Below are 114984 nucleotides of genomic sequence, written 5' to 3'. Positions count from 1 at the left end.
TGTCGACGGTAATGGTTTCACTGAAAGAGCCTTCTGCCTCCTTAACAGTGGATTGGGTCTCACGGAGCAATTGCGCAGCCTTCTTGCGCATGTCGTCACGCAACTTCTGGCGGTAGTCAGCCATGGTGTATTTGAAGCTGACATCCAGTTCCAGCGAGAGATCCAGTCGCTTCGACTCCAACGAAGCCAGCTGTTCGTCCAGTTGATCCACATTGGCGTTCTTGATCTGGACGACCTGGTTGCGCGCCAGGTTGATGATCAGCGCCTTGAATGCCTCAAGGTTCTTTTGTTTGCGAACCATCAGGTTGGCGATTTTTTCGCGCGTGATCTCGGCTTTCTTCTCACGCACCTGTGCGAGCATGACGTTGATCGCGTCAATATTTGCCAGGCTGTCCAGGCTACTCAACGACAGTGCCTGGTTATCGCGGGTGAAGTAATCCGGGTAATCGGTGGACAGGTTTTCCCACGTCACCTGCTCGTTCGAGTCCCAGGTTTCGTGCGAGTCGAAGCGGCGGTTGAGGCTGTGGCACAACCCGGAGCTATGCAGCAGGTTACGGTGCACCGAGCCAATCAGGTTGTCGAATACCGAGCCCACCTCTGGGCTGCTTAGCTTGAGGTCTGTTAGGGTGCTCTGCGCCCGTGCCGACAGCTGGGCACGGATGGCTTCCACTGCATCGCTCAAGCGTGCGCGTTTTTCGCTACCGTACAGTTGTGTGTCAATCTGGCTGGCAACAAGTATCAGTTCCTGAATGCCTTCCTTTTGGGTAATACGACCCATCACCTCAAGGTCTTGCTCATTGAGGAACTGTCCGGCCGGACTGACGATGAACACCACGTCGCAGGTTTTCAGCAGTTCGACCGTGCGCTCTTCGCGCGACTGGACCGGATCGTTCATGCCGGGGGTGTCGATAATGCAGATATCGCGCAGTGCCTCCAGCGGCATGGCGACATGAACCGTCTTGGTGAACGGCATGTACGTGCCGTTGGCACCCACATAGTTGTGCAAACGATCCGCCAGCTCTTTCGGGTTACCTGCTCGAATCTCGCTGTGCAAGTGCAGGGTGGCCGCGTCGAGACCGGACTTCTTCATGCGCTGGTATTGGTCGTATGCCGCGAACAAGCCTTCTTCGCGTTGCAGTTCGCTCAATGCTTTTTTATCGGCCATGAGCGTCAGCTGCGCCATATCGAGGGGCGCGCCATTGGCCTGGGCGTTACGGCGCTTCACCAGCTCTTCCAGGCATTCGAGCTTGCGCGTGGCCAGACGTCGCTCGAACTGTCCCGACTTGGAGCTGATCGCAGCGATGTCCGTCTCGCTGTAGAACTCGACCTTGGCCTGAAACACTTCGCCCCAGGTGATGGTGGTCAACGCAGCGGTCATGGGCGTTGCGGCTTTGGGCAGGATCGGCTCGCCGTCAAAGATCAACGCATTAAGCAACGACGACTTTCCTGCTTTCACACGGCCAACAATACCGATGTTCATCAGCCTGTTTTGGTCCTGCAGTGTCTGGCATGCTTGTGCGAGCTGTTGCGGTTGGTCAATGCCGTTCATCCGCTTGAATTGCTCGATTTCGCGCTCAAACAGGTCCTGATTACTTCCTGCTAGGGTGTGCAGGCTTTCGCTAAAAGCGACGAGTGATTGGTAATCCATTGGGTCGTCCGCCTTACTTGTAGAGGTGTTCGTTTGCAGCGGCCTTTACTGCGTTGGCAAGGCTCTCCAGAACAGCGGTCTTCTCGCTGATCTGAGCTTCAAGCTGCAGACTTTCTTGTGCGATTGAGTCGATCACGTGTTTTTGCTTGGTGATTTGCTCTTCGAAGCCGTCGCTGATCTTCTTCAGCATGGCGTTGAGCTGCTCGTCGATGATTGCCGGAATCTTTCCGCGTAGTTCCGCCTTGATGTTGGGGAATACTTCGCCGGTCAGCTTTTGGCGAAACTTCTCGCTCTCGTTACCGCCGCCATTAAACATCTTGAGGATTTCGGGCAGGAAGATGATCACCAGCTCTACCAGTGGGCTGACCACGGTGGTGGTGACGGCGAGCACGGTTGAAAGGCTGCGGTAGAGCATGACGCCACTGCTCTTGTCGTTCTCGGCCCGATTGTTCAGGCGAGTAGACCAGTCGCTGAGCATTTCCGTGGTGCGCTCCAGCGAAAACTTGACCTTGCTGGAAAGCTCCTCGCTCCAGTTACCACTGATGTCCAGCACGGACATCTGGCTGCTGGTGGCACTCAGGTTGCTGGCAATCCGGTCGACCATGTTGGTGGAGATGTCCTGCACTTCAGATTTGATCGTGCTGGCCAGGCTGCTGCGGATGATGTCGGAGATGGCATTCGACAGGGCGCTTGGGTTTTTGCTGCTACCCAGCGTGACCAGCTCTTCCAGGGATTCATTAAGCGCGTTGTCCAGGCCGCGCAGGCTACGATCGAGCATTTTTCCCGAGTAGCGATCTTTCAGGTCCGACTCCACATCCTTGCGTTGCTCCTGCAGCTTGGCCAAGGCCTGTTCGAGTGCACGTGCAGTCTGCTCGCTCTCGGACTTGTCTTTTTTCAGCATGCTCAGCGCCAGGTTGATCTGCGCCAGCACTTCGAAGTTCTGGTCCTTGAGGATGTCGATGAACAAACGCGAGAACAGAGCGTCGGGCTGCAAGGCGGTCAACGCACGAGTCAGTTCGTCGCCACCCCGGTTGCCGAGTGCGATGCTGCGGCAATGCTCGCCGAAATACACCCCGAGCTGGTCGTCAATGTACGCCTGCACTTCTTCCACCTGGTCGGCGGCGCGCAGGTTGCATTTGCTCAATAAGAACGTGAAGTCAGTGTTGTAGGTTTTCAGCTCGTCGAGTTTGCGCAGCATCGACTGCGTAATGTTGCCGTCCTCGATACTGGTCAGCACCACGAAGTGCACACCGCGCGGCAGGTAGTAAGCAATTGCCTTGTTGTGGTTTTCCAGTGACGAGCCAAACCCAGGCATGTCGACCAGTACCAGAGGCGCAATGGATTTCAACGCCTCGCTGTCGAGGTACAAGCGCAAGTGTGAAAACTCGCTGGAGCGACGATTGATTGAACTCAACGCTTCGACAGGCAAACGTTCCTGCACACCGTCTGGCTTGATCGCCAGTAGGTAGGGCTCGGAGGAGTAACGCAGTTCGGTCGCGAGTTCAGTTTCCGGCGCAATCCCAACCGGCAATATGTCCTTGCCCATCAGCGCGTTCAATAGTGAGCTTTTACCGGCGCTGAAAGCCCCGATTACGGGAACTACAAGCTCGGTCTCCATCACTTTTGGAAGCAATGACTGATCGAATGAAAACGCTTGGCCATTGAGTAGCGCCTGCATTTTCTTCAAGTAAGTGGCGAACTCTTTCTGGCTTTCGAGCATGGTGACAATCCTTTAAGTGTTGATGGTCTGCGCGAAGACTCGGCATAGGGTGCACAGAGGCATATGCGCTGGGATATTCAATTAGCTGCCGGTTTTTAGTCGTCGTGCGAGAAGGGTTCTGGCGCGAGAAAGATGCAACCGCGGTTGCCGCATTTAGGGCGCGTTCAGTGCCGTTCACGAGGCCAATGCGTCACTGCTTGGCGTCGATATCTTGTTCCAAAAGCACTGAGTGCAATTGAAGGGGAGGGGCAAAGGCATGCACACGTCCTTGTATGTAGGGTGTTGATCGCGCATGCCCTATAACTGATGGCATATCGCTTCCCGGATGAGATGGCGTTGGGTGAAACCTATAGATCGGCGCGATCTGTGTTGCCTACATGATGGCACTTTGATTCGGTATCGTAAACTGTCAACAAAGCGCCCATATTCCGGGGCTTCCTTCAGCGGAAAAACACATTTTCAAGGCCTTGCGTGGAGGTTCATGCCTGAAATCTTTACCTGTATGTTTAACCAGTATTCAGGTGCTATTCGTATAACTGTAAGCGGGAGGGATAGAAGGAAAACTGGCCAGGCTGTCTTCTCGACAGTGAGCATTTGGCGACGGCTCCATTTCTATGGTGATAGCCTATTGGTATTATGTTGGCCGCATTTTTGGTGATCGATCTCGCTTGGTTATCAAGCGAACTAGGAGGAGCAGCAATAGATGGTGGTAGTTATTGGTATCGTCGTCGCGTTGATCGGTTTTGCGATGATGTCCCGTCCTTTCAGGATTGGTTTCGCCCTCTATTTGGCCTTCCTGGCTTACTACATCTACCTCCATGGTGGTAAAGGGGATCTGGAAGAAGCGTCCACCGCACTTTCACTCGTGTCTGGGGCGGTAGGCCTTTTGGTCCTTGGTGCGGTGCTGGGTGGCATACGGTCGAGTGCTGGCAGCGAGTCGGAGTACATTGCCAAACGCAAGCGCGTATGGATTTTTCTGCTGAAGTTTGGGGGGGCATACGTTGTGTTTACCCAACTACTGACAGTGGCATTGTTTCTCAGCGGCGTGGGCCGCTCTTGGGACGACTGGACAGCAGCCGGATTCATGGTGAAATTGCTGCCATACAAGTGGGTTGGGTATTTGCTGATGTTGGGTGGGTACTACTTGTTGAAAGGCAAATCCAAAACGCCCCGGCCCCTTCGCACCTGACGCCTTTTCATCTCTTTACAGAACTGTCGAGCTTTAGCGCCAACGGAGTCAAGGCATCGCCTGGTGCGATCTGCGTATTCGAGCAGAATGCTGCCCAGTCTTCCATGAGTGCTCTGCGCTTCTCTAAAAAATCAGAGCGGGAGTAGGCAGCTTCGGTTTGGTCGCGCTCATCGTGAGCAAGTGCAAGCTCGCATATCTCGCGAGGATAGTGAGTGCACTCGTTTGCCCAGTCACGGAAGGTTGAGCGGAATCCGTGTCGTGTGATCTCGTCATGCCCGAGTTTATGCAGCAGGTTACGCACAGCGTTAGCATGGATCACACCGCTTATGCCTTGGCCTGGGAATAGGTAAGGCGAGTTGGTACGGGACATACCTTGCAGCATTTCTATAGTCTGAGCGGGTAGGGGAATGACGAATGGTTTTCTCATTTTCATGCGCTCAGCTGGAAGCGCCCAAGTTCCTGCTGCGAGGTCGAATTCGGACCATTGAGCAAGACGGACCATATGGGACCTAGCGCCAGTCAGAATCAGTAGACGGGCAGCGCAGGCGTCCCGGCCCTGATTTTTGGCTAGCGTGTCCATCAATTTCGGCAGGTCGCGCCAGTGCATGGCGGGGAAGTGCTGCCGCTGCCGCGCCTTTTTCTTTTCCACGTTGCTCAGAAGGTTGTCCAGGTGGCCGCGCCATTGAGCTGGATTGTCGCCTTCTCGCAAGCGACGAGACTTGGCCGCATCTAATATCTGCTCGATTTGGCCGCGCACCTCATCTGCTGTGCGGGTTTTGGTTGCCCAGATTGGATGCAGTACATTAAGCACATCTTCCGTCTGGATTGTGTCAGTCGACAGCTTGCCGATAATGGGGAACGCATAGAGTTCCAGCTTGCGTAGCCAGCCTTTGCGCCACTTATCTGACCAACTGCTTCCATGCGCCTGCAGGTATTCGCCTGCGAGTTCCTCGAATGTCGTGCGACGTGCGGCAGCTTGGCGTTCTGCTTCGCGTTTCGCCTCCCTTTCGGCATCGCGGGTGGCGAGCGGGTCAGCGCCGGTAGCGAGTATCTTTCGTTGGTGCGCTGCGAGTTGGCGAGCTTCGCTGAGTGTTACGGTTGGGTAGGGGCCGAGACCCATTTCACGGCTTCGTCCATCCAGTTTGTAGCGAAAGATCCAGCTCGTGGTGCCGCCTTTGGATACCTGAAAATAAAGCCCGTCGCCGTCATTGGTTTTCCCTGGCGCTGATGTTCTAGCCAAGGACTCAATCGTCTTGCTCGTTAACTTGCCCATAGCGATTTCTCATCCGACCCACACTTTTCAACCCACACTCTGACCCACACCTTGGCGGTGGATTTTACGGGTCTTTCGTGGATCTCTTGAGACAGATAGTACGGGGTGACCCCAGTAGTTTCTAGGGGGTGTAGACGTTGGTGGATTTCTGTGGGCATTAAAAAGCCGGCTTGTGGCCGGCTTCTCGGGGACTGCCTCAGCTTGTTTTTGACAAACCTCACCAGCCTTCAAATCGCTCAGCCCACATTGCGTCAGGCTGAATAGTAAGGGCATTCGCGGGAACTCCTCCGCTTCGCCAGCAGGGAATCAGCTAAAAGCGACCCCTGCCAAATGTGCGGCGCATGATACCCACATTCACTTCAGTTGCCCACCTCCGGTTCCGATTTAGAGCCTTCCCAGCCCAGCAGGTGTTCATCCAGTGGCACCGGTGGGCGGCGGTTGTTGAGGGTGGACCACCAGAATACCCAGCCGACGATCTTGAAGCTCTGCTCGAAGCGTTCTTCGTGGTTGAGGTATTCGTCCGGGTGTTCGCTGGCGTTGTGGCTGCGCATGCGCAGGCCGCCGCCAGGGCGGTTGTAGAGGTATTTGATGCGCAGCATGCCGTCGTGTTCGACGGCGTAGATTTCACCGTCGATGATTTGGGTGCGGCCTCGGTCGATGGCGAGGGTGGCGCCTTGCTGGATGATGTCGATCATGCTGTTGTCGACCATGTAAGCACCTACGGCGCGGTCGGGGTTGACGTTGAGGGTTTCCAGGCTGTGCAGGGAGACGCGGATGCGTTCGGTTGAGGTGAAGGTGGGGTGGAGAGGGATCTCCACGTCGGTTTTTTCCGGGCGGCAGGCGGGGCCTGTGAGGTATTTGCCTGTGTCTTCGCGGGCGGTTGCAATCCTTGCGGTGGGGCCTTCCAACAGGTAGTTGGCGGGCGGGTGTTTGGGGCCTTTGCCGTCGCTTAACCAGCGACTTGAGACGCACAGCAGTTCTGCGATCTCGTTGAGTCGGCCCATGGGGACGCCGCGTTTGAACCAGTTGTTCACGTGCTGAGGCGTGACGCCGCGGTTCTTGGCGAAGTCGGAGGCGGAAAGATGAACTTCCCGTAGTAGCGCTTTTAAACGATCACCTGATGTATTCATAAACGCAGAGTTTACTGGCCGGAAAGTCTAATCAAATAAACCATGCGTTGATTTGCGGTTGTAGGATTTGGCTTAGTTGTGGCTGGATCTTTCAGGCGTGCAACTTAGTTAAACGCTGCAAATAAACATTGAACTTGATGTTTAATTCGGCCCATAAAAAAGCCCCGAATTAACGGGGCTCTTTATTTGCAGTAGCAATGAGGCGCGGGTATCAGCCTTTGTAGGCGGCAACCGACTTCATGATCTCGGTGCGGGCGGCGTCTGCGTTGCCCCAACCGTCGATCTTCACCCATTTGCCTTTTTCGAGGTCTTTGTAGTTCTCGAAGAAGTGCTTGATCTGTTCCAGCAGCAGTGGCGGCAGGTCGGTGTATTCCTTCACGTCCACGTACAGCTGGGACAGCTTGTCGTGTGGCACTGCGATGACTTTGGCGTCGCCGCCGCCGTCGTCGGTCATGTTCAGGATGCCAACTGGGCGCGCGCGGATAACCGAGCCTGGGGTGACCGGGTAAGGGGTCACCACCAGCACGTCGAGGGGGTCACCGTCGTCAGCCAGGGTGTTAGGGATAAAACCGTAGTTGGCCGGGTAGAACATCGGGGTGGCCATGAAACGGTCAACGAACAGGCAGTCGCTGTCTTTGTCGATTTCGTATTTGATCGGCGCGTGGTTGGCCGGAATTTCGATGGCGACGTAGATGTCGTTCGGCAGGTCTTTGCCAGCCGGAATCTTGCTGTAGCTCATTGGGCGTTGCCCCCGTTAGTTGGCCATATGACATGGCCGGATTGGCCTAAAAGTGGCGGCGATTATAGGCATATTCTGACGCCGATGCCATGTGCCAAGCGTCGTACGGTCATTCGCCCTGTGGCGAGTAGCGCGGGTCGCTGGCTTGCAGTTGGGCCAGGCGGGCCAGGGGATCCTGGCGATAAAAGCGGCTGAGTTGGGCGTACACCTGTGGATAACTATTGGCCAGTAAATCCGGGGCGCTGAAGAAATATTCACTGGTGACGGCGAAGAACTCCGCCGGGTTTTCCGCAGCGTAAGGATCTATCTCGGTCTCGGCGTCCGGGTTGGCGTCCAGTTGGCGGTTGAGGTCATCGAAGGCGCCTTGCATGACGCTGGCCCAGTCCTGCACGCGCATGTCGTGGTGCAGGGGCGGCAGGCCGTTGGCGTCGCCGTTGAGCATGTCCAGTTTGTGCGCCAGTTCGTGGATGACCAGGTTGTAGCCTTCCCATTGGCCGCTGGCGAGCACACCGGGCCAGGCGAGGATCACCGGGCCTTGTTGCCAGGCTTCGCCGCTGTGTTCACCGTCCCACTCGTGTTCGACGCCGCTGGCATCGCGATGGCGTTGCGGGCTGAGGAAGTCGTCGGGGTACAGCACGATTTCATGGAAGCCCTGGTACCAGTCGAGGTCGCCCAGGTTCATCAGCGGCAGTTGCGCCTGGGCGGCGAGCAGCAGGCGTTGTTCCTGGTGCAGTTCGACGCCGGGCAGGGCGGTGAGGTGTTTTTCGCTGAGGAACACCACGCAGGCTTCGCGCAGCCACTGGTCTTGCTCCGGCGTGATGCCGTCGAGGAAGGTCAGGTGGTGGCGCACCCGTTGCCAGGTGTCATCGGCAATCGGGTGCTTGGCCAGCAGGCGCCGGCGACGCCAGGCGCTGAAGGACCACACGGGCAGTCAGTGCGGGTTGGCTTCGGAAGAAGTGCGGCCAAAGCGGCTGCGCACCACGCCTATAATCATCGGCACCAGGGACAGCAGGATGATGAACACCACCAGCAGCGACAGGTTCTTCTTGATAAAAGGCACGTTGCCGAAGAAGTAACCCAAGGTCACCAGGCCGCCGACCCACAGGATGGTGCCCAGTACGCTGAAGCCGAAGAAGCGCGGATACGGCATCTTGGCCACGCCCGCGACGAACGGCGCGAAGGTGCGCAGGATCGGCAGGAAGCGCGCCAGGGTCACGGTTTTGCCGCCGTGCTTGTCGTAGAAGTCGTGGGTTTTTTGCAGGTAGTCGCGGCGGAAGATTTTCGAGTTCGGGTTGCTGAATAACCGCTCGCCCGCCGTTCGTCCGATCACATAGTTGGTGCTGTCGCCGAGGATGGCCGCCAGCATCAGCAGGCCGGCCAGCAAGACTGGGTCCATACCGCCGCCGGCCGCTACGGCACCGGCGATAAACAGCAAGGAGTCGCCCGGCAGGAAGGGCATGACCACCAGGCCGGTTTCGCAAAAAATCACCAGGAACAGAATGGCGTAGATCCACGGACCGTAATTGGTTACCAGCATGTCGAGGTAAACGTCGAGATGCAGGATAAGGTCGAGCGGGTTGAAATCCATGGATGGCACCTGTGTGAATAGCCCGGCTCAGCGGGCTTGTGCGGAAGCTCAGGCAATAAGGCTACAAGTAATTGTCGCGGTTCTTACAACCCTGAAAGGTCGGCATTATACGGATTGAGAGGTGAAAAGCGTGTGGCTTTTGTAGCGGGGAGTGTCGCGAAATTGTGAAGGGGTTGGGCTTCGCCTGAGTCGCCGGATCAAGTGTGGGAGCTGGCTTGCCTGCGATGGCCATAGGTATTAACGCCACGCTGTAGCGCCAAAGGTAACCACGATGCGAAGCGAGCCGCTCTTGATCTTGATCTGCTTTTGATCTTAGGCGCCCCGTTAAACCACGCTGGCCGGAATTCGACAGGGATTTGGGGGGTAAACCGGCAGGGATGCCGGTTTAGCCGCCCCGCGCCATGGATGGCGCGTGGCGGCGGCCCCCCAAATCACTGACGGATTACGGGCACACCGAGCCTGGGCGAGGTGCCGAGTGGTGGGGCAAGAGCGCTTTGCTTACTTTCGCGCTTTTCGAAAGTGAGCCGCCGTCAGGGCGGAACCCTAGGTGGCCGTTACCGCGGCTATGGATATGTACACAATCCAACCGTGTTGGCTGTCAGGCCGTCTTCGCAGGCAAGCCAGCTCCCACAAGGAAATGGCGGTGTTTGGCTTACCGGTTTTCAGTCTTCGTTGATCGGCAACACGTAGTTTTTGAATTCGGTGTCTTCGCGAAACCCAATCGACTCATAGGTCTTCTGCGCCACGTCGTTATCGCTGCTGGTCGATACCCGCAACCGCACCGCGTGGGTGTCCTTGGCCATTTTCTTGGCCGTGCGCATCAGGTTGTCGGCCACCAGTTGACGACGCGCATCCTCGGCCACATAGATGTCGTTGAGAATCCACACCCGCTTGAGCGACAGCGAAGAAAAACTCGGGTACAGCTGGCAAAACCCCAGCAGCCGCTTGTCGTCATCGTCGGCCAGGGCCAGGTAGATCACCGACTCCTTGCGCCGCAGGCGCTTTTCCAAAAAGGCCCGTGACGAGTCCGGGAACGGCAAGGCCCCATAGAGCTCGCGGTATTTGACGAACAACGGGGTCAACAGGTCCAGGTGTTCCAGGGTCGCTTGAGTAATCCGCATGCCAGGCCTCAACTTCCAAATGGGGTATGACCACACGAGCGGCCGTGACTCGATGCTGCCTAATGACGCCAAAAAGCGCAATCGTGCCGCTATCGGTCATCCGCCGGGCTGAGCAGGAAATTGCCCTTCATCAGGTCCGGGTCGTCGGATTCCAGGGTCTGAACCTGCGCCTCATCCTTGAGATTGACCCCCGACAACTGCCGGCGACACGCCTCGCGCATCAAGTACAGCAAGCGATGGGCCGCCATGCCATAACTCAAGCCCTCCAGCCGCACATTGGAGATGCAGTTGCGATAGGCATCGGTGAGGCCGACCTTGGGGTTGTAGGTGAAATACAGGCCCAGGCTGTCTGGCGAACTGAGCCCCGGCCGTTCGCCGATCAGAATCACCACCATCTTGGCGCCCAGTAGCTGCCCGATTTCATCGGCCACCGCCACGCGGCCTTGCTCCACCAAAATCACCGGTGACAAGGACCAGCCTTCGGCGTGGGTCTGTTCTTCCAGGCGCGCCAGAAACGGCGCCGTGTGTTTATGCACCGCCAGTGCCGACAGGCCATCGGCTACCACGATGGCCAAATCCACCCCACCGGGCTGGGCCGAGGCGTAGTCGCGCAGCGTTTGAGCCGACTCATCGCTCAGGCGCCGCCCAAGGTCCGGGCGTTGCAGGTACATGTGCCGGTCTGTAGCGGCGCTGTGCAGCAACAGGCTGTCTCGGCCACGTTCGGCCAATTGGCGGCTGAGGCCGGTGTGATCGAAGGGCAGGTGCACCGCGTCCCGCGCCTGGGCGTGGGCAAACTGGAAGTCCAGTTGGGCGCTGGTGGGAAGGCTGGTGCCGGTGCGGCCCAGGGCAATACGCGCCGGGGTCAGGCGGCGCAGTTCCAGCCACGGGTTGTCAGGCAATTCTGGTTGCACAGTCGGCTCCTTCATCCCAATTGCGCCAAGGCGTGACGAAAGGCCGGTGGCAGGCTGTTACCGAAGTGCACCTTGCCATCAGCCTGCGTGAAGATGCCCATTTTCGCCAACCACTGCTCGAACTCCGGCGCCGGTTTTAAACCCAGTGTTTGCCGGGCGTACAGCGCGTCGTGAAACGAGGTGGTCTGGTAGTTGAGCATGATGTCATCGGAGCCGGGGATGCCCATGATGAAGTTGATGCCGGCCACGCCGAGCAGGGTCAGCAGGGTGTCCATGTCGTCCTGGTCGGCTTCGGCGTGGTTGGTGTAGCAGATGTCGCACCCCATGGGCACGCCGAGCAGCTTGCCGCAGAAGTGGTCTTCAAGGCCCGCGCGGATAATCTGCTTGCCGTTGTACAGGTACTCCGGGCCGATAAAACCGACCACGGTGTTCACCAGAAACGGCTTGAAGTGCCGCGCCACGGCGTAGGCACGGGTTTCACAGGTTTGCTGGTCGACGCCAAAGTGCGCATTGGCCGACAAGGCGCTGCCCTGGCCGGTTTCGAAGTACATCAGGTTCTGGCCCAGGGTGCCGCGCTTGAGGCTCAAGCCCGCGTCGTATCCTTCCTGCAGCACGTTCAGGTTGATCCCGAAACTGGCATTGGCCGCTTCGGTACCGGCAATCGACTGAAACACCAGATCCAGCGGTACGCCGCGGTTGATCGCTTCGATGGAGGTGGTGACGTGGGTCAGCACGCAGGCCTGGGTGGGGATTTCGTAGCGCTGGATGATCGCGTCCAGCATTTCCAGCATGGCGCAGATCGAGGCGATGCTGTCGGTGGCCGGGTTGATGCCGATCATGGCGTCGCCGTTGCCGTACAGCAGGCCGTCGAGAATGCTCGCGGCGATGCCGGCGGGTTCGTCGGTGGGGTGGTTGGGCTGCAAGCGCGTGGACAAGCGCCCGCGCAGGCCCAGGGTGCCGCGAAACTGGGTGACCACGCGGATCTTTTGCGCCACCAGCACCAGGTCTTGCACGCGCATGATCTTGGACACGGCCGCGGCCATTTCCGGTGTCAGCCCTGGCGCCAAGGCGCGTAGGGTATGTTCATCGGCCGCATCGCTGAGCAGCCAGTCGCGCAGGCCGCCGACAGTGAGGTGGCTGACCGCTGCAAACGCCTGGTTATCGTGGGTGTCGATGATCAGCCGGGTGACTTCATCGCTTTCATAAGGAATCAGTGCTTCTTGCAGGAAGTGCTTGAGCGGGATATTTGCCAGCGCCATCTGCGCCGCCACACGCTCACCGTCATTCTGCGCGGCGACACCGGCGAGGAAGTCCCCGGAGCGTGCGGGGCTGGCCTTGGCCATCACGTCCTTGAGGCTGTCGAAGCGGTAGGTTTGAGCACCCACCGCGTGGGAAAAGCTTGCCATACAGTGTCTCCTTGATGACGCGGGCCTGCTGTGGGCAAGGCGCCGCGTCGAGGTTTTCGGCAGTTAGTGCAGGGCGGCCTCTGCGGCTTGGATCGCCGCGAATTCCTCTTCCGGCGTGCCTGCTACCAAGTGATGCCGGCTGTAGAAAGCAAAGTAAGCAATTAATACTCCATAGATGATCGCCGCGCCAATCACCACGCGTGGGTCTACCAAAAAGCCCGCCACCACGGCTACGCAAGCCAGCACCAGCGCCACACCCGAGGTGAAGATGCCACCGGGCGTGCGGTATGGCCGCTCCATTTTAGGGCGACGGATGCGCAGGGTGATGTGGGCGGCCATCATCAATACGTAGGAAATCGTGGCGCCAAACACCGCCACCAGAATCAGCAAGTCACCCTGGCCGGTCAGCGACAGGCCAAAGCCGATAATCCCGGGGATCACCAGTGCCAGTACTGGCGCCTTGCTTTTGTTGGTCTCGGACAATTTGCGCGGCAGGTAACCGGCACGGGACAAGGCAAAGATCTGCCGCGAATAGGCGTAGATAATCGAGAAAAAGCTCGCGATCAAACCGGCCAGGCCGACCAGGTTGACGAAGCTGCCCATCCAGGTGGAACCGCCGTAGGACAACGCCAAGGCTTCAACCAGTGGGTTGCCGGATTTGATCAGCGCATAAGTGCCCGCACCGCCCGGCGCGATCACCAGAATCAACAGGGCAAAACTGGTCAGCACCACAATGGCGCCAATCAGCCCACGCGGCAGGTCGCGCTTGGGGTTCTTGGTTTCTTCAGCGGCCAGCGGCACACCTTCCACCGCCAGGAAAAACCAGATGGCATAAGGGATGGCGGCCCACACGCCGACGTAGCCGAACGGCAGGAAGCTGCTGGCGCCCTTGGCCTCGGTCACCGGAATATCGAGCAGATTGGCGACGTTGAAGTGCGGCACCATCGACACCAGGAACACGCCCAAGGCAATCGCGGCGACGGCGGTGATCACGAACATCAACTTCAAGGCTTCACCCACACCAAAAATGTGAATGCCGATAAAGATGATGTAGAACGCCAGGTAGATCATCCAGCCGCCAATGCCAAACAGCGACTCGCAATAGGCGCCGATAAACACCGCGATGGCGGCGGGCGCGATGGCGTATTCGATAAGGATGGCAGTGCCGGTGAGAAACCCGCCCCAAGGGCCGAAGGCGCTGCGGGCAAAACCGTAGCCACCGCCAGCAGTGGGGATCATGGAAGACAATTCGGCCAGGGAAAAGCACATGCACAGGTACATGGTGGCCATCAGCAAAGTGGCGAGGAACATGCCGCCCCAACCGCCCTGGGCCAAGCCGAAGTTCCAGCCGGCGTAATCGCCGGAGATGACATAGGCGACGCCAAGGCCAACCAGTAATACCCAGCCGGCGGCGCCTTTTTTCAGTTCGCGTTGTTGAAAATAATCGGTGCCGACTTTTTCGAAGTCGACAGAAGAACCAGTGGGTTCGCTAGGCATGGGAAGTACCTTCCATTCTTATTGTTTTTGACTCGGCATCTGTGTGCCGAACGAGGTAGCAATTGCGTGTGATATCAAATGTGGGAGCTGGCTTGCCTGCTACCCCTTATTTGGCTGATACACGCCGCTAATGTAGGAGCGAGCTTGCTCGCGAAAAACTTGCGAGCGCCTCGGGGAGTCAGGCTGCTCGCGTTATCGTTAGCGTTCTTCGCGAGCAAGCTCGCTCCTACAGTGACGGTTGTTGCTTCTGTGGGGTTAGAAAAAGCCCAGCGGATTAATGTCGTAGCTCACCAGCAAGTTCTTGGTCTGCTGGTAGTGATCCAACATCATCTTGTGGGTCTCACGGCCCACGCCAGACTTCTTGTAACCGCCAAACGCGGCATGCGCCGGGTACAGGTGGTAGCAGTTGGTCCATACACGGCCGGCCTTGATCGCCCGGCCCATGCGGTAGGCGCGGTTGATGTCGCGGGTCCACAGGCCAGCGCCCAGGCCGAACTCGGTGTCGTTGGCAATCGCCAGGGCTTCGGCTTCGTCCTTGAAGGTGGTGATGCTCACCACCGGGCCGAAGATTTCTTCCTGGAACACACGCATGTCGTTGGTGCCCTTGAGCAGGGTCGGCTGGATGTAATAACCGGTGGCCAGGTCGCCCGTGAGCTTCTCGACCTTGCCGCCTGTGAGCAGTTGCGCGCCTTCGCCCTTGGCGATTTCCAGGTAGGACAGGATCTTGTCGAACTGCTGCTCGGACGCCTGGGCGCCGACCATGGTGTCGGTGTCCAGCGGGTCGCCACGCTTGATCGACTCGACCTTTTTCATCACCACTTTCATGAAGTCTTCGTAGATCGACTCTTCCACCAGAGCACGGGAAGGGCAGGTGCACACTTCGCCCTGGTTGAAGAACGCCAGCACCAGGCCTTCGGCGGCTTTTTCGATAAATTGTGGTTCGGCTTTCATGATGTCGGCGAAGAAGATGTTCGGCGACTTGCCGCCCAACTCAACCGTGGACGGAATGATGTTCTCGGCCGCCGCATGCATGATGTGCGAGCCCACAGGCGTTGAGCCGGTAAAGGCGATCTTGGCGATGCGCTTGCTGGTGGCGAGGGCTTCGCCGGCTTCCTTGCCAAAACCGTGCACCACGTTCAGCACGCCTGGCGGCAGCAGGTCGCCGATCAGTTCCATCAGCACGCTGATGCCCAGCGGCGTTTGCTCGGCGGGTTTGAGCACCACGCAGTTGCCGGCGGCCAGGGCTGGCGCGAGTTTCCACGCGGCCATCAGCAGCGGGAAGTTCCACGGGATGATCTGGCCGACCACGCCCAGCGGCTCGTGAAAGTGGTAGGCGGCGGTGAGTTCGTTGATTTCGGCGCTGCTGCCTTCCTGGGCGCGGATGCAGCCGGCGAAGTAGCGGAAGTGGTCGGCGGCCAGGGGGATGTCGGCGTTGAGGGTTTCGCGCACGGCCTTGCCGTTGTCCCAGGTTTCGGTGATGGCCAGCAGTTCGAGGTTTTGCTCGATGCGGTCGGCGATTTTCAGCAGCACCAGCGAGCGGTCCTGGGCTGAGGTTTTGCCCCAGGCATCGGCGGCTGCGTGAGCGGCGTCCAGCGCCTTGTCGATGTCTTTGGCGGTGGAGCGTGGGAAGTCGGCAATCGGCTTGCCGTTGACCGGCGAGGTGTTGGAGAAGTAGTTGCCATCGACCGGCGCCACGAACTCGCCGCCGATGTAGTTGCCGTACTTGGCCTTGAACGAAACGATGGCGCCTTCAGTACCGGGGTGTGCATAACGCATGGTGGGCATCTCCTGCTTTTATGTTTATTGGAGTACAGCGCGGCAAGCGCGTTATAAAGCGTAGAGCAAAGGTTGGGCCACTGCTGTGTGGGCCCGCAAAATCAAGGGGTTGGGCTTTGTTGCAAGGCGTTGCCGTGACAGGGGCGATACAGGCCAGGTGACAGTTTGTGCCACAAACGGTACAGCCTGTGACCGGTGGGTCGGGCCGGGATTGCAATGGCCGGATGGCTGGGGGATGCTGGGCGTTCTCACGCAGGGAGAATAATAAGAACATGCATAACGATCATTTCAGTCGCCATGCCCAGCAAGTCTTGACCGTCACCCGGGGCCAAGAGCTTTCCCAGGGGCCTGGCAGCGACCCGTCCATCGCCCGCTCCTGGCTGCGCTGCGTGGAGGACTACCACCTCGACCCGGCGCTGACCATCGCGCCCACCGTGCTCGAACACGGGCGCCTGCTGGAAAGTCGCGAGCGCCTGCGCCAAGTGCTGCACATCGCCGGCAGCGAAATGAACAGCCTGCACCAGCAACTCTCCGGCGCCGGTCACGCGGTGCTGCTCACCGATGCGCGCGGGGTGATCCTCAACTGTGTCACCGCGCCGTCGGAGCGCAAGATCTTCGAGCGCGCTGGCTTATGGCTGGGCGCTGACTGGAGCGAAGCCTGCGAAGGCACCAACGGTATCGGCACCTGCCTGGTGGAACGGCAGTCGTTGACGATCCACCGTGACGAGCATTTTCGCGGCCGCCATACCGGGCTGACCTGTTCGGCCAGCCCGGTGTTCGACCCTCACGGTGAATTGCTCGCGGTTTTGGATGTGTCCTCGGCCCGCGAAGCCGTGTCGCGCCAGAGCCAGTTCCACACCATGGCGCTGGTGAACCTGTCGGCCAAGATGATCGAAAGTTGCTATTTCCTGCGCCACTTCGAACATCACTGGCTGTTGCGTTTTCACCTGCAGGCCGAGTCGGTCGGGTTGTTCAGCGAAGGCTTGCTGGCGTTCGATGGCGAAGGGCGCATTTGTGCGGTCAACCAGAGCGCCCTGAACCTGTTGGGGCAGTTGCGCGGCGGTTTGGTGGGCCAGCAGGTGGAAGCGTTTTTCGACTGTTCCCTGGATCAGTTACTGGGACGGGCCAGCGCGAACGCCACGGCCAGTTGGCCGCTGCGCACCCGCGAGGGGCGGCCTCTGTTTGCAGCGCTGCGAGGCCAGCCGCGCAGTGTGCCGGCCCCTATCATCAAGCCGCAGGCGCCACGGCCTTTGGGTATCTGCCTGGGCGACCCGGCGTTGCAAAATGAGCTGCGCAAGGCCTCGCGAGTGTTCGAGCGCGACGTGCCCTTGCTGATCAACGGTGAAACCGGCTGTGGTAAAGAAGCCTTCGCCAAGGCCGTGCACCAGACTAGCCTGCGGGGCGACAAGGCCTTTGTCGCGCTGAACTGTGCGGCGATTCCAGAAAACCTGATCGAGAGCGAATTGTTTGGCTATCGCGCCGGCAGTTTCACCGGCGCCCTTAAAGAGGGGATGCGCGGCAAGCTGCAACAGGCCGATGGCGGCACGCTGTTTCTCGACGAAATCGGCGACATGCCCCTGGCGCTGCAAACCCGCCTGTTAAGGGTGCTGGAAGACCGCCTGGTGGTGCCTATCGGTGGTGAACCCCAAGCCGTGAACGTGCGCATCATCAGCGCCACGCACCGCAATTTGCTGGAGCGTGTGGCCGATGGCAGCTTTCGCGAAGACCTGTATTACCGCTTGAACGGCTTGGAAGTGGCGCTGCCGCCGTTGCGCGAACGCACTGACAAGTCGCAACTGTTGGACTTCCTCCTGGCCCAAGAGGCGGGTACCGAGCAGGTGAGGCTCGACGAGCCTGCGCGCCAAGCCTTGTTGGCATTCCAATGGCCGGGAAACCTGCGGCAGTTGCGTACGGTGTTGCGCACAGTAGTGGCGCTTTGTGAGGGCGGGCGAGTCGGGCTTGAAGACTTGCCGGCTCTGATTCGACAGGCGCGGCCCCAAGGGGAGAGGGTGGATGCGCCGTGCGCCTCGCCGCTGGAGAGCGCCGAGCGCCAGGCATTACTCGATGCGTTGGCGCAGCAGCGCTGGCATATGAGCCATGTGGCTGAACAGTTGGGCGTCAGTCGCAATACGCTGTACCGCAAGTTACGCAAACATGGGATTTCACGGGAGGTTATGCATTAGGGGCGCGACAGTTGTCGGAATAACTCAGTTATTGCGGACTATTCGTTTTTTGTCCCACGTGATTTAAGGTTTTTTATCGCTCTACGCACTCACGTCGTCCCGGAACGTGGCGCGTTGTTTTAAGCACTGATGGAATAAGGGCAGAGCATCACTTGCCCTTAAACACCGTTGTTTGAAACTTCTAGGGTGACAACACATGAATATTACAAGTCCAATAACGACTCCTGTGCCACAACTCCCTGTTCAACTTGATGTTACGCCCGCGCCTGCACCGCAGCCCTTGATGGCGGGCTGGGGCGAACCGATGCACCCCCTTGAGCCTGAGCCTGGCACGCAGTTGTCTGAGCCGGAGGCAGATCAAACGCCGAAGGTGCGCGTCAAGCGTGGAATCTTCGGGCGGCGGTTCGGGGGAGGGTCCAGGCCCACACCGCCCGTGTCTCCCCCGCCGTCGCCCAGGGTACCGCCGGCCCCGGTCAGTCCCACGCCTACCCGGCCCCAAACCGCGACGGGAGGGAAAAAACCGACGACAACCCACGACACCTCTGGCACCAGCGTGACCGCGGGCAGTTCAGGCCAGTCGACGGCCAGTAGGCTCAAGGACGCGCTGACCAAGGGGCCTCAGACGCCCCCTCTCGGTGGCACCCCCCCTGTAAAACCGGCGGAATCGCCCAAGGTCAGTGTGGCCGATGTCACCCAGCGGCTGTTGGATGCCGACAGGCTGGTCAAGGCGGGCGTTATTTCTACATCGCCCTCTACCGGCAAGATGGTCAAGGACGCGTTCATCAACGCAGGCATCAATGGCATGGTCAGCGCGCCGATCAATGTGGGCGCTTATGCCGGGTCCGTGGCTGCGGGGGAAGCGATCAAGGGCCAATACGTACCGTCGCCGGTGCCGCCTCCGCCACCGCATTTGCCTGGCGGTGTGCAAGCCGGTCAGAAGCCAGCGCCGCCAGTCGTTACGCCATCCACACCCGATGAGCCTGCGCCTGGGGCCACACGCCATCTGGATCGCGTAGAAAAGGTGCTGCTGGAGTTTGCCAATCTCATCATCACGCTGGCGGGAAACACCGGAGACCGGCTTGTCATGGACGACGCCTGGCCCAAGGAGCGCGGGGCACGCATGAGTAACCTTGAGCAGTTACTGGACGTTTCAGAAACCCATATGAAACAAATTGCCGAGGACAACGAGCTGATTTTCAAACCTCACATCGAGTCGCAAACGTCCCCTGGTACCGGTGGCCGCTTAGGCGTGATCGAGCGTCGGTACCATGCCTTGAAAAAAACCGCTGACCGAATCATGACCTTGAAAAGCGCTGAGCTTAACAACGCGGGCACCACGGTTTAAGTCATCGCTTTTGCCCGCCGGATCCTACCGGCGGGCGTTTCGCCCTCAGCTAATGCGTGCGAACTTTCCCACCCTACGCTAACCTGCCTCGATGTTTACGAGGTCGACTATGCACATTCATATTCTGGGTATCTGCGGTACGTTCATGGGTTCGATGGCGGTTCTGGCCAAAGAGCTGGGCCATCACGTAACAGGCTCCGATGCCAATGTTTATCCACCCATGAGCACGCAGCTACAGGCGCAAGGGATTGAGCTGACGCAAGGCTACGACCCTTCGCAATTCGACCCGGTGCCGGACCTGGTCGTCATCGGCAACGCTATGTCGCGCGGCAACCCGGCGGTGGAATACGTACTGAACAAAGGCTTGCCTTACGTCTCCGGCCCTCAGTGGCTGGCCGACCATGTGCTGCAAGGCCGTTGGGTCCTGGCAGTGGCGGGCACCCACGGCAAGACCACCACCAGCAGCATGCTGGCCTGGGTGCTGGAGCATGCAGGCATGAGCCCGGGCTTCCTGATTGGCGGTGTGCCGCAAAACTTCTCGGTGTCGGCGCGCCTGGGTGAGACACCGTTTTTTGTGATCGAGGCCGATGAGTACGACAGCGCCTTTTTCGACAAGCGCTCCAAGTTCGTCCACTACCGCCCGCGCACGGCGATCCTGAATAACCTTGAGTTCGATCACGCAGATATCTTCCCCGATCTGCCGGCGATTGAGCGGCAGTTCCACCACTTGGTGCGCACCATTCCCAGCGAAGGCCTGGTCATTCATCCCACTACCGAGCCTGCGTTGCAGCGTGTGATCGACATGGGCTGCTGGACCCCGGTGCAAACCACCGGCGCGGGCGGGCAGTGGCAGGCCAGGTTGCTCAGCGATGACGGTTCGCGGTTTGAAGTGCTGTTCGAAGGCCAGGCCCAAGGCATCGTCGATTGGGGCATGACTGGCCAGCACAACGTGGCTAATGCCTTGGTGAGCCTGGCTGCCGCCCGGCATGTTGGCGTGGTGCCGGCCATGGGCATTGCCGCCTTGAGCGCATTCAAGAGTGTGAAGCGGCGCATGGAGAAAGTCGCCGACGTGAATGGGATTACCATTTACGACGACTTTGCCCACCACCCAACCGCAATTGCCACCACCCTGGATGGCCTGCGCAAGCGCGTCGGCGATGCGCAGATCATCGCGATCGTCGAACCGCGTTCCAACTCCATGAAGCTCGGCGCGCACCGTGATGGCCTGCCAGAAAGCGTCAACGATGCCGACCAGGTGGTGTGGTATGCGCCAGCCAACCTCGGCTGGGATTTGCCGGGCATTGCTGCGCTGTGCACCATACCTTCGACAGTTTGCGATTCGCTGGAAGGCATCATTGAGCAGGTGAAGTCCTTGGCCCAGCCCGGCACCCACGTGGTGGTCATGAGCAACGGCGGCTTCGGCGGTCTGCACGGCAAGCTGGCCGAGGCGTTGAAATGAGCGGGCCGGAGCGCATTACCCTGGCGATGACTGGCGCATCCGGTGCGCCCTATGGCCTGCGCCTGCTCGATTGCCTGGTGCGTGAAGACCGTGAGGTGCATTTTCTGATCTCCAAGGCGGCGCAGTTGGTGTTGGCGACCGAGACTGATGTAGCGCTGCCTTCCAAAGTGCAGATGATGCAGGCGTTCCTCACCGAGTACACCGGTGCGGCGGCGGGGCAGATCAAGGTCTACGGCAAAGAAGACTGGATGTCGCCGGTAGCTTCGGGCTCCGGTGCGCCGGCGGCCATGGTGGTGGTGCCATGCTCCACCGGTACCTTGTCGGCGATTGCCACGGGTGCCTGCAACAACCTGATCGAACGGGCGGCGGACGTGACCTTGAAGGAGCGCCGCCAATTGATCCTGGTGCCGCGCGAAGCACCGTATTCGAGCATTCACCTGGAGCACATGCTCAAGTTGTCGAACATGGGCGTGACCATTTTGCCGGCGTCGCCTGGCTTCTATCACCAGCCGCAGACCATCGATGACCTGGTGGACTTTGTGGTGGCGCGCATTCTCAACCTGTTGAACATTCCCCAGGACATGCTGCCGCGTTGGGGTGAGCACCATCTGGGCGGCGATGAATAAAGCGCTGCTGCTGTTGATGGCGCTGCAACTTACCGGCTGCGCCACGGCGCGCACGCTGGATGCGGCGCAACCGGGCGCACCGGTGGTGTATGCCGGCACGCGGCTGGATCTGTATGCGATCAATGGTGGCTGTTGCGCCAAGGACCGCTTTGGCGCCGAGGCGCCGAGCTATCCACAGCTCGACCTGCCGGCCAGTGCGCTGTTCGATACCTTGTTGTTGCCACTGTCGGTGTTGACGGTGCTGGGTGTGGGCTTCAACGCCACGGGCGGGCTGTAAGGCAGTGGCTGCCTGGCGGTCAGCGCATATCTACCTGACGCCCCGCGATCCCAAATGTGGGAGCTGGCTTGCCTGCGATGGCGGCCTGACAGCCGACCAGGATGTTGGATTTGACCGAGTACATATCCGTTATTTAGGTAACGGCTACTTAGGGTTCCGCTCTGACAGCGGCTCACTTTTGAAAAGCGCAAAAGTAAGCAAAACGCTCTTGCCCCACCACTCGGCACCTCGCTTAGGCTCGGTGTGCCCGAACGCAGGCTTGAATCCGTGGGCCGCCGCCACGCGCCATCCATGGCGCGGGGCGGCTAACCCGGCGTCCTGCCGGGTTACCCACGAATTCAAGCCTGCGTTCGGCCAGCGTGGTTTAACGGGGCGCCTGAGATCAAGATCACAAGCAGATCAAGAGCAAGATCAAGAGCGGCTCGCTTCGCATCGTGGTTTGCGTTGAGCGCTACAGAGTTGTGTAGATACCGATGCTGCGATGAGGCCAGTACCAGCCCAGCATCATTACTTGCCGAGCTTGCGCACCTCGTCCGATTCCACCACCCGCACGCCATCCTGTTCTTCCAGCGCCAGGCGCCACATGGCGCGGGCCAGTTCGCAGACTTCAATACCGTGGTACTTGCCCGGAATAAGCCGTGACAAAGGCCCGGCCAACTGCTCGGCCAGGCGCGGTTCCAGTCGTTCGCCCAGCAGCAGCGACGGACGTACGATGGTCAGCTGCGGCCAGTCTTGCGCTTGTAGCGCCAGTTCCATTTCTCCCTTGACCCGGTTGTAGAACACCGAGGATTTCGGGTCGGCGCCAATCGCACTGATCACGATCAGGTGCCGCGCGCCCAGTTCCCGTGCGCGCTTGGCGAAGGCCACCACCATGTCCAGGTCGACCGCACGGAACGCAGCTTCCGAGCCAGCCTTTTTGATTGTGGTGCCCAGGCAGCAGAAGGCGATATCCACGCGGCCGCTCAGTTGCGGCAGGAACACCGCCGGGTCGCCCACCGGGTTTTCCAGGCGTGGATGTTCAGCCAATGGTTTGCGGCTGGGTGCCAGCACGCGGGTCACGGTGGGTTCGTTGAGCAGGCGGTCGAGCAGGTGTTCGCCCGTGAGGCCGGAAGCCCCGGCCAGCAAGATATGCTGCGGTGTCAGGTACATGGTGTTTCCCCCTTGTTACACGTTACAGCTTAGTTGCCTTTGGCTTCCTTGCTATTCATTGAGACGCTTTCGAGCGCCTTTCGTGCCTGCTGTTTACGTAATAATTGCCAATGGGCGATCACGCTTTTAGGCGCCCAGATCTGCGGTTCGGAGGCTTCGAAATTGTCCGCCTGTTCGCGTTCGGCCACGTGCAGTTGTGCCAGTTTGAAGGCGTGTTGCAAATCATCCGTTTGGTTGAAGGCTTGTGCGAAAAGGGCATCGCCGAAGTAGGTGAAGTCTGCTTCTTCCGAGCAGCCGAACGACACGCGGTCTGCACGGGAGGCGGTCATGATCAGGGTGCGCTCATCTTTGAGCGCCGGTATGAAGCCGCCGGAGTAACAGGCGGAGATCACGATGACCTTGTCACGGTTTTTCAGTGGTGCGAGCACGGCCGCCAGTTCATCGGCGGGCAGGTCGGCCAGTTCCATGCGCGGTTGGTCGAGCACCAGTTCATGTTCATGGGTGCCATGGCTGGTCATGTAAATGAACACCAGGTCTTCCGGCCCGGTGCGTTCGGCCAGGGTTTGCACGGAGCGGCGCAGGCTTTCGCGGGTGGCCAGGGGGCGGTCGGCGATATGGTCGCGGTGGTTGACCAGGCGCACTTGCCCGCGCGCGCCGAAGCGGGTAGCGAGCAGGTTGCTGACGTAATCGGCTTCGCGCAGGAACACGCTTTGTTTGCCGTCACCGGCCAGCACCAGAGTGTACAGCTCCACGGCCGGGGTGGACGCGGGCACGGCTGCCAGGGCGTCATCGAGCAAGCGGCCTTGGGCCAGTATGCCGGTCTCCAGTGGGTCGGGCAGCAGCGTGCCCTCGGCGTCGCGCACGCGCAGGCCGTTGACCCAGGTGCCGGACTGCACGGTGCCGTCGGTGAGCACCAGGGTGCCACGGCCTTGATAGTTGTCGCTGTCGAAACCTCCGATATAGAAACTGCCATCGGTGAGGTTCAGACGCCCTTCGCCGGTAAAGCGCCAGTCACTGAACTGGCCGACATAGTGGCTGCCATCGACGCCGATCAGTTCGCCTTTGCCGGTCAGCGCGCCTTCCTTGAACTGGCCGATCCATACATCGCCGTCGGCGTTCTCGTAGCGACCTTTACCGTTGAGCTGGTTCTGCTTGAACTGGCCGACATAGATATCGCCTTCGGCGCTATTAAAAGTGCCATTGCCTTCCAGTTGGCCATCGACAAAGCGGCCGCTGAACTGGTTGCCGCTGTCGTCATTGCGCTGGCCTTCGCCATTGGGCTTGCCGTGGGCGAACTGGCCCTGGTACTGGCTGCCGTCGGCCAGTTCCAGGCGGCCCAGGCCTGAGTACTGGTCGTCCTGGAATTCGCCGCGATAAGTCATCTGCCCCTCTTTGAGGGTGCCTTCGCCGTTGCGTCGACCGTTCTTGAAGCCGCCCACGTAGCTGCTGCCCGAAGTGGTCAGGCTGCCCTGGCCATCAAACAGGCCCTGCTTGAATTCGCCTTTATAGACTTCGCCATTGCTGCCGTGCCATTCGCCCTGGCCGTGCCACTGGCCTTTGTCGAACTGGCCGGCGTACCAGCTGCCATTGGGGTAGTCCACGCGGCCTTGGCCTTGCAGCAAACCGTTGACCACATCGCCACGGTAGCGGCCGCCATCGGGCAGGCGCGCATCGGGCGGCAACAGCGATTCGCCGTCTCCGCAAGCGGTGAGCAACAGGGCAAGGGCAAGGGGAGCGAGTGGGCGCATAGCGGGATCCGGATAATTGAGCGCCGAGTATGCCGTAGCCGGGGTGCCGAACCTAGTGGTCTATGCGCAGGATCCATCACCTGTAGGAGCGGGCTTGCCCGCGAAAAACTCACAGGCGCCGCATTTGTTCAGCCAGCACGCGTTATCGATGACGACCTTCGCGAGCAAGCTCGCTCCTACAGTGGGGGTGTGGTGGTTATACGAAGCACAGTGACAGCGACTCGGCAATGTAAGCCGGCTTCTCCTGGCCTTCGATTTCCAGGGTGGCGGTGGCCTTGAACAGCCATTGGCCCGGCTTCTTCTCGGTGACGTCAGTGAGGGTGACGTTCAGGCGCACCTTGGAATTCACTTTCACCGGCTGGATAAAGCGCACGCTGTCCAGGCCGTAGTTGACGGCCATCTTCAAGCCTTCGGGCATGATCAGGATGTCTTCCATCAGCTTGGGCATCAGCGACAGCGACAGAAACCCGTGGGCGATGGTGCTGCCGAACGGGGTTTGCGCCGCCTTGACCGGGTCGACGTGGATGAACTGATGATCGCCAGTGGCTTCTGCGAACAGGTTGATACGCGCCTGGTCGATGGTGAGCCATTCGGAACGTCCCAGTTCCTTGCCGACGTAATCTTTGAGCTGCGCTACGGGTACATAGGGCATTGCGTCTCTCCTTGGTTCATCATTTTTGCCCATCGGTAACGGGCGTTTTTATCGGTGACAGAGAACCAATGTAGATCATCATGGGCAATCAGCCCGGTCAACCCAAGATGCTTTTGGCGAATGCCGGAGCATAGGGCGGGCATGCTTATAATGCACGCGAGCGTTGAGGGGGAGAGAGCGGGATGCTGTTACGTGGCCTGACCTGGCTGGTGCTGTTTCAATTGATCGGCACCGCGATCAATCATTTGCTGGTGCCGGTGCTGCCGGGGCCGATCATCGGCTTGTTGCTGATGCTGGGCTTTCTGGTCTGGCGGGGTGAAGTCGGCGAGCCCCTGAGCCTGGCGGCCGGCAGCCTGTTGCGTTACCTGCCGCTGCTGCTGGTGCCGCCGGCCGTGGGGGTGATGGTGTACGCCAAGGACATCGTGGCGGATTTCTGGGCCATCGTCGGGGCGTTGGTGTTGTCGCTGGTGATCGCCATGGGCTTTGTCGGTGTGCTGATGCAGCAGATGGTCAAGCGCAAGGAGAAGGACCAATGATCCTCGACTGGCAGGGCGCCTGGACGGCGGTCATTCATCACCCGCTGTTCGGTATCGGTATCACCCTGGGCGCCTATCAATTGGTGCTGGCGGGGTTCGAGAAAACCCGCTGGATCTTCCTGCAGCCGGTGCTGGTGTCGATGTTGCTGGTGATCGGCGTGCTGCTCACCTGCGGCCTGAGCTACGCCGAATACCGCAAGAGCACCGAGATCATGGGCATCCTGCTGGGGCCTGCGACCGTGGCCCTGGCGGTGCCGCTTTATCTGAACCTGCGACGGATTCGCCAATTGTTCTGGCCGATTTTTACTACGCTGGTGGTAGGCGGGGTGTTGGCCACCGGCCTTTGTGTGGCGTTGGGGTGGTGGTTTGGTGCCGAACACAGAGTGTTGATGACCATGGCGCCCAAATCAGTGACCTCGCCGATTGCCATGTTGGTGGCCGAGCAGATCGGCGGCGTGGCGGCCTTGGCAGCGGTGTTTGTGTTGATCACTGGGGTGGTCGGCGCGATGATCGGCCCAGCGCTCTTGACGCGCCTGGGTGTACGCAGCCCCGAAGCGCGCGGCATGGCTTTGGGCATGACCGCCCACGCCGTCGGCACCTCGGTGGCCTTGCAGGAAAGCGAAGAATGCGGCGCCTTCGCGGCGCTGGCCATGAGTTTGATGGGCGTGGCCACGGCGGTGTTCCTGCCGTTGGCGGTGTCGGTCATTGTTTAAACCAGGTTTTAAGGAAGCCGTTATGAGTCTGGCGCTATTCCCCCTCAACACTGTGCTGTTCCCGGGCTGCACCCTCGACTTGCAGATATTCGAGGCGCGCTACCTGGACATGATCGGCCGTTGCATGAAAAAGGGCGAAGGCTTTGGTGTGGTGTGCATCCTGGATGGCTCAGAGGTGGGCATGGCCCCTGACGGTTATGCGCTTGTCGGCTGTGAAGCGCTGATTCGTGACTTCAAACAGCAGGACAACGGCCTGCTGGGCATTCGCGTCGAAGGGGGGCGTCGTTTCCGCGTGCATGAGACCGACGTACAGAAAGACCAATTGCTGGTGGCCGACGTGCAATGGTTGCAAGAGTTGCCGGACCCGCCACTGGGCGAAGAAGACGCCGACTTGCTGGCGTTGCTTGAGGCCCTGGCCGAGCACCCGATGGTGGCTTCGCTGGACATGGGCGGTGACGTCGAAGGCCAGCAAGCCCTGGGCAACCGGTTGGCCTATCTGCTGCCGTTTACCGAGGCCGACAAGATCGACTTGCTGCAACTGGACGACCCACAGCAACGGCTGGATGCGATCCAGATGTTGCTCGATGAACTGCAGGGCGAGCTGTTCACCTGAGGTTCGGATTTGCCTGACAGAGCTTTCAGACTTTGCTCGGTCGTCTCCACTGCGTCGCCTGCACTATTTTCCGATCACACAACAATGATCGGAGATAACCATGATTCGGCTGACACCCTCGGAACAAGTCGCGTGGGACGCTTATTTTGTCAGCGTGACCACGCAATTACTCCAGCAGCAAGCCTCGCGGGGCGCGGAGTACATCGCCGAGCGCGCCGCCGAAGTGGCCGATGAGATGCTGCTGGAGCGCCGCGAACGTTGCGTTGAACGGCGCAGCGCCTCCGTGGACTGGATCGGCCCGGCCAAGGGTCAGTAGGCGTACCTGAGCAGGGCGTGGGGCGTGCCGGTAAAGGCGATAAAACCGAGCACGGCCACCACGGCGGGCAGCACCAGCCACCAGGCTTTTTGCGACATGGCTGGCAATGGGCTGCGGTACTGGATGGCCGTCAGGCTGAACGCACACACGGTCATCGCCAGCAACGTGCCGGCCAGGATGTCCGTCGGCCAGTGGGCGCCCAGGTACACCCGTGACAGGGCAATGAACGCCGCGGGAATGCAGCCCAGCAGCATCCAGGTCAGGCGCAGCCGCGTGGGTTGGCCGCGACCGGCCAATACCGCGAGCGCCAGGAAGAAGGCAAATGCACCGGAGGCATGGCCGCTGGGCATGCTGAAGCTGGTCAGCGGGTCGGTGAGGATTTCCGGGCGGCCACGGGCAAAGAACAGCTTGGTGCCGGTGTTGATCACTGCCGCGCCGGCGAGGGTGGCGCCGACAAACACGGCATGGCGCCATTGCCGTGCCAGCAGCAACAGGCCAGTGAACACGGCGCTGGCGAAAAACATCTTCTTGAACTCGCCCAGTTGGGTGACCCGCACCATCACTTCGTCCAGCCACGGGCTGCGATGTTCCTGCACCAGTGCACTCAGGCCCTGGTCGAAGTCATTGAGGTGGGGGTAGCCGATAAACAGCGCGATCAACAACACCAGGCTGACGCAACCGATCCACAAGGTGGCACGCCGATGCCCACGCCAACTGCTGTTCACACTCAGCCCCAACAGTACCGCAAGGCACGCCGCGATAATCGCCGCTTCCGGCCAGAAGCCTTCCGGCAACGGCAGGCGGAACGCGGCGCCGGCGGCCCAGCCTGGCAGCAGATAGGCCACGGTCCAGCCCGCTGCGGCAATGATGCTCACGGCGGCAAAGCGCGGGAAGGGCATGTCGCACATACCCGCGACCATGGGCAGCATGGGACGCAATGGGCCAATGAAACGTCCGACCAACAGGCTGGCGATCCCGTACTTGTGGAAGTAGGTTTCTGCGCCGTTCATCCATTCAGGATGCTGGCGCAGGCCGGGCAGGCGCCGGATGTTCTGATGGAAATGGCGGCCCAGGTAATAGGAGACGCCGTCGCCCAACAAGCCGCCGAGGAAGCCCAGCAGCAGGGTTTCACTCAACGACAGCGCGCCGCTGCCGGCCAACGCGGCGATTGCAAACAGCAACACCGTGCCTGGCACGATCAGCCCGGCAATCGCCAGGCACTCCACGCACGCGACGATAAACACCGCTGCTGCCAGCCATTGTGGGTTGAGGGTCAACCAGCCGGTGATGCTATCGAGCCATTGGCCCATACAATCCACTCCATGCATACATATTCAAAAACACTGAAGATTCAGTTGTGGGAGCTGGCTTGCCTGCGATGGCGGCGGCATGGCCAGCATTGAAGTTGCCTGACCCACCGCTATCGCAGGCAAGCCAGCTCCCACATGGGATGTGTCGCGGGTTAAATCAAAAAATAATCCCGGCCTTCGACCTGCCCCCGACGCAGCGGGTTCCGCGTGCAATAAGGCGCATAGCCAGCATCGACGAAGCGGTACATCAAGTGCTCATCGCGCCCGCTGGGGATGCCCAGGCGCGTGGTCTGGATAATTTGCGTGGGCACCTGGCCCACGTCTTCGACATACAGCTGTTCCTGGTCGAAGCGCTTGGCATCCCACATCGGCACTTTCAGGCCCAGTGCCTTGCACAGCAGCGTCTGGCCCGCACACAGTTTTTGCGAGGGGCGTGGGCTGCCATCGGGGTTGGGGTTGTTCAACAGCATCTGCGCCAGGCTCGCTGCGCCGGAAACGTCATCGACCCAGGGATAAGCCGATTTGATCAACACGGCATTGCCCGGGCCATGGGCGCTGAAATTCAGCGAATCACCGCCACGGGCGTAGTACATGTAGATATGGCCACCATCCAGAAACAAAGCCTTACGCTTTTCTGTGTAGCCGAGTGAGGCGTGGCTGCCTTTTTCGGCCACGTAATAGGCTTCGGTTTCAATAATTCGCGCCGAAAGCCAGAGATCGCCCACGCGATGGCGAATGACTTTTCCGAGTAATTGGCGCGCAAGCAGTTGCGCGTCGCGGTCGAAGAAGCTATCGGGCAGGGGGCTGGCGGGGAGCTGGGGCGAAAAGTCGGGCATGGCGGTCAAGGGTTGATACGGCTAAATGTGACCGAATCATAACAACTCTCACCTTAATTACGCCTGAACCTGGGGTTTTTACAGTTCATTTCGACCATCCGCCCCTCACCGCTGTCAGTCGGGCGGCGTCACAGCTATAATCTGCCGCTTTCCTCTTTGCCAAGACTCCCTGACCATGACTGAGTCCGTTCTTGACTACATGACCCGCCTGGGTCGCGCTGCCCGGCAGGCCTCGCGGTTGATCGCCCGTGCGAGTACTGCGCAGAAGAACCGTGCGCTGCTGGCGGCTGCCGATGCTCTGGATGCTTCGCGCTCCGAGCTGACTGCCGCCAACGAGCTGGACCTGGCCAATGGGCGCGCTAATGGCCTGGAGCCAGCCCTGCTGGACCGCCTGGCGCTGACCCCGGCGCGTATCGACGACATGATCGAAGGCTTGCGTCAGGTAGCCAAGCTGCCTGACCCCATCGGTGAAATTCGCGACATGCGTTACCTGCCGTCCGGCATTCAGGTAGGCAAGATGCGCGTGCCCCTGGGCGTGATCGGCATCATCTATGAGTCGCGCCCGAACGTGACCATCGACGCCGCGAGCCTGTGCCTGAAGTCGGGCAACGCCACCATCCTGCGTGGCGGCTCCGAGGCGATCAATTCCAACCGCGCCATCGCCGGCTGCATCCAGCAGGGCCTGGCCGTGGCCGAGTTGCCAGCCGAAGTGGTGCAAGTGGTGGAAACCACCGACCGTGCCGCCGTGGGCGCGCTGATCACCATGCCGGAATTCGTCGACGTGATCGTACCGCGAGGTGGCAAGAGCCTGATCGAGCGCGTTAGCCGCGATGCCAAGGTGCCCGTTATCAAGCACCTGGACGGCGTTTGCCATGTGTTCATCGACATTGCCGCCGACCTCGACAAGGCGATCCGCATCGCCGACAACGCCAAGACCCACCGCTACGCGCCGTGCAACACCATGGAAACCCTGCTGGTGCACGCCGGCATTGCCGAGCGCGTGCTGCCGCCGCTGGCTGCCATTTACCGTGACAAGTCGGTAGAGCTGCGCGGTTGCGAGCGCACCCGTGCGTTGCTGGGCGCGGACGTCATCGAGGCGACCGAGCAGGACTGGTACACCGAGTACACGGCCCCGATCCTGTCGATCCGCATCGTCGACGATCTGGACCAGGCCATCGAACACATCAATACCTATGGCTCCAAGCACACTGACTCCATCGTTTCCGAGCATTTCAGCGATGCCCGGCGTTTCCTCAACGAAGTGGATTCCGCTTCGGTGATGGTCAACGCCTCGACGCGTTTTGCCGACGGCTTCGAGTATGGCCTTGGGGCTGAGATCGGTATTTCTACCGACAAGCTCCACGCACGCGGCCCGGTGGGCCTCGAAGGGCTGACCAGTGAGAAGTACGTGGTGTTTGGCGACGGTCATGTGCGCACTTGATGACTAAACGCATCGGGCTGCTCGGCGGTACTTTCGACCCCGTGCACATCGGCCATTTGCGCAGTGCCCTGGAAGTTGCGGATGCCCTTGCGCTGGATGAGCTGCGCCTGCTGCCCAATTTCCGGCCGCCCCACCGCGACACGCCGCAGGTGGCCGCCGAGCAACGCCTGGAAATGGTGCGTGTTGCCGTAGAAGGTATATCGCCGCTGGTGGTGGACGATCGCGAACTCAAGCGCGATAAACCGTCCTACACTATCGACACCCTGGAGCTGATGCGCGCCGAATTGGCTGCAGATGACCCATTGTTTCTGCTTTTGGGCTGGGACGCATTTTGCGGCCTGCCCTCTTGGCACCGCTGGGAGGAACTCCTCCAGCATTGCCACATCCTGGTTTTGCAACGCCCGGATGCCGACAGCGAACCGCCGGATGCCTTGCGCAACCTGCTGGCCGCGCGGTCGGTAAGTGACCCCTTGGCCCTGACCGGGCCGAACGGGAATATTGCATTCGTCTGGCAGACCCCGCTTGCGGTGTCCGCCACCCAGATCCGTCAACTGCTGGCCAGCGGGAAGTCGGTACGTTTCCTGGTGCCTGACGCGGTCCTGGCCTACATCGATGCGCACGGGCTTTACCGTGCGTCGAACTAAAAAGGCGCGCTTGAACGCACGAACCGTGCAGCAAGCGCCCGAACATACGAGCAAAACGAGTTTTATATGACGAACAAAGACGTAAGCAAAGTTAAGCGCAAAGGCACCTTCAAAAGCGCGCCGCTGCCGGTTGAAGCCCACGTTGGCCCGGAACTGGCTGGCGAAGAGCTGGTGAAAGTCGCCGTGGCTGCCCTGGAAGACGTTAAAGCCCAGGACATCCAGGTACTGGACGTGCGCGACAAGCAGAGCATCACCGACTTCATGATCATCGCCACCGGTACCTCCAACCGCCAGATCGGCGCAATGCTGGACAAGGTTCGCGAAGCCGTCAAAGCCCAGGGCGTCAAGCCATTGGGTGAAGAAGGCAAGGGCGACAGCGACTGGGTGCTGTTGGACATGGACGATGTGATCGTTCACATGATGACCTCCAACGCTCGCCAGTTCTACGACCTGGAGCGTCTGTGGAAAGGCGCCGAGCAGAGCCGTGCTGCCGATGGCAAGCACCACAGCCCGGAAGTGGGCCACGCGCACTTCGACAAGCTCAACAAAGACCAGGAATAAGGAACGGCTGTGCGCCTGCGTCTGATCGCTGTTGGTTCACGCATGCCCAAGTGGGTGGAAGAAGGCTGGCACGAATATGCCAAGCGTCTGCCCGCTGAGCTGTCGCTTGAGCTGGTGGAAATACCGCTCAATACCCGGGGCAAGAACGCCGACGTGGCGCGCTTTATCCGTCAGGAAGGCGAAGCCATGCTGGCCAAGGTCGGCCCCAATGAGCGCATCGTCACCCTTGAAGTGCACGGCAAGCCCTGGAGCACCGAGCAACTGGCGGTGGAACTGGATCGCTGGCGCCTGGATTCGCGCACGGTCAATTTCATGGTCGGCGGCCCCGAAGGGCTGGCGCCGGAAGTCTGTGCGCGGGCCGATCAGCGCTGGTCGCTGTCGGCGCTGACGTTGCCGCACCCGTTGGTAAGGATTCTGATCGGTGAACAGCTGTATCGCGCCTGGACAGTTCTGTCCGGGCACCCTTACCACAAATAGTCTGCGCCGCCCCCGATGACCCAACCGATCCGCATCAAGGACCACGAGAAAGACGCACGTCTGGTACGCGCGCGGGTGGTGTTCGGTGCTGTTTTGGTGGTGGTGCTGATGTGCGTGCTGATTGCGCGGCTGTATTTCCTCCAGGTGATCCAGTACGACTATCACTCCACGCTGTCGGAAAACAACCGGGTGCATGTGCAGCCGATTCCGCCGACCCGTGGGCTGATCTTCGACCGCAATGGCGTAGTGGTTGCCGATAACCGGCCCAGCTTCAGCCTGAGCATGACCCGCGAACGTTCCGGCGACTGGAAGCAGGTGCTCGATGTCATCGTCGAGGTGCTGCAACTGACCCCGGAAGACCGGGTGGTTTTCGAGAAACGCATGCGGCAGGGGCGCCGGCCGTTCGAGCCGGTGCCTATTCTGTTCGAGCTGACCGAAGAGCAGATCGCCCGCATTGCGGTGAACCAGTTCCGCCTGCCGGGTGTGGAAGTGGTGGCGCAGTTGGTGCGGCATTACCCGCAAGGGCCGCACTTTGCCCACTCCGTTGGCTACATGGGGCGGATCAACGAGAAAGAGCTGAAAACCCTCGACCCGATCAACTACAGCGGCACCCACCATATTGGCAAAACCGGCATCGAGCGCTTCTATGAGGCCGAGTTGCATGGCCAGGTAGGTAACGAGGAAGTCGAGACCAATGCGCGTGGCCGCGTATTGCGGGTACTCAAGCGCACCGACCCGGTGCCGGGCAAGGACATTGTCCTGAGCCTGGACATCAAGTTGCAGGAAGCTGCCGAGATGGCCTTGGGTGGTCGGCGGGGTGCCGTAGTGGCGCTGGACCCGAAAACCGGCGAAGTGCTGGCGATGGTCAGCCAGCCCAGCTTCGACCCCAACCCGTTCGTGACTGGCATCAGCTTCAAGGCCTACGCCGAGCTGCGTGATTCCATCGACCGGCCCCTATTCAACCGTGTGTTGCGCGGCCTGTACCCACCGGGCTCGACCATCAAGCCGGCGGTAGCGATTGCCGGCCTGGATGCTGGCGTGGTCACGGCTTCAAGCCGGGTGTACGACCCAGGCTATTACATGCTGCCCAACTACGACCACAAGTACCGTAACTGGAACCGCTCCGGTGACGGCTATGTCGACCTGGATACCGCGATCATGCGCTCCAACGACACCTATTTTTACGACCTGGCCCACAAGCTGGGGATTGATCGGCTGTCTGCCTACATGGGTAAGTTCGGCCTCGGTCAGAAAGTCTCCCTGGACATGTTCGAAGAATCCCCCGGCCTGATGCCGTCGCGGGAGTGGAAGCGTGCGACCCGCCGCCAGGCGTGGTTCCCCGGCGAAACCCTGATCCTGGGTATCGGCCAGGGCTATATGCAGGCCACACCGCTGCAACTGGCCCAGGCCACGGCGCTGGTGGCGAACAAAGGCGTGTGGAACCGACCGCACCTGGCCAGGACCATCGAAGGCGAAAAACCGGTGGACGACAATCCGATTCCGGACATCGTGCTGCGTGATCCGTCCGACTGGGCCAAGGTCAACCACGGCATGCAGCAGGTCATGCACGGCGCTCGCGGCACCGCGCGCAAGGCGGCGATCGGCGCGCAGTACCGCATTGCCGGCAAGAGTGGTACGGCCCAGGTGGTCGCGATCAAGCAGGGCGAAAAATATGACCGCTCCAAGGTGCAGGAACGCCACCGCGACCACGCCTTGTTTGTCGGCTTTGCCCCGGCGGAAGACCCGAAAATCGTGGTGGCCGTGATGGTCGAGAACGGCGAGTCCGGCTCCGGCGTCGCGGCCCCCGTGGTGCGCCAGGTGATGGACGCCTGGCTGCTGGCCGACGATGGCCGGCTCAAGCCCGAGTATGGCGGCCCCCCTTCAAGCCCCGAGGTTACGGCCCGTGAAGAGTAATTTTGACCGCATCCTCTCCAGCGAAGATGTGATGCGTCGCCGTGCGACGTTGCTGCAACGCATGCACATTGATGGCCCCTTGCTGATCCTGCTGCTGACCCTGGCGGCCGGCAGCCTGTTCGTGCTGTATTCGGCCAGCGGCAAGAACTGGGACTTGCTGATCAAGCAGGCGTCCTCGTTTGGCCTGGGCCTGCTGTCGATGGTGGTGATCGCTCAATTGGAGCCGCGCTTCATGGCGCGCTGGGTGCCCTTGGGCTATGTCGCCGGCGTGTTGCTGCTGGTGGTGGTGGACGTCATGGGCCACAACGCCATGGGCGCCACACGCTGGATCAACATCCCCGGGGTGATTCGCTTCCAGCCGTCGGAATTCATGAAGATCCTGATGCCGGCCACCATTGCCTGGTACCTGTCCAAGCGCACCTTGCCGCCGCAGCTCAAACACGTGGCGATCAGCCTGATCCTGATCGGCGTGCCTTTCGTGCTGATTGTGCGCCAGCCGGATCTGGGCACTTCGTTGCTGATCCTCGCCGGTGGCGCGTTCGTGCTGTTCATGGGCGGATTGCGCTGGCGCTGGATCCTCAGCGTGCTGGCCGCCGCCGTGCCCGTGGCCGTGGCCATGTGGTTCTTCTTTATGCACGACTACCAGAAGCAACGGATCCTGACGTTCCTCGACCCGGAGAGCGACCCGTTGGGCACCGGCTGGAACATCATCCAGTCCAAGGCGGCCATTGGTTCCGGCGGAGTATTTGGCAAGGGCTGGCTGCTGGGCACCCAGTCCCACCTGGACTTCTTGCCCGAGAGCCATACCGACTTCATCATCGCAGTGATGGGCGAAGAGTTCGGCCTGGTGGGCATTTGCGCGTTGTTGCTGATCTATCTGCTGTTGATTGGTCGCGGCCTGGTGATCACGGCCCAGGCGCAGACGCTGTTCGGCAAATTGCTCGCCGGCAGCCTGACCATGACTTTTTTTGTTTACGTTTTCGTCAACATCGGTATGGTCAGTGGCCTGCTGCCGGTGGTTGGGGTGCCGTTGCCATTCATTAGCTACGGCGGAACTTCGCTGGTGACATTGCTGTCAGCGTTTGGGGTTTTGATGTCGATTCATACGCATCGCAAGTGGATCGCACAGGTTTGAATAAGGTGAAGATGTCAATGCAAGTAATGCGCGGCTGGGCGACTCGGCATGCGACCTGGATGGGCCTGATCGGGCTGCTGGGGGCAACGCAAGAGGCGCAGGCCGGTGACTACGATGGCTCTCCCCAGGTTGCCGAATTTGTCGGTGAGCTGACCCGCGACTACGGTTTTGCCGGTGAGCAACTGATGGGCGTGTTCCGCGAAGCCCAGAAAAAGCAGGCGATCCTCGACGCTATCTCCCGGCCCGCCGAACGCGTAAAGCAGTGGAAGGACTATCGCCCGATGTTCCTCACTGATGCGCGCATCGCCCGTGGCGTGGATTTCTGGCGCCAGCACGAGGCAGTCCTGGCCCGCGCCGAGCAGGAGTACGGCGTGCCAGCCCAGGTGATCGTCTCGATCATCGGCATCGAAACCTTTTACGGTCGCAACACTGGCAGCTACCGGGTGATCGACGCCTTGTCGACCCTGGGCTTCGATTATCCGCCCCGCGCCGAGTTCTTCCGCAAGGAACTGCGCGAATTCCTGTTGCTGGCCCGCGAAGAGCAGGTCGACCCGCTGAGCCTCAAGGGCTCCTACGCCGGGGCGATGGGCTTGCCGCAGTTCATGCCGAGCAGCTTTCGCGCCTATGCGGTGGATTTCGACGGTGACGGGCACATCAATATCTGGAGCAACCCTGACGATGCCATCGGCAGCGTGGCCAGCTACTTCAAGCGCCACGGTTGGGTGGCCGGCGAGCCGGTGGTTGTCCGCGCCGATGTCACGGGCGAGCGCGCCGACGAGGGCCTGACCCAAGGTATCGAACCGGTCAAGACCGTTGGGGAGTTGCGAGCGCTGGGCTGGTCGAGTCAGAATGCGCCACGCGATGACATGCCGGTGACGGCATTCCGCCTGGAAGGCGCAAATGGCCCTGAATACTGGATGGGCCTGAAGAATTTCTACGCAATCACGCGTTATAACCGCAGTGTGATGTACGCCATGGCCGTGCATCAGCTGTCAGATGAGCTGGTTCAAGCACGGGGCAACAAGTAATGCGGGTATCGCCGTTCAAAAAACCGCTCAAGCTGGTGGCGTTCGCCGCGTTGTCCTTGTTGGTAGCCAGTTGTTCCACCACCCCTAACCGTGCGCCGGCCAAGAAAGCGGGCGGTGCGGTGGTCCGCGCCCAACCGGGCCTGGACATCAACCGCGCGCACAAAGACGGCGCGCCGTGGTGGGATGTGGATGTATCGAAGATCCCGGACGCCACGCCGACCCTGCACACTGGCCCGTACAAGGCCAACCCCTATACCGTGCTGGGCAAGAATTACTTCCCGTTGCAGGAATCCAAAACCTACGTGCAGTCGGGCACCGCGTCCTGGTACGGCACCAAGTTCCATGGCCAGAACACCGCCAACGGCGAAGTGTATGACCTGTATGGCATGAGCGCGGCGCACAAGACCCTGCCGCTGCCCAGCTATGTGCGCGTGACCAACCTGGACAACAACCGTACCGTGATCCTGCGGGTCAATGACCGTGGGCCGTTCTATTCGGACCGCATCATCGACTTGTCCTACGCGGCCGCCAAGAAACTCGGTTATGCCGAAACCGGCACTGCACGGGTCAAAGTCGAAGGCATCGACCCGGCGCAGTATTGGGCCCAGCGTGGCAAACCCGCGCCGTTGATGCTCAACGAACCGCCAACCCCGCAACCGCAAGTGACGGCCTCCACCGGCAAGATCGAGCAATGGACGCCGCCACCGGCGCAGCATGCGCCTGATACCGTGGTCGTGCCTCACGCGGCTGCGGGCGCGTCCATGGCCGGTGGGCAATACCTGCAGGTCGGCGCTTTCGCCAACCCGGATGCGGCAGAACTGTTAAGGTCCAAGCTCAGCGGCATGGTCAGCGCGCCGGTCTTCATCAGCTCCATCGTGCGTAACCAGCAAACCTTGCACCGTGTACGCATGGGCCCGATCGGCTCGCCAAGCGAAGTGGCGCAAGTGCAGAACAGCGTGCGCCTGGCCAACCTGGGGCAACCCAGCGTGGTCACCGCAGAATAAGCAGTAACGGTTTGATGGCTCAGGCGCGCCTGCGCGCCTGAACCCTGGTTGTTGGCTCGTTGAACAATAAAAACCCAGGGGCAAGGGGTGAGCGGGCAACCGAACACGTGACAGTCTGGAAGCGGGCTGTCTGAATAGTTTTGCCCGCGAGGGCAAGTTTCCATAAGCAATTTCGAGAGACGGATGAACATCACCACCTTAGCCAAACGTACGTGCCTGCTTATCTCGCTGATCATCACCCCAGCCGCCTGGGCGGTTGAAATGGTGCCGGCCTCCCCGCAACTGGCCGCCAAGTCCTGGGTACTCATGGATGCCGCCAGTGGCAACGTGCTGGTCGAAAACGGTGGTGATGTACGCCTGCCGCCTGCCAGCCTGACCAAGCTGATGACCGCCTACATCGCGACCCTGGAAATCCGTCGCGGCCAGATCGGCGAAAACGACCCGGTGACCGTCAGCGAAAACGCCTGGCGTACCGGTGGTTCGCGGATGTTCATCAAGGTGGGTTCGCAAGTCACTGTGAGCGACCTGCTGCACGGCATCATCATCCAGTCCGGTAACGACGCCAGCGTCGCCCTGGCCGAGCACATCGCCGGCAGCGAAGACGCCTTCGCCGACATGATGAACAAGACCGCCGGCGAGCTGGGCATGACCAACAGCCACTTCATGAACCCGACCGGCCTGCCAAACCCAGAGCACTATTCGTCGGCTCACGACATGGCGATCCTGGCGCGCGCGATCATCCGTGTTGACCCGGTGCACTACGCGATCTACTCCCAGAAGGAGTTCTTCTGGAACAACATCAAGCAGCCTAACCGCAACCTGTTGCTGTGGCGCGACAAGACCGTCGATGGCCTGAAAACCGGCCACACCGACGAAGCCGGCTACTGCATGGTGTCGTCCGCCGTACGTGATGGCCAGCGCCTGATCGCCGTGGTATTCGGCACCAACAGCGAGCAGGCCCGTGCGGCCGAGACGCAAAAACTGCTGACTTACGGCTTCCGCTTCTTCGAAACCCAGACCTTCTACCAGAAGGGTGCTGAACTGGCGACCGCGCCGGTGTGGAAGGGCGCGACTTCGCAAGTCAAGGCCGGCCTGGCCGACGACCTGACCCTGACCATGCCTAAAGGCCAGCTCAAAAAGCTTGCCGCCAGCATGACCCTGAACCCGCAATTGGTTGCGCCAATCGCCAAGGGTGATGTGATCGGTAAGGTTGAAGTCAAGCTGGACGACAAGGTGGTGCACAGCGCCGACCTGATCGCGCTGGACGCTGTCGAGGAGGGTGGTATCTTCCGCCGCGTATGGGATAGCATCCGTCTATTCTTCTACGGCTTGTTCAACTGATTGTGTGCACCTGCAAAGCCCCGCGTTGATCCAACGCGGGGCTTTGCCCGTCGCCACGGCTTAGCGCTTACGAGGCTGTTCTGCCATGACCGATAAAGAAGTAAAAGCGCCAAAAATCGAGTTCCCTGTGACGGATTATCCTATCAAGGTAATCAGCGACACCGGTGTCGGCCGCAAAGACACGATTCTTGAGATCGTGCGTAAACACGCGACGATCAACGATAACCGGGTTGATGAGCGCTCCAGCACCACCGGTAAGTACACGACTATCCAGTTGCACATCGTTGCGACCGGTCAAGACCAGCTCTACGACATCAACAGCGAACTGCGGGCCACCGGCTTCGTGCACATGGTGCTGTGATGTCGCAAACCCTGGGCTTTCGCGAGCTCGGCCGGATGGCCTATGAGCCGGTCTGGCATGCCATGCAGCGCTTTACCAATGAGCGCGGCACCTCGGCCCCGGATGAAATCTGGCTGGTGGAACACCCGCCTGTCTTCACCCAGGGCCAGGCCGGCAAGGCCGAGCACTTGCTGCTGCCGGGTGATATTCCGGTGGTGCAGGTCGACCGAGGTGGCCAAGTGACTTACCATGGGCCCGGTCAACTGGTGGCTTACCTGCTGCTGGACGTGCGCAAGCTGGGGTTTGGCGTGCGCGACCTGGTCAGCCGCATGGAGACGTGCCTGATCGAGCTGTTGGCCAGTTACGGCGTGACCGCCGTGGCCAAGCCCGATGCGCCAGGTGTGTACGTGGATGGCGCGAAAATCGCCTCCCTGGGGCTGCGCATTCGCCACGGTTGTTCCTTTCATGGCCTGGCCTTGAATGTGGACATGGACCTGGCGCCGTTCCGGCGCATCAACCCGTGCGGTTACGCCGGGCTTGCGATGACCCAGTTGAGTGACCATGCAACATCCATTGAATTTGCCGAGGTAAGTGCCCGGCTGCGCGCGCAGCTCGTCAAACACCTCGACTATGCAGAGCAGACGACCCTGACGGGCGGAATCGATTGATATGACTACTGATGTTGTGCAAACCATGATCCCGACGCTGGACATCACTGAGCGTCCAGCCCCGGCCCCGCGTGCCAAGGTGGAAGCCGGCGTCAAGCTGCGCGGCGCCGAGAAGGTTGCACGCATCCCGGTCAAGATCATCCCGACCACGGAACTTCCGAAGAAGCCTGACTGGATTCGCGTGCGCATCCCGGTTTCGCCGGAAGTCGACCGTATCAAGTCGCTGCTGCGCAAACACAAGTTGCACAGCGTCTGCGAAGAAGCGTCCTGCCCGAACCTGGGCGAGTGCTTCTCTGGCGGCACTGCCACCTTCATGATCATGGGTGACATCTGCACCCGTCGTTGCCCGTTCTGCGACGTGGGCCACGGCCGTCCGAAGCCGTTGGACGTCAACGAGCCAGAAAGCCTGGCTATCGCCATCGCCGACCTCAAACTCAAGTACGTGGTGATCACCTCGGTGGACCGCGACGACCTGCGTGACGGCGGTGCCCAGCACTTTGCCGACTGCATCCGCGAGATCCGCAAGCTGTCGCCGAACGTGATGCTCGAAACCCTGGTGCCGGACTACCGTGGCCGTATGGACGTCGCCCTGGAAATCACCGCTGCCGAGCCGCCGGATGTGTTCAACCACAACCTGGAAACCGTGCCGCGCCTGTACAAGGCTGCGCGCCCGGGTTCGGACTACCAGTGGTCGCTGACCCTGCTGCAGAAGTTCAAGCAGATGATGCCGCACATTCCAACCAAGTCCGGCTTGATGCTGGGCCTGGGTGAGACCGACGAAGAAGTCATCGAAGTCATGAAGCGCATGCGCGAGCACGACATCGACATGCTGACCCTGGGCCAGTACCTGCAACCGTCCCGCAGCCACTTGCCGGTGCAGCGCTTCGTGCACCCGGACACCTTCGCCTGGTTCGCCGAGGAAGGCTACAAGATGGGCTTCAAGAACGTAGCGTCGGGCCCGTTGGTGCGGTCTTCGTACCACGCCGATGAGCAGGCCAAGCTGGTCAAGGCGAGCCTGGTTTCGTAAACAGCACCGCAAAATCGGTGTGCAAATGCTGGCTTGTGTGGGAGCTGGCTTGCCTGCGATAGCATCACCTCGGTATCACTGATACACCGAGGCGCTTGCATCGCAGGCAAGCCAGCTCCCACATTTCGTTCTGCGTCATATTGGGAGAACCATGGATGAGTGCCGCCGTACCTGCACTGCCCCCCGAAGGCACCCTCGGCCTGATCGCCCCCGCCGGCCCCGCCGAGCTGGATGTTGAAAAAGCCCGGCAATGGATGCGTGCCCGTGGCTACGACCTGCACATTTTCCCAGGTGTGCACGAGCGCGACGGCTACCTGGCCGGTAGTGATGAAGTGCGCCTGCGGGATTTGCATGCCGCCTTCGCCAACCCCGACATCGATGCCATCCTTTGCCTGCGTGGCGGCTATGGCACGCCCCGTTTGCTCGACGCGCTGGACTTCGACCTGCTACGCGCCAACCCCAAGCCGTTTGTGGGCTACAGCGATATCACCGCCTTGCACCTGGCGATCAACCGCTACGCGGGATTTGTGACATTTCACGGCCCGATGCTCAATGCCGACCTGCTCGGCGGCAAACAGCCGCCCACCGAGTCCTCCTTGTTCAGCCTGCTGCGTGGCCAACGGGGCGCCGGCAGTGTGCTGCCGCACCCGATGGCCTACCCGCTGACCACCATCGAGCCAGGTGTGGCCTGTGGGCGCTTGCTGGGCGGTAACTTGTCGATGATCGCCGCAGTCATGGGCACGCCGTACGAAATAGACGCCGATGGCATCATTCTGTTTATCGAAGACGTCAACGAACCGCTCTATCGCATCGACCGATTGCTGACTCACCTGCGGTTGGCGGGCAAGCTGGCTCAAGTTGCCGGTGTGCTTGTAGGGGATGTGGCGGGTGTGGATAACCTGGCGCTGGCGCGTCTGTTGAAGCAGACCTTTGCGCCGCTGTGCATTCCGGTGCTGGCGGGCTGGCGCAGTGGGCATTGCGACCCGAACCTGACATTGCCGATGGGCGCCTTGGTGCGCCTGGATGCGGGGGAGCAGCGGGTGGTATTGGAGCAGGATGTAGTCTTCAAGGCTTGATCGTTCCCACGCTCTGCGTTGATCGTTCCCACGCTCTGCGTGGGAATGCCTCCAGTGACGCTCTGCGTCAGCCTCTCCAGCCGCGGACGCGGAGCGTCCAAGGCCGCGCTCCCACGCAGAGCGTGGGAGCGATCACCTCAGCGGCTCTGCAGCGACTCCAGCAACTTCACCGTCGGATACCCATCCGCCGGCCAGCCTAGCGCCTGCTGCGCCGCCCGAATCGCCTTGCGCGTGTTGGCGCCAATAATCCCGTCGGCATTACCCGCGTCGTAGCCCTTGGCGCTGAGCGCCGTCTGCAGGTCGATGCGTTGCGAACGGCTCAATGGCAGCTCATCTTTGGGCCAACTGCCCCGAATCACACCGCCACCGCCAAATCGCTCCGACAGCAAGCCAACCGCCAGTGCATAAGACGACGAGTTGTTGTACTTGAGGATCGCGCGGAAGTTATCCAGCACCAAGAACGCCGGGCCACGGTAGCCGGCCGGCAGCAGTAGGGCGGCGGACAACTGGTCGACATTGGCCGGCAGGCTCACGCCAGGGGGGAGTTGGATGCCCAGTTGCAGCCATTGCGCCACGGTCTTGCGCACGCCGCCATCGGCCAGGCTGTAGTCGAAGCCCGACGGCAGCGGCTGCACTTCAACGCCCCATGGCTGGCCTTTCTGCCAGCCGGAGCTTTGCAGGTAGTGCGCGGTAGAGGCGAGGGCATCGCCTGGGCTGTTCCAGATATCGCGGCGACCGTCACCGTCGAAGTCCACGGCGTGGGTGTTGTAGGTGGTCGGGATGAACTGGGTCTGGCCCATCGCCCCGGCCCAGGAGCCTTTCATCTGGTCAGCCTGGATATCGCCATGCTGGATGATCTGCAGCGCCGCCAGCAGCTGCGCTTGTGCAAAGGCCGGGCGACGGCCTTCGTAAGCCAGGGTGGCCAGGGAACGGATCACCGAGTTATTGCCCTGGAACTGGCCAAAGTTGCTTTCCATGCCCCACACCGAGACCAGCGCCTGGCGGTCAACGCCATAGCGCTCTTCGATGCGCTGCAGGATATCGGCGTACTTGACCAGCAACGCCTGGCCATTGCGCACGCGCAGCGGCGACAGGGCGCCCTCGATGTATTCCCACACCGGGCGGGAAAACTCTGGCTGGCTGCGGTCGGCACGAATCACCGCCATATCGGGGGTGACCCCGGCGAAGGCGTTATCGAACACCGCGGGCGTAATCCCGGCTTGCAGGGCTTGTGCACGGAAGCCAGCCTGCCATTCGGCAAAGGTCTGGGTGGGTTGGATATCGAGATTGTCCACTGCCAATGGGGCCACCACGGCGGGCGCGATAGCCGGGGCCGTCTGGAGCTTGGGCAGGGGTTGAGCGTCCGCAGCCGTGGGCTTTTCGGCGCAGGCGACGAGCAGAATGAGGCTGGAGGCAGCGATCAATTGGCGTAGGTGCCAACGACGGGAAAGACTAGAGGGCATGCACAGGTCCAGGGATTACCAATCAGGTACAGACCTTATCATGCCAGAGGGGCGCTTGCCTTCAGGCAGCCAGAAAGTAAGAAGCCTCCCAGCTATTAGACTGGAAGGCTTCGCGGCGGTAGCTGCCTTTGCCTTTGCCGGCGCGTTCCTGGCGGCTGCGGAACAAGGGCTGGGCGATGATGGATTTGGCCTTGTTGGGGCCATGCTTGGATGGCTTTTTGCTCATGGTGGGTTCTCTCGCTTGGGGTGGAATGTGGCGGTGCAAATCATCTGCTGAAGTGGGTCGGCTGTAAAGCCCGGCGATAGGTGGGAAATGTCGCAAATAAGTGGTGGGCAGAGTCCATGTGGGGGCTTGCTCCCGCGACGGCCTGACAGCCGGCACTTATCTACCTGCCGCCCCAGGATCCCAATGTGGGAGCTGGCTTGCCTGCGATGGCGGCCTGGCAGTCAACACAGTTGGATGGTGTACATATCCATTGCTGCGGTAACGGCCGCTTAGGGTTCCGCCCTGACGGCGGCTCACTTTTGAAAAGCGCAAAAGTAAGCAAAACGCTCTTGCCCCACCACTCGGCACCTCGCCTAGGCTCGGTGTGCCCGAACGCAGGCTTGAATCCGTGGGCCGCCGCCACGCGCCATCCATGGCGCGGGGCGGCTAACCCGGCGTCCTGCCGGGTTACCCACGAATTCAAGCCTGCGTTCGGCCAGCGTGGTTTAACGGGGCGCCTGAGATCAAGATCAAAAGCAGATCAAGATCAAGAGCGGCTCGCTTCGCATCGTGGTTACTGTTGAGCGCTACAGAGCTGTGTCAGGAGCAAATGGGCCAGCTCTCACAGGGTTTTGTGGTGGTGCTGAGGTGGTTACTCGGCAGGCAACGCCAGGCGCTGGCCGGCCATCAACAGCGACAGACGGCTTAGGCTCATCCACGGAGAACCGGCTGCCTGGCCTTTGATTTGTGCATCGATGCGCTGTGCTTCCAGCAGCAGTTGCGCCCAGCGTTGCGCCGAGTGCCGTTGCAGGGCTTTGCTCATCAGGGGTTTGCGTTTGTCCCATACCGGTGGCCGGGCCTGGCTGAAGCATTTGTCCAGCGGGGTGCCCTGGCTGTATTGCAGGGCAATGTTCGCCAGCACGCGCAACTCACGGGCCAGGGCCCAGAGAATCACCGGTGGTTCCACCCCTTCGCCGCGCAGGCCTTCGAGCATGCGCAGGGCGTGGGCGGGCTCGCCGTTGAGGATGGCGTCCACCAGGCCGAACACATCAAAGCGCGCGCTATCGGCCACTGCGCCTTGCACGGTTTCGACGGTGATCTGCCCGTCTTCAGCCATCAACTTGAGCTTTTCGATCTCCTGGGCGGCGGCAAGCAGGTTGCCTTCGACCCGAGCGGCGATCAGCTCCACGGCGTCCTGTGTTGCCGCCAGGCCTGATTGGGATAGGCGCTGGCGAATCCACTGCGGCAACTGGTTGCTGTCCACCGGCCAGATCTGGATGAACTGAGTCTGTGGACCTTCGACCAGGGCCTTGCCCCACTTGGTTTTCTGCGCGCTGCCGTCGAGCTTGGGCAGGCTGATCAGCAACACGGTGTCTTCGGCAGGGCGCGAGCAGTATTCCATCAAGGCCGCCGCGCCTTTATCGCCCGGCTTGCCCGAGGGCAGGCGCAGTTCCAGCAAGCGTTTCTCGGCAAACAGCGACATGCTCGCGCCAGCTTGCAGCAGCGTGCCCCAGTCGAAACTGGCATCGGCGCTGAACACTTGGCGTTCATCGAAACCTTGCTGGCGTGCGGCGGTGCGGATCGCGTCGGCCGCTTCCTGGCACAACAACGGGTCATCGCCGCTGACGATGTACACAGGCGCAAGGCCACCTTGCAGGTGTTTGGCGAGTTGGGCGGGGGCAAGTTTCATAGGCGGGGCGAACGGGGCGCCAGGGGCGCCCCGTCTGGCTTACTCGACAGGGACTTCAACAGGCGACTGTTTCGGCGTGTTGTCTTCATATTCCTGCGCGGCTTTCAGGGCGTCGGCGTCAGCCTTGGCCTTGTTGTCGGCCACTTGCTGCAGCTCAGCCAGTTTTTCCGGGGTGAGCATTTGCAGGCGAGTCATCATGCGCTGGATCAGCTCACGACGCATTTCCTTGCGCACCTGGATGGTCTCGGAGTCCGAACCCACGAGGTTGTTGCCGTCGTGGCTCACCACTTTCTGCACCTGGATCTTGTCACCCATCAGCGGCAACTGATCACGGCCTTGTATTTCGAACATCAGCGCCGTGTTCAGCTCGACGTCGGACGCACGGCCAGCACTGGCGTAGCTGATATTGCGCTGGGTTTCGCGCTCATCCGTCAGGATCAGTTTGTAGGTCGCGCCGTTGTACACGTGCACACCGCTGTTTTCCAGGGTCTGGCGCAGTTGGGTGACGGTTTCGCCGTAGGCGTTGCGGGCGCTGACGTCGAGTTCCTTGAGCGACAGCTCATTGGTGCCGGTGCCGCGCAGCTGGAAGCCGCAAGCGCTCAACAGCACGGCAAGGCCCATAACCAGCAGATTGCGTTTGATCATTTTGTTGCTCCCCTTGAAACCAGGTGGGCCTTCTCGGGCCCTAAAGGTTTAGTTCGGCGCGGGGCCCAAGCCCCGCGCCCGATCCGATTTAGCTGGCGACGATATTGACCAGTTTGCCGGGCACCACGATCACCTTGCGGATGGTCAGGCCTTCGGTAAAGCGCAGCACGTTCTCATTGATACGTGCAGCCGCTTCAACCTCTTCACGGCTGGCGCTGGCTGGCATGTCGATCTGGCCACGCAGTTTACCGTTAACCTGGATGACCAGTTGCAGCGTGTCCTGCACCAGGGCGCTGTCATCTTGCACCGGCCAGGCGGCATCAATGACGGCACCGCTGTGGCCCAGGCGGCTCCACAGTTCATGGCTGATGTGCGGCGTGATCGGCGCGAGCAACAGGGTAACTGTTTCCAGGCCTTCCTGGATCAGCGCACGGTCTTGTTCGGTCGCCTGCGGGGCTTTTTCCAGCACGTTCATCAGCGTCATCACCTGGGCGATGGCGGTGTTGAATTTGTGGTTCTGCCCGACGTCCTGGCTGGCCTGGCGGATAGCCAGGTGGATGCTGCGACGCACGGCTTTCTGCTCGTCGTTCAAGGCGCCGAGGTCCAGCTTGCCCGGCAGGCCCTGGCTGACATGGGCGTGGGCCAGGCGCCAGACGCGCTTGAGGAAACGGTGCGAGCCTTCGACACCCGAGTCGGACCATTCGGCGCTCATGTCAGGCGGCGAGGCGAACATCATGAACAGGCGGCAGGTATCGGCGCCGAACTGGTCGATCATCGACTGTGGGTCGACGCCGTTGTTCTTGGACTTGGCCATCTTCTCGGTGCCGCCGATTTCCACCGGCAGGCCGTCGGCTTTCAACTTGGCGCTGATGACTTTGGCCTTGCTGTCACGCTCAAGCTCGACATCCGCCGGGTTGAACCAGGTGTAGGCGCCATTGGCTTCGCGACGATAGTAAGTGTCGGCGATCACCATGCCCTGGGTCAGCAGGTTCTTGAACGGCTCATCGGAGCTCACCAGGCCTTCGTCACGCATCAGCTTGTGGAAGAAACGCGCATACAGCAGGTGGAGAATGGCGTGTTCGATACCGCCGATGTACTGATCCACCGGCAACCAATGGTCGGCTGCGGATTTCTCCACCAGGCCACCTTCATAGTGCGGCGAGGCATAGCGGGCGTAGTACCACGAGGACTCCACGAAGGTGTCCATGGTGTCGGTTTCACGCTTGGCCGGCGCGCCGCATTTCGGGCAGCTGCACTCGTAGAACTCGGGCATGCGCGCCAACGGCGAACCGGCGCCGTCCGGCACTACATCTTCAGGCAGCACAACAGGCAGTTGATCTTCCGGTACCGGTACATCACCGCAGGTTTGACAGTGGATGATCGGGATCGGGCAGCCCCAGTAGCGCTGGCGGCTGATACCCCAGTCGCGCAGGCGGAACTGGGTGCGCGAGGCGCCGAGGTTCTTCTTGATCAGCGCGACTTCGATGGCATCGAAAGCGCCCTGGAAGTCCAGGCCGTCAAACTCGCCGGAGTTGATCAGGGTGCCGTGCTCGCCGTAGGCGTCTTGCCACGGGGCCGGGTTGGTGTCGCCCGAGCTGGTACGCACCACCGACTTGATCGGCAGGCTGTATTTGGTAGCGAATTCGAAGTCGCGCTCGTCGTGGGCCGGTACGGCCATGACGGCGCCGTCGCCGTAGTGCATCAATACGTAGTTGGCGACCCATACCGGCAGCTTTTCGCCAGTCAACGGGTGCTCGACGAACAGGCCGGTCGGCAGGCCTTTTTTCTCCTGGGTGGCGACGTCGGCTTCGGCCACGCTGCCACCTTTGCATTCAGCGATGAACGCCTGCAGCTCAGGGTTGTTCTGTGCGGCCTGGGTGGCCAGCGGGTGTTCGGCGGCCACGGCGACATAGGTCGCGCCCATCAGGGTGTCGGGGCGGGTGGTGAACACCTTGAGTGCGCCCGCTTCGCCGATGGAGTCGACGTTGTACGGGAACTGCACTTCCATGCCCTTGGATTTGCCGATCCAGTTGCGCTGCATGGTCTTGACCTGTTCAGGCCAGCCCGGCAAGTCGTCGAGGCTCGACAACAGCTCATCCGCGTAGGCGGTGATCTTGAAGTAGTACATCGGGATTTCGCGCTTTTCGATCAGCGCGCCGGAACGCCAGCCGCGACCGTCAATCACCTGTTCGTTGGCCAGGACGGTCTGGTCGATCGGGTCCCAGTTCACGGTGCCGCTTTTTTTGTAGATCACACCTTTTTCGAACAGGCGCGTGAACAGCCATTGTTCCCAACGGTAGTAATCAGGCTTGCAGGTGGTGACCTCGCGGGACCAGTCCACCGCCAGGCCCAGGCTGCGCAGCTGGGTCTTCATGTAGGCGATGTTTTCGTAGGTCCACTTGGCGGGCGCCACGTTGTTTTTCATCGCGGCGTTTTCTGCCGGCATGCCGAAGGCGTCCCAACCCATGGGTTGCAACACGTTCTTGCCGAGCATGCGCTGGTAGCGCGAAATCACGTCGCCGATGGTGTAGTTGCGCACGTGCCCCATGTGTAGCTTGCCGCTGGGGTAAGGGAACATCGATAGGCAGTAGTACGTCTCCTTGCCTGGCTGTTCACTGACTTCAAAGGACTTTTGCTCGTCCCAGAAGGTTTGGGCGGCATTTTCTATTTCACGGGGCTGATATTGTTCGTGCATGGCTACTTTTGAACTGGATAGGGGTGGCCTAATCCTCTTCGGTGCACTGTCCGGGTTGTTCGACACCAAGAAGCGGCGCGTCCGTGCCCAAACCCTGCGGGAAGTGGAGTTACAGGAAGCGCCGTAGCATACATGACCCCACTCTATCGAGGGAAACCCTGATTGCGCGCCAAGGGCCGTCTGTCGCGGCACCGGGCAGGCGCAGCAACGGGGGCTACGCTGTTTAGTGGGGAGCAAGTATTTCTTCAATGAGGTGAGGGGATGGTTGAATCGCAGCGAACTTTAACGAAACCGCAGTTGTATGAGGGATTGATCGACCGTTTGGGTCGGGCATTGGATGCTGCAAGAACCGCAGGCCGATTGCGTGATGAGCGGCCTCTGGAGCTGGAGTTGCGAGGCTTGAGCCAGGCGGAACTTGAATTGATCAATAACTACCTGGCGTTGAATCACGACCGCGCCTCCCATGGGCAGGCATCCCCGCCGGCTCATTCGGCCAAGGTCATCTGGCTCAAAGACCTGGCGACCGGCCGCAGGTCAGAGAACTTGCGGTCTGTGCGGTGCAAGTGAGCCCCGCGTTATCCGTTAGCGTTATTAAAATGTTGTCGGTAAGGATTGTTGCAAAACCCCGTTGCATCTAGGCTTCGGGCATCTTTGGAGATGCCCGATGCCTTTTCGTTATTTCATTAAACAACTGTTGTTACCGCCCGGTATTTTTCTGCTGTTGTTGGCGTGTGCCTGGTGGTTTCGCCGCAGCCGTCCGCGCCTGGCGGGCTTGTGTTTTGCCCTGGGGCTTGGCGGGATGTGGTTGATCAGCCTGCCCGTGATGGTGCAGTGGGGCGCCCGTGCCTTGGAGACAGAGCCGCCTTTGGCCCGGGAAGACTGGGCTACATTGGCCCAGCGTGCCGACGCGATTGTGGTGCTGGGCTCGGGGCGCGAGCGTGGGGACATTGCGTGGGGCAGCGACCAGCCCACTGGTATTGGCCTGGAACGTGAGCGTTTTGCTGCGCGGCTGGCCAAGGCATCCGGTTTGCCGGTGCTGACCAGCGGCGGCTTGCACTACGGCACGCCGCCCAGTGAGGCCGAGCTGATGGCGGTGTCGATGCAGGATGATTTCGGCGTTAGCGTGCGCTGGAAAGAAGAGCGCAGCCGCACCACCTGGGAAAACGCCCAGATGAGCGCCGAGATTCTGTTGCCTCAAGGGATCAAGCGGGTGGTGGTGGTGACCCAGGCCTGGCACATGCCGCGTTCGGTGTGGAGCTTTGAGAAAGCCGGTTTCACCGTGGTGCCGGGGCCGGTGGGCTTTTTGGGTGTGGACCATGGCCGGCCGCTGGGTGGCTGGATGCCGGAGGTCAAGGCGGTGTGGCAAAGCGGGCAGTTGATCAATGAGGCGGTGGGGCAGGTGGGGTATCGGTTGTTCTACCGATAGGTGCAACACAGGAGATCAATTGGGGGAGCTTGCCTGCGATGGCGGTGGGTCAGTGAGCACTCAGGGCACTGATACACCGCTATCGCAGCATAGGTATCTACACAATTCTGGTGCGACGCTGAACCTGTGGCGAGGGAGCTTGCTCCCGTGACGACCTGACAGCCAGCGCTGTTCTAACTGACGCGCCGCTGTCCAAATGTGGGAGCTGGCTTGCCTGCGAAGACGGCCTGACAGTCAACACAGTTGGACCGTGTACATATCCATTGCTGCGGTAACGGCCACTTAGGGTTCCGCCCTGACGGCGGCTCACTTTTGAAAAGCGCAAAAGTAAGCAAAACGCTCTTGCCCCACCACTCGGCACCTCGCCTAGGCTCGGTGTGCCCGTAATTCGCCAGTGATTTGGGGGGCCGCCGCCACGCGCCATCCATGGCGCGGGGCGGCTAAACCGGCATCCCTGCCGGTTTACCCCCCAAATCCCTGTCGAATTACGGCCAGCGTGGTTTAACGGGGCGCCTGAGATCAAAAGCAGATCAAGATCAAGAGCGGCTCGCTTCGCATCGTGGTTACCGGCGGCTGCGGCGAACTGCACAGTTGTGCAGATACCTATCGCCATCGCAGGCAAGCCAGCTCCCACAGGTCAGAGCGTTTTGGACATTCGTGCGGCCAGCAGAGCCCAGCCAAACAATGCCAGGCACACAATGATCAACGGCCACGAGCGCCATTGCAGGTATGGCGTGAGGTTATGCATCGGCACCACCTCCCCATAGAGAATGCCACGCTCGAACTGCGGGATCTGCGCGGTGATCTGCCCAAACGGGTTGATCAGCCCGGTCACGCCGTTGTTGGTGGCGCGGATCATCCAGCGGCCAGCCTCCAATGCACGCATTTGCGCCATTTGCAGGTGCTGCAGCGGGCCGATGGAGCGGCCGAACCAGGTGTCGTTGCTGATGGTCAGCAGCAGGTCGCTCTGGGCCGACAGGCCGGCGGCGAATTCGGGGTATACCACTTCATAGCAAATGAACGGCGCAATCTGATAACCCTTGGCCTGCAGCATGGCCTGGTCAGAAGGGCCGCGGGCGAAGTCCGACATGGGTAGGTCGAAGAAGGCGATCAACCCGCGCAACATGTCCTGCAAAGGCACGTACTCGCCAAACGGCACCAGTTTTTGCTTGAGGTAGGTGCCGTCGCCTTCACCGACCACGGTGATGCCGTTGAAGTAGCGCTTCTGGTGGTGCACTTCCTGGCGAATCGGTACCCCGGTGATCAACGCGGTGTCCCGGTCGGCGGCAAACTTGCCCATCATGCCCAGGTAGCCCTCCACGGACTCCTTGAGCACCGGCACGGCGGTTTCCGGCCAGACCAGCAGGTCGACACGCTTGGAGCTCAGGCTCATGTCGCGGTACAGCGCCAACTGTGCATTGAGCTGGTCGGGGTCCCACTTCATGCTTTGCTCGACGTTGCCCTGAATCGCGGCCACGCTCAGCGGCGCGCCAGACGGCGACGTCCAGGCGTGATGCTTGAGTGCCAGGCCAATGGCCCAGGGTGCAACCAGCAATAACAGACCCGTGCCGATGAAGGCATTGCGCTTGCTGGCCAGCAGGCGCGGCAGGTTGCACAGCAATGCGGCGGTGAGTGCCAGCGCGAAGGAAATCAGCCACATCCCGCCCAATGGCGCGAGGCCGGTCAATGGCCCATCGAGTTGACTGTAACCGGAGTACAACCACGGGAAACCGGTAAGGAACCAGCCCCGAAAGGCTTCCTGGCCGACCCACAACGCTGCGAACGTCAATGCATCCGCCAGCGGTGCTTCGTTACGGCGCAACCAGCGCGCCCATAGCCAGGCGGGCAGGGCGAAGAACCAGGCGATGGCGGCGGTGAACAGCAGCATCAGGAACCCCGCCAGCAGCACTGAAGCGCCGCCGAAGTGGTGGATGCTGTAGTAGATCCAGCTGGTGCCGGCACCAAACAGGCCGAAGCCGAAACACCAGCCACGGCCCAGGGCCTGGCGGGGCGAGAGTTCCCGCAGGCCGATATAGAACAGGCCGACCGCTACCAGCGCCAACGGCCAGATATCGAACGGTGCCAGCGCCAGGGTAGTGATGGCGCCGGCCACCACGGCCAGCAAGTTACCGGGCCAGCCGGGTGAGGTGAGACGGCGCATGTCAGTCCTTAGCGGGCGATGGGTGTCAAACGGATCAGATGGATACGACGGCTATCGGCATTGAGGATGCGGAAGCGATAGGCGCCGATCTCGGTGGTTTCATTACGCTTGGGCAGATGCCCGAACGCACTCATCACCAGGCCGCCGACGGTGTCGAACTCATCGTCCGAGAACTCGCTGTCGAAGAACTCGTTGAAGTTCTCGATGGGCGTCAGCGCCTTGATCAGGAAATCACCGCTGGGCAGCGGCTTGATGTAGCTGTCTTCTTCGACGTCGTGCTCGTCTTCGATGTCGCCGACGATCTGCTCCAGCACGTCTTCGATGGTGACCAGGCCGGCCACGCCGCCGTATTCGTCAATCACAATGGCCATGTGATTGTGGTTGGCGCGAAACTCGCGCAGCAGCACATTCAGGCGCTTGGACTCGGGCACGAAGGTGGCCGGGCGCAGCAGGTCCTTGATGTTGAAGCTGTCACCGTTCTCCTTGAGGATCAACGGCAGCAGGTCCTTGGCCAGCAGGACACCCATGACGTCGTCATGGCTTTCACCGATCACCGGGTAGCGCGAGTGCGCCGAGTCGATCACCGCCGGGAGGAATTCCCGTGGGGTCTGGGTCGCCTTGATGCTGATCATCTGCGAGCGCGGGACCATGATGTCGCGTACTTGCAGGTCAGCCACCTGGATGGCGCCTTCGACGATGGCCAGCGCTTCGCTGTCCAGCAATTTGTTCTGGTGTGCATCGCGCAGCAGCTCCAAGAGCTCCTGGCGGTTTTTCGGCTCGTGGGCAAAAGCCTGGGTCAGTTTACCCAGCCATGACTTCTGCCCGTTGCTCGATCGGTCTTCGCTCATAGCGATTACTCTAAATCCTTTGATATGACAGTTGAGTGTTGATCAGCTTTCGTCGTCTGCATACGGGTCGCGGTGACCCAGTTCTGCAAGCAACGTTCGTTCCAGCGCTTCCATTTCCTCGGCTTCGTCATCGTCTATATGGTCGTAACCCAAGAGATGCAAGCAGCCGTGGATGACTAGATGGGCCCAATGGGCCTCAAGTTCCTTGCCTTGTTCGGCAGCTTCTCGCTCGACCACCGCGACGCAGATCACCAGGTCGCCCAGCAACGGGATATCCAGCAATTCGTCGGGCACATCGGCGGGGAAGGACAGCACGTTGGTGGCGTAGTCTTTCTGGCGCCAGGTGTGGTTCAGCTCACGGCCTTCGGCCTCGTCCACCAGACGAATGGTCAGCTCCGAGTCGGCGGTGCGCTGGCGCAAGGCCAGCTCACACCATTGGCGAAACTGGGCTTCGCTGGGGGCGGGCGCGTCGGTGGCCAGCTGCAGGTCTAGCTCAAGCATCGTGGCGAGCGTCCTTGGCGGGCGCGTCGTCGCGGTGTTCGAAACGCTCATAGGCTTCGACAATGCGCTGCACCAGCGGGTGGCGTACCACGTCCTTGGGCATGAAGTGCGTGAAGCTGATACCCGGCACGTCCTTGAGCACCTCGATCACCTGGCCCAGGCCCGACTTGGTGCCCTTGGGCAGGTCGACCTGGGTGATGTCGCCCGTGATCACGGCGGTTGAGCCGAAACCGATACGGGTGAGGAACATCTTCATCTGCTCGACAGTGGTGTTCTGGCTTTCGTCGAGAATGATGAAGCTGTTGTTGAGCGTACGGCCACGCATGTAGGCCAGCGGGGCGATCTCGATCACCTGGCGCTCGATCAACTTGGCCACGTATTCAAAGCCGAGCATCTCGTACAGCGCGTCGTAGAGCGGGCGCAGGTACGGGTCGATCTTCTGGGCCAGGTCGCCGGGCAGGAAGCCGAGCTTTTCGCCGGCCTCGACCGCAGGGCGCACCAGCAGGATGCGCCGCACTTGCTCGCGCTCCAGGGCGTCGACGGCGCAGGCCACTGCCAGGTAGGTCTTGCCGGTACCGGCCGGGCCGATGCCGAAGTTGATGTCGTTGCCGAGGATTTCCTTGACGTACTTCTGCTGATTCAAGCCGCGTGGGCGAATCATGCCTTTTTTGGTACGCAAGGCCACGCTGGCTTCGGCCACCGGGTTGTTCGCCAGGTCTTGCACAGCCGACTCCTGCAAGTACAGGTGCACGGTCTCCGGCGACAGCTCGCTACCCTTGGTTTCACGGTAGAGACGGCGCAGCAGGTTTTCTGCAGACGTGGTGTGTTGGGGTTCACCAATGAGCTCGAACTGATTGCCGCGGTTGCGGATCTCGATGCTCAGGCGTTGTTCGATCAGGCGCAGGTGCTCGTCGAACTGTCCGCACAGGTTGGCGAAACGGCGAGCCTCAAAAGGCTCGAGGATAAAGCGATGGGGTTCTGCTATGGGTGCGTTCAAGGTTGCTTTTAGCCGCCCTTTGGCTGATGAGGTGAGAGAGAGAATAACGCCAGGCGTCGGTGTGCGAAAGCACTTAAATAACCTGAATGTGGCCCAGGTCCCATGTGGGAGCGGGCTTGCTCGCGAATGCGCCAGTTCAGTCGATATTTATATTGGCTGACACACTGCATTCGCGAGCAAGCCCGCTCCCACATTTTGATCTCCATCAGACAAAAATATCGATGGGTTACTGGATCAACGAGCCACGCAACGAGTGTGGCTGCGCCGCATCAATGTGCACATCGGCAAACTGGCCGATCAGCGTGGGATTGTCGCAGCGGAAGTTGACGATCCGGTTGTTCTCGGTACGCCCCTGCAATTCACCCGGGTCTTTTTTCGAATAATCGGTGACCAGAATGCGCTGGATCGAACCGACCATTTGTCGGCTGATTTCGAAGCCCTGCTGATTGAGGCGATGTTGCAGCGCGTTCAAACGCTCTTTTTTCAACGCCTCCGGGGTTTCATCCAGCAGGTCGGCAGCCGGGGTGCCCGGGCGCTGGCTGTAGACGAACGAGTAGGAGAAGTCGAAACCGACGTCTTCGATCAGCTTCATGGTCTGCTGGAAATCTTTCTCGGTTTCACCCGGGAAGCCGACGATAAAGTCCGAGCTGATGCAGATGCCTGGCACAGCGGCGCGCAGTTTGCGCAATTTGGATTTGTATTCCAGCGCGGTGTGGTTGCGCTTCATCGCCGACAGAATGCGGTCCGAACCCGATTGCACCGGCAAGTGCAGGTGCTTGACCAGCTCTGGCACTTCGGCGTGGGCCTGGATCAGGCTGTCGGAGAACTCCAGCGGGTGCGAGGTGGTGTAGCGGATGCGCTCGATGCCGTCGACGGCGGCGACCACGCGGATCAATTCCGCCAGGTCGGCCAGGCGCCCGTCATCGGTCAGGCCGCGGTAGCCGTTGACGTTCTGGCCCAGCAGGGTCACTTCGCGCACGCCGTTTTCAGCCAGGTGGATGATTTCTGCCAGCACATCGTCAAACGGCCGGCTGACTTCTTCGCCACGGGTGTAAGGCACCACGCAGAAGGTGCAGTATTTGCTGCAGCCTTCCATAACCGACACATAGGCGCTCGGCCCGTCGATACGGGGTTCGGGCAGATGGTCGAATTTTTCGATTTCGGGGAACGACACGTCCACCTGCGGCAGCTTGGTGACGCGTGCGGCGTCGATCATTTCCGGCAGGCGGTGCAGCGTTTGCGGGCCGAACACCACATCGACATAGGGCGCGCGGTCGCGAATCGCGGCGCCTTCCTGGCTGGCCACGCAACCGCCGACGGCGATCACCATGTCCGGGTTGGCCAGTTTCAATTCACGCCAGCGGCCCAGCTGCGAGTACACACGGTCCTGGGCCCGCTCGCGGATCGAGCAGGTATTGAGCAGGATCACGTCGGCATCTTCGGCGCGGGCAGTGACTTCCAGGGCCTGGTGTTCGCCCAGCAAGTCGACCATGCGCGAGCTGTCGTACTCGTTCATCTGGCAACCGTGGGTTTCGATGTAAAGCTTCTTGGCCATGGGAATCGTCAACTGGTGGTAAAGAACCGCGCATTATAGGGGGCATGCCCATTGGTTCCTAGCGCTGTGCATCGGGTGCCATGCTATAGTTCGCGCCCTCTTTTATATCCCCATGTGTTGTTCGCCCACCATGACCAAACGTGAAGCTCCAATCTATAAGGTGATTTTCCTCAACCAGGGCCAGGTGTTCGAAATGTACGCCAAGCAGATCTATCAAAGTGATCTGTGGGGCTTCCTGGAGGTGGAAGAGTTCGTCTTTGGCGAGCGCACCCAATTGGTGGTCGATCCGGGCGAAGAAAAGCTCAAGGCCCAGTTCGAAGGCGTGGTGCGCAGCTTTGTGCCCATGCATTCGATTGTGCGCATCGATGAGGTCGAGCGCCTGGGTACGCCGAAGATCAGTGAGGCCCGGGGCGTGAGCAATGTGATGCCGTTTCCGATGCCAATGCCTGAGAAGTGATCTGCAATTAATTTGTAGGGCGTTTCCGAAACTGACCCTCTATGGATAGACATTTTGTTTGAAAGATAGCAGATTTTGTTTATTCAGAGAGGGCATCATGAATATATCAATAATAATAAAGCCTCAACGTTTCCTCGTTTCAACTACCGCAAGCCACGCCATTCATTAGCACCGAGTTTTTATCACACCGTCATTAACGAACTTACCTGTTCGGGAGTAGCCCTGTGCGCGATCCTCGCTATGACATTTTGTTTGAACCGGTGCAGATAGGCCCGGTGCGTACCCGTAATCGCTTTTACCAAGTGCCACACTGCAATGGCATGGGCCATGTGCATCCCTCGGCGATGGCCCGCATGCGTGGGATAAAAGCCGAGGGTGGCTGGGGTGTGGTGTGTACCGAAGAGTGTGAAATCAGCCCGCTGAGCGAATTCTCTCCTTATATCGAGGCCCGATTGTGGGATGAACGCGACATTCCCGCGCTGGCTCGGATGTGTGAGGCGGTGCATGAACACGGTTCGTTGGCCGGCGTAGAGCTGGCGTTCAATGGCTATTCCGCACCGAACCGTTACAGTCGCGAAATTCCCTGGGCTCCGTCCAATACGCCGGTACGCAGTTATGACCCGGTGCAGGCGCGGGCCATGGACCGTGCCGATATCCAACAGTTGCGGGCCCTGCATCGGGCGGCTGCGTTGCGTGCGCGGGAGGCGGGCTTTGACATCATCTATGTGTATGCCGGGCACGACCTGAGCCTGCCGTTTCATTTCCTCACACTACGTAACAACCGTCGTACCGATGAGTACGGCGGGGTGCTCGAAAATCGCGTGCGCCTGTTGCGCGAACTGATTGAAGATACCCGCGATGCGGTAGGTGACCGGTGTGCCGTGGCGGTACGCCTGGCGGTGGATGAGCAGATGGCTGATGGCCTCAGCCGCGAAGGAGAAGGGGCTGGGATCTTCTCGATGCTGGCGGACTTGCCGGACTTATGGGACGTCAATCTCGCCGACTGGTCCAACGACAGTGTGACAGCGCGCTTTGCGGCGGAGGGTTACCAGGAACCTTTTCTACTGGGGCTCAAGGCACTGACCCGCAAGCCCGTGGTGGGCGTAGGGCGGTTCACCTCACCGGATACCATGGCTTCCCTGGTGCGCCGTGGCGTGCTGGATTTAATTGGTGCGGCGCGCCCTTCGATTGCCGACCCGTTCTTGCCCAAGAAGATCGAGCAAGGGCGCGCCGAGGAGATCCGAGAGTGCATCGGCTGCAATGTCTGTGTCAGCGGCGACCACACCAGTACGCCGCTGCGTTGCACGCAAAACCCGACCATGGGCGAGGAGTGGCGGCGCGGCTGGCACCCTGAGGTGGTGGCGCGAGTACAAAGACCAGGGCAGGCGCTGGTGGTCGGCGCGGGCCCCGCAGGGCTTGAGTGTGGACGCATATTGGGTGGGCGCGGCATGGACGTGGCGCTGGTTGACAGCCTGCGCACCCTGGGCGGGCGTGTGGCGCAGGAAGCCCGGTTGCCGGGCTTGGCGAGTTGGGCGCGGGTGATCGACTACCGGCTGGACGCCCTGAGCCGCCTTTCTTCAGTCCAGACCTATCGGGAAAGCCCCATGCAAGCCGAAGACGTCCTGGATTTTGCTGCCGAGCATGTATTCATCGCCACCGGCTGCCATTGGCGGCGCGATGGCCTGGGGCGCGCCTTGCGCCAAGCGCCTGCGGGCCTGGAGTGCATGCCCGTGCTGACGCCGGACGACCTGATGGCGGGTGTGCTGCCGGCCTCGCCCGTGCTGTTGTTCGATGATGATCACTATTACATGGGCAGCGTGCTGGCCGAACACCTGGTGGCGCACGGCATTGAGGTGATTTTCGTCACCCCGGCGCCAGACGTGGCGGCCTGGACCCATAACACCCTTGAGCAGCACCGTATTCAGCGGCGTCTGCTGCAGTTGGGTGTCACGCTCGTGCTGTCCCATACGTTGGTCAGCGTTGGGCCGCATGGGGTGGTCGCCGGTTGCGTCTATACCGAGCGCCCCCGTCGCATGCCTGCTGCATCGTTGCTGCTGGTGACCTCCCGCGAGCCTGAGCAGGGGCTGTACCAGGCGTTGAAAGACACCCCCGAACGCCTGCAGGTGGCTGGCATTCGTACGCTGGCGCTGGTCGGCGACTGCGTGGCGCCCGGCACTATCGCGGCGGCTGTGTATTCAGGGCATCGCATCGCACGCGAGTTCGATGCGCCCGAAGGCTCGCTGGTAGTTCGACGAGAAATTCCATTTATCGAGGTGTAGTCAGTCCTACTGTTTAATCAATAACGAGGAATACAATAATGAAAAAAATACTCCTGATGTTATTCACCACTTTTTTGATCAATACATCGCTGTTTGCCAATGACTATACGGTGATCCGTTTTGGTGCCGATCCCAACTATGCACCCTTTGCTTATAAAGACAACACGGGAACTTTGGTCGGCTTTGAAATCGATATTGGCAATGCAATCTGTGCACACTTGAATGTGCGCTGCCAATGGGTTGAAAGTGACTTTGACGGCATGATCCCCAGCCTTAATGCCGGAAAGATCGACGCCATCTTAGCCTCAATGACAATCACTGCGGCGCGGCAAAAGGTCATCGATTTTTCCTCAGAGGTGTTTTCAAGCCCCACCGCCATGGTGCTGCGGCCCGGTACCGAGCTCTCCAGGGGCATGGCCGTCGGTTATTTACAAGGCAGCACCCAGGAGGTCTATGCCCGGCAGGTGCTCGTCAGCCAGGGCCTGAGAGTGGTGGCGTATGCCGATCAGGAGCAAGTTTACGCAGACCTGCTGACAGGCCGCCTGCAAGCGTCATTGCAGGATGCGCAGCAAGCGCAAAGCGGGTTTCTGCGCTCACCCCAAGGCGCTGGATTCATGCTGGGGCCGATGATTGAAAGCCCATTGATGCCGTCCAAAAGTGGCATAGGCATAGCCAAAGGCAATCACGCCCTGAAAAACCTGCTGGATAAGGGATTGGCTGCGTTGCATGCCGATGGCACCTACGCCCGCCTGCAAGCGCAGTACTTTGCAGGTGTGAACATGTTCAGCGGTCAATAACCGCCCTCAACCACCACCGAGGGCGTAGACATGCTACCGACTTTCACCCAATTCGCCGCGACCCTGGGTGGGTTTGCGCCGATGTTGCTGCACGGCGTCTGGGTCACCCTGCAACTGGCGCTGCTGTCGCTGCTGCTGGGGCTGACTCTTGGCCTGCTCGGCGCGGGCGCCAAGCTTTCCCCGGTCAAGGCATGGCGTATCTGCGCCCAGCTTTACACCACATTGATTCGCGGTGTGCCGGACCTGTTATTGATGCTATTGATTTTCTACGGGCTGCAAACAGGCCTGAGTCGTCTGACCAGTGAGCTGGGTTGGGCCTACATTGAAATCGACCCGTTCAGCGCCGGTGTGCTGACGCTGGGGTTTATCTACGGGGCCTATTTTACGGAGACCTTCCGTGGGGCTTTACTGGCGGTGCCTCGCGGCCAGTTCCAGGCCGCCAAAGCCCTCGGCTTTACCTTCAGGCAAAGCTTCGTGCATGTGATATTCCCGCAAATGATGCGGTTCGCTCTGCCGGGGTTGGGCAATAACTGGATGGTCTTGCTCAAGGCCACAGCGTTAGTGTCGATCATCGGCTTGGCAGACCTGGTGAAGGTGGCCCAGACAGCAGGCAAGAGCAGTCAGCAATTGCTGGCCTTTTTGCTGCTGGCGGCGCTGATCTATCTGCTGCTCAGCAGTGTTTCAAACCTCCTGCTGCGATGGCTTGAGCGCCGTTACGCCGGTGGCTTGCAGGAGTCATCACAGTGATCGAACTCATCCAGGCGTATTGGCGGCCGTTCATCTATTCGGACGGTCAGCAACTGACCGGCCTGGCCATGACTTTGTGGCTGACCAGTGCTTCATTGGGGCTGGGCCTTGCGTTGGCATTGCCGTTGTCCATCGCCAGGACATCTGCACGGCGCTGGCTGCGTTGGCCGGTGCAAGGCTTCACCTATCTGTTTCGTGGCACGCCGCTGTACATCCAGTTGCTGATTTTCTACACCGGTATCTACAGCATTGCCGCCGTGCGCGAGCAGCCGTTGCTGGATGCATTTTTCCGTGAGGCGCTCAATTGCACGCTATTGGCCTTTGCCCTGAATACGGCGGCCTATACCACCGAGATATTGGCGGGTGCCATTCGGGCAATGCCGCGGGGTGAAATCGAGGCCGCTCGCTCCCTTGGGTTCGATGGCTGGAAGCTGTATGTGCACCTGATCATGCCCTCGGCGCTGCGCCGATCGTTGCCGTACTACAGCAACGAGGTGATTTTCATGCTGCATTCCACCACCTTGGCCTTCACGGCCACGGTGCCGGACATACTGAAAGTTGCACGGGATGCCAACGCCGCCACCTTCCTCACCTTTGAAGCCTTCGGCCTGGCCGCCGCGCTTTACCTGTGTATTACATTTGCCCTGGTCGGCCTGTTTCGGCTGGCTGAACGGCGCTGGCTCAGCTTTCTCGATGCGGGCCGATAGGAGGCGTTATGCAGACTCATCTACATCCATTGCTGGCAGCTGTGCCGGGTACCACGCGGCACATTCATAGTTTTCATTACGGCCCGGCGCGTGCGCAGGGCAAGGTGTATATCCAGGCGTCCCTGCACGCCGATGAGTTGCCGGGCATGTTGGTGCTGTGGCATCTCAAGCAGCGGCTGGCGGACCTTGAGGCGGCAGGTGCGCTGCGCTGGCAGGTGGTGTTGGTGCCAGTGGCCAACCCGCCGGGTTTGGAGCAAGTGCTGATGGACGTGCCCCAGGGGCGCTTCGATAACGGCAGTCGAGAGAACTTCAATCGCTTTTTCATCGACGTCAGCCAGCCGGTTGGGGATCAGGTCGAAGGTTTACTGACGCAGGACCCGGTACGCAACCTGCACTTGATTCGCACCGCTCTGCGGCAAACCCTCGCCAGCCAGGTGCCGACCACAGCATTGCAATCCATGCGTCTGATCCTGCAAACGCTGGCTTGTGACGCTGATGTTGTGCTGGACCTGCATTGTGACTTCGAGGCGGTACAGCACCTTTATCTCGCACCGGATACCTGGCCGCAGGTGGAACCTCTGGCCTGCTACCTGGGCAGCCGTGCCTGTTTTTTTGCCGAAGACGCGGGGGGCCATTCGTTCGACGATTGCTACACATTGTTCTGGGCGCAGATGCAGGCGCGCTTCCCCGGCCGATTTTCGGCGCCGGGGTTTGCGGTGACCTTAGAGCTACGGGGCGTTGCCGATGTCGATCACGGGCTGGCCCGGCAGGATTGCGAAGCGCTGCTCAATTACCTGATGTTGCGTGGGGCCATTGATGGTCAGGCGCCACCGCTGCCGGCTTTGCTGAATCCGTCGACACCCCTGGCAGGGGTAGAGCCATTGGTGAGTCCGGTGGGCGGTTTGATTGTATTTTGCGCACAGGTGGGCGATTACCTGGAGGCAGGGCAATGCGTGGCGGACATTATCGACCCGATCACGGATAGCGTTACCCAGGTGAGGTGCAAGCATGAAGGGCTTTTGTATGTGCGGTCAGTACGCCGAATGGCGACCGCCGGTATGACGATTGCTCACACTGCCGGGCCTGTGGCGTATCGACAGGGCTACCTGTTATCGCCTTGATCAGGGCAGGGGTGAGAACGGCGAACGCCCATCAGCACTCTGCAGTTCTTGCAGATAGTTGCGGAAAATCTGCCCCAGCACCTGGGTTGCCACTTCCAGTTCATCGCGCTGCATGTGCTCGGCGACTTCGTCGGCGGTGTCCAGTGCGTCTTCGGCGCCGTTGACCGCGGCCATTTTCAGCACGATGTACGCCTGGACGTTGTTGGCCGGCACGCCTTCGCCTTTGAAGAACATGTTGCCCAACTGGTATTGCGCCTGGGCGTGGCCCTGCAACGAGGCTTTCTCGAAGTAGCTCAACGCTTTGTTGAGATCAACGGCCGGGTTCTTGCTGTCGTGGTAGTACTCGCCCAACTCGTATTGCGCCTGCGCATCCCCGTCCTCGGCCTGTTTCTGGCACGCGCTCAGGGCTTCGGCCTGGCTGTCTGGCTGGGTATTGAGGGTGCAACGACCCATCGCTGGGATTAACAACGAGTTGCCGCCGGCCTGGGCATGTGCCAGTAGCGGTTGAAGGAGCAACAGGCAGCCCAGAACCAGGGTGCGGCCGGTGCGTTTCATGGGAATCGACTTACCTCTGACGGGGCGCGGGACCCTCGAGGGAGTCCAATAAGCGCGCATTATGAAATAAGCAGGCCTCTGCTTACAAAGTCTTTACTCGTTTTTCTGCTGCTTGGGCAAGTTATCTGCCGGATTGCAGGGCAATTCTCGAAAAAACCAGGAATTGTCTGTAAGCAAAGTAGCAAATCTGACGCTGCCAGGGGCAACGTCAGCGGTTGCCGTCACTTATTTCAGGGCCGCGAAGGCGCGCTCGGCAGCATCCAGGGTCAATTTCAGTTCGGCTTCGCCATGGGCGATCGACGTGAAGCCGGCTTCAAAGGCGCTCGGCGCCAGGTACACGCCGCCTTCGAGCATCAGGTGGAAGAAGCGCTTGAACAGCTCGGCATCGCTGCCCATCACGTCATCGAAGGTGACAATATCGTCGGCGCCGCTGAAGTACAGGCCGAACATGCCACCGGCCTGGGTGGTCACGAACGGGATGCCAGCGGCATCGGCGCGCTGTTGCAAGCCGTCGAGCAGGCGTGTGGTGTAGTCGGTCAGTTCGGCGTGGAAGCCCGGGCGGCTGATCAGGCGCAGGGTGGTCAGGCCGGCGGCCATTGCCAGCGGGTTACCCGACAAGGTGCCTGCCTGGTAGACCGGGCCGAGCGGGGCGATGTGTTGCATGATCTCGCGCTTGCCGCCGAAGCAGCCTACCGGCATGCCGCCGCCGATGATCTTGCCGAAGGTGCTCAGGTCCGGCGTGACGCCGTAGTAAGCCTGGGCGCCACCAAGGGCGACCCGGAAACCGGTCATCACTTCGTCAAAAATCAGCACCACGCCGTGCTTGTCGCACTGCTCGCGCAGGCCCTCAAGGAAACCCGGTGCCGGGGGTACGCAGTTCATGTTGCCGGCGACTGGCTCGACGATGATGCACGCCACGTCCTGGCCGACTTCGCTGAGCATCTGCTCGACGGCGGCGATGTCGTTGAACGGCAGGGTCAGGGTGTGCTTGGCGAACGCCGCAGGTACGCCAGCGGAATTGGGTACGCCTTGGGTCAGCGCGCCGGAGCCGGCTTTTACCAGCAGGCTGTCGGAGTGGCCGTGGTAGCAGCCTTCGAACTTGATGATGTTGTCACGGCCGGTAAAACCACGGGCCAGGCGGATCGCGCTCATGGTGGCTTCGGTGCCGGAGCTGACCATGCGCACCATCTCCATCGACGGCACGATCGAGCAGACCAGTTCGGCCATCTCGGTTTCCATCGCGGTCGGGGCGCCGTAGGACAAGCCGTGTTGCAGTTGCTGGCGCACCGCGTCGAGCACGTCCGGATGGCTGTGGCCGAGGATCATCGGGCCCCAGGAGCCGACGTAGTCGACATAGCGCTTGTCGTCTTCATCGGTGACGTAGGCGCCTTCGGCATGCTTGAAGAACAACGGCGTGCCGCCCACGCTTTTGAACGCACGCACGGGGGAGTTCACACCGCCGGGGATGTGTTTCTGGGCGTTGGCAAACAGGGTTTCGGAACGGGACATGATCGGGCTCTCTAAACTGAAGATTTAAGAAGGTCGTTGAATGCACGGGCGCGGCGCGTCACTTCCTGGGTGCTGTCGGCACCGAACAGGCCGTGGACCACGGCGAGCAGGTCGGCCCCGTGGGCTATCAGCGGCTCAGCGTTTTCCAGGGTGACGCCGCCGATCACGCAGATCGGCAAGTGCAGGCGCTTGCGGGCCTGGGCCAGCATGTCAACGGTGGCGGCGGGTGCGCCGGGTTTGGTCGTGGAATTAAAGAAGCGGCCAAAGGCCACATAGCTGGCGCCTTCTTTGGCGGCCTGTTCGGCCAGTTCGATCTGGCTGTGGCAGGTGGCGCCGATGATCGCCTTGGAACCAAGCAGCGCACGGGCCGGGGTCAGCGGGCCGTCGGTCTGGCCCAGGTGCACGCCGACGCCCAGGCGCGCGGCCAGTTCGGCATCGTCGTTGATGATCAATTGAGTTTTGTAGCGCGAGCACAGCTCATGCAGCTTTTCGGCTTCACGCAGACGGCGTGCCTCGTCACTGCTCTTGTCGCGGTACTGCAACAGGGTGACGCCACCGTCCAGCGCCGCCTCGACGTAGGCGAGGAATTTGCCGGCCAACAGCTGGCTGTCGGTAATGGCGTAAAGGCCGCGTAGTTTCATCGGGCAAACCCCTTGCTGACGAGCGATAAGTTACGAGCAGAAATCCAGCGGCAATCGGCGCGGCACGAACTGGCCCTGGCCGAGTTGTTCGGCATCGCGCAGGGTACGCCACGTGTAGTTGAGGGCCGTTTGCACGGCGCTGGCCAAGCCTTCGCCCTGGGCAATGCGCCCGGCCAGCGCACTGGCCAAGGTGCAACCCGAACCGTGATAACTGCCTGGCAGGCGCTGGCAGGTAAAGGTCTGGCGCGTGCCGTCGCGGCTGTACAGACGGTTGTGCACTTCGTGCTCATCGCCATGGCCGCCGGTGATCAGCAGGTGCTTGATATACGGCAGCAGCTTCTCGGCGCAGTCGTCGGCGCTGCCGTCGGGCAGTTCCGCGAGGATCCGCGCTTCGGGCAGGTTGGGGGTGGCGATCAATGATAAGGGCAGCAGCCGCTCGCGCATCGCATAACCGACCTCGTCCTTGCCCAGGCTACCGCCGCCGCCGGCGCGCAGCACCGGGTCGCAGACCACCGGCAAATGCGGGTGCGCCTGCAGCAGTTCGATCACGGTGTCGACCATCGCGGTGGAACCGAGCATGCCCAGCTTGACTGCCGCAACTTCAGAGTCGGCGAGCACGGCATTGGCCTGGGCCAGTACCCACTCACGGTCAAGCACGCGGAAGTCACTGACATTGACGGTGTTTTGCACGGTCAACGCGGTGACGGCCGGGGCCGCGTGGCAACCCTGGGCGAGCAGGGCTTCGATATCTGCCTGCAGGCCGGCGCCACCACTGGGGTCGTGGCCGGAGAGACAGAGGACAACGGGGCGAGAGCAGTAGATATTCATGGTGCGCGAGCTTACCACCAAACGCTTTTTGCGTGGCTGTATGGCGATGGCAGAAGTTTGCCGCTGGGGTGTCGCTTTGCGTGGCTGAAAACCGCAATGAATTGGCCTGAAAGCATTGCCCTAGAGGCGTTCTAAAAAAAGTTCCGACAGTGGCTAATGGCTTTTACTGGCTATGCTAAAGTGCATCCAGACAACTTACTGTATCGCCGGTGTACGTCTTCTCAAAAGGAATGGGGGGCTTTTGACACAACCGGACCAGGCTACGCTGGGGCTCTATGCGCTATTTGCTGATTTTTTTATTGTGCGGGCTGCCGATGCTCGCCAGCGCCGTCGAGTTCAACCAGAACACGCGAAGCCTCCCGTTGGGCCGGGTCATGCAAGTGCTCGAAGACCCAACCGATGCCCTGACCATCGCCGATGTCAGCTCTCCCGCCTATGCCGCCCAGTTCAAGACCCATGACAAAGACACCCTCAATGCCGGCTATTCACGCTCGGTGTTCTGGCTGAAGGTCAACCTGCACTACACCGCCACAGATCCCCGCGCACCACGCAGCTGGTTTCTGGAACTGGCCTACCCGCCGCTCAATCGCCTGGACCTTTACCAGGACGACGGCACCGGGAATTACCGCCTCACCGCCCGAACCGGCAGCGCGTTGCCGTTTTCCAGCCGTGAGGTGAGCCAGAGCAACTACCTGTTCAAACTCAGCTTCTTGCCCGACCAGCAACAAACCGTCTACCTGCGCTTGCAAAGCCAAGGCTCGATCCAGGCACCGCTGACATTGTGGGCCGGCACCGCCTACATGGAGGAGCAGCCGCTGCGCTTGTACGTGCTCGGGGCCATCTACGGTGTGTTGCTGGGCATGCTGATCTACAACCTGTTCATCTACCTGAGCGTGCGCGACACCAGCTACCTCTATTACATCCTCTATATCGCCTCGTTCGGCTTGTATCAGCTGTCGGTCAATGGTGTGGCGGTGGAATACTTCTGGCCGAACAACCCGTGGTGGGCGAATGCCGCGGTGCCCTTCCTGATCGGCTCGGCGTCCTTGTTCGGCAGCCTGTTCGCGCGCAGCTTCCTGCACACCGCGCAGCACAGCCGCTGGCTCAACCGTATTCTGCTGGCGCTGGCGGCCTGTGGTGGGATGGTGATGGCGCTGGCGTTGTTGACCAGTTACGCCGTGGCCCTGCGCCTGGCCACTGCGCTGGCGCTGGTGTTTACCGTGACCATCTTCGTGGCGGCCATCAAGGCCTGGTATTGCGGGCAGCGCATGGCGCGTTATTTCATCATCGCCTGGTCGGCCTTTCTGCTCGGCGGGGTGGTCAATACCCTGATGGTGCTGGGTTACCTGCCTAACGTGTTCCTGACCATGTACGCCAGCCAGCTCGGCTCGGCCATTGAAGTGGCGCTGTTGTCCCTGGCCCTGGCCGACCGCATCAACGGCATGCGCGAACAGCAGGCACAGATTCTGCTCGATGCCAGCCAGAAACTCGAAGCGCTCAACCAGCAACTGGCCCGCAGCAACCGCCTCAAAGACGAATTTCTCGCCACCCTGACCCACGAACTGCGCACGCCGATGAACGGTGTGATCGGCTCGTTGGAGCTGATGCAAACCGTGTCATTGGACGATGACATGACGCAATACCAGCAAACCGCCGCTGGTTCGGCGCGGGACATGATGCGCATGGTCAACGGCATCCTCACCCTCACCGAGTTGCAGGCCGGTCGCCTGGTGGCCCAGCCGCAAGTGTTCAGCCTGCGCGGCACGCTCGACACCTTGCGCCAGCAGTTCACCGGCAGTGCCCAGAGCAAGGGCCTGGCGTTTTCCATTGATGTGGCCGATGAGGTGCCGGATCGGCTGATCGGCGATGCCGACAAATTGCTCCAGTGCCTGGATTGCCTGCTCGATAACGCCTTCAAATTCACCCACGTCGGCGCGGTGCGTTTGCGCGTGGTGGGCGTGCCCCAAGGGGACGGCGCCTTGCACCTGAGCTTTATCGTCACCGACACCGGTATCGGTTTTGCCTTTCTCGATGAAGCCACGCTGTATCAGCGCTTCTTCCAGCTCGATGGCTCGATGACGCGTGAATACGGCGGCCTGGGCATTGGCCTGGCGATCTGCCGGCAGTTGATCGAACTGCTGGGCGGGCGTCTGACCCACCATTCGGAACCCCGTAAAGGCAGCCGCTTCCAGTTGGAGGTGGACGTCTCGGTGCCGCAGCAAGTGACGCCCGCCACGCAAACGCTGCCTGCACAGCGTGCGCCTCAGGAATGCACGGTGCTGCTGGTGGACGACAACAGCGTGGGCCAGCTGGCGGTGCGTGGCATGTTGCTCAAGCTTGGTTATCGGGTCAAAACCGTGGAGAGCGGCCCGGCGGCCCTCGCTGCATTGCAAGGGCAAAGCTTCGACGCCGTGCTGCTGGACGTGCCAGAGGGTGGCTTTTCGTTGTGCTGCCAGATTCGCGCACTGCCTGGCTGCGGTGAATTGCCGGTGATCGCCCTGAGCACTACGCCCAATGGGCCGGAGCGTGAGCGTTGCCATGGTATTGGCATGACGGATCGGCTGGCCAAGCCGGTGCGTTTCGATGCTTTGCAGGCGGCGCTTGAGCGTAGCGTGCTGTGCGCGGATGAGGGTGAAAGCGCCGAACATTCGGCGCGTATGCCACTTTTTTAAGCGCAGTGGCAGTGCTTAACTGAAAAAACCGGCCTCAATCGATCTGTGTTTTTTTGTAGGAGCGAGCTTGCTCGCGAAGAACCTCAACGCTAACGCGCCTCTCCTGGGTTAGCGCGTTGCTCTCAGGTTTTTCGCGAGCAAGCTCGCTCCTACAGGCAGCCTGAAATCGATACGGCCTTTTTTCCAGGAGGCCCGTCATGAACCTGCATCAGTTTGCCGAAACCCACGACGTCACCAACCAGCCACCGTCCCTGGACGGCACCAACCTGTATCGCATCGACGTGCCTTTGCAGGAATGGTCGCGCCGCTTTGGCGCTGGCTGGGCCGAGTCGCGCATGGATGCCTATGGCGCGCTGGCGGGTGGGCCATTGATGGCGGCGGGGTTCCTGGCCAACCAGAACAAGCCGGTGTTCAGCAGCCACGACCGTTATGGCCATCGCATCGACCTGGTGGAGTTTCACCCGGCTTATCACGAGCTGATGCGCACCGCCGTCGAACATGGCCTGCCGTCGTTGCCGTGGGCCCATCCGCAGGCTGGCGCCCATGTGGCGCGTGCGGCGATGACCTATCTGCACAGCCAGGCCGAAGCCGGCAGCGGCTGCCCGCTGACCATGACCTTCGCCTGCGTCCCGGCTTTGCGCCTGCAACCTGCACTGGCGGACTTCTGGCTGCCGAAAATCCTCAATACCCAGTACGACCCGCGCAATGTCGGCATCGCCCACAAGGCCGGCGCCACTATCGGCATGGCCATGACCGAGAAGCAGGGCGGCACCGACGTGCGCGCCAACACCACCCGCGCCTACCCCGTGGGCGCAGGTGGCCCCGGCCAAGCCTACGAGCTGGTGGGGCATAAGTGGTTCTGCTCGGCACCGATGTGCGATGGTTTCCTGACCCTCGCCCAGACCGACAAGGGCCTGACCTGTTTCCTGCTGCCCCGGCACCGCCCGGATGACACGCGCAACGAGTTCTACATCCAGCGTTTGAAGAACAAACTCGGCAACTGCTCCAACGCCTCCAGCGAAGTGGAGTTTCGCGGCGCCCTGGCGTGGATGGTCGGTGAAGAAGGCCGCGGCGTTCCAACCATCATCGAAATGGTCGCCATGACGCGCTTCGATTGCATGGTCGGCTCCAGCGCCTTGATGCGCCAGGCGCTGACCCAGGCCAGCCATCACTGCGCCCATCGCCAGGTGGGTGGCCGCGTGCTCAGCGAGCAGCCGCTGATGCAGAACGTGTTGGCCGACCTGGCCCTGGAAAGCGAAGCGGCCCTGGCCTTGAGCCTGCGCATGGGGCGCGCCCTGGATCATCTGGATGATGCGCATGAAGCCAAATTCGCCCGGCTGGTCACGGCCGTGGGCAAATACTGGATCTGCAAGCGCGCACCCGCGATGATCAACGAAGCCGCTGAATGCATGGGCGGTGCCGGGTATGTGGAAGACAGTATCCTGCCGCGCCTTTACCGCGAGGCACCGGTGAATTCGACGTGGGAAGGTTCCGGTAATGTGCAGTGCCTGGATGTATTGCGTGCACTGTCCAAAGAGCCCGGTGTGCTTGAAGTGCTGTTTGTCGAACTGGGCGATGGCCACGGCCACAAGCAGTTGGCACGGCATATCGAGCAGTTGAAGGCGGCGTTCATGGACACCCAGGACATCCAGTATCGGGCGCGGCAACTGACCGAGGACATTGCCCTGGCGTTGCAGGCCAAGTTGTTGCTGGAGGCGGGTAATGCGGCGGTCAGCGATGGGTTTATCGCCAGCCGGTTGGGTGAGTCGTCGGGGCGGGTATACGGCACCTTGCCGCGTGGCGTCGACGTGGAAGCCATTGTCGCCCGCTCAACCCCGACGTTTCCTTGAATAAACACGGTCAACTGTAGGAGCGAGCTTGCTCGCGAAAAACGTCAACGATAACGCGTGTTTCCTGAATAAACGCGGCGCCTATGGGTTTCTCGCGAGCAAGCTCGCTCCTACATGGTATTACCCCCTCCCACATTTTAAGGTGCATTCCAATCCTGTGGTTTCGGTGAAGCCTGGATACAGGCAAGATAAAGGCCTGCAAGTCAGAACACAGGATGCTTACCGTGACCGAAGCTTTTGTTGTCGTTAAAACCGCCGAAGAAGCCGTGGACCGGCTGGCGGCGCTGCATGAGCGTGCCACTGGCGCGCTCAACCAGGCGCTCAAGCAATACCTCAAGGACCGCGTCGAGCCCGACGCCGCGCAGCGCGCATTGTTTCGCTACCCGGAACTGCGCCTGACCTACCACTGCCACGGTGAAGTCCCACAGACCACTCGGGCGTATGCCAAGGTGCAACTGCCGGGTACCTACAGCGTCACCGTGACCCACCCGGCCGCGTTCCGTAAGTACCTGCTGGAGCAACTGGTGCCGCTGATGCACGACTTCACCGTGACAGTGGAAGTGGGCGTCAGCCAGCAGAACATCCCGTACCCCTATGTGGTGGAGCAGGGCGATGAACTGGCCGGCTCCGGCGTTACCGCCGCGACCCTGGCCCGCGTGTTCCCCAGTACCGACCTGTCCGCCGCCACCGATGGCATTGCCGATGGCCTGTATGACTGGGAAAACACCGACCCGCTGCCCCTGGCCCTGTTCGATGCCGCCCGCGTGGACTTTTCCCTGCGTCGCCTGGTGCATTACACCGGCAGCGACTGGCGCCATGTGCAGCCGTGGATCCTGCTGACCAACTACCACCGCTACGTGGACCAGTTCATCCTGCATGGCCTGGAGCAACTGCGCAGCGACCCGCGATTTATCCGCATGGTGCTGCCCGGCAACGTGGTGATCGACAAGAGCATGGACCACGGCGAAGCCTCGGCCATTGCTGCCGGCGTGGTGTGGCACCGCTACCAGATGCCGGCGTATCACCTGCAGGCCACTGACGGCCACGGCGTGACCCTGGTGAACATCGGCGTGGGCCCGTCCAACGCCAAGAACATCACCGACCACCTGGCCGTATTGCGCCCGCATTGCTGGCTGATGATCGGCCACTGTGGCGGCCTGCGCCAATCCCAGACCATCGGCGACTACGTACTGGCCCACGCCTATATGCGCCGCGACGGGATTCTGGATCGCGTGGTACCGCCGAACATCCCGATTCCGGCCCTTGCTGAAGTGCAGCTGGCGCTTCAGCAGGCGGCGGCCAAGGTCACTGGCGAAAAAGGCGAAGAGCTGAAAAAACGCCTGCGCACCGGCACCGTGCTGACCTACGACGACCGGAACTGGGAACTGCGCTGGGCCCAGGAGCGCCCGTTGATCAACCTGTCCCGCGCCGTGGCCGTGGACATGGAAAGCGGCACCATCGCCGCCCAGGGTTACCGTTTGCGCGTGCCTTACGGCACCTTGTTGTGCGTATCGGACAAACCCTTGCACAGCGAGATCAAGCTGCCGGGTTCGGCCAACGCGTTCTATGAGCGTGCGGTCAGCCAGCACTTGAAGATCGGCATCGAGGCGGTCGACCTGTTGCGCACCGAACTCAACTCCTTGCACTCGCGCAAACTGCGCAGCTTCGACGAGCCGCCGTTCCGCTAAGCGGTTGGGATGGTCATTTAGCGGTCAGGCCACTAGCATTGTCGGTCCTGACCGTTAGATGTTCCTTTGCCATGTCTCGTCCCAGCCGTCCCGATTCACGTCGCCCTGGCGTGAAACCTCCGCATTCTGCCGCTCGCCGGGTTGCCAAGGCGCCACCGGCCGAGCCGAAGTTGATCCTGTTCAATAAACCTTTCGACGTGCTGACCCAGTTCAGCGACGAAGGCGGGCGCGCGACCCTCAAGGATTTTATTGATATCCCCGGCATTTACCCGGCGGGGCGCCTGGACCGTGACAGCGAGGGCTTGCTGCTGTTGACCAACGATGGTCAGCTTCAGGCGCGGATTGCCGACCCCAAGCACAAGCTGGCGAAAACCTACTGGGTGCAGGTAGAAGGCGAGCCCACCGAAGAGCAACTGCAACGCCTGCGTGACGGCGTGGAGCTCAACGACGGCATGACCTTGCCCGCCGAAGCACGGCAACTGGATGAACCAGCATTATGGCCGCGCAACCCGCCGGTGCGTTTTCGTAAAAGCGTGCCCACCCACTGGCTGGAACTGGTGATTCGCGAAGGGCGTAACCGCCAGGTACGGCGCATGACCGCGGCGGTGGGCTTGCCGACCCTGCGCCTGGTACGCGTGCGTATTGGTGAGTGGTCGATCGACGGCCTGGATCAAGGTCAGTGGAAGGCAGTGCCGGCGCGCTTATAACGCCCCGGATTCGATCAGGCCGATCACCACGCTCTTGATGATGAACGCCGCCACGCCCAGGCCCAGCACGAAAAACAGGATGAACGAACCAAAGCGTCCGGCCTTGGATTTCTTCGCCAGGTCCCAGACGATAAAGCCCATGAAAATGATCAGGATAGTGACAAGGCCGGTCATCATCCATTCTTCAAACAGGGCGGGGTCGATGTTGTTCATGGGGCTCTTCCGACAAGACAAGCGAGCAGTATACGGCAGCATCCTAGACGCAACATTGACCTGAGTCCTGCATGGTCAAACTGTGGGGGGGCTGATGCCATTGTAGGAGCGAGCTTGCTCGCGAAAAACTCACAGACGCCGCGTTCATTCAGGAGGCACGCGTTATCGTTAACGTTTTTCGCGAGCAAGCTCGCTCCTACAGTTGAACATTGTTGTTCTCAGGTGCGTAGGTGGGTCAGGGGCAGTTCGGTGCTGTTGAGCACCTGATTGAGCACAAAGCTGGAACGCACGCTGGTCACGCCTTCAATCCGCGTCAGGTGCCCTAGCAGCAGCTTTTGATAATGGTCCATGTCCGGCACCACTACCTTCAGTTGATAGTCCGCATCCATGCCGGTCACCAAACTGCATTCCAGCACTTGCGGCAGGGTGCGGATGGCGGCTTCGAAATTCTCGAAGCGTTCCGGTGTGTGACGGTCCATGCCGATCAATACATAAGCGGTGAGGCTCAGGCCGAGCATCTTGCGGTCGAGCAGGGCGACCTGGCGGGCGATGTAGCCGTCGTCTTCCAACTGCTTGACCCGGCGTGAGCAGGGCGAAGGCGACAGGCCGATGCGTTCGGCCAGCTCCTGGTTGGAGATCCTCGCGTCGCGCTGCAATTCCGCCAGAATACTCAGGTCGTATCGGTCAAGCTTGCTCATTGGGTTGGCCTTTGTCGTAACTATTGCGGTGAATTATCCATGAAGGGTTAAAAATTGCGCAAGCACTGTTTATTGACGCAATCTTCGCAATCCTCTGCCCGCCCGGCACGCCTATGATTACCAACAGAATCACCGCCTGGACAACAGTCCACAGCAGCGCGCCCAATCAGGCCCGTTGCGGCCGCCGCCCCAGCAGGGTTGAGCCGGCCTCCAGGCTGCACACTGTCCACAAGACGGCGTGAGGTGAGCCAACGTCAAAAGCGTTGAGCCAGGACGAAATTCTCAAGGGGTGGCCGACGGGTCACCCCTTTTTCTTTGTGCGCGTTTTGCCTTCAGAAAATAGTTCTCGTGACTGATAACCTGTCTCAGAACCGGGCGAGGCTTTTCCAGTCTCATGATCAAGCCCCAATCCGCAGTGAGGAAAAGCATGAAGCGCATCTGGCGTATGGCAGGTGTTGGTTTGCTGGTGGTCAGCGTCGGCTCCCAGGCAATGGCCGACGAACGTGATAACTCACCGGGCCAGGGGCGTGGGCCGCAGGGGCAGCATGAACGGGGCCCCGAAGGTGGGCCGCGGCCTGAGCATAACCTGCCGATCCAGGGCCGGCCCGATACGGTGCGCCAGACCCAGGAGCCGCGCCAGGGTTATTACCGTGATATTCCCAGACGCCCCGATGACAACCGGCATTGGGAGGCCGGTGGCCCTGGTTCGCGTTCAGGCAATGACCATCCCAACGATAACCGTTGGCCAGGTCGCCCCGACGGTCATGGCAATGGCTGGGGCCCAGGCCCGCAGCATCGCCCCGGTTATGTCATCGACCGTTTCCCAGACCGCAATTACCGCGTGCCTTACCGTGGCCAGGATTACTTCTACTCGGGTGGCTACTGGTACCGGCCCCAAGGCCCTCGCTACGTAGTGGTGACGCCGCCCTATGGCATTCGCGTGCATTACCTGCCGGACTACGCGCGTGAAGTGTGGGTAGGCGGCTCGCTGTTGTTCCTCGCCGCAGGCGCCTATTACGCCTACGAGCAAAGCACCCAGCAATACGTGGTGGTACAACCGCCGACGCAGGTGCCATCACCCCCGCCGGCGCCTCAAGGCAACGGTTATGACGTGGTGGCTTACCCGGCCAACGGCCAATCGCCCGCCCAGGTCCAGCAGGACGGCTACGACTGTTATCGCTGGGCGGTGCAGCAAAGTGGCTTCGACCCGCGCACCGTGACTTACGCCCCCGATCCGGCAGTGGTGCAAACCTACCGCCAGGCCCAGGGCAACTGCCTGGGCAGTCGCGGGTATCAGGTGCAGTACTAGGCCTTGTTGCCGGTGACCACTTCCCGTGGGTCGGCATGCACCAGCACTTCGGCTCTCGGGTATTCCCGGTGAATGGCATCAGCGGCCTGGTCGCTGATGCCGTGGGCCACCGACAGGGTCAATTCCCCCGGCAATTCCAGATGCAATTGCACAAACCAGTGATTACCGGAAACCCGCGTGCGCAAGTCGTGGGCACCCAGCACGCCGGGCACGCCACGGGCCAGTTCCAGCATGTGCTGGCTGACGTCTGGCGGTAACTCTTCATCCATCAGCACGGCAAAGCTTTCCCGGGCGATCTGGATCGCGCTCCACAGGATGTAGGCGGCGATTCCCAGGCCGAACCAGGCGTCGACCTGATGAAAGCCAAAACCTGCCAACACCAGCGCAATCAGGATGCTGCCATTGAGCAGCAAATCTGAACGGTAGTGCAGCGAGTCGGCACGCACCGCGTTGGAGCCGGTCTCGCGCACCACTCGGTGTTGCAGCATCAGCAGGGCCACGGTCAGCGCCAGGGACAAAATAATTACGCCGATACTCAGCCACGGTGCGCCGACCGGCTCCGGATGCTTGAGCCGTTCATAGGCCTGCAGCGCAATCAGCACCGCACTGCCGGCGATAAACAAGGCCTGCGCCATCCCCGCCAGCGACTCCGCCTTGCCATGCCCATAGCGGTGATCGTCATCGGCCGGGCGCAGGGCGTAATGCACTGCCAGCAAATTCAACAGCGACGTCACGCCGTCGAGCAGTGAGTCGGTCAACCCGGCGAGCATGCTCACCGAGCCGCTGAGCCACCAGGCGATGGCCTTGGTCACAATCAGCACACAGGCCACGCCCACCGAGGCGCGGGTGGCCAGGCGCAAGAGCCTTGCGTGTTCGGGGCTGCTGGTCATGGGCAGTCCTTACGCGGCAGGCTGCAGGCCCAGGGCCGCCAGTTGCTGCACGCTGCCCTTGAACTGGATCAGGCGCGGGTCGTCCAGCGGCAAGGTACGGCCGGTTTCTTTCTGGATGATGCTTTGCAGCTTGGCGTTATCGACCGTGCCGTCGGCGCCGATGGCTTCGTGCAGTTTCTCGGGGGCGACCTGAGCTGTTTTGCCCGGTTCGAAGTAAATGGCGCCCGTGGCGAAGTCGACACCGAAGGCGATCAGGCCGGGGATCACATAAAACAACAGGCCGAGGGCATCGAGTACCGCGATGGTCGGGTCGATCTTGCCGTCGATCTGGCCACGACGGTCAGGGTAGAAAATCGACCCACAGGCGGTGAGTTGGCTCAGCAGGGTAACGGCGAGGACACCGCCGATGACACGGGAAGCGATACGCATGAAAAAGTCTCCTGAACGCATTTGAAGAATGACTATAAGCGAGTCTACAAGGCGATGATGTCCAAATGTGGGAGCGGGCTTGCTCGCGAAAGCGGTGTATCAGCCATCCGATATGTCGCAGACCCACCGCATTCGCGAGCAAGCCCGCTCCCACATCTGACTCTGTTCCCAATGGGATTATGCAGTTCGCCGTTATACTCGCCGCTCTGCTTTGGAGCCAGTATGAATTCGTTGCCGATCGATGATGTTTTACCCGCCCTGCGTGACGCCTTGGCGCATCGCCATGAAGCCGTGCTGGAAGCGCCCCCCGGCGCCGGTAAAACCACCCGCGTGCCCTTGGCCTTGTTGCATGAGCCGTGGCTTGCCGGGCAAACCATCCTGATGCTCGAACCCCGGCGCCTGGCCGCGCGTGCTGCTGCCGAACGGCTGGCCAGTGAGCTGGGCGAAAAGGTCGGTGAAACCGTGGGCTACCGCATCCGCCTGGACAGCAAAGTCGGCCCCAATACGCGTATCGAGGTGGTCACCGAAGGTATCCTCACCCGCCGCCTGCAGGACGACCCGGCGCTGGATGGCGTGGGCCTGTTGATCTTTGACGAATTCCACGTTTTCCCACAATCCCTGAAACCCCATATTTCTTGTCAAGCTGCGTAATCCCAGTCGACGCCTTTGCCTCGGCTTTGAAGTCAAAGCTCAAAAGGCTTTGATGCTCCTGCTCCTGCTCTTGCCTGGAAGAGCCTTAGCCATGCATCTGATGGGGAGTGGATTGAGGCCGAGCCCTTGATCGCGCGGATCAGCCGCAGCGCTGCGGCGACGCCCGTATGCTTGCGGAAGGTGACACAAAAAGGAGCTCCACCGCATGCCGATCGCAGTCGCGATTTTCGACGCCTTCGGAAAAGTCGTTCAGATTGGACGCAAGCGCCATCCTTACAGGCAGCTCCTTCGCCTGGGCGCTCTCCACGGACGCAGACCAAGTGCCGCTGATATCCGTCGTTTGATGACCTCCAGCCTCAACCTGGACGCTGCTGCCGAAACGTTTGGTATTTGTGTGAGTCCAGCGCAGATGACGTTCTGGCAGCATGACCTGGAGGATGAGCTCCACTCCTCACTGTGTATCCCGACGTAATCAATGCGCTTCGGTTGCTCAAAACCGAGGGGATAGCTCCAGGTATCTGCTCGAAACTGGCCGCACCCTACGACCCTGTTCTCCGCCAGCTTCTTAGCGAGGTCGATGGCTTTGCCTTAAGTTACGAGGTCGGCGAGATGAAACCGCACCCATGTGGGTTCTGGATCAGGACGATCGACTGCGGTGGCGTTGGTGGAAGCCGTGAGTGGTTGCAGGCCTATAGGTTCAGAGTGAGTAGCGTTATCAGGTTGTACAGGTGGGTGATGGGCTGAATGATCGTATTGCCCGTCCGTCTCGGCGGCAGGGCAATCAATAAAGAATCGGCCACTGCACCGCTTCCAGTCGTGCCTTCACACCCATCCCGTACTCTGGCTCGATTTGGATTGCGTATGCGGCAAGTCCCATTAGGTGATTTCGCATGCCCGCAACGGCTGAGAAACCCCGGCGCTCGGCATGTGCCAGTGGCCCAACATCCTCGCGCTCCAGATAGTACAGGTGCATCCGCATCTTCATTTTGAAAGCGCGAGTCAGCCTCGGTACGTCCTGACCAACCTGCAGTCCCAGTACGATTTTTCGGCTTCTCGGGGACACAATGTTTGTTTTGGAAAGATTTGGCGTTAGGCCAAACCGACGGAGTATTCCGTAAACCTCATTGACCGCGTTACGGGCACTCTCCCGCTCAAATGCGGTGTCGGTGGTAGAGAAGGTCAGGTCATCCGCATAGCGGGTGTATGTGAGGCCAAATCGGTCGGCTAGCGAGGTAAGCAAAGTGTCTGCTTCTCTCATTACGAGGTTGGCGAGCATAGGGCTGGTTGCAGCGCCTTGCGGCAGATGGCCTAGTGCGCGCGATGCATATTTGAGAATTTTAGATTTCGCCAAGGGTGCTTTCCTGCGCCACTTGATAGCGCGACGCATGCGGCTGAAGTGACCGATCCTCGTGCATAGCCGCGACAGTTCCAGAGACACTAGCGGCTGATATCCAAGGCTGCGGAATACGCGGTAGCAGTCGATTTCAGAAATCGACTCAAAGAACCGCTGCACGTCGACTTTGATCAGCCAGCGACTTGAGCAATGAGGAGCAGCGGCCTCAATCAACTTACATTTCGGCGCGAATGCTGTGCTAGCGGCATGAGGTCTGGCTTTGGCTAAGACGTGCTGCGCAATCCATCGTTGAGCGACTGCCAGGCTCGGCGGGGGCACACAAATCACACGGAATGAGGTAGGTTTTCCTGGTCGAGCTCGCTTCCTCACTCTGAAGGTTTTGTATGACTCAACATCGCGGGTGACATAATCGCGCAGGTGTTTGTATGGCACCTGAGTCATATGGGCGAGGTGGTTGAGAGTCAGTATCGGCGGAAACGAAGGGTTGATTGCGACGGTCATTTGCGAGGTCGCGATCGCAGCGTTCATGACAGCGGTCGGAACGTCGCTGGCACCTTTTGAGCGGCGATAGTGTTGAGGCGTCCAATCCTTCATCTACTTTGACACCCGCAGGGTGAGTGCTCGCGCCGCAGGCAGAAGGCCACGCCACTAGGCTGTGGCGTGAGCGCTTAACCGCAAGCAGGAGCTAAGACATAGGGCAGCAGTAATCTGCGCCCGGTGATGAGTTGAGAATCCAACCCATCATGGCAGCAACATTCCAGGAACGTACGCCGAAGCTAGAACCTAGATTGGATGCCTCAACGAGGTGGGATAGTACGGTTCTGTCTCTTGATTGCCAACAGTCATCGGCACTTCGGAAAGAAGCTCGTGCTTTCTGGCGTGTGCGAGCTGGCTATAGCCTTGGTCTGTAAGCCGGCGTTGCGAGTCTATCCAGCCGTACTGGCCCATGTTCCGGAGCAGTACCCTTAACTCGTGCATTTTAAGGCCCGTACGATTTGCAAGCAGCCTTTCGTTCAGTCTGAGAGGCTGCAGGAGAGCACTCAACAGCAGAAATGTCTGACCGGTTTGCTGATCGGATTTTAACACCGCCTTTGATCTGGCGAGGCGCTTGTCGCCAAGGTTGTCCAGGCGGGCGCTGATGCTTTCGGCGGTCAGATCGATTCCGAAAACGTCCTTGCTGATACCTGCAGATACCCTGGCCGGGAACAGTGGTGTCCAAGTATTTTTCTTGTCCCGCGAGGCTTTGTGGAACATCAGGGGGACGTTGTTAGGAGCGCCGTGAGCGAAAACGAGTAGAGCGCCTCCATTGCCATATCCCAGGCTAGGGCCATGCCACACCCACGGGGGATGCCCTGGCTCCCCATCAGTGGGATCGTAAGCGGTGCAGAGCAATTTCATCTGCTCGGCTTCCTTGGCGGAAAAACTCGTGTCGATGGTAGGGCATGGCAGGACGATGCTTATCGTAGGCCTACAAGGATGCCTTGCTACCCTGCGCTCACCAGGTACCGTCGAGGAATACGACATCACCGCGAACTTCATCAATTTGCCTGACCACCAACTGCGGACGGATCGTAAACGCCAAGCGGCCTCTAGATAGTTCGATGCGCGATCGCCGCTACCTATCAGATCGGTAACGACCCAGAACGCCCGCGCGCGTTTGTCTCTGATCTGGTCTGGGCCGGGATGATTGAGAAATTTCTGCGGATGCTCATGGCAGAGTTCAGAAATCATCTGCGCGACGATTCCTTCGCTGCCAACTGAAGGATCGTAAGCCTTGGTTGGCTTCACTGCGTCTGGCCCTTTCGAACCGATCGCCCGCTTAACAGATCGCCTGGTTTCTTTGAAAAGGCGATGCGGCTTACCCCATCTATGTCTGAGCTCACGCTCAGCATACAATGCAATCGCACCTGGCACGGCTTGGCTTTCACGAAGCAGCATGGCGCGCATTTGGTCTATGAAGTCATCTCGTGAGACGAAGGCAAACGCCTCTAATAGTTTCTGGGCGCGCGAGCGGTCACCAAGGTGGAATTGTTCCAGCCATGCTCGGGCTCTGGCATCGCCGGCTATCGCGGTTCGCTTCTCCATCGCTCTCAACCTTTCACCTAGCTGTGGCCCGGACTGACGTTAATGTGTTGGGCCATGTTTGGCTTTCACTGCTGTTGGATCGCCAGCGTCCCTTTTTTCGCTCACTACGCTGTCAAAGTCATCTCCTGCTATCGTAGATTGTGGCTGACTTATTTCACTGGTTCCATGGTGACTCAGCTCGCATCCCCGTTGCTTACCCTGAAACACCTACGTGCATGACATGGTGCGGGTGAAGCTTTATTTGGAAGTCGAGCTGTAACGTCCTATGCTAATGTCATTTTAATAGCTCAAGCTTGCATGGTTTCGACAGGGAGTCCAAATGAGTGTCGTCGTACGCGTGCTTCAAGCGAACCATGGGGACTGCATCCTCGTTACCCATGAGGGCCCTGTCGGCGTATTCAACGTGCTCATTGATGGAGGGCCATCGCAGACCTTCAGGTACGGGCCCAGAGGGCGGTATCCCGGAGCCCTCTGTATCGTATTGGATGAACTGAAATCCAAAGGTCAGCAGATCGACCTGCTCGTTCTGACCCATATAGATGATGACCATATCAAAGGTTTGATCCAAGCGTTCGAAAGGCCGGATTACCTTAGGGTGATGGTTAAGAAAATCTGGTTCAACTCGTCACGATTGATTACGCGCTATTTTGATTCTCCGGAAATTTCAGAGAACAATATAATTCTGTCCAGCGAAAGCCCTGAAACGAGCGTGAAACAGGGGAAAGAGCTAGAAGCGTTATTAGATGAAATTGGCTGTGATCGCGCTCCGCTTATCATGGCAGGACAGTGCTATGATATTGGGCCAATGAGATTTAAAATCTTATCTCCCGGGATAGAGCAGCTAAATAAACTCTTGCATAAGTGGCCGCCTGAGGAAGATTCAGGTGAAACGTCATCCGATAAAAATGACTATCATCTGTCTCTGGCCGATATTTGGAAAGACGATGAGTTTCAGAGCGATGGCTCGGACTACAATGGTAGTTCCATTGCATTCATTTTGGAGTGCGATGGTAAGAGTATGCTGTTTCTTGGGGACGCCCATGATGATGTTGTGATAAATAGCCTTCGGTCGTGGGGGTATACTAATACCAATAAGCTAAAGTTGGAGCTTGTCAAGATCTCGCACCATGCAAGTCAATATAATACTAGCGATGAGTTTGTATCACTTTTGGACTGCTCGCGCTATGTTGTTTCAACGAATGGTGTCAAACATGGCCTCCCCAATAAAAGGGCTATTGCAAGACTAATAAAATCTACAAGCGGCAAGATTTTATTCAATTACCCGAGTGTTATTGCACCTTTGCTGTTGCCTCATGAGGTTGAGGAATACTCCTTGCGCCTAGGCGTTCTTCGCGGTGAACTCAGGTTATAATATGACAGTCTCCGAAATCATCCACTCGTATTGTGTCATGGTTAATGGCGGGAGCGGCGTTTTGGTAAACGCCATGACTCAAGATTACTCCTATGTGTTGACTGCTGCTCATGTAATCGATGAAGTGGTTGATGGTATCATCGTCACTGACTACCAAGGGCGCAACATTGATGTCATTGATGTGTTTCTCCCAGTTAAAAAAGATGGTGCCAGAGTTTACGATTGCGCCGTTCTAAAGGTTGCTCATCAACCTCATGTTGCGCAGCAGTCTCTACCTGCAGCGCATTTGCAACTTCAGGACAATATTACGTTTGTTGGGTTTCCGGCAACAGAGAGAGGTACATCAGATCCAATCAAGCACTGGGATGGCCACATGACCAGTGCGGTCGATGAGCTCATCCTTTTGACCGTGGCAGGCATTCCAGGTACAGAAACCATACGCGGAATGTCGGGGGGAGGCATTTACCACGTTGATAGTGGTTTCCCCTATCTTGTTGGCGTAGAGTTTAGAATGGATGGTACTGGCCACGATCAGCAATTTGGCCGTGCTCGATGCCATAGTTTGTTCAGGTTTGAAGAGCTAATAGTCGCTAATAATGGCGCTGCTATGGTGCCTGCATTTATGGAGTGCTTTTCCCGGCTTAAGAATAAAGTATTCGAATTCGATGTCATCACACCTGGAAATGTCGAGAGTCTGAAAGCCGCGCTTGAAGGCTTCACTGAACACCTTATAAATAATGGAATGCCTCCACCTTACGAGGTGATGACTCTATACGGGATGAGTCTTCTTGTTGATAGTAAACGACCTAACGAGCTTAAGGCGCGTGAACTGTGGGTTGCATACCTAGAGTTTCTAGTGATTTGCGCGCTCCTTGATAATTCTGGGTCGGTAGACTCCGAGTATCTGAAGGCAACCGAGCGCAAACGGAGGATGCTGTATACCAGTGACGGTTCAAATTGGATTCGCCGTATTGAGGAGTTACTCAAAGCAGCACGTAAACTGCTCGATAGAGATGGTATTTTGATTGTTGCGTCTCCGCAAGCGACGGCAATATGCTTGCCTAAAGATTTCTCGGTCGACAGCATAGTAAGCAATATTGCTGTAGTGCCAAATGAAGGCCCGTTTGCTGTGGATGCAGTTGAAGCCTCAATTTATAAGAGCTTCAAATTGACCCATTTGGAAGCGCTTCGCTCCCGATGCGTCGTCCTCGAAGAACGGGAATACAGGTCGGTGCCTGATGGCGTGGCTCAATTGCGTTTGTTCAGGGATAAGATAGATGAAGCTATTAATCAAAGAATTTGATTTCGAATTTATCAGCTCGCAGTTTGAGCATGTCGAATTCCGCATGTTTTGCTCGGATGATGCGCTTTCTTTTATTTCGTGTATTGCTTGCATATTGGATACGCCCGCTGACGTAGTCCAGCATTGGAGCGCAATTCAGAGTGTGGTCTCTGTTTATCACCAACCATCGGGCGGTTTGGCAGCCTGGAATGTATACCTGGCTTTTGTTACTCGTGATCACGTTCCCCTCTGGGATAAGTATGAAATTGAGAATAACAAGTATATAGCTAGAAAAATTATCCTGGATGGATTGACTGAGATACCGAACTCAGCTCAGTTGGCTGTGGAGCTGGAGAAGCATTTATTAGGTTCAGATCTAGTGCTTGATCCTCGTGTGACTGAGCCCAGGGAGGCGTTGTTGTCGCTGGAAGACTATGTCCGTGGTGCGCCGTTGGATCAGAAGTTAGAGTCTAGAGAAAAACGAGCTGAAATGATCACCTCTATAATCAAGTTCTTGGACAAAAATGAAAATCAAAAAGGTTGAGATCGAAGCGTTTCGTGCTTATAAGCTGAAATCCGAAGGGACTTTTGATTTTACTCAAGCCAACGGCGATCCTTCTGATTTTGTGGCAATTTATGCGCCAAATGGTTTCGGCAAGAGCTCTTTTTATGATGCGGTCGAATGGGCTGTCACTAACCACTTGGAACGACTCGGCGGAGAATATAACAAGGTAAATTTTGAGGGTGCTGCAAAAATCACCAAGGATGAGAACGTCGGACAGAAAATACTCCGTAATAAATACGTGAATGATAAAGTTCCTACTGAAGTAGTTGTCTCAACTACGCGTCCTGAGCCATTTTCGCGAAGATTACCTAATATTCGAACGAACGGTCGTGACTTAAAGTTTGGAGATAACAAGAAGAAGGAAAATGAGTTTTTCCGCCGAGTGATTTTGAGCCAGGATGAGATTGACAGATTTCTCCGAGAGGCGAAACCGCAAGACCGTTACGTCAAATTCATGGAGAGTTTCGGGGGTGACCTCGAAATCGCTCGCAAGGAATTATCGGTGCTGATTAGCGACAACAAGGCCGACCTCAGTGCACTTGATAAACGGCGTGAAAGCATTATTGATGAACTCGACCAACCTGTTGATAGCTCTTTGTTCGAAAATTTTAATGGCCTAGCATCGAATCTGAACGCGGCAGGTGAAAATATCGCCTTAGCCGATGAGAATTTTTCATCCCTGGCCGAGAATGCTCTTAACTCAAGTCTCATATCAAGACAACATGAGCTAGGTGTGGCGTATGATGCCAACGCACGTACGATAGAGACGCTCACTGGCCGCCTCGCTAAACTTCCCGAAGTTGCACTGCATAGCAGTTTTTTGGTGGCGCAAAAGTCTAATTTTGCACGCTTGTCAAAGGGGGTTGCTGATGGAGAAAAATATCAGGGTCTCTTAAACTCTCATACTAAAAATGGGGCAGACTTGCAGCAGGCGACTGCGCGTCTTGAGGAAGTTTGTAGGGTTGCAGAAAAAACAGATGATTATTTTGATACTGTTTCGCGTCTTCAAGAACTATCCGCGAGGCAAGCGAAAGTAAAAGAAGCCTACTCAGTTGCGTCAGCTAAACTTGTCGGAGTCGAAAAAGAGGTTTCCGATGTCAAACAAGAACTTCAGTTGGCAGATGAACGAACTTTGGTTCTCAGGAACTCTATTGAAAATTCAGGGCCTGTTTACAGTGAGTTGGCGACCCGCCGCGCTCGGGTATCAGTGATAGAAAAACAGATTTCAGATAAAGAAATCTCCATTCGATTGGATGAGTCTAAGTTTTTAGAACTAGGGCGTGAGTTTGAAGCGGTATCTGCTCAGAAAGTCTCTGCTGAATCCCTGTTGTCAGGAAGTGTAGGGCTCACACTTCTCAATAAGGAAAGAATTGACTCATTGGCGAAGTGTTTTAATGATCTAGAGTTGATGGAGGGGCATGATCTAGCTATTCATACTACCCAGAAAGCGTTGGCTGAGCAAATGGAACTGCACGAGCGAATTGTCGCCTCTGGCCTCGAATACCTCAGTGCGTGGCCTTCCAAGATTTGTCCACTTTGCAGCACGCCCCATGAGTCTGAGGCGGTGCTACTCGACATAGTCAAAGGCCAAAGCCTGCTCTCTCAGTTAAGCCATGACAATGCTGAAAAGCTTGCCATCTCTAGAGCGCGACAAAGAGAATTGAATGACGAAATCCAGACCATTACGCGCGAGGCACTAACGGCTCATGCCGAGCAGACTGCAATCCTGCGAGTCAAGGTCAAGGATTCTGGCGAGAGGCTCACCAAGGCAAAGGTTGAGATGTCGGCGTTGGACTCAGAGCTTAAAGCGACAGTCATTAGGATCAATGAGCTTGAACAGTCGGTTTGGGGTTTGTCCAGTGATGATTTGCTGAACAGAGCCGGAGTGGAGCTCATTCAGCTTACAGGCAAGCGATCGAGCCTGACGACTAGACAAGCGGAGCTTGGGGAAAAGATCGGAACGCTCAAAAAAGTCATTACGCAGAATGATTCGGACTATCAGGCTTTAGTAGCTGAGGCGACAAGCAAAACTGATGCGGATAGTTACGCATTGGTGCATAGATACCTCTCTGTGAATGGTTTGATGCCTGTGGATCTTAAAGAGTATTGCGCACTCAGGACGGCTGCGCTTGAAGCTGAAGTGGCGGAACTTAAGCTAGCAGCTGAGGCTCTGGTAGCTAAGGCAAATGCGCTACATCAGGAAATGCTAGCCGAAGGTAATTGGATCAGCCTTTCGCAACTCAAAGAGCAGAAAGAAAATCTGGATCTGAGTCTTGCCCAGGCGCAAGCATCGCAGACTGCATTTTATGATAGTTTGATTGATCTTGTAGTGGCTACCCCGCAAGATGATTTGACAACAGTGGAGGCACTGATCGTAAAAAAAGTGCAGCAGTGTCGGCAGCAAGCACAGGAACTGGAAAAGAAGATAAGCAGCTTTAAGCTCTTGATGGAATTGTTGGCTTCATTCAAGCCGTACATTGAGCGATTATCCTTAGAGGAGGAGTTGACGCGAGTCGAAAGGGATTTGGATCAGCGCAATCGTGTCGATACCACGCTGGCTGAAGAAAAAAATGCAATTGTGGGTGAGCTCAAGACACTTATTGATGACTTTTTCTATGAAGGGCTTATTAACGCGATCTATAAAAAAATTGATCCCCATCCATCCTTCAAGAAAGTCGAGTTTAAGGCTGATTTCGATTCCGATAAGCCAGGCCTAAATATTGTAGTAAGCGATGAGAATGGCGCGTATATTTCGCCAATTCTTTACTTTAGCGCTGCGCAGTCTAATATTCTGAGTTTGAGTGTTTTCCTGGCCAGCGCGCTCCACGCCAAAGATGATAATGGTGATCCAGTCGATGTGGTCATGATTGATGATCCTATTCAGTCTATGGACTCTATCAATATACTATCTACAATTGATTTGTTGCGCAGTATTTGCTTGCAGTTTAAAAAGCAAGTGATTATATCGACGCACGATGAGAACTTTTTTGGTCTCCTACAACGTAAAATTCCCGCAGAGATTATTGGTTCAAAATTCTTGCAGTTGAAGAAGTTTGGAGTGGCAGTGCCGGTCGAACCATTTGTCAATTAGTCATCGCTAAAGAAGGGATGATTCTGTCCCTTCTTGATTTGAATCTTTCCGGTGCACACAATCTGCTGCGCCGTTCCTGAGCTGTTTGAACACTCACAGAAGAGACACGCCTGTCTGGAGTTCGACGAGACAAACGCAAATCGAGTGGCGTTGACACCCGTTATGTGGAGTCTGGGAGTACAGGATGAGGACTATTCCTGAAAACAGAAGGCCATGGCGCATCCGTAATGATTGCAGTACTTCAACCGGGGAAGGGGGCCTTGCAGCTAAGGTATCGCCCACAAATGAGCAAAATAACACACAGGCGAGCTGCATGCCTCAGCCCTCTGAGGCCACCTTGCCGTGAGCAAAGCGGTCAGCTACTCCGATTGAAGGGAACCACCACACCACCATCAGCAGGCTTGACGGACGGATCGCCGCTGACCATGGATTTCAGCTTCGCCAGATGGAAGACCGAAGCTTTACCGGACAGATACCGCTCGGGTAGGCCCGCCAGCTTCTCCACATCGTTTGCAGCCAAACCGATGTAGCTCGACACCGACTCAATCGGCATGACACCGGAAGACGACAACAACTCGATGGTGCGTTTCAGGAGCCGGGGTTGCTCAGGCGCGCGCGCATCATCGCCTGGCTCGGATTTAGCCCCCCACCGGGCTGACCTACGTTTGAACAGAACCAGTTTCTCATCAGCATCGATAATCTTGAGTGCTTCAAGTCGCATGATCATGGCTGCAACAGAGACGCCCCAGCGTTGCTTGAGCAATAGAAGGCTGTCCAGCGTTACTGGTGTTCGCACGTCGGCTGCAAACGTTTCAGCCGGCAACAAGAAGGCTCCAGCGAAACGATGAGCTTGCGACTCCATTAGTTTGTAGCGCTCAGGGTCGGTTGAGCGGTCAATGCCTTTGTGCAGAATGAGGTGACCAAGTTCATGAGCAAGGTCGAAACGGCTGCGAAAGCCATTCCCTTTGTCTGCAGACAGCAGAATCAATGGCCGCTGAAGTTCGTGACTCCAAGCGGAGAGCCCTTCGATCGGGGCGATACCCGTTTCCTCTCGAACCACGATCACGCCTGCACCCTCTACAGCCAGTGCCAAATCGGGGATAGCCCGACGGCCAAGACTCCAGAGGTCTCTGCACTCGCTGGCAGCTTCCTCGATATCGGAATTGGCAATTTGCTGAGGATCTGTGAACGATCTCACAGGTAAGTTTACGTCCGGAAAGTCGACGAACTCGCTCATCGCCAAGACAATGTCCTGCGTCCATTCCAGCCGGGCTTCTAGCATGGCTCTTGCAGAGACATGCGCAGACGCATTGCTTCGGAAAAGAGGCAGCGAGCCCTTCTTGGGAAGAGGGCGGGTGAACCATTCAGGACTGACATTGATGACCTTGGAGAGGCTATCCAGCGCCTCCGCTTCGGGAGCCTGTTGCCCCGATTTCCACTTGCTAATCGTAGACGGCGATACGCCGACCATGGCAGCGAGTTGTACCTGGGAAAGGGCTCGGGCAGCCAGTGCCTGAATCAATCTTCCTGGTTGGAAATCTGTGATGCCCCGGCTCATGTTTCTTTCTGTCCTCCGAGCTCGATGAAGCCCGCTTTGAGTTTTACTTTTGCATTGTCGGCCTGTTTCGGGGCCGCCTCATAGCGATCCAAGAACTGGCTCAAAGGTTCCCGAAACAACCACCCATCCATTTTGGGATTGGGCACCGCGATGTAGACCTGCAACGGCTTCTCAGGATGGTGATGCAGTGAACCGCTGAAACGTGCGACGAAGAAGAATGTCCCAGAGGTCACATCTTGAGGCCCGAAAAGTGATGGCTGCACCAGTTGGCTCATGGCCTCATTAGCTTCGGCCAGCTCGCGCCGGGTGACGCTACGGTTTGGGCGATTCCAATTCGTGGTGTTCATGTTCAAGCGCGCGAATTTGAACATCCCTGCCACGCCCACGATTACGCGGTTGCCCTGGGAAGACATCAGCTCGGCGCTTGACGCTTCCAGCAGGTCGCTGAACCGCTCGTTCATCTGAATGTGCCGCATGTACCCCAGTGCAGTTTTTCGCTGCTTCCTGACATCCTTCGTCAACCCAAAAGCCTGGAGCGCGCCAGCGGTGAAGGCATCTTCGACACCCATCACAAGGTCACGGGGAACGTTGGTGATCAGCATAGCGGCAATTGCTTCTGGGTTTGGGGTCATGTAGTCGATCTCGGGTTTCGGATAGCGAGATTATATGCCTGAAAAATTTCGTGTAAAGGGGGTTATGGCGTAGAAAGATGGTTTGAGGGGGCGTGAAGGCGTTCGGATCGGCGACTGAGTAGAGCTGCAACAGCCCTGCGGGGCGGCCCACGGTCTGTTGTAAGGGCGCTTGATCTACATGTGGCTGCAGCAGGTAGGGCTCTAGCGCCTGCGCTTTTGTGGGTTCCTCCGACTATCTTGATTCGAGTTCCCTGGCATTTTTCAACAGCGCCTGGTTGTAGGCGACTTCGTTTCATTGCCGGCAGTGCCTCGCTAGACTCATGCAAAGGGTAGGAGAGCCATCTGGGTGTCACGCCTGCGTGTTCAGCCGCCAGGTTGACCTTGCTCCATTTCTCCAATCCAGCTGTACGTACCGTTTAGCCAAACGAACACACTGTTGAGTACCTCGCGCAAGTGCCGGATGTTGATGTGCGTAATGTCTGGCAGGTGGTCTTTACCACTGTTGGTCGTGGCGTAGCGAAATGCCATCGAGTCTGGGTCTGCGTCGTCCAACTGGCGAATAAACTGGTGCGCAGCATTAGCATTGGCGTCTGAGTGCTCCATACCAAGCTCATTGAGCAGATGGCGCAATTCTGACCACAGGGGCATCAACCGGTGCTTGTCATACACCTTGGGCTCTTTGCCTGTGAGCGCGCGAGCACTGGTTAGCATCAGTTTGAACTGTAGCTCCAAGGAATGGCGGTACAGAAAAAGCAAAGGGTAAATGCCGCTGTCCAGTGGAACCTGACGATTAGCCATAGCCTCCACAAGGCCGTCAGCTGCGTCTTTGTATGCAAAAGCATAGAGATCGGCACGAAAGTGAGACCAGTTCAGCATCGCGTTATGTTGCCAATCCGCACCCTGGATGAAGAGCTGCTGGCCGGAGAAGTCTGCCGGCCATTGGATGTCCTCTAACTGCGGGTCAAGCATCGGAAGCGAATCGTCATCCATATCATTACCTCACTCTAGTCAGTCCAAGATTTAGGAGTTTACGAATCCCTGTTTGCTACCGGCAACCAGTCAGTGGTCTTTGGGGGCGCCTAATGAAATGAGTCATTTCACGCTGAGGTGGAGGTGGCTGCTGCTGTCCATGGCTCGACGTCGAAGGCCAGGATCCGCCTCCTGTTATGTCAGTAGAACGAGCAGTGAGTTGTCGAAAAGTAGCACTGCCTTACAAACGTGAGGCTCCAGCGCTCAAGTTACTCCGGCTATATCAATGAAGGGCGGCGAGCTGAAAATCGTGCCTTTGAGAGATGGTGCTCTTCGATCAATCTGCGTCCGGCAGCGATCGCTCCCACAAAAAACCAATAGTTGATCGACTCAAACCAAGTCGCCGCGCGCTCTCTGACTTGCTCAGTCCATCGGCTTTGCACTGGAGCACCTTTTTAAGCTTGTCGAGGTCGGCGGGTCGGGCGGCTGGCCGCTTCAGAACCTCCTTCCCGGCTAGGTGTGCCGCGATGTCAGCGGCGCTCACCTTTGCTTCTATTGCCTCCAATTCCTTGGCGGCGTTAGCGAGCACGATCGAGGTAGGGGTGTTGTCATTGGTCGAGAGAATCAGCGCTAGGAGAGTTAACGGGCTCAGTTCGAGCGCATGTGCAAGCTCCGCAAACTTATCCAGTGTAGGGCTGCTTTGGCCGTTTTCGATCCGGCTCAGGAAGGTCTGAGAAACGGCGCTTGCCAGCTCCTCTTGAGAGAGCTCCAGGCTGCCTCTCAAAGTTCTCACGACTGCTGCCAAGGCCGGCTTCAACACTACGTATCCCTCGAAAATCGAGGATATAGCCATGTTGCTGTGTACAGTTACATGGTGCATGAGATATAAATATGCCGATCTTCTGCGCCTAAATGCACCTGAGGCGAGTGCTGGTGATGGGCTGTGGCATGGTGGCTCCTGCCATTTCGTGTCGGAGCCACAAAGTGTTTGAAGGTCGTGATGATCGTCGGCTTGCAATAAATCGCTAAATCGTGCCGACCTGCTGCCTTGAGGTGCCACTGCCCCAGAAGGGCTGAGCGTGTCCCAGAGCAACACAGCGCAACGGCTTTTACCCTATTTGAGATCGATTTTATGGCTAATTCTGCGCGGCAGCGTGAACTTCCAAGCCTCGAAGAACTGTCCGGCATTGAGCAAGGCATTCCCCAGGAGGTCAGCAGGGCCCAGGGCGTTGAGTGGGGCGTATGCATTGACGCGTACCTTCTCAATGCGGCGAGGGCAGGGCAGCGATACGCCGCTGAAGTGTACTTCGATCAATCCCGCGCCTCTGAAAACGGGATGACAGTTGCGACACCGCCCCTGGAATGCGTCGAGGTCAGGCAGGGCTTCAAACTTATGAGGAGCATGGCCGGGGGGCACTATGTGATCGCGAGTGAACAGAACGTGTGACCGCGTTCGCGTTGATGCTTCGCCAACACCTTCCCGTTCCGCCAGAGCTACGCGGTTTGGATCCACAGCTTCAAGGATGAGTAAAGCTTAGATGAGGTTGTTTTAGCCGGAGCACCTTTGTACTTCTTATGGATCAATCATGAACTACAACTGGCAGCGAGAGCGCGATCGACGGCAAGCAATCCGGGAGCTTGCTGACCTTCTTCCAGGCGACCAAGGCGCCAGGGCAATCCTGGAGCGCCTGGATGACATTGAGCGACTCGATCACAAGCACCCCATCAGCGTCTGCCTGCTCACGTTAGAGCAGCTCTCAGAGCTTCCCAAAGAACCTCATAAAATCGGCTGCTGGATCATTCGCGACGCAGACATTCCAGAACCATGGAGGACGCGCTTTGGGGTAGCTTTAGGCCCCTCTGCGCGCGTGAGCGAGGGCTTCTATTTCCATGACTGGATCGACTTTTTACAGGCTTGGGAACGTGACCTAGAGTATGTGGAGCAGCATCGGCGTGAACTCGATGATGACTGAAGCCAATCGGGGACGTTCAGCTTGAAGGCTCTGCAGGCAGGCCGTCGAATGGGCCCGCCCAAGATGGCAAAGCCAGCAGGCGCCCAAGCGTCCACCTGCACAATCGTCAATGACGATCAGCCCTTGCCACCCCACAATGACCCTCACAACGCGAAATCCACGATTGCTATCGGAAGAAGAATTCACACAAATGATGTGCGAGTTCGATCAAGCTGGCGATTGGATGAGGACGCAATTACGCACGCAGGAGCTAGCATGCATGGAGAGGCACGTGATCAGCCTTGAGCGTCATAACCTACCCGAGCTAGATGTTGTTGAACGGCTCGCCGCCACCCTTGGCGCCGAAGCGTTTGAGGTTGAGGTTCAGCGCTTGGCCAGTCTGCACACGATCGATCTTGGTGCGCCGGTACAGTCGATCGCACGCTTTACTCATCCCTCGCTGATTGGAATGAGCGATGCCCCCTTTGATGTCCTAAGCAGGGTGTGCGATCAGCTGGTAATTCGTGAACCTGCGCTGCTGGAGCGTCCGAGTTATCGGTGCCGTCACAGCCACGCAACAGCACTGCCATGGGCCCTGTGGCTAGACCTTGTCAGGTATGCCAGAGAAGAATTCGATCCAGCTAAGTGGGATGCAGAATTTTTGGTACAAAAGCAGAGGAGCGGGTTATCAATCCGAGAAGCCTTTGACGCTCTAATCGCTTTCAAACGAGCCAATAAATAGCCTTGCTGGCGCCTGTGCGCGCTGCCCAAAGTCGGGAAGTTTATGTGGGCTCTACGCCGGCAGATCTATACGCGGTGCTTGTCGCGGACGGGCGAGGGGCGATTGCGAAGCGGCGATAATGCTCGGCTAGGGCCGAGGAGAGTAAAGCTGTAAATCAATTTTTTAACTTGTAAACCACGCAGGTTTACAACCACAAAAATCAGTTTACAACTCAACGTCAGAACGAGTGGCTTTCAGGCGCCGAAGCCATGCTCAAGACGCCCAATCAGTGTCAAAGCTTCAGCGATAGGTACATCCTTCGGGCTTTTTTGGCCTAACGCACGCAGGGGGGTGCACAACCAGCTCATGGCTTTCGCTTTGTCGCCAAACAACCCTAGGGCTGCGTCCAACAGCTGCGGATCAATCGTTTCGGGCGATTCGCCGCTTCCATGGGCTGGGGACATCGCGTCTTCGAGAGCTACCGCAAGCGTTTCCAGTGCTTCCCGAATCCGAGCATTTTCTCGAAAATCCCCTGTGTCTGGCTCGTGGCCAGCGCAATGGCGCAAAAGCGCCTCGGCGTCATTCACATTCAGATCGAGCTGGATCAGCATGTCGATTCCTAACAAGGGGGAGCTCTGGAAACGGGTTCCATCACTAGTCGCCCAGATTGATGAGCAGTATGTTTCATGACCGATGCTCTGAAGAACGAAATTATAGCGCGGGTCGCTTCGGTGTTCGGGCCTGGCTTCGCAGAGATGGTCAATTCAGTGCTTCCGGAGGTGCACGGTTCTCTCGGGCATGGTCAGGGCGTCGGCTATCACAAGACCACGGTCGAAATCGCTTCGGCATCGGACGTAACTCAGGATCCGTTGAACGAGTGCTTGCCGCAGCGGTACGCCGAAGCTTACCCTTCACAGCCTTATGGCTGAATCACCTATCCACATAGCCCGTCGTATACTGCCTCCCTGATTTGGGAGCCTCGATGATTTCTCTACCTATTGACCTCGTATTGCCAGACCTACGAGAGGCCCTGGCCAACCGCCACGAAGTGATCCTTGAAGCGCCACCTGGTGCGGGCAAGACCACTCGAGTACCCCTGGCACTGCTTAACGAACCTTGGCTTGGTGGGCAGAAAATCCTGATGCTCGAACCTCGCCGACTGGCTGCTCGGGCGGCTGCTGAGCGTTTGGCGAGTGAGCTGGGTGAGAAGGTTGGTGAGACTGTCGGCTACCGAATTCGCCTTGAAAGCAAGGTAGGCCCGCGAACCCAGATTGAGGTGGTCACCGAAGGTATCCTGGCTCGCCGGCTTCAAGATGACCCTGCACTGGACGGTGTGGGCGTGGTCATCTTCGATGAGTACCACCTTCGAAATCTTGAGTCTGACCTCGCACTTGCTCTGTGCCTGAGTGCTCGCGAACTGCTACGTGATGAGCCCCCGCTGAAGCTGCTCCTGATGTCCGCAACGCTGGAAGGTGCTCGCCTTTCAAAGGTGCTGAATGATGCGCCTGTGGTCACCAGTGAAGGGCGGATGTATCCAGTCACGACGGTTTGGGGTAGCCCCTATCAGCCGGGGGAGCGAATCGATGCGCGAGTCACAGACACCTGCTTGGCCGCCATCAATGAACAGTTGGGAAGCGTTCTGGTTTTCCTTCCTGGGCAGGCAGAGATTCGGCGGGTGGCAGAAGACCTCAAGGAGCAGCTGAGCAGCCGTGCAGAGGTGATCGTATGCCCGCTGTACGGTGACCTCGACCTGAACGCCCAGCGTGCTGCTATTGAGCCAGCACCCAAAGGCTCCCGGAAGATCGTACTGGCCACGAACATCGCCGAGACCAGTTTGACCATCGAAGGCGTAAGGGTCGTGGTGGACAGTGGTCTCGAGCGAGCTCCAAGGTTCGATCCTCGCAGTGGCATGACCCGACTCGACACGCAGCGTATCTCGAAGGCCAGTGCTACCCAGCGTGCGGGGCGGGCAGGGCGTTTGGAGCGAGGTGTTTGCTATCGCCTGTGGTCGGAATCGCAGCACGAGCAAATGGCCGGCTATAGCACCCCAGAGATCCTGCAAGCGGATCTCGCAGCGCTGGCACTCCAGCTGGCCCGGTGGGGAATGAAGCCGGAAGAGATGACCTGGCTCGACCAACCTCCATCAGCCCCTTTCGGCCAAGCCAGAGACCTGCTGAAGCGCCTCGGCGCACTCGACTATGCTGGACAGCTCACACCGCACGGTTCGGCGATGAGTGAGCTTCCAGCGCATCCACGGATCGCTCACATGCTCATCAAAGGCAACGAAATGGGCCTGGATGACCTTGGGTGCAACATCGCGGCGCTGTTGGGTGAGAAGGACATCCTGCGTGGTGCAGGTGGCGACCTTCACACCAGACTAAGTGCTTTGTCAGGCGAACAACATTCACGTCGTAGTGGTGGTTCCCTCCAGCGGGTGAAGCAGTCTGCTCGGCAGTACCGATCCCTCCTACATGGAAAGGCCTCTAGCCCCGTCAGCGAGCCCGTTCACCCACGATGGGTAGGGTGCCTACTGGCGTTCGCCTACCCTGACCGAATCGGCCTGCAGAGGCGTGCAAGTGCATCCGAGTATCGTCTATCCAACGGTCGGGCTGCCGTGTTCTCAGAGCCCGATGCTCTCACCAAGCACGAGTGGCTGGTGGTGGCCGACCTGGGTAGCCGGCAAGGACAGCGTGAGGAGCGGATCTACCTGGCGAGTGACCTCGATCCGGCCCTGTTCGATGACGAGCTGGCCGACCTTGTGAGGTCTGTCGATGAGGTCGACTGGGATGAAAGGGAAGGGGTGCTCAAGGCGGAGCGGCAGTTGAAGGTTGGGCAACTCATCTTGTCGACGACAGCCCTGCCGAGTCTTGATGAGCAAACCCGTTCATTGGCCTTGGTCAACCTAGTGAGGCGTAAGGGAATCGAGCTTCTGCCTTGGAATCCTGAGCTGCGGCAGTGGCAAGCGAGGGTCGATTTGCTGCGTCAGCTTGATATCCAAAATGGCCAGGCGGTAAGCAAGTGGCCCGACTTCAGCGATGTCAACCTCCTGGATACACTTGACGAGTGGCTCACCCCGTACCTGGGTAAAGTTACCAGGCTCAGCCACTTCAGCCAGTTGGATCTGTCTTCGATAGTGAGAAATCTCCTGCCTTGGCCGCTTCCGAAAGAACTGGAGGCTCAGGCTCCTCAGACAATCCAGGTGCCTTCCGGCTCGAGTATTCGTATCGACTACTCGCAGCATCCACCAATTCTCGCTGTGCGGCTGCAGGAGCTCTTTGGGCTAGCAGAAACTCCTCGCATCGCTCAGGGCAAGCAGCCGCTTATTCTGCATCTCCTGTCGCCGGCTCGTAGGCCTGTGCAGGTCACCCAGGATCTCGCCAATTTCTGGCGCATCACCTATGCGGAGGTGAAGAAAGATCTCAAGGGTAGATACCCCAAGCACTATTGGCCCGAAGATCCATTAGTTGCTGAGGCGACGGCCAGGGCGAAGCCTAGAAAACCTTGACGAGTGAGGCTGTTTTTGGGCGAACTTGATTCGGGCAGGCGAGGCGTGACCGGTCACATAGTCAACATTTGGTGGAGCACACTCGACACATAATGCCTCCCGTGGAGGTAGGCACTGAAGCCCGTTCGGTTGAACTGCAAGAGCAGTGTGGGATTCACGAGGGGTTTGTAATCCGGCTGGTATTTATTAGTGAGTAAAATCATGGACGAGAGTCATTTTCAGGCAGTGCCATTCGGGCGAATCCTTTTTTCCAGTCCCTGCCAGCTAAGAGTCAAAAGAATCTGCTCCATAGCCAAACTGCATACTTAATGCCTCTTGAGGATATCGGAGAGCGAGTAGGTGTCGACAAGCAAACATTCCGCTGGCTCTACGTTTTGCTCTCCAGCCATGTCCGCGGCCTTCCTATGTCGTTCTACCGGATAGGTGGCGGAGGCGGAGCGAGCTTTATGAGGTTAAATTTTGGCTAAAGTGAGCACGGCGGGGCGAACACCGAAATTTTCCGAGTAGGAAGGGATAAGACTTGGAGAGCTTGTGTTTCATTAAGCTCTCCAGGTAATCTTGGCTCTAGTTGATATTTAACTATAGTTTTCGTTCCGCTCGCGCTCATGCTGGTTGATATGATTTATATATCTTTCATACAAGTAACTAAATCCAAAATGATTCTGGTCTAAATGCCACTCATGGCCTTTGTAGTTAAATACAAAAGTGTAGCCGTAGTCGCCGTCGTAGAAGCCTTCTAGCTCAAGCCAGATAAAGTCATGAAATTCAAGTGTGCAGTAATCAGGCACTGTTACTGTCTGGGCCACAGCGATGCTTCTGGCAGGCAGGAGCCAGTCTACCGGGCCCTTGGCTGTATTGAGCGTGGCGGTGCAGAATGAAGCTTGGTTATGTGTGGTCATAGTTTATCTCGGATTATCATTAGGTTTTATGAGTAGTAATTGAACTATCCGAGATTTAGCGTAACCGATGGCGATAATATGAAAGTTCAGGGCCGTACTTGAAAAGGGGAGTGCGGATGCACGTGAGATGTGCTAGGAGTCGAAGGATTCTAATCAGCGAAGCGTGAAGATCAATGCTTGATAGCTGAGATAAAAGAAATTTGGCTCGACAAAATTTTTGGATGTGTTTGAGAAAGTTTTGGGCCTTTTTTTTCCAGAGCAACACTTGCGCTCTAGCGGCATCCATTGATTTCTGAATGCGATCAATTAGCCCTTGAATATGCTCCTGACGTGGCAGAATTGATGCGGGATTTGGAGGTTCCACTGGCATATAGTCACCTAGGAGGCGTTGAAGCTCTCCTAGTGATCGTACAAGCGAAGGGGTGGTTGCCATTTCCAAAGGTACACCAAGTGGTCAGCATCTCAGACCTTGAAATGAAAGCTTTTTTCGTATTTTTCGTCAAGAGCTTATGGGGCGAAGGCCGCCCCCAACGTTTCCTAGATTTGCGGGATAGCCATGGTGAACGGATGTCCTTGTATCCTAAGGCAGATCCTTTGAGCCTAACATCGTCAAAGAAACCGTCCTTGAGGCGATTTCTTTGTGCTCGTGATGCGGGCAGTTTAGAAGGGCAGGTCTTCGTCGCTGATGGGCTCGAGAACTACTGGATGCTTCGGTGCCAAGGCTTTGTGAATGGCTTCGAGCCGTTCCAGCATTTCATCGAAAGTGATCACCAAAACATCCTTTAAGCTGTTCCGGTATTGCTCAAAGGCCCGCTGCTCAACGACCTTCGTTGGGTTGCGTCCGATGATGACGATAGCCGCAACGGCATGTGCATGGACTCGCTCATTGAGATCTTCGGTCAGCCCAAGGATGTTCTTCTGTAGAACGCTCCGCTGACTGATCACCTGAGCCACGGATCCGCTGAGCTCATAAGAGGGGACGTAGGTCTTGCGGTAGGGTTTCCCCAGTAGGTCGTGCTGAGGGTGCTTGATCTCGATCAGAGCGAGGTTCCCCGTGGCCTTTGCCGCCATTACGAAGTCGGAATACTGGCCTCCCTGTCCATTTATGTCCTTGCCACCGACATAGGGTTGTTCTGCAATCACCTTCACAGGATACCCAAAGGCCATATCGAGGACGAACGAGTTTTCACTGAGGAAGCGCTGCCACCTGTTCTCATTGGCGTTGCCGTCCAGCATGCCCCGGTACGCCTCGATGAGTTGGCCGAGGGTGACGAGCTCTATTTCCGACTTGAGGTTGTAAAGGGTGCGTCGAGATGTTTTGGCGAGCGCTGGAACGTTTTGCTGAGCGAGAACCGCCGCCTGCTTTTGATCCTTCAGGGAAAGGCGAGTTGGCCCAGATCCTAGAGCTACGAGGTTGGCGAGGAAGTCGGGAGGAAGCCGCCTTGCTCTCGCTGGATAATTCTCAGGGGATGCCTTGTGTAGCAGGCCCGCATAGCAGACCAGCTTTTTGTCCTCCGCAGTCTCCCGTTGATGGCGCTGCGTCAGCCGATCCAGATGCTTCCTCAATCGCTGGAATTGCTCAACCCCCAGAAGATAGGTGTCTCCCTTCACCACGGTGTCGTTTCGCCCATCCTGGCCATGAAGCTGGATTGCTTTCACCCCTTGAATGCTGGCCACCGCCTGAACGATGAAGCGGTACTCGTAGAGAAACCCGAGCCCGTGCCGCCAGTCTTTAGCGAAGCCCTCCGGGAGAACGCTCAGCAATTCTTCCAGATCGTCCTGGCTTTCAGGGTGGGTATATGGCCGATAGAGAGGACGAGTGATCATGATCGACTTGATGTTGTCGTATTTTGCCTCTCCGTATCTGACGTGACCTGCCCTGGGATAGATGGGGTAGATTGTCAGATCTTCCGAGGTCACTTCCAATATCAGATGCCAGCCCGGCGAGTTGTTTGGCAGCGGCACATCGCTATAGAACACTCGAGAAATTCCGTAGGCCTCAATGTCTTCTTCAGGCTCGAATCCACTGTCTGCATGGTGCGGGGAGGGCACGTCTTCCTCGAATTCAGCGATGTAGTCGTCACGTTCAAACAGGAGGAAGGGGCCATTGTCGGTACGCTGCTGCATGGCGTACTGCGAGGGGCGCATGGAAGGCATATTGCTGTCGTCCCTGATCAAGAAAGTGGTCTGCGTAGCTTGGTCGTCGAACGCGTTATGCCGAGTCTAACGAGCCGTTTGAATTCCGGAAAGGCGGGCACGAAAATGCCAATTCGCCGAGGCCATTAAAGGTTCGTGAATTGGCCTCGCCTGTCTGCTCGAACAGATCTGATCTCTGCCAGCAAGCATCGACCCAGCCCCGCCGCTGTGCGAGCGTCGTATCTACTCAACGTGCCGGCGCCAAGTAGGTGAACTCGTGAACCGGCCACGTCTCGAAGACGGATGCGCGATAGAGCGCGGTTGTGGCAAGCGCGGTAGCTTGGGCGCGAAGGAACGGTGAGGCCAGAATGAGGCCTGGGGCGCTAGTGACCGACTGAGCGACCATACGGGCTTGCTCCAGGCCTTTTGCCGTCAAAGGCATGCTCGCGTGATCCCTGGTGGGCTCGCCAGCGTTGGCGGCGCTCTCGCCACGGCGTATCAGCCTGACGTTCTTCATCGACTATCCTTCCCTGGCTCACGTTGCTTGGATTGCGCAATGCTGGCAAGGCTGTGAGTGGGATAGCCATGGCGAAAGGGACAGATCGTGATGAGAGATCTCAGCAAATTAAGTTTACCTATTTCCCCTTAACTTAGAGGTCTTTCAGGCTTGTAGCTCTACCACGAAGCTCAAGCTTAACGGATGCCCACTCTCGTAACTCCATGGCTAGTGAAGTTTAGTATCAAGATGCGGCCCTACGTAGCCAATTTCGATTTTCCTAAGATCATCATGTTTGAAAAGATGGATTCTCGTTCCACACCCGACCCAAACATGCAATTCAAAAATTCGCTGCTCGCCATCATACCCTTTCCTATTGCGTTGCCCTCCATACTTATTCATGGTGAAATCTGACTCTGGCTTAAACTCCATACAATTTTCTGGCATTGCTCCATTACGATTCCAATAGCGAGATACAGAGTCAAGATCTTTGAGGCGCGAAAACAAAAGGCTCAAGAAGTTACTTGGGAAAGTTTTTACAAGTCCATCAACTTCCTGGCCAAAAAGCAAATCGGGAAACAGCTCAGCCTTTAGATCTGAGAAGGTTTTAGAGGTTAACTGGGTGAAAATGTCATCCTTGATGCGCTTGCTTATTTCCGCACCAGTCAACGCAGATGACACATGGTGGAATTTAAAACTCTCACCATTGCACATGAATCCGACCTGGGAGCTTTGATGCACAGGACGGCGCAAAAGACTTGTCAAAACAGACCCAGTAACACCACAAACCAGCCCCTCCTCCTCTGCTTCTATAGCTAAGAGATGTGTACCAGGCAGCAGTGGGTCTTCCTTGATATCCCCGAGCTCAGCAATTGTATCAACGACGCTTTCGTCTAACTCATCCCAAGAAGGCGACATTAGAACAAGACTATAGAAATAAGTACCTTGCGACTCATAGTTGTGACGGAAAAGCAATTCTACAGCCTCACCCAAAGTGAACTTTGAACCAGGCACAGCAGCGACTTCAATCTTCCATGGATTATCTCTCATCCTAAAAACGGGTTTCTCTGGGAAATCATCCTCTAGGTTAGCCATTGCTTTAAGCATCTCGGCCAAAACTGGAAGTACATCCTTAGAATCTTCGAACTCAGGAGTGGCAGACGAATAGTTAAATACGAAATCAGGCATCTTCCCTTCCTTGGATTATGGCTTCAAGAGCTGAACCGCATTCTTTCTGTGTTGGTCATTAAACCCTTCAGGCCATTCACTTAGCCGACCTTTTTCGTCTATTTCTGGAGTTTTAATATGTGTATGAGTGGCCGACCTGTGGAAATAATGGAATTTAACTTGCGAAGGTGCAAGCATCTTGTTTTTAACCGATATCCTCACTCCATCCATAAAATGATCAGAATGAGTTTCGATTACAACCTGGATTCCGACTTTTGCTGCCCTTGCACATAACTTACCAAGGCAAGTCTGACCTTGTGGGTGCAAATGAGCCTCTGGGTTTTCAACAATAATAAGTCCGCCTACAGGGGTTGCGAGCAAAGCTACAATAACTGGTAAAACGTAGCTAATCCCGAAACCTACGTTAGTTGCCCGATACGGCCTGCTACGAAGCGAGCCAGGGGAGCTGAAAGAAAAACCTGCTTGAATCAGATCGGCTTCGTACAAGGTTTTTAACTCTATACTTACCCCTGGGCTGACCAGTTTAAGCCATGCTTCAGCTTGATCTATAAGTCGAAGACCATCACCAGATATTACCCTCGGGTCATCAGCCTCAAGAGGGGTTGACCCGTGTATAGCCAGCAAGTGGAGTACATATTCACCTTGAGAGCCAATCTCAAAGGTTTCACTTTGATCATCGCCTACTGGCAAATATTTCCGAGGCCCGCTTCTTTCTGCCTGCAAATACTGGAACTTTGAGATACCACTATTAGATGAGGGTTCACAAAGAGCTTCGCTAAAAGTCTCAAGACGCAACGCGCTAAAAATATTGCTGTAAGAATAGACACTCTTGTTTGGAGCTTGGGCGCGCAGCTTAAAAGTAGCTCTTGAGCCCGCGCCAGAGATTCTGATACCGATAGAATTTGTACTGGCGTAATCATGAAGCACATCGGAAGGCATGCCTAGGTCAATATACTTGCCTTTGGTAAGCAGCCTGCCCTTACTAGAATCGTCTGATAGTGACTGTGCCACTATCAAAAGTGCCTGAATGGCACTGCTTTTTCCCATCCCATTCAAGCCGGTTAGAATAGTCAGATCGCCAAAGCTTACCGAAGCCCTCTTGAAACACTTGAAGTTTAGCAGTTCGATATTGCTTATCATATCCGATTTCCGTTCAGACTGGACTTAATGACATTAGCGATCGCCATAAATCGCTTAACTATTTTCGCATTGTGACCTGTAGATGTGGTTATGGCGTCGACAAAAAACTTGTCTTCACTGTAGAGCGAAAAATAGTTGTCGAGGAGAAGATCCTTATTCTTCAAGAGTCTGCCAATATCTGCCTCGTGGAGCGCTGCCAGATTAACACCCCAGGTCTCAAACAAAGCTTTATTGATGGGGTTTTTTTTTGTTTCTGATGGCTTCCTGAATGCATCGGTTCCAAAGACTTCATGCGCCAAAGACATGCCGCGCTTGAAGTCAACTTCTAACTCGAACCTTTCGAAGTCGTCAATTGAATTAATCAACTTCATAGTCGAATTCAACAGCCCATCTAGATTTTTTGGCTTGCTTTGGCTATTCATTCTAAAAAAAGCGATGAATCGGAGTGCAAGCTCCTGAGCTCCCATTCGAGTATCGTTGACACTACCATTGGTAGCGAGTAGGAACTCTGAGCATATGGAAAGCCTGCGTAGAAACTCACGCGCAGGGCCTTTATGAATTGCGTTACGAATTTCTTGGCCGTTTAAAGCAATACCACCTGTGTTGATTCTCTTAAAAATATTCATCATGACTTCATCAGGCGTACCTGGTTGAATGATGTTTACTACAAGCTCTGTTTCTTCGATTCGCCGCTTCATTGCTCTGTCTAAGTCAGAGTAAAGGCAATTCTCTAGGTTGGAAAGATACTCTAGGCCGCTCAGAGCAAAATCGCCGTGAATATAATCAACAATTGTAGTGATGCGCTGAAGTCCATCTACCACTGCCCAGTGATCAGATTGATCAGCTGCAACATAAAAAACAGGGAGTGGAATTTTTAGAAGCAATGATTCAATAAGCTGACTACGGCGAAATAGAGGCCAGAGCCTAGCTCTCCGTTGAAAGTCAGGCGCCAAATCAATCTCACCATGGACATATCGTCTGATTATAAGATCAATAGTTTTTCGTTCAGTCTGAACTCGAATTTTTGAAGGGTCGAAGGGCTCTGAAATACTTGTGGTATTTTCCTCTTCACGTTCAAATCCTTCAGCATCAGCTGAAATGTCAGCCTGTACCTTGGAGGTGCGGGGCGGCTCACTCATATCCTAATCCTAGTGGCAAAGCCAATCGCTGACTTTAGCATGATTACCAGTGCTCCCTTGAGGCCTCGGCCTTAAAAAATTATGGCTCAACAGCATCAATTTGCTCTTAGGCGAATATTGTCGTTTCCGTTCCGATGGCAGGCTATCCTGTGCATTTCACCTATAGCAATGTTCGCTTGATCCCAGATGGGCTGGCCTGCGCGGGCTGTTTTTAAGTCGTGTCATATCAGCCTGAAAATGCGTCTACTCCACTATCCTTACCGTGGTCACGGAGCCTTGATAGCCCCATTGATGGAATGGCATCGTATTGGATGGACACGAGGGGGAGAAATCGTGAAGAAGGAACCAAGCATGATGCTCATGCCCGACCACCCCCTGTACACCGAGGCTGTTAAAGCCCTGAAGGTTTACCATCAAGCCCAGGCTGATGGCGTCGAGGGGATGGAGCTGGAACGCCTGCGGTTGATGGCTGAGCATCGCTTCCAGGCGGTCACCGACTACCAACTGCACGCCCTCGGCGGGCCAGCTGAGAAAGGTCATTAACAGACGACCTACCTCAGGCCGATCCCCAAGATGCATGGCAGAATTTGCACTTTGCTCGCGGCTCACTGGCCTTTCTCCCATCAGCGACTTATCCCACTTGCACAGCCTCAGTGACGGCCATTTCAGAAGGCGAAGGAGATTGTTGCCAAATCTGCCAAGGACAAAGAGCCGCCAAATAGAAAGAAGGAAAAGGCCTAGGCATAGCCGGAAGCTTAGCTTTCTTTGGCATCAGACCCAGGCGGCACTAGCTTGCAAGTCGATCTACCGTTTCTAGTGATCACGAACGAGTGGCTGTCCTGCGAGACACGCCGCATTGCCCGGGTGACGCTGATCAGCTGCATCTAATTTTCCACATTCATCCGTCACGTCAGCGACGTCTCGCTCTGGTGTGGCCACTGACATAGTGCGACCTGACATTCACTGGCCCATTTTGTGTGTAGCGAACATGTCCACGCCGGGTGTGACCACCTACATATTCCTCGAGCCAGGCGGGGAAGAAGGACAGGGCCTGGGTATGATGCCTGTAGAGGTCTGGGTCAACTTGCAAAAGGTATTGCTCGAAGTCGTCGATGTTCCTATACGCCTGAGCGAGCTTGCTGTTCCGGTAGAGAAATACCCTCCAGAGCCGGCCGGGAGCCGTGTCGGTTGCCTTAAGGTTAGCCAGGAAGGGTGCCTCATCCAGCGATGCCTTAAACCCCTCCGTCCAAATCAGGAGCAGCAGCAAGGCTACCCCGACGATGGTCATGAAGGTCTTGTCGTAGAGGAACGAATAGATGGCTGCCGGCGAAGCCCAGTCACACATAATCCAGCCGAACAGGAAGGCGGGGAGGAGGAAGAGGGGCATCAAGAACAGTCCGATTGCCAGGCCAACCCAGGCGCCTATGATCTCTGGCAGCTTTGACCAAACGTTCGGCATGTGTGTCCTCCCCGGAACCTGGCTGATCAGGTGTATCTCGATGGTAGCTCAGCGGCTGATGCGCAGGAAATGGACGTAACTAATGAGCAGCAGGCGGTGACTCAACGGAGCGATCAGTGATTAGCGTTTGTGGGCAAAACTGCAAGCGGAGCGCGCCGGCCCAATCTGGGCCAGAGGCGAGCAGATGGAAGCCCGCAGGGCCGGAACCTGGCGAAGCCGGGGTGCGGTTCATAACAGCTGCCCCCGTAGGTGAGAGCCGTTAGCCGCTTCACTGATCGATGATGCAAGCTTGAACATCAGTTTCTCAGAGTCAAATAAGCCCTGAAACTTCTACCATGCTTGGCTTGCAGCGGGGTATCGGTTCGAATTTTTCGGATTTTTTGCGGATTTGATTGGTCTCGTCCAACGTCGACGTGGCGGGAAACGGTGACAGTTAAGAGGACGACTCTGGGCGAAGTTGAGTCGGGGCTTCAGGCAGCTCCTGCAGGAGCTTCATATGCCTACAGAAACGCCGCATTGCCGGGGTCGCACTGATCAGCTGCATGCTGAAGTCATCCCTATCGCAGAACGTGAGGACGGAGTTGAAGGTGGCCAGCATCCGAAGCCAGCCACCCCCAGTTCAGTTACATGTCAGGATGGATGTCGTCGAAGAAATTGACGTCCAGCTCGAACTCCAGGGTGCCGAACCGGGCCAGCAGGTCAGCCCGCAGAGCTCCCTCGGCATACGGCTCAACGTCCACCCAATAGCTGTAAATCATTCCGTCATCCGAGGTGTTCGCCGTTACTTCCGCGTCTGCCAGGAGCTTCGCATGCTCCAGGGATATCTTCAGCTCACTGGCCAGAGCTTGCGACATGCTACTGCGGGGACGGTTCTCCTCGCTTTCAGCGGCTTGTTGGTGCGCCATATACTCCCATTCAGTCCTGCGATCACGGTCTGCGTCCGTTTCGCTACTGGTGATGGAAACACCGTCCTCACCGAGCGACCAGTTGCCGTCGCGGCGAATCAGATCAACATACGCCTTGAGGAAGAAAGCCCTGCCGTAGTACACCCGGTCAGGATCCTGCTGGCCTTCGTAGGTGATGGACAGACCCAGCTTGAGCACCCCAGTAGCAACTTCATACGCGGCAGACTCTACCTCGTATTCACCGATAGTAAACTCACCGGCGTTGGTCTCGGTCATGGCGCCGGAAAGCAGGTGCTCCAGCTCTTGATCCAGCTCGGAGAACACATCGTCCTCGTGGATCGCGTCCTTGAAGTCACGCACGCCAAAGGCGGCGAGCATCAAACGAGGATCCGTGGGGTTTCGCTGGGCGACGGCAACGAGCTCGTGGTACTCCTCGAACCCTGCCTGACGCGCAAGCGTTTCTTGGGCAGCAGAAAGCTTCATGTCGTGTTGGCGAGCATGCTGCTTGGCTTGCGATTTAATGATGCTGAGAGGGGAAAAATCGGACATAGCAAAGTCTCCAAAACCATTCGACGCTTTGGTTACCGATTGCCTGTTCACCGGGGAGCGCCTAGTTAGGGACATGCCGATGTAAAACGAGGGGGTGTATCTACGATGGGCTATTGCTTCGCGAAACAGGCGCCAGGCGACCATCACCGCCTATCTCGATCATAGGTCAGGTAAATCGGGTTCGCAAGAGCCTGCGGGAAGGGCATCGCCAGGTTGGTTTCGCGGGAAGTGTCTTTGGGGGGCTCGGGTATCAGGCACGACCTCAAGCGGAGCGCGCCGGCTCAGGATGGGCCAGAGGCTTGAGGATGGAAGCCCGCAGGGCCAAAACCAGGCGCAGCCGGGATTTGGTACACGAGAGCCGTCCCCCGGAGGGGGCATGGATTGGATGCCTGCTCACGCTTGCATACCCCGATCGTATCGCTCAACAACGGCATCCGGGCGGGGCCCAATACCGCCTGAGCAATGGACGGGTAGCAATGTTCGCTGATGATGACGCCCTTATGAAGCATGGTTGGCTGGTTGTGGCAGATCTTGGGAGCCGTCAGGGACAGCGCGAGGAGCGCATCTATCTGGCAGCTGACCTCGACCCAAGTCTGTTCGAGAATGTTCTGGCAGATCAGGTCAGCCAGGTTGATGAGCTGGACTGGGATGAGCGCGAGGGCGTACTTCGAGCGGAACGGACGCGGCGTATTGGTGAATTGGTTCTTTCCACTACCCCCCCCCCCCGACCGACCTCTCTGATGAGGCTCGCAGTTTTGCGTTGGTAAACTATGTACGCCGAAAGGGGCTTGAGCTCCTCGCCTGGGCGCCTGAGCTGCGGCAATGAGCCATTTCGCGCGGGTGGATCTGTGTGCTGCATTGAATGCTTTACTGCCATGGCCGTTGCCTAAACAGCTGGACGCTTTGGCGCCCCAGACGCTTTAGGTGCCCTCTGGCTCCAATATCCGGATCGACTACAACGAGCATTCGCCTGTCCTCGCAGTACGGTTGCAGGAGCTTTTTGGGTTGTCCGAGACGCCTCGGATTGCAAATGGACGCCAAGTGCTCAAGCTGCATTTGCTCTCGCCTGCCAGGCGCCCGGTACAGATTACTCAGGATCTGGCGAGCTTCTTGAGCACGACTCATGCAGAGGTCAAGAAAGACCTGAAAGGCAGGTACCCGAAGCACTATTGGGTCGAAAATCCCCTGGTGGCAGAGGCGACGGCGCGGGCGAAGCCTCGCGGGACGTAAACTTTCTCGGTATGCGATTTTGTTGGTATGTTGTTTTGCTCATTACGTAATTCGACGACCAGTCTTGTGATCGCTCATACAAGACTAAAACCATGGAAGGCAATATGGCACTTGATCTATTTAAAATGCTGATTGATGCATTTATCGCTCTGCTCAACGAGAGGAAACGGCACAGGGCCGTCTCATATGAGCATTACATCCTTCCCACCTTCAATGCTGCGAAGCTGGTCTACAACGATTACCAAGACTTCTACAATGTCGTTGAGCGTGACTTGAAAAAGGGCGTGCCGTTTAAGGACATGGTCGAGTTTGTCATGGAGCGACGTGACTTGCTGTACTCCGAGAGGGTGTTGCTGAGGAAGTCCATCGCAGAGGTGCCACTGCAGGCGATTGATCCGTTTGATGAAGCGGTTATACAGTTGGTGTCAGGCAGCCACACAGTAACTCACGAGTTTCATCATTTTTCGTCCCAGCTAGGCTATCACGCTGCTAGACATAACACCGAGGCGGACGCTGCCCATGCTAGGGCGCTCCTGATCCACGGCGCGCAGCAGCAGGCGGCCATCATGCAAGGGCGATTCGACCGGGTTGTCGAGGCTTATGTGGCCATTCGGGACAAAGTGGCCGAACGTTAGGATAAACGGACGTTTTTGGCTTGCTGAAAGCCGTGCTGGTATGACCACGTTCCGAGGATATTTCCCACGCTGTTCAGGTCGCCGCAGAGGGTTCTGTTCAGGCAGCTTTTGACCTTAGAAAGGCCCTCTGATGTTTTTAGACTGGGTGACGGCATGAGTTCAATGGGGGAGGGTGGGTCACGCTACTACTCTGGGAATAGCGTGCCGGAGGTGCCATCTCTGAACCTGGTCTCCAGTTCTTCGGCACCCTCGTAGTCGGAGTCGCGTGCGGATCTGAGCTTGGCCAATGCGCTGTAGAACTTTTCTTTGGACATTCGGCCATCGGTGTAGTCTGAAAGCAGACGATCAAAATAATCATCGAATTGTCTATGGATTCTCAACAGATCAGCAGCAGATACGGAAGCTGTGTAGTTATTGACGCGTGCGAAGGCTATATTGATGTAGGTGTCTAATGCCGCGAGAGTCTTTTGCCCCGTCAATTGAAGGATTTGATGTTTGAAGAACGTGTCGCTTATGAATTGGTTCTTGAAACTGCCCTCATCTTTGAAACGATGTCTCTCGATCATTAGAACAAATAGATTTGTAATGAAGGCGTGTCTGAACAGGTGAGCAGTGGCCGGCTCGCTTATATTGGCCTTTTTCCGAAGTAAACGGATTTCATTGGTGATGCTATCCGGGCTGTAGGCCTGTCCGGTGGTCTCGGCAACCAGAAGAAAGCCGTGATCTTTTCCTTTTAGGCACCTGTCAATGACGTCTATCCTATACAGAACAATATAGTTGTGTACTTCATTCAAGAGCATGCGAGTGACGGGCACTGTTCTGACATGTGGCCTGCCTCGCTTGAGTGTGATCATATTCAGGCTGGGAAATTTCATTGCCATGGCCTCTAGAACGCTTTCTACTAATACTTCCGCTAATTCAGTTCTACGGCACCCGAGGTTCTCAAGCATCGATATTATAAGTTGCGTGCGCGCGGCAATATGATCGGATGTTGGAAGTTTGTTTGCTGTTTCACGTAAATCTTTTACTGTGCGCTGATCTATAGGTTTACGTTTCTCACCGGCCTCGCCAGAACTGAAAGAATGATGTCTCCAGACAAATGTGTCGTATCCTGCGGGATTTTTGACCTTTTCTTGGTAGGCTTTGATAATCCCATTTTTTGCGACGAATCTGTCATTTTCAAATAGGGAGCCTATAAATTCAAGAAAATAAAGGCACGCGCTGCCTATGTCGTGAAGAGTATTTTCGTTCCTTGCCAGTTCAGTGGTGTATCTTTTGCTTTTTTCTAATCTAAGATCTTCTATGAAGTCGCTAAACAGTCCGTCATTCAAATCAGTCAGATCTGTTCCTAGATCAAAAGCAAATTTCAGTAATTTATTTATTTTGTGTGCATATCCACCTATCGTACCGCCTCCTTTACCTCGACGCGCCAGTCCACTTCTGCGGCCCATGCTGACGCGATTTCGTAGCGAAATCATGTATAGATTAGCGAGGTGGCAGGGCTTACCGTTGGGCCAGTAGAGAAATGTGAGATTATCAGCTTCCTTTACGGCAAGACGGTTCAGGGAGTAATGGCTGAAGAGCGTAACTTTTTTAACAACTCTTCGAGTCTTAATCGAGTCTGCGCTCACTTCTTTGCCCGCCCTTTACCGATCGGGGTCACGTTAGTGTCTGATACGGGGGAGTTAAAAGGAGGCTTGTTTATGCTGAGTGCTGCTTTCAATGTTGCACTCGTATCAAAAATTATCTTTTCTCGTTGTTGCCCATCCCGTTCTGTTCGAACGGATTCTAGAGCACCCATGGCTATTGAGAGGCACTGCAAAAGAACAAAGTTTGAATTTATCAGCGATTCAACTTCATCCTCAAGGGTTGTCTTTTGTCTCTTCAACCCCTCTTTTGTCAATTTCTTTGCAGGCGCGGCAGCCAAGGCTGAAAGTGTTGAAAGGGCTTCAGCTCGAAGTTTTTCAAGCGTTTCGAAGCCCTGAGGCAAACAAGTCGATGCATGTTTTTTAGCGGTGTTGAGTGACATTGGAACGAGCTTGATCGATCCCTTTTTTGTGTCGACCTGGTCGTCGAGCGACACCATGCCCGCTTGGCTCCCGAGGGCCTTAACAAGGTCTGCACGGGCGTTGAATTCGCCAGGATTGGAAATAACGTAATACAAGAATTCCCTGAGTGAATTGATTGCGGCCTGGCCCTCGGCCCTGTATTTCTCAGTCCTGTTCATGAATATTTCTCCGGACTGTAGTCACAATTCTCAATTTGGTGCCACCTGGTTGCAAAATGAACTCAGGTACAGCATCGACCAAACCGTTGTTCACCAACTGCTCGATGCGCTCTTCTAGCTTCGCCGCATCACCTTTGACATAGTTCTGCGTGCCGTAGGTTTCATTGATCAGATCCATGAGGTCTGTGTAACCCTCTTCGCCTTTTGTATAGATCTGTTGTGCGAGGTGTTGCGCCTTGGCGCCGGCCAGAATCGTGCCATCAATATTTTCGTTGATATAGTGCCACAGGTGCTCTAGGTCAACGTGCCCCAGCATCCATCGGATTGTCGACTCATCGCCATCTTGGGCGCAGTGAAAGAACAACATGGCGAAGAACCGACGGAGCTGGTGTTGACGCAGGTAGTAGCGTTTGCCGTCACAAAGGGCCGTCTCAAAGTAGTCGCAGAACAGATCAAGGTTTCTCAAGTAGACGGACACTCCGGAGCTGATCGTGCCCTTTGCAGTCAACGTGGGAGACGAAAACAGCGGCAGGTCTTCATCGGTGAAACCAGTCTCAAGAAGCGTCTGATGATACGCTTCGAGATTGCCAATCATCTCCGCAGCCACAGGCTCAATGGGGCGCATGATGCTTTTGCGCCGTCCCATCATTCCTCGACTGCTTTTGCGCAGCCAAAACTTCAACCATTGCCGACTTTTGTCCAAGCTCCCTTTGGCTGGGAGATCGGTCAACTCCCCAAGCCGCCGGGCGGTCATTGCCCCAGTGACGATTTGTACGCAGCCAACGTAGACGCCGAATAGCTCCAGGAAGCCAACATTCGCCCTGAGCTTCTTGTAATAGTTTGTTCGACTCCCCTTTCGGTTGGCCGAGACGGGGCCATAGGGTGAGCCTACGTTTAGCGCGGTGATACCCAGCTTTTTTACCCCCAGTGCCATAAGTGACTCGGGGCAGAGGCTCATGACGTCTTTGTCTGTGATCTTGTTGAGAGTCACGTTTTCCGATTGGCATTTTTTAAGCAGTCTGCTCATCAACAAGACAATGTCACTGCCATATTTATAATGGAATTCGATGGCTTTTTTTACGCTGCTTAGCACCACCTCTGAAGGGGCTGTTCGAAAAGACCCTCCAACCTTGCTATCGTGAGCAACGAACTTCTGGACTGCTTGTAAGCTTTTAGGTGACGGTGCATCGGCTCCGAGCTTGTGAAGTGTACCCATGGAGTACAGCACTTTCCGATACGCCAAGAAAATACTGTCGGTCATTTTGCTGCCTTCGGTCGTGGATACCCGCATTGCCTCGTATTCTGTACGGTAGAAGTCATCGTTATCTATATCTAAAATCGGATAAATAGGTTTTCGAACATCCTTTGCTTTCACAGTTGATGATAAAATGTGATGGCTGATTTTTGGCATGTTGACGAACGAGGCTTTCGCCTCTGGTGGCCAACTAGTTGCATAACCATTGAGAATTAAACTGGCCCGGATTGCAGGTACTTCATCCATCGGAATTGGAAGGGGGCTCAGTTCAATTTGCTGCTCGGTAACCATCGAAAGGTGAGGGAAGGATGCGAGCAGTTGGTTGATCGCGCTATCGGAGGTATCCGAGCGAAGTTTCACTAAAAATGAGGCGAGACGTTCAGGCCACTCGTATACCGATTCTACAGACGAGCTACTCTGAGCAAACTGATTCAGCAATCCCTTGAGATTCTGGTCACTGAGCCCAGCCAGGCCTGTCTTTAACAGGCCATAGGCCTCGGCGTTGAGCAGAAGATGATCGATTATTTTCAGAGCGATGCCGTAGCTGCGCACTTGGGTTTTAAGGCCATTGGTGTGTGCGTCATAATTGCCATGATTACTCGTGGCGATAACCACGAAGTACTTGAAGCTAGTCAGAAGTCGCTCATTTTTCGGCTCAGTTAGCACTGATCCATCATATAACTCCACGCACCAGTTAAGGTGTTTAGGTTCCTTGTATTCAAAACTCACATGCCAAATGTTTTGACTGAAATCATTCAGCAGCCAGGGGGCTTTTCTGTAGCCTTCGGAGGAGGACTTCTTCAACGTCTTCAGGAATGAGAGCTTCTCCGGGATTTCCCTATGCGGCTTCATAAATAAACTCTTCAGCTAAGTCAGCGTTTGCATGCGTGCGTGCAGTCTCCAAGTAACCCTTTAACACTCGGTCGTGACTTTTGTTAATGTCATTCACAAGCGCTTTGCAGAACCGAGTCCAGTACGCAGCGTAGCCACTGATGAAATGTAACGCTGTAACGGCATCTTTCCTTGCTCGTTCAACAGCCTTTTCGAGGGACAACAGGATAGTGAGAGCGCCGACGCTGACATGAACGTAAACGGTATTGGGGATTGTCGTCGAGGACTCATTCCTTTCGGGATCTTTCATGTGATAAGGGATTTCGCTCAGCGCGTGATTCTTCAAGAATGTGTCGAGTTCTTCCATATTTTTAAAATGGCTGGCCTGGAAGAGGTACGGGCTATCCTCCATTGCCAGGCATACCATGTTTCGTTGGAATATGCGCACCCACCGGACTTCAAAAAAGTCTAGAATCGCCTTTGGAAGATAATGGCCCAGCGTCACAGTACGAGATGTGTGGCCAAGGGCTTTCGCCATTTTTGAAATACTGCCTGTTTCGATGTAGACGTTTAAGCCAACTGTGGCTCGTACACTGGCTAAGCTAACCCTGCACAAGAAATTGAAAAGCTCCTCGCCCCGTTTGGCAGTAAAATATGACAATTGCGAGAGGAATTTTTGCCCGGTAGATGTTGCAAGGGTCAGCTTGTTGAGTTGGGTGGGGGATGATTTTTTTGGGTACTCCATGGCCGTGCCGCAGGTGAGCAACAAATATCGCCAAGCGTCATTGCCATCTTTTTTGAGCCGGTCACGTAGCGGCTGAGTGATCTGGATCACCTGCATGACAAGTTTGGCAGCCGCTGTAGTTAATTCTAGGGTTTGTTCGGCCTTCTCAGGCCCTAGACGATCTTTTCGCCCAGTTAAATAATATACGCCTTCAATACGCCTGAAACCGTACGGGTCTCCGTTCGGTTTGAACAATCGCAGGTCATAAAGAAAAGTCGGTGTTATTGCAGGTTGCTGATTAACAAGTAGCAACTGAAAGGGGAAGAGGCTATGGCTGATGGGAAGGCCAAAGTTGCAGGCCAGCTCTGCCTTAAGAAACTTGCCATATGTGGAATTGATGTAATTAGTGTTGCTAATGAAACCGTCGGTTTCAAATGTCCGGCACTCTGAGATGTATCCAGGGCTGTGATCGGCCAGCACCGTATTGGTGTCTGACCTTGTCCCGATATACCTACGAAGCACAGCACGCTCTCTTAGGTTATGGGCCCTGTCTTGCGCCCAGTCCAGCACGGTTTTCAGGTCACACTGGACGTCCTCGAACAACATTTTCATGGCTTGCTCATCGGTGACCTCGACGGGAACACGAGTGATCGTTTTGCCAATGAACTCGCCGCCGTCTTTGCCTACGCGGTGCCAATGGCGAGTGTCGCTTCCGTTCACCGGGGCTCTGGGTAAGCCATCGTAGGGGGCCGCCCAGATGTCTCGGGCGATTAGCGACTGTTCAAAGCACAACATGCTGGTGTTCCAGATGCGGGCATACGCGTCGGTATCACGCTCACGGTCATACATGTCCAGGAACGAGTCGTTCATCACGTCCGTGAAAAGCTCGCTCACCCTGTCGGGGTCTTGAAACGCATCTACTGGCCATTTGTCTTGGTTCAGGGCGATGTGATTGAGGACTCGGTTGTGAACCGCGATGGCGGGCCTTGCCTGTTTCAGGTAGTAGCTGTGCAGGGCTCCGTAGACTTGCTCGGCGAAGGCGCTGCCATGGGAAATCCAGACCTGCTGGATATTCAAGTACTTGGTGTGACGCTTCCGGCTAAACAACGGCCAGCCGCCCCAGTACTGCAGGGTTTCTTTCGCACAGGCCGCGAGCATCCGCCCCCAATTTTCTGCAGCCCCGCCTGAGAGGTGCTCCGAGTCGAATGAGCTGTCATTGCTCGGATCCGGAACGAGTAGCGATGTGAATTTTTTGATGTACCTGCGGCGTATCTGCGCGCCTAACTCTACGAGGCTGCCATCTTTAAGGGCCGCCACGAGCAATCCAACCACCTTTTCAATGGAGCCATCAGTCAGGCAGGTCGCACCCAGTGGTGTCTCCGACACGTGGGCGACGCACTCGATCAGGCGTAGAGCTTGGCTGTCCGAAGCGTCTGCATCGACCATCTGCGCTCCAATTATTTCTTCAGCTTCCGCCGATACCCACTGGAGAGGGTAATTGGGTAATGATCTTGAGTATTTGATGACTGTCATTGAAATTGTTAACCAATAGTTCTGTCTTACGCCCATATTAGATGGCTTTGGCAGGTTGACAAGAAAATACATTATGGGGAAATTGTCGAGCGCAGCCTCGATGCTGACTTGGCGCTGGCCTTGAGCCTCAACGGCCGCGAGTTGTTCCGCGACGAGCAGCCGCTGAAAATCCTGCTGATGTCCGCCACCCTTGAAGGCGAA

At 57.9% G+C, this 114984-nt stretch carries 101 protein-coding genes and 4 pseudogenes (2 of these 105 running past the window's edge); 51 read left to right on the top strand and 54 right to left on the bottom strand.

The features are described from left to right. Together PSH76_RS26710 and PSH76_RS26705 are read right to left on the bottom strand one after the other, a co-directional pair. Positions 1-1648, bottom strand: partial view of a dynamin family protein gene (locus tag PSH76_RS26710; RefSeq protein WP_095022767.1) — the 5' portion only. Its footprint begins 596 nt before the window's first position; the window shows 1648 of its 2244 coding nt (coding positions 1-1648); its start codon is at positions 1646-1648; its stop codon lies off the left edge, out of view. A 13-nt stretch (positions 1649-1661) separates the two neighbouring features. Further along, positions 1662-3368 carry a dynamin family protein gene (locus PSH76_RS26705; protein ID WP_094987845.1) on the bottom strand — a complete coding sequence of 569 codons (1707 nt, stop codon included), beginning with the start codon at positions 3366-3368 and terminating at the stop codon, positions 1662-1664. A 703-nt stretch (positions 3369-4071) separates the two neighbouring features. Here PSH76_RS26705 and PSH76_RS26700 point away from each other — a divergent pair. Next, entirely contained in the window at positions 4072-4557 is a 486-nt protein-coding gene (locus tag PSH76_RS26700) for a hypothetical protein (RefSeq protein ID WP_305493194.1), read from the top strand. 7 nt (positions 4558-4564) lie between these two features. Here the strand turns inward: PSH76_RS26700 and PSH76_RS26695 are convergent, their stop codons facing one another. The 10 genes from PSH76_RS26695 to PSH76_RS26645 all read right to left on the bottom strand — a co-directional run bounded on the left by PSH76_RS26695 (position 4565) and on the right by PSH76_RS26645 (position 15998). Then, the gene (locus PSH76_RS26695; protein WP_094987847.1) at positions 4565-5830 is read right to left on the bottom strand and encodes an integrase arm-type DNA-binding domain-containing protein; all 1266 of its coding nucleotides are present in this window, start codon (positions 5828-5830) and stop codon (positions 4565-4567) included. A 359-nt stretch (positions 5831-6189) separates the two neighbouring features. Then, positions 6190-6960: a S24 family peptidase gene (locus PSH76_RS26690; RefSeq protein ID WP_032895126.1), complete on the bottom strand. Its 771-nt coding sequence runs from the start codon at positions 6958-6960 to the stop codon at positions 6190-6192. A 211-nt stretch (positions 6961-7171) separates the two neighbouring features. After that, positions 7172-7699 carry an inorganic diphosphatase gene (gene ppa, locus PSH76_RS26685; protein ID WP_305493193.1) on the bottom strand — a complete coding sequence of 176 codons (528 nt, stop codon included), beginning with the start codon at positions 7697-7699 and terminating at the stop codon, positions 7172-7174. A gap of 109 nt (positions 7700-7808) precedes the next feature. Next, complete coding sequence (locus tag PSH76_RS26680; RefSeq protein ID WP_098950264.1) at positions 7809-8624, bottom strand: zinc-dependent peptidase; 816 nt, start codon at positions 8622-8624, stop codon at positions 7809-7811. A 6-nt stretch (positions 8625-8630) separates the two neighbouring features. Beyond that, complete coding sequence (locus PSH76_RS26675; protein WP_003194521.1) at positions 8631-9287, bottom strand: DedA family protein; 657 nt, start codon at positions 9285-9287, stop codon at positions 8631-8633. Positions 9288-9949: 662 nt separating this feature from the next. Beyond that, a complete protein-coding gene (locus PSH76_RS26670) occupies positions 9950-10408 on the bottom strand; it encodes an N-acetyltransferase (protein WP_305493192.1) in 459 nt (152 codons plus the stop codon). Between the two features lie 89 nt (positions 10409-10497). Then, positions 10498-11334, bottom strand: coding sequence for an ethanolamine ammonia-lyase subunit EutC (gene eutC / locus PSH76_RS26665; RefSeq protein WP_305493191.1), 837 nt, complete (start codon positions 11332-11334; stop codon positions 10498-10500). Continuing rightward, positions 11331-12725: an ethanolamine ammonia-lyase subunit EutB gene (locus tag PSH76_RS26660; RefSeq protein ID WP_305493190.1), complete on the bottom strand. Its 1395-nt coding sequence runs from the start codon at positions 12723-12725 to the stop codon at positions 11331-11333. Before PSH76_RS26660 ends, eutC begins: the two co-directional genes overlap by 4 nt. A gap of 63 nt (positions 12726-12788) precedes the next feature. Beyond that, positions 12789-14222 (bottom strand): ethanolamine permease, encoded by a 1434-nt coding sequence (gene eat / locus PSH76_RS26655; protein WP_003194515.1) that lies wholly within the window; start codon positions 14220-14222, stop codon positions 12789-12791. A 255-nt stretch (positions 14223-14477) separates the two neighbouring features. Continuing rightward, the gene (locus tag PSH76_RS26645) at positions 14478-15998 is read right to left on the bottom strand and encodes an aldehyde dehydrogenase family protein (protein WP_138761853.1); all 1521 of its coding nucleotides are present in this window, start codon (positions 15996-15998) and stop codon (positions 14478-14480) included. A 272-nt stretch (positions 15999-16270) separates the two neighbouring features. Between PSH76_RS26645 and PSH76_RS26640 the strand changes: the two genes are divergently transcribed. The 5 genes from PSH76_RS26640 (at position 16271) to PSH76_RS26620 (ending at position 21888) form a co-directional block, all read left to right on the top strand. Continuing rightward, the gene (locus tag PSH76_RS26640; protein ID WP_305493189.1) at positions 16271-18181 is read left to right on the top strand and encodes a sigma-54-dependent Fis family transcriptional regulator; all 1911 of its coding nucleotides are present in this window, start codon (positions 16271-16273) and stop codon (positions 18179-18181) included. A 553-nt stretch (positions 18182-18734) separates the two neighbouring features. Then, positions 18735-19526 (top strand): hypothetical protein, encoded by a 792-nt coding sequence (locus tag PSH76_RS26635; protein WP_305493188.1) that lies wholly within the window; start codon positions 18735-18737, stop codon positions 19524-19526. A gap of 109 nt (positions 19527-19635) precedes the next feature. Continuing rightward, a complete protein-coding gene (mpl, locus tag PSH76_RS26630) occupies positions 19636-20985 on the top strand; it encodes a UDP-N-acetylmuramate:L-alanyl-gamma-D-glutamyl-meso-diaminopimelate ligase (protein ID WP_305493187.1) in 1350 nt (449 codons plus the stop codon). Beyond that, entirely contained in the window at positions 20982-21611 is a 630-nt protein-coding gene (gene ubiX / locus PSH76_RS26625; RefSeq protein ID WP_032895136.1) for a flavin prenyltransferase UbiX, read from the top strand. Before mpl ends, ubiX begins: the two co-directional genes overlap by 4 nt. Continuing rightward, on the top strand, positions 21604-21888 hold the full coding sequence (locus tag PSH76_RS26620; protein WP_305493186.1) for a YceK/YidQ family lipoprotein: 285 nt from the start codon (positions 21604-21606) through the stop codon (positions 21886-21888). The genes ubiX and PSH76_RS26620 overlap by 8 nt, the downstream gene beginning before the upstream one ends. A 507-nt stretch (positions 21889-22395) precedes the next feature. Here PSH76_RS26620 and PSH76_RS26615 read toward each other — a convergent pair. From PSH76_RS26615 to PSH76_RS26605, 3 genes are all read right to left on the bottom strand, one after another. Next, positions 22396-23037: an oxidoreductase gene (locus PSH76_RS26615; protein ID WP_305493185.1), complete on the bottom strand. Its 642-nt coding sequence runs from the start codon at positions 23035-23037 to the stop codon at positions 22396-22398. Between the two features lie 29 nt (positions 23038-23066). Continuing rightward, positions 23067-24785, bottom strand: a complete 1719-nt coding sequence (locus PSH76_RS26610) for a C13 family peptidase (RefSeq protein ID WP_305493184.1) — start codon at positions 24783-24785, stop codon at positions 23067-23069. A 196-nt stretch (positions 24786-24981) separates the two neighbouring features. Continuing rightward, positions 24982-25437 carry a MaoC family dehydratase gene (locus tag PSH76_RS26605; RefSeq protein WP_003194496.1) on the bottom strand — a complete coding sequence of 152 codons (456 nt, stop codon included), beginning with the start codon at positions 25435-25437 and terminating at the stop codon, positions 24982-24984. Between the two features lie 182 nt (positions 25438-25619). Here PSH76_RS26605 and PSH76_RS26600 point away from each other — a divergent pair, with 182 nt between their 5' ends. From PSH76_RS26600 to PSH76_RS26585, 4 genes are all read left to right on the top strand, one after another. After that, on the top strand, positions 25620-25973 hold the full coding sequence (locus PSH76_RS26600) for a CidA/LrgA family protein (protein WP_003194494.1): 354 nt from the start codon (positions 25620-25622) through the stop codon (positions 25971-25973). Further along, positions 25970-26686 (top strand): LrgB family protein, encoded by a 717-nt coding sequence (locus PSH76_RS26595; protein ID WP_032895141.1) that lies wholly within the window; start codon positions 25970-25972, stop codon positions 26684-26686. The genes PSH76_RS26600 and PSH76_RS26595 overlap by 4 nt, the downstream gene beginning before the upstream one ends. Before the next feature lie 22 nt (positions 26687-26708). Next, positions 26709-27299, top strand: a complete 591-nt coding sequence (locus PSH76_RS26590; protein ID WP_047711863.1) for an LON peptidase substrate-binding domain-containing protein — start codon at positions 26709-26711, stop codon at positions 27297-27299. 100 nt (positions 27300-27399) lie between these two features. Next, the gene (locus PSH76_RS26585; protein ID WP_032895144.1) at positions 27400-27615 is read left to right on the top strand and encodes a hypothetical protein; all 216 of its coding nucleotides are present in this window, start codon (positions 27400-27402) and stop codon (positions 27613-27615) included. Here PSH76_RS26585 and PSH76_RS26580 read toward each other — a convergent pair. Then, complete coding sequence (locus tag PSH76_RS26580; RefSeq protein WP_305493183.1) at positions 27609-28925, bottom strand: bifunctional DedA family/phosphatase PAP2 family protein; 1317 nt, start codon at positions 28923-28925, stop codon at positions 27609-27611. The two genes, PSH76_RS26585 and PSH76_RS26580, sit on opposite strands and share 7 nt — an antisense overlap. Positions 28926-29077: 152 nt before the next feature. Next, positions 29078-29761, bottom strand: a complete 684-nt coding sequence (locus PSH76_RS26575) for a DNA-3-methyladenine glycosylase (protein ID WP_278915578.1) — start codon at positions 29759-29761, stop codon at positions 29078-29080. Between the two features lie 175 nt (positions 29762-29936). Between PSH76_RS26575 and PSH76_RS26570 the strand changes: the two genes are divergently transcribed. The 13 genes from PSH76_RS26570 to PSH76_RS26510 all read left to right on the top strand — a co-directional run bounded on the left by PSH76_RS26570 (position 29937) and on the right by PSH76_RS26510 (position 42417). After that, complete coding sequence (locus PSH76_RS26570) at positions 29937-31202, top strand: glutamate-5-semialdehyde dehydrogenase (protein WP_305493182.1); 1266 nt, start codon at positions 29937-29939, stop codon at positions 31200-31202. Then, a complete protein-coding gene (gene nadD, locus PSH76_RS26565; protein ID WP_003194480.1) occupies positions 31202-31846 on the top strand; it encodes a nicotinate-nucleotide adenylyltransferase in 645 nt (214 codons plus the stop codon). Before PSH76_RS26570 ends, nadD begins: the two co-directional genes overlap by 1 nt. Before the next feature lie 66 nt (positions 31847-31912). Beyond that, a complete protein-coding gene (gene rsfS / locus PSH76_RS26560) occupies positions 31913-32407 on the top strand; it encodes a ribosome silencing factor (RefSeq protein ID WP_003176298.1) in 495 nt (164 codons plus the stop codon). Positions 32408-32416: 9 nt separating this feature from the next. Beyond that, positions 32417-32884: a 23S rRNA (pseudouridine(1915)-N(3))-methyltransferase RlmH gene (rlmH, locus tag PSH76_RS26555; protein ID WP_003176297.1), complete on the top strand. Its 468-nt coding sequence runs from the start codon at positions 32417-32419 to the stop codon at positions 32882-32884. A 15-nt stretch (positions 32885-32899) separates the two neighbouring features. Then, the gene (mrdA, locus tag PSH76_RS26550; protein WP_003194477.1) at positions 32900-34798 is read left to right on the top strand and encodes a penicillin-binding protein 2; all 1899 of its coding nucleotides are present in this window, start codon (positions 32900-32902) and stop codon (positions 34796-34798) included. Positions 34799-34829: 31 nt separating this feature from the next. Next, positions 34830-35933, top strand: a complete 1104-nt coding sequence (gene rodA / locus PSH76_RS26545; protein WP_044268991.1) for a rod shape-determining protein RodA — start codon at positions 34830-34832, stop codon at positions 35931-35933. 17 nt (positions 35934-35950) lie between these two features. Beyond that, the gene (gene mltB, locus PSH76_RS26540) at positions 35951-36961 is read left to right on the top strand and encodes a lytic murein transglycosylase B (RefSeq protein ID WP_056791934.1); all 1011 of its coding nucleotides are present in this window, start codon (positions 35951-35953) and stop codon (positions 36959-36961) included. Beyond that, entirely contained in the window at positions 36961-37965 is a 1005-nt protein-coding gene (locus PSH76_RS26535; protein ID WP_032895156.1) for a septal ring lytic transglycosylase RlpA family protein, read from the top strand. The genes mltB and PSH76_RS26535 overlap by 1 nt, the downstream gene beginning before the upstream one ends. A gap of 183 nt (positions 37966-38148) precedes the next feature. Then, entirely contained in the window at positions 38149-39306 is a 1158-nt protein-coding gene (locus tag PSH76_RS26530; RefSeq protein ID WP_003194468.1) for a D-alanyl-D-alanine carboxypeptidase family protein, read from the top strand. An 85-nt stretch (positions 39307-39391) separates the two neighbouring features. Then, the gene (locus tag PSH76_RS26525; RefSeq protein ID WP_003194466.1) at positions 39392-39667 is read left to right on the top strand and encodes a DUF493 domain-containing protein; all 276 of its coding nucleotides are present in this window, start codon (positions 39392-39394) and stop codon (positions 39665-39667) included. Beyond that, a complete protein-coding gene (gene lipB / locus PSH76_RS26520; RefSeq protein WP_032895159.1) occupies positions 39667-40314 on the top strand; it encodes a lipoyl(octanoyl) transferase LipB in 648 nt (215 codons plus the stop codon). The genes PSH76_RS26525 and lipB overlap by 1 nt, the downstream gene beginning before the upstream one ends. A 25-nt stretch (positions 40315-40339) precedes the next feature. Beyond that, positions 40340-41341, top strand: a complete 1002-nt coding sequence (gene lipA / locus PSH76_RS26515) for a lipoyl synthase (RefSeq protein WP_161794304.1) — start codon at positions 40340-40342, stop codon at positions 41339-41341. A 155-nt stretch (positions 41342-41496) separates the two neighbouring features. After that, positions 41497-42417 carry an LD-carboxypeptidase gene (locus tag PSH76_RS26510; protein ID WP_305493181.1) on the top strand — a complete coding sequence of 307 codons (921 nt, stop codon included), beginning with the start codon at positions 41497-41499 and terminating at the stop codon, positions 42415-42417. A 137-nt stretch (positions 42418-42554) separates the two neighbouring features. Here PSH76_RS26510 and PSH76_RS26505 read toward each other — a convergent pair whose 3' ends face one another. From PSH76_RS26505 to leuS, 5 genes are all read right to left on the bottom strand, one after another. Beyond that, entirely contained in the window at positions 42555-43880 is a 1326-nt protein-coding gene (locus tag PSH76_RS26505) for a lytic murein transglycosylase (RefSeq protein WP_305493180.1), read from the bottom strand. A gap of 61 nt (positions 43881-43941) precedes the next feature. After that, entirely contained in the window at positions 43942-44106 is a 165-nt protein-coding gene (gene arfA, locus PSH76_RS26500; protein WP_003176285.1) for an alternative ribosome rescue factor ArfA, read from the bottom strand. Between the two features lie 631 nt (positions 44107-44737). Beyond that, complete coding sequence (gene holA, locus PSH76_RS26495; RefSeq protein ID WP_032895162.1) at positions 44738-45775, bottom strand: DNA polymerase III subunit delta; 1038 nt, start codon at positions 45773-45775, stop codon at positions 44738-44740. A 39-nt stretch (positions 45776-45814) separates the two neighbouring features. Further along, the gene (gene lptE / locus PSH76_RS26490; RefSeq protein WP_014720078.1) at positions 45815-46420 is read right to left on the bottom strand and encodes an LPS assembly lipoprotein LptE; all 606 of its coding nucleotides are present in this window, start codon (positions 46418-46420) and stop codon (positions 45815-45817) included. A gap of 88 nt (positions 46421-46508) precedes the next feature. Beyond that, positions 46509-49115, bottom strand: coding sequence for a leucine--tRNA ligase (gene leuS, locus PSH76_RS26485; protein WP_120248783.1), 2607 nt, complete (start codon positions 49113-49115; stop codon positions 46509-46511). A 261-nt stretch (positions 49116-49376) separates the two neighbouring features. Between leuS and PSH76_RS26480 the strand changes: the two genes are divergently transcribed. Both PSH76_RS26480 and PSH76_RS26475 read left to right on the top strand, forming a co-directional pair. Next, complete coding sequence (locus tag PSH76_RS26480) at positions 49377-49682, top strand: hypothetical protein (RefSeq protein ID WP_305493179.1); 306 nt, start codon at positions 49377-49379, stop codon at positions 49680-49682. A gap of 97 nt (positions 49683-49779) precedes the next feature. Beyond that, complete coding sequence (locus PSH76_RS26475) at positions 49780-50541, top strand: YdcF family protein (protein WP_032895166.1); 762 nt, start codon at positions 49780-49782, stop codon at positions 50539-50541. Positions 50542-51178: 637 nt separating this feature from the next. Here the strand turns inward: PSH76_RS26475 and lnt are convergent. The 5 genes from lnt to miaB form a co-directional block, all read right to left on the bottom strand. After that, on the bottom strand, positions 51179-52702 hold the full coding sequence (gene lnt, locus PSH76_RS26470; protein ID WP_278917353.1) for an apolipoprotein N-acyltransferase: 1524 nt from the start codon (positions 52700-52702) through the stop codon (positions 51179-51181). 8 nt (positions 52703-52710) lie between these two features. After that, positions 52711-53550 (bottom strand): HlyC/CorC family transporter, encoded by an 840-nt coding sequence (locus tag PSH76_RS26465; protein ID WP_003194444.1) that lies wholly within the window; start codon positions 53548-53550, stop codon positions 52711-52713. Between the two features lie 42 nt (positions 53551-53592). Next, complete coding sequence (gene ybeY / locus PSH76_RS26460; RefSeq protein WP_003194442.1) at positions 53593-54051, bottom strand: rRNA maturation RNase YbeY; 459 nt, start codon at positions 54049-54051, stop codon at positions 53593-53595. After that, the gene (locus PSH76_RS26455; RefSeq protein WP_003194440.1) at positions 54044-55048 is read right to left on the bottom strand and encodes a PhoH family protein; all 1005 of its coding nucleotides are present in this window, start codon (positions 55046-55048) and stop codon (positions 54044-54046) included. Before PSH76_RS26455 ends, ybeY begins: the two co-directional genes overlap by 8 nt. A 226-nt stretch (positions 55049-55274) precedes the next feature. Next, complete coding sequence (gene miaB, locus PSH76_RS26450; RefSeq protein ID WP_305493178.1) at positions 55275-56603, bottom strand: tRNA (N6-isopentenyl adenosine(37)-C2)-methylthiotransferase MiaB; 1329 nt, start codon at positions 56601-56603, stop codon at positions 55275-55277. A 130-nt stretch (positions 56604-56733) separates the two neighbouring features. Between miaB and PSH76_RS26445 the strand changes: the two genes are divergently transcribed. From PSH76_RS26445 to PSH76_RS26420, 6 genes are all read left to right on the top strand, one after another. Next, positions 56734-57060 (top strand): DUF1820 family protein, encoded by a 327-nt coding sequence (locus PSH76_RS26445; protein ID WP_003236992.1) that lies wholly within the window; start codon positions 56734-56736, stop codon positions 57058-57060. A gap of 224 nt (positions 57061-57284) precedes the next feature. Continuing rightward, on the top strand, positions 57285-59339 hold the full coding sequence (locus PSH76_RS26440; RefSeq protein ID WP_305493177.1) for an NAD(P)-binding protein: 2055 nt from the start codon (positions 57285-57287) through the stop codon (positions 59337-59339). 38 nt (positions 59340-59377) lie between these two features. Next, a complete protein-coding gene (locus tag PSH76_RS26435) occupies positions 59378-60136 on the top strand; it encodes a transporter substrate-binding domain-containing protein (protein WP_305493176.1) in 759 nt (252 codons plus the stop codon). Between the two features lie 30 nt (positions 60137-60166). After that, positions 60167-60883: an ABC transporter permease gene (locus PSH76_RS26430; protein ID WP_278917348.1), complete on the top strand. Its 717-nt coding sequence runs from the start codon at positions 60167-60169 to the stop codon at positions 60881-60883. Next, entirely contained in the window at positions 60880-61590 is a 711-nt protein-coding gene (hisM, locus tag PSH76_RS26425; RefSeq protein WP_032895173.1) for a histidine ABC transporter permease HisM, read from the top strand. Before PSH76_RS26430 ends, hisM begins: the two co-directional genes overlap by 4 nt. Positions 61591-61598: 8 nt before the next feature. Beyond that, complete coding sequence (locus PSH76_RS26420; RefSeq protein ID WP_305493175.1) at positions 61599-62711, top strand: succinylglutamate desuccinylase/aspartoacylase family protein; 1113 nt, start codon at positions 61599-61601, stop codon at positions 62709-62711. Here the strand turns inward: PSH76_RS26420 and PSH76_RS26415 are convergent, their stop codons facing one another. The 4 genes from PSH76_RS26415 to PSH76_RS26400 all read right to left on the bottom strand — a co-directional run bounded on the left by PSH76_RS26415 (position 62712) and on the right by PSH76_RS26400 (position 66244). Further along, positions 62712-63266 carry a tetratricopeptide repeat protein gene (locus tag PSH76_RS26415; protein ID WP_003194434.1) on the bottom strand — a complete coding sequence of 185 codons (555 nt, stop codon included), beginning with the start codon at positions 63264-63266 and terminating at the stop codon, positions 62712-62714. It lies immediately after the preceding gene. Positions 63267-63491: 225 nt separating this feature from the next. Continuing rightward, positions 63492-64775: a glutamate-1-semialdehyde 2,1-aminomutase gene (gene hemL, locus PSH76_RS26410; RefSeq protein WP_305493174.1), complete on the bottom strand. Its 1284-nt coding sequence runs from the start codon at positions 64773-64775 to the stop codon at positions 63492-63494. An 11-nt stretch (positions 64776-64786) separates the two neighbouring features. Further along, positions 64787-65416 (bottom strand): thiamine phosphate synthase, encoded by a 630-nt coding sequence (gene thiE / locus PSH76_RS26405; protein WP_305493173.1) that lies wholly within the window; start codon positions 65414-65416, stop codon positions 64787-64789. Between the two features lie 30 nt (positions 65417-65446). Then, positions 65447-66244 carry a hydroxymethylpyrimidine/phosphomethylpyrimidine kinase gene (locus tag PSH76_RS26400; protein WP_305493172.1) on the bottom strand — a complete coding sequence of 266 codons (798 nt, stop codon included), beginning with the start codon at positions 66242-66244 and terminating at the stop codon, positions 65447-65449. A 275-nt stretch (positions 66245-66519) separates the two neighbouring features. On the opposite strand from PSH76_RS26400, the gene PSH76_RS26395 reads away from it, so the two are divergent. From PSH76_RS26395 to PSH76_RS26380, 4 genes are all read left to right on the top strand, one after another. Next, positions 66520-68916 carry a hybrid sensor histidine kinase/response regulator gene (locus PSH76_RS26395; protein WP_305493171.1) on the top strand — a complete coding sequence of 799 codons (2397 nt, stop codon included), beginning with the start codon at positions 66520-66522 and terminating at the stop codon, positions 68914-68916. A 197-nt stretch (positions 68917-69113) separates the two neighbouring features. Continuing rightward, complete coding sequence (locus PSH76_RS26390) at positions 69114-70766, top strand: acyl-CoA dehydrogenase family protein (RefSeq protein WP_305493170.1); 1653 nt, start codon at positions 69114-69116, stop codon at positions 70764-70766. A 215-nt stretch (positions 70767-70981) separates the two neighbouring features. After that, complete coding sequence (amn, locus tag PSH76_RS26385; RefSeq protein ID WP_153475217.1) at positions 70982-72454, top strand: AMP nucleosidase; 1473 nt, start codon at positions 70982-70984, stop codon at positions 72452-72454. A gap of 71 nt (positions 72455-72525) precedes the next feature. Further along, positions 72526-73161: a pseudouridine synthase gene (locus PSH76_RS26380; RefSeq protein WP_032895181.1), complete on the top strand. Its 636-nt coding sequence runs from the start codon at positions 72526-72528 to the stop codon at positions 73159-73161. Here PSH76_RS26380 and PSH76_RS26375 read toward each other — a convergent pair. Next, positions 73156-73365 (bottom strand): DUF2788 domain-containing protein, encoded by a 210-nt coding sequence (locus tag PSH76_RS26375; RefSeq protein ID WP_025999909.1) that lies wholly within the window; start codon positions 73363-73365, stop codon positions 73156-73158. The genes PSH76_RS26380 and PSH76_RS26375 overlap by 6 nt on opposite strands. A 227-nt stretch (positions 73366-73592) precedes the next feature. Further along, on the bottom strand, positions 73593-74072 hold the full coding sequence (locus PSH76_RS26370) for an Lrp/AsnC family transcriptional regulator (RefSeq protein ID WP_003194418.1): 480 nt from the start codon (positions 74070-74072) through the stop codon (positions 73593-73595). Positions 74073-74499: 427 nt separating this feature from the next. Here PSH76_RS26370 and PSH76_RS26365 point away from each other — a divergent pair, with 427 nt between their 5' ends. Beyond that, a complete protein-coding gene (locus PSH76_RS26365) occupies positions 74500-75381 on the top strand; it encodes a DUF6515 family protein (RefSeq protein WP_305493169.1) in 882 nt (293 codons plus the stop codon). Here the strand turns inward: PSH76_RS26365 and PSH76_RS26360 are convergent. Then, on the bottom strand, positions 75378-76271 hold the full coding sequence (locus tag PSH76_RS26360) for a cation diffusion facilitator family transporter (protein WP_305493168.1): 894 nt from the start codon (positions 76269-76271) through the stop codon (positions 75378-75380). The genes PSH76_RS26365 and PSH76_RS26360 overlap by 4 nt on opposite strands. A 9-nt stretch (positions 76272-76280) precedes the next feature. After that, the gene (locus tag PSH76_RS26355; protein ID WP_003194410.1) at positions 76281-76700 is read right to left on the bottom strand and encodes a hypothetical protein; all 420 of its coding nucleotides are present in this window, start codon (positions 76698-76700) and stop codon (positions 76281-76283) included. 222 nt (positions 76701-76922) lie between these two features. On the opposite strand from PSH76_RS26355, the pseudogene PSH76_RS26350 reads away from it, so the two are divergent. Both PSH76_RS26350 and PSH76_RS26345 read left to right on the top strand, forming a co-directional pair. Beyond that, positions 76923-77303, top strand: a pseudogene (locus PSH76_RS26350) (DEAD/DEAH box helicase); the annotation flags it as partial. A gap of 253 nt (positions 77304-77556) precedes the next feature. After that, the gene (locus PSH76_RS26345) at positions 77557-77823 is read left to right on the top strand and encodes a hypothetical protein (RefSeq protein ID WP_305493167.1); all 267 of its coding nucleotides are present in this window, start codon (positions 77557-77559) and stop codon (positions 77821-77823) included. Positions 77824-78132: 309 nt separating this feature from the next. Here PSH76_RS26345 and PSH76_RS26340 read toward each other — a convergent pair whose 3' ends face one another. Beyond that, entirely contained in the window at positions 78133-79299 is a 1167-nt protein-coding gene (locus PSH76_RS26340) for a reverse transcriptase family protein (RefSeq protein WP_122681765.1), read from the bottom strand. Between the two features lie 189 nt (positions 79300-79488). Beyond that, positions 79489-80790 carry a hypothetical protein gene (locus tag PSH76_RS26335; protein WP_305493166.1) on the bottom strand — a complete coding sequence of 434 codons (1302 nt, stop codon included), beginning with the start codon at positions 80788-80790 and terminating at the stop codon, positions 79489-79491. A 319-nt stretch (positions 80791-81109) separates the two neighbouring features. Here PSH76_RS26335 and PSH76_RS26330 point away from each other — a divergent pair, with 319 nt between their 5' ends. Genes PSH76_RS26330 through PSH76_RS26315 form a run of 4 tightly spaced genes read left to right on the top strand, consistent with a single transcriptional unit; the run spans position 81110 to position 87100 of the window. Then, positions 81110-82162 (top strand): ComEC/Rec2 family competence protein, encoded by a 1053-nt coding sequence (locus tag PSH76_RS26330; protein ID WP_305493165.1) that lies wholly within the window; start codon positions 81110-81112, stop codon positions 82160-82162. 1 nt (position 82163) lies between these two features. Then, complete coding sequence (locus PSH76_RS26325) at positions 82164-83465, top strand: ABC-three component system protein (protein WP_305493164.1); 1302 nt, start codon at positions 82164-82166, stop codon at positions 83463-83465. Then, the gene (locus PSH76_RS26320; RefSeq protein WP_122681761.1) at positions 83440-83988 is read left to right on the top strand and encodes an ABC-three component system middle component 1; all 549 of its coding nucleotides are present in this window, start codon (positions 83440-83442) and stop codon (positions 83986-83988) included. The genes PSH76_RS26325 and PSH76_RS26320 overlap by 26 nt, the downstream gene beginning before the upstream one ends. After that, positions 83969-87100 carry an AAA family ATPase gene (locus PSH76_RS26315; protein WP_305493163.1) on the top strand — a complete coding sequence of 1044 codons (3132 nt, stop codon included), beginning with the start codon at positions 83969-83971 and terminating at the stop codon, positions 87098-87100. Before PSH76_RS26320 ends, PSH76_RS26315 begins: the two co-directional genes overlap by 20 nt. A 355-nt stretch (positions 87101-87455) precedes the next feature. On the opposite strand, the gene PSH76_RS26310 is transcribed toward PSH76_RS26315, so the two are convergent. From PSH76_RS26310 to PSH76_RS26295, 4 genes are all read right to left on the bottom strand, one after another. After that, the gene (locus tag PSH76_RS26310; RefSeq protein WP_122681759.1) at positions 87456-88658 is read right to left on the bottom strand and encodes an XRE family transcriptional regulator; all 1203 of its coding nucleotides are present in this window, start codon (positions 88656-88658) and stop codon (positions 87456-87458) included. Continuing rightward, the gene (locus PSH76_RS26305; RefSeq protein ID WP_224795864.1) at positions 88655-89260 is read right to left on the bottom strand and encodes a hypothetical protein; all 606 of its coding nucleotides are present in this window, start codon (positions 89258-89260) and stop codon (positions 88655-88657) included. The genes PSH76_RS26310 and PSH76_RS26305 overlap by 4 nt, the downstream gene beginning before the upstream one ends. A 393-nt stretch (positions 89261-89653) precedes the next feature. Next, positions 89654-90280, bottom strand: a complete 627-nt coding sequence (locus tag PSH76_RS26300) for a hypothetical protein (protein ID WP_224795865.1) — start codon at positions 90278-90280, stop codon at positions 89654-89656. A gap of 316 nt (positions 90281-90596) precedes the next feature. Then, positions 90597-91079: a helix-turn-helix domain-containing protein gene (locus PSH76_RS26295; RefSeq protein ID WP_305493162.1), complete on the bottom strand. Its 483-nt coding sequence runs from the start codon at positions 91077-91079 to the stop codon at positions 90597-90599. A gap of 312 nt (positions 91080-91391) precedes the next feature. On the opposite strand from PSH76_RS26295, the gene PSH76_RS26290 reads away from it, so the two are divergent. From PSH76_RS26290 to PSH76_RS26280, 3 genes are all read left to right on the top strand, one after another. Next, entirely contained in the window at positions 91392-91706 is a 315-nt protein-coding gene (locus PSH76_RS26290; protein WP_305493161.1) for a hypothetical protein, read from the top strand. Between the two features lie 139 nt (positions 91707-91845). Then, on the top strand, positions 91846-92232 hold the full coding sequence (locus PSH76_RS26285) for a hypothetical protein (protein ID WP_305493160.1): 387 nt from the start codon (positions 91846-91848) through the stop codon (positions 92230-92232). 271 nt (positions 92233-92503) lie between these two features. After that, the gene (locus tag PSH76_RS26280; RefSeq protein WP_305493159.1) at positions 92504-92953 is read left to right on the top strand and encodes a hypothetical protein; all 450 of its coding nucleotides are present in this window, start codon (positions 92504-92506) and stop codon (positions 92951-92953) included. Positions 92954-93186: 233 nt separating this feature from the next. Here PSH76_RS26280 and PSH76_RS26275 read toward each other — a convergent pair whose 3' ends face one another. Next, entirely contained in the window at positions 93187-93543 is a 357-nt protein-coding gene (locus tag PSH76_RS26275; protein ID WP_305493158.1) for an antitoxin Xre/MbcA/ParS toxin-binding domain-containing protein, read from the bottom strand. 75 nt (positions 93544-93618) lie between these two features. Between PSH76_RS26275 and PSH76_RS26270 the strand changes: the two genes are divergently transcribed. Together PSH76_RS26270 and hrpB (PSH76_RS26265) are read left to right on the top strand one after the other, a co-directional pair. Then, positions 93619-93861: a hypothetical protein gene (locus tag PSH76_RS26270; RefSeq protein ID WP_122681754.1), complete on the top strand. Its 243-nt coding sequence runs from the start codon at positions 93619-93621 to the stop codon at positions 93859-93861. Positions 93862-93914: 53 nt separating this feature from the next. Then, positions 93915-96437, top strand: a complete 2523-nt coding sequence (hrpB, locus tag PSH76_RS26265; RefSeq protein ID WP_305493157.1) for an ATP-dependent helicase HrpB — start codon at positions 93915-93917, stop codon at positions 96435-96437. A gap of 575 nt (positions 96438-97012) precedes the next feature. On the opposite strand, the gene PSH76_RS26260 is transcribed toward hrpB (PSH76_RS26265), so the two are convergent. The 6 genes and pseudogenes from PSH76_RS26260 to PSH76_RS26235 form a co-directional block, all read right to left on the bottom strand. Then, positions 97013-97336 (bottom strand): hypothetical protein, encoded by a 324-nt coding sequence (locus PSH76_RS26260; protein WP_305493156.1) that lies wholly within the window; start codon positions 97334-97336, stop codon positions 97013-97015. Positions 97337-97996: 660 nt separating this feature from the next. Then, positions 97997-99493, bottom strand: a complete 1497-nt coding sequence (locus PSH76_RS26255; RefSeq protein WP_305493155.1) for a Shedu immune nuclease family protein — start codon at positions 99491-99493, stop codon at positions 97997-97999. 166 nt (positions 99494-99659) lie between these two features. Beyond that, a pseudogene (locus PSH76_RS26250) lies at positions 99660-99989 on the bottom strand (histidine phosphatase family protein); the annotation flags it as partial. Positions 99990-100196: 207 nt separating this feature from the next. After that, the gene (locus PSH76_RS26245; RefSeq protein ID WP_305493154.1) at positions 100197-101156 is read right to left on the bottom strand and encodes a hypothetical protein; all 960 of its coding nucleotides are present in this window, start codon (positions 101154-101156) and stop codon (positions 100197-100199) included. 15 nt (positions 101157-101171) lie between these two features. After that, positions 101172-102296 (bottom strand): DUF3696 domain-containing protein, encoded by a 1125-nt coding sequence (locus tag PSH76_RS26240; protein WP_305493153.1) that lies wholly within the window; start codon positions 102294-102296, stop codon positions 101172-101174. After that, positions 102293-103435 carry a DUF262 domain-containing protein gene (locus PSH76_RS26235; RefSeq protein ID WP_305493152.1) on the bottom strand — a complete coding sequence of 381 codons (1143 nt, stop codon included), beginning with the start codon at positions 103433-103435 and terminating at the stop codon, positions 102293-102295. The genes PSH76_RS26240 and PSH76_RS26235 overlap by 4 nt, the downstream gene beginning before the upstream one ends. A gap of 351 nt (positions 103436-103786) precedes the next feature. Between PSH76_RS26235 and PSH76_RS26230 the strand changes: the two genes are divergently transcribed. Beyond that, positions 103787-103978, top strand: coding sequence for a hypothetical protein (locus tag PSH76_RS26230; RefSeq protein ID WP_305493151.1), 192 nt, complete (start codon positions 103787-103789; stop codon positions 103976-103978). 367 nt (positions 103979-104345) lie between these two features. On the opposite strand, the gene PSH76_RS26225 is transcribed toward PSH76_RS26230, so the two are convergent. Both PSH76_RS26225 and PSH76_RS26220 read right to left on the bottom strand, forming a co-directional pair. After that, positions 104346-104894, bottom strand: a complete 549-nt coding sequence (locus PSH76_RS26225; protein WP_305493150.1) for a hypothetical protein — start codon at positions 104892-104894, stop codon at positions 104346-104348. A gap of 623 nt (positions 104895-105517) precedes the next feature. After that, a complete protein-coding gene (locus tag PSH76_RS26220) occupies positions 105518-106348 on the bottom strand; it encodes a hypothetical protein (RefSeq protein WP_305493149.1) in 831 nt (276 codons plus the stop codon). Between the two features lie 269 nt (positions 106349-106617). Between PSH76_RS26220 and PSH76_RS26215 the strand changes: the two are divergent. Continuing rightward, positions 106618-107578: pseudogene (locus PSH76_RS26215) on the top strand (ATP-dependent helicase C-terminal domain-containing protein); the annotation flags it as partial. A 92-nt stretch (positions 107579-107670) separates the two neighbouring features. Further along, positions 107671-108213, top strand: coding sequence for a hypothetical protein (locus tag PSH76_RS26210; protein WP_305493148.1), 543 nt, complete (start codon positions 107671-107673; stop codon positions 108211-108213). Between the two features lie 185 nt (positions 108214-108398). Here the strand turns inward: PSH76_RS26210 and PSH76_RS26205 are convergent, their stop codons facing one another. Genes PSH76_RS26205 through PSH76_RS26190 form a run of 4 tightly spaced genes read right to left on the bottom strand, consistent with a single transcriptional unit; the run spans position 108399 to position 114696 of the window. Further along, complete coding sequence (locus PSH76_RS26205; protein WP_305493147.1) at positions 108399-109844, bottom strand: site-specific integrase; 1446 nt, start codon at positions 109842-109844, stop codon at positions 108399-108401. After that, positions 109841-110440 (bottom strand): hypothetical protein, encoded by a 600-nt coding sequence (locus tag PSH76_RS26200; protein ID WP_305493146.1) that lies wholly within the window; start codon positions 110438-110440, stop codon positions 109841-109843. Before PSH76_RS26200 ends, PSH76_RS26205 begins: the two co-directional genes overlap by 4 nt. Beyond that, complete coding sequence (locus tag PSH76_RS26195) at positions 110427-112547, bottom strand: site-specific recombinase (protein ID WP_305493145.1); 2121 nt, start codon at positions 112545-112547, stop codon at positions 110427-110429. The genes PSH76_RS26200 and PSH76_RS26195 overlap by 14 nt, the downstream gene beginning before the upstream one ends. Beyond that, positions 112534-114696, bottom strand: coding sequence for a hypothetical protein (locus PSH76_RS26190; protein WP_305493144.1), 2163 nt, complete (start codon positions 114694-114696; stop codon positions 112534-112536). The genes PSH76_RS26195 and PSH76_RS26190 overlap by 14 nt, the downstream gene beginning before the upstream one ends. Before the next feature lie 159 nt (positions 114697-114855). Between PSH76_RS26190 and hrpB (PSH76_RS26185) the strand changes: the two are divergent. Beyond that, positions 114856-114984 (top strand): annotated as a pseudogene (gene hrpB / locus PSH76_RS26185) (ATP-dependent helicase HrpB) (its annotated part continues 2016 nt past the right edge of the window); the annotation flags it as partial.

Origin of the sequence: Pseudomonas sp. FP215, assembly GCF_030687795.1 — a bacterium.
GTDB classification, from domain to species: Bacteria; Pseudomonadota; Gammaproteobacteria; order Pseudomonadales; family Pseudomonadaceae; genus Aquipseudomonas; species Aquipseudomonas salmasensis.
This window is presented reverse-complemented; position numbering and strand designations above follow the sequence as displayed.

Excerpts from the sequence above, each read along its gene's own strand:
- PSH76_RS26530 (WP_003194468.1), top strand. The coding sequence starts at position 38,149 with ATGAACATCACCACCTTAGCCAAACGTACGTGCCTGCTTATCTCGCTG.
- PSH76_RS26510 (WP_305493181.1), top strand. The coding sequence starts at position 41,497 with ATGAGTGCCGCCGTACCTGCACTGCCCCCCGAAGGCACCCTCGGCCTG.
- PSH76_RS26595 (WP_032895141.1), top strand. The coding sequence starts at position 25,970 with ATGATCCTCGACTGGCAGGGCGCCTGGACGGCGGTCATTCATCACCCG.
- PSH76_RS26260 (WP_305493156.1), bottom strand. The coding sequence starts at position 97,336 with ATGACCACACATAACCAAGCTTCATTCTGCACCGCCACGCTCAATACA.
- rodA (WP_044268991.1), top strand. The coding sequence starts at position 34,830 with ATGCGTCGCCGTGCGACGTTGCTGCAACGCATGCACATTGATGGCCCC.
- PSH76_RS26660 (WP_305493190.1), bottom strand. The coding sequence starts at position 12,725 with ATGGCAAGCTTTTCCCACGCGGTGGGTGCTCAAACCTACCGCTTCGAC.
- PSH76_RS26245 (WP_305493154.1), bottom strand. The coding sequence starts at position 101,156 with ATGCCTGATTTCGTATTTAACTATTCGTCTGCCACTCCTGAGTTCGAA.
- hrpB (WP_305493157.1), top strand. The coding sequence starts at position 93,915 with ATGATTTCTCTACCTATTGACCTCGTATTGCCAGACCTACGAGAGGCC.
- PSH76_RS26435 (WP_305493176.1), top strand. The coding sequence starts at position 59,378 with ATGAAAAAAATACTCCTGATGTTATTCACCACTTTTTTGATCAATACA.
- PSH76_RS26615 (WP_305493185.1), bottom strand. The coding sequence starts at position 23,037 with ATGTACCTGACACCGCAGCATATCTTGCTGGCCGGGGCTTCCGGCCTC.
- PSH76_RS26300 (WP_224795865.1), bottom strand. The coding sequence starts at position 90,280 with ATGGATGACGATTCGCTTCCGATGCTTGACCCGCAGTTAGAGGACATC.
- eutC (WP_305493191.1), bottom strand. The coding sequence starts at position 11,334 with ATGAAGGAGCCGACTGTGCAACCAGAATTGCCTGACAACCCGTGGCTG.
- ybeY (WP_003194442.1), bottom strand. The coding sequence starts at position 54,051 with ATGCTTGAGCTAGACCTGCAGCTGGCCACCGACGCGCCCGCCCCCAGC.
- PSH76_RS26395 (WP_305493171.1), top strand. The coding sequence starts at position 66,520 with ATGCGCTATTTGCTGATTTTTTTATTGTGCGGGCTGCCGATGCTCGCC.
- PSH76_RS26700 (WP_305493194.1), top strand. The coding sequence starts at position 4,072 with ATGGTGGTAGTTATTGGTATCGTCGTCGCGTTGATCGGTTTTGCGATG.
- PSH76_RS26315 (WP_305493163.1), top strand. The coding sequence starts at position 83,969 with ATGAAAATCAAAAAGGTTGAGATCGAAGCGTTTCGTGCTTATAAGCTG.
- PSH76_RS26465 (WP_003194444.1), bottom strand. The coding sequence starts at position 53,550 with ATGAGCGAAGACCGATCGAGCAACGGGCAGAAGTCATGGCTGGGTAAA.
- PSH76_RS26600 (WP_003194494.1), top strand. The coding sequence starts at position 25,620 with ATGCTGTTACGTGGCCTGACCTGGCTGGTGCTGTTTCAATTGATCGGC.
- PSH76_RS26445 (WP_003236992.1), top strand. The coding sequence starts at position 56,734 with ATGACCAAACGTGAAGCTCCAATCTATAAGGTGATTTTCCTCAACCAG.
- lipA (WP_161794304.1), top strand. The coding sequence starts at position 40,340 with ATGATCCCGACGCTGGACATCACTGAGCGTCCAGCCCCGGCCCCGCGT.
- PSH76_RS26290 (WP_305493161.1), top strand. The coding sequence starts at position 91,392 with ATGGCTAATTCTGCGCGGCAGCGTGAACTTCCAAGCCTCGAAGAACTG.
- hemL (WP_305493174.1), bottom strand. The coding sequence starts at position 64,775 with ATGTCCCGTTCCGAAACCCTGTTTGCCAACGCCCAGAAACACATCCCC.
- PSH76_RS26415 (WP_003194434.1), bottom strand. The coding sequence starts at position 63,266 with ATGAAACGCACCGGCCGCACCCTGGTTCTGGGCTGCCTGTTGCTCCTT.
- PSH76_RS26590 (WP_047711863.1), top strand. The coding sequence starts at position 26,709 with ATGAGTCTGGCGCTATTCCCCCTCAACACTGTGCTGTTCCCGGGCTGC.
- PSH76_RS26190 (WP_305493144.1), bottom strand. The coding sequence starts at position 114,696 with ATGGTCGATGCAGACGCTTCGGACAGCCAAGCTCTACGCCTGATCGAG.
- PSH76_RS26200 (WP_305493146.1), bottom strand. The coding sequence starts at position 110,440 with ATGAACAGGACTGAGAAATACAGGGCCGAGGGCCAGGCCGCAATCAAT.
- mpl (WP_305493187.1), top strand. The coding sequence starts at position 19,636 with ATGCACATTCATATTCTGGGTATCTGCGGTACGTTCATGGGTTCGATG.
- lipB (WP_032895159.1), top strand. The coding sequence starts at position 39,667 with ATGTCGCAAACCCTGGGCTTTCGCGAGCTCGGCCGGATGGCCTATGAG.
- PSH76_RS26235 (WP_305493152.1), bottom strand. The coding sequence starts at position 103,435 with ATGAGTGAGCCGCCCCGCACCTCCAAGGTACAGGCTGACATTTCAGCT.
- PSH76_RS26585 (WP_032895144.1), top strand. The coding sequence starts at position 27,400 with ATGATTCGGCTGACACCCTCGGAACAAGTCGCGTGGGACGCTTATTTT.
- PSH76_RS26705 (WP_094987845.1), bottom strand. The coding sequence starts at position 3,368 with ATGCTCGAAAGCCAGAAAGAGTTCGCCACTTACTTGAAGAAAATGCAG.
- PSH76_RS26575 (WP_278915578.1), bottom strand. The coding sequence starts at position 29,761 with ATGCCCGACTTTTCGCCCCAGCTCCCCGCCAGCCCCCTGCCCGATAGC.
- PSH76_RS26675 (WP_003194521.1), bottom strand. The coding sequence starts at position 9,287 with ATGGATTTCAACCCGCTCGACCTTATCCTGCATCTCGACGTTTACCTC.
- PSH76_RS26670 (WP_305493192.1), bottom strand. The coding sequence starts at position 10,408 with ATGCGGATTACTCAAGCGACCCTGGAACACCTGGACCTGTTGACCCCG.
- PSH76_RS26605 (WP_003194496.1), bottom strand. The coding sequence starts at position 25,437 with ATGCCCTATGTACCCGTAGCGCAGCTCAAAGATTACGTCGGCAAGGAA.
- PSH76_RS26310 (WP_122681759.1), bottom strand. The coding sequence starts at position 88,658 with ATGAGCCGGGGCATCACAGATTTCCAACCAGGAAGATTGATTCAGGCA.
- PSH76_RS26380 (WP_032895181.1), top strand. The coding sequence starts at position 72,526 with ATGTCTCGTCCCAGCCGTCCCGATTCACGTCGCCCTGGCGTGAAACCT.
- PSH76_RS26400 (WP_305493172.1), bottom strand. The coding sequence starts at position 66,244 with ATGAATATCTACTGCTCTCGCCCCGTTGTCCTCTGTCTCTCCGGCCAC.
- PSH76_RS26325 (WP_305493164.1), top strand. The coding sequence starts at position 82,164 with ATGACAGTCTCCGAAATCATCCACTCGTATTGTGTCATGGTTAATGGC.
- rsfS (WP_003176298.1), top strand. The coding sequence starts at position 31,913 with ATGACGAACAAAGACGTAAGCAAAGTTAAGCGCAAAGGCACCTTCAAA.
- PSH76_RS26210 (WP_305493148.1), top strand. The coding sequence starts at position 107,671 with ATGGAAGGCAATATGGCACTTGATCTATTTAAAATGCTGATTGATGCA.
- PSH76_RS26570 (WP_305493182.1), top strand. The coding sequence starts at position 29,937 with ATGACTGAGTCCGTTCTTGACTACATGACCCGCCTGGGTCGCGCTGCC.
- PSH76_RS26220 (WP_305493149.1), bottom strand. The coding sequence starts at position 106,348 with ATGTCCGATTTTTCCCCTCTCAGCATCATTAAATCGCAAGCCAAGCAG.
- PSH76_RS26505 (WP_305493180.1), bottom strand. The coding sequence starts at position 43,880 with ATGCCCTCTAGTCTTTCCCGTCGTTGGCACCTACGCCAATTGATCGCT.
- arfA (WP_003176285.1), bottom strand. The coding sequence starts at position 44,106 with ATGAGCAAAAAGCCATCCAAGCATGGCCCCAACAAGGCCAAATCCATC.
- PSH76_RS26225 (WP_305493150.1), bottom strand. The coding sequence starts at position 104,894 with ATGCCGAACGTTTGGTCAAAGCTGCCAGAGATCATAGGCGCCTGGGTT.
- PSH76_RS26345 (WP_305493167.1), top strand. The coding sequence starts at position 77,557 with ATGCCGATCGCAGTCGCGATTTTCGACGCCTTCGGAAAAGTCGTTCAG.
- PSH76_RS26645 (WP_138761853.1), bottom strand. The coding sequence starts at position 15,998 with ATGCGTTATGCACACCCCGGTACTGAAGGCGCCATCGTTTCGTTCAAG.
- ubiX (WP_032895136.1), top strand. The coding sequence starts at position 20,982 with ATGAGCGGGCCGGAGCGCATTACCCTGGCGATGACTGGCGCATCCGGT.
- ppa (WP_305493193.1), bottom strand. The coding sequence starts at position 7,699 with ATGAGCTACAGCAAGATTCCGGCTGGCAAAGACCTGCCGAACGACATC.
- PSH76_RS26620 (WP_305493186.1), top strand. The coding sequence starts at position 21,604 with ATGAATAAAGCGCTGCTGCTGTTGATGGCGCTGCAACTTACCGGCTGC.
- PSH76_RS26320 (WP_122681761.1), top strand. The coding sequence starts at position 83,440 with ATGAAGCTATTAATCAAAGAATTTGATTTCGAATTTATCAGCTCGCAG.
- PSH76_RS26525 (WP_003194466.1), top strand. The coding sequence starts at position 39,392 with ATGACCGATAAAGAAGTAAAAGCGCCAAAAATCGAGTTCCCTGTGACG.
- PSH76_RS26535 (WP_032895156.1), top strand. The coding sequence starts at position 36,961 with ATGCGGGTATCGCCGTTCAAAAAACCGCTCAAGCTGGTGGCGTTCGCC.
- holA (WP_032895162.1), bottom strand. The coding sequence starts at position 45,775 with ATGAAACTTGCCCCCGCCCAACTCGCCAAACACCTGCAAGGTGGCCTT.
- PSH76_RS26480 (WP_305493179.1), top strand. The coding sequence starts at position 49,377 with ATGGTTGAATCGCAGCGAACTTTAACGAAACCGCAGTTGTATGAGGGA.
- PSH76_RS26695 (WP_094987847.1), bottom strand. The coding sequence starts at position 5,830 with ATGGGCAAGTTAACGAGCAAGACGATTGAGTCCTTGGCTAGAACATCA.
- PSH76_RS26610 (WP_305493184.1), bottom strand. The coding sequence starts at position 24,785 with ATGCGCCCACTCGCTCCCCTTGCCCTTGCCCTGTTGCTCACCGCTTGC.
- PSH76_RS26305 (WP_224795864.1), bottom strand. The coding sequence starts at position 89,260 with ATGCTGATCACCAACGTTCCCCGTGACCTTGTGATGGGTGTCGAAGAT.
- PSH76_RS26475 (WP_032895166.1), top strand. The coding sequence starts at position 49,780 with ATGCCTTTTCGTTATTTCATTAAACAACTGTTGTTACCGCCCGGTATT.
- eat (WP_003194515.1), bottom strand. The coding sequence starts at position 14,222 with ATGCCTAGCGAACCCACTGGTTCTTCTGTCGACTTCGAAAAAGTCGGC.
- miaB (WP_305493178.1), bottom strand. The coding sequence starts at position 56,603 with ATGGCCAAGAAGCTTTACATCGAAACCCACGGTTGCCAGATGAACGAG.
- PSH76_RS26365 (WP_305493169.1), top strand. The coding sequence starts at position 74,500 with ATGAAGCGCATCTGGCGTATGGCAGGTGTTGGTTTGCTGGTGGTCAGC.
- PSH76_RS26370 (WP_003194418.1), bottom strand. The coding sequence starts at position 74,072 with ATGAGCAAGCTTGACCGATACGACCTGAGTATTCTGGCGGAATTGCAG.
- PSH76_RS26360 (WP_305493168.1), bottom strand. The coding sequence starts at position 76,271 with ATGACCAGCAGCCCCGAACACGCAAGGCTCTTGCGCCTGGCCACCCGC.
- PSH76_RS26240 (WP_305493153.1), bottom strand. The coding sequence starts at position 102,296 with ATGATAAGCAATATCGAACTGCTAAACTTCAAGTGTTTCAAGAGGGCT.
- mrdA (WP_003194477.1), top strand. The coding sequence starts at position 32,900 with ATGACCCAACCGATCCGCATCAAGGACCACGAGAAAGACGCACGTCTG.
- nadD (WP_003194480.1), top strand. The coding sequence starts at position 31,202 with ATGACTAAACGCATCGGGCTGCTCGGCGGTACTTTCGACCCCGTGCAC.
- PSH76_RS26195 (WP_305493145.1), bottom strand. The coding sequence starts at position 112,547 with ATGAAGCCGCATAGGGAAATCCCGGAGAAGCTCTCATTCCTGAAGACG.
- PSH76_RS26420 (WP_305493175.1), top strand. The coding sequence starts at position 61,599 with ATGCAGACTCATCTACATCCATTGCTGGCAGCTGTGCCGGGTACCACG.
- PSH76_RS26690 (WP_032895126.1), bottom strand. The coding sequence starts at position 6,960 with ATGAATACATCAGGTGATCGTTTAAAAGCGCTACTACGGGAAGTTCAT.
- PSH76_RS26285 (WP_305493160.1), top strand. The coding sequence starts at position 91,846 with ATGAACTACAACTGGCAGCGAGAGCGCGATCGACGGCAAGCAATCCGG.
- leuS (WP_120248783.1), bottom strand. The coding sequence starts at position 49,115 with ATGCACGAACAATATCAGCCCCGTGAAATAGAAAATGCCGCCCAAACC.
- PSH76_RS26275 (WP_305493158.1), bottom strand. The coding sequence starts at position 93,543 with ATGCTGATCCAGCTCGATCTGAATGTGAATGACGCCGAGGCGCTTTTG.
- thiE (WP_305493173.1), bottom strand. The coding sequence starts at position 65,416 with ATGAAACTACGCGGCCTTTACGCCATTACCGACAGCCAGCTGTTGGCC.
- PSH76_RS26230 (WP_305493151.1), top strand. The coding sequence starts at position 103,787 with ATGATGCTCATGCCCGACCACCCCCTGTACACCGAGGCTGTTAAAGCC.
- amn (WP_153475217.1), top strand. The coding sequence starts at position 70,982 with ATGCTTACCGTGACCGAAGCTTTTGTTGTCGTTAAAACCGCCGAAGAA.
- PSH76_RS26390 (WP_305493170.1), top strand. The coding sequence starts at position 69,114 with ATGAACCTGCATCAGTTTGCCGAAACCCACGACGTCACCAACCAGCCA.
- PSH76_RS26270 (WP_122681754.1), top strand. The coding sequence starts at position 93,619 with ATGACCGATGCTCTGAAGAACGAAATTATAGCGCGGGTCGCTTCGGTG.
- lnt (WP_278917353.1), bottom strand. The coding sequence starts at position 52,702 with ATGCGCCGTCTCACCTCACCCGGCTGGCCCGGTAACTTGCTGGCCGTG.
- PSH76_RS26580 (WP_305493183.1), bottom strand. The coding sequence starts at position 28,925 with ATGGGCCAATGGCTCGATAGCATCACCGGCTGGTTGACCCTCAACCCA.
- PSH76_RS26335 (WP_305493166.1), bottom strand. The coding sequence starts at position 80,790 with ATGGAGAAGCGAACCGCGATAGCCGGCGATGCCAGAGCCCGAGCATGG.
- PSH76_RS26340 (WP_122681765.1), bottom strand. The coding sequence starts at position 79,299 with ATGAAGGATTGGACGCCTCAACACTATCGCCGCTCAAAAGGTGCCAGC.
- lptE (WP_014720078.1), bottom strand. The coding sequence starts at position 46,420 with ATGATCAAACGCAATCTGCTGGTTATGGGCCTTGCCGTGCTGTTGAGC.
- PSH76_RS26255 (WP_305493155.1), bottom strand. The coding sequence starts at position 99,493 with ATGCCTTCCATGCGCCCCTCGCAGTACGCCATGCAGCAGCGTACCGAC.
- PSH76_RS26640 (WP_305493189.1), top strand. The coding sequence starts at position 16,271 with ATGCATAACGATCATTTCAGTCGCCATGCCCAGCAAGTCTTGACCGTC.
- PSH76_RS26330 (WP_305493165.1), top strand. The coding sequence starts at position 81,110 with ATGAGTGTCGTCGTACGCGTGCTTCAAGCGAACCATGGGGACTGCATC.
- PSH76_RS26430 (WP_278917348.1), top strand. The coding sequence starts at position 60,167 with ATGCTACCGACTTTCACCCAATTCGCCGCGACCCTGGGTGGGTTTGCG.
- PSH76_RS26355 (WP_003194410.1), bottom strand. The coding sequence starts at position 76,700 with ATGCGTATCGCTTCCCGTGTCATCGGCGGTGTCCTCGCCGTTACCCTG.
- mltB (WP_056791934.1), top strand. The coding sequence starts at position 35,951 with ATGCAAGTAATGCGCGGCTGGGCGACTCGGCATGCGACCTGGATGGGC.